Origin of the sequence: Chthoniobacter flavus Ellin428 (assembly GCF_000173075.1) — a bacterium.
GTDB lineage: Bacteria > Verrucomicrobiota > Verrucomicrobiia > Chthoniobacterales > Chthoniobacteraceae > Chthoniobacter > Chthoniobacter flavus.
In genome coordinates, this window is record NZ_ABVL01000003.1 from 397,976 (window position 1) to 511,461 (window position 113,486).

104 protein-coding genes, 1 tRNA gene and 3 pseudogenes (2 of these 108 running past the window's edge) are annotated in these 113,486 nt (G+C 60.3%); 55 read left to right on the plus strand and 53 right to left on the minus strand.

All coding sequences use genetic code 11. The annotated features are described in order from the left end of the window. On the minus strand, positions 1-408 hold the 5' end (the start) of the coding sequence (locus tag CFE428DRAFT_RS07150; RefSeq protein WP_006978821.1) for a class I adenylate-forming enzyme family protein. It extends 1,008 nt beyond the left edge of the window; only the first 408 of its 1,416 coding nucleotides appear in the window; the start codon lies at positions 406-408; the stop codon falls past the left edge of the window. 67 nt (positions 409-475) lie between these two features. Between CFE428DRAFT_RS07150 and rpmE the strand changes: the two genes are divergently transcribed. From rpmE to CFE428DRAFT_RS07170, 4 genes are all read left to right on the plus strand, one after another. Continuing rightward, positions 476-697: a 50S ribosomal protein L31 gene (gene rpmE / locus CFE428DRAFT_RS07155; RefSeq protein WP_006978822.1), complete on the plus strand. Its 222-nt coding sequence runs from the start codon at positions 476-478 to the stop codon at positions 695-697. 188 nt (positions 698-885) lie between these two features. Beyond that, positions 886-1,968, plus strand: coding sequence for a peptide chain release factor 1 (gene prfA / locus CFE428DRAFT_RS07160; protein ID WP_006978823.1), 1,083 nt, complete (start codon positions 886-888; stop codon positions 1,966-1,968). 212 nt (positions 1,969-2,180) lie between these two features. Beyond that, positions 2,181-2,825, plus strand: coding sequence for a hypothetical protein (locus tag CFE428DRAFT_RS07165; protein ID WP_006978824.1), 645 nt, complete (start codon positions 2,181-2,183; stop codon positions 2,823-2,825). A 171-nt stretch (positions 2,826-2,996) separates the two neighbouring features. Further along, positions 2,997-3,695: a type II secretion system protein gene (locus CFE428DRAFT_RS07170; RefSeq protein ID WP_006978825.1), complete on the plus strand. Its 699-nt coding sequence runs from the start codon at positions 2,997-2,999 to the stop codon at positions 3,693-3,695. Positions 3,696-3,826: 131 nt separating this feature from the next. On the opposite strand, the gene CFE428DRAFT_RS07175 is transcribed toward CFE428DRAFT_RS07170, so the two are convergent. The 3 genes from CFE428DRAFT_RS07175 to CFE428DRAFT_RS07185 all read right to left on the minus strand — a co-directional run bounded on the left by CFE428DRAFT_RS07175 (position 3,827) and on the right by CFE428DRAFT_RS07185 (position 6,025). Beyond that, positions 3,827-4,237 carry a type II secretion system protein gene (locus CFE428DRAFT_RS07175; protein WP_420196874.1) on the minus strand — a complete coding sequence of 137 codons (411 nt, stop codon included), beginning with the start codon at positions 4,235-4,237 and terminating at the stop codon, positions 3,827-3,829. 92 nt (positions 4,238-4,329) lie between these two features. Continuing rightward, the gene (locus tag CFE428DRAFT_RS07180; RefSeq protein WP_006978827.1) at positions 4,330-5,007 is read right to left on the minus strand and encodes a response regulator transcription factor; all 678 of its coding nucleotides are present in this window, start codon (positions 5,005-5,007) and stop codon (positions 4,330-4,332) included. Next, a complete protein-coding gene (locus CFE428DRAFT_RS07185; protein WP_006978828.1) occupies positions 4,991-6,025 on the minus strand; it encodes a sensor histidine kinase in 1,035 nt (344 codons plus the stop codon). The genes CFE428DRAFT_RS07180 and CFE428DRAFT_RS07185 overlap by 17 nt, the downstream gene beginning before the upstream one ends. 135 nt (positions 6,026-6,160) lie before the next feature. Here CFE428DRAFT_RS07185 and CFE428DRAFT_RS07190 point away from each other — a divergent pair, with 135 nt between their 5' ends. Further along, the gene (locus CFE428DRAFT_RS07190; protein WP_157447448.1) at positions 6,161-6,805 is read left to right on the plus strand and encodes an START domain-containing protein; all 645 of its coding nucleotides are present in this window, start codon (positions 6,161-6,163) and stop codon (positions 6,803-6,805) included. A 7-nt stretch (positions 6,806-6,812) separates the two neighbouring features. Here the strand turns inward: CFE428DRAFT_RS07190 and CFE428DRAFT_RS33195 are convergent, their stop codons facing one another. Continuing rightward, the gene (locus CFE428DRAFT_RS33195) at positions 6,813-9,281 is read right to left on the minus strand and encodes an NHL repeat-containing protein (RefSeq protein ID WP_006978830.1); all 2,469 of its coding nucleotides are present in this window, start codon (positions 9,279-9,281) and stop codon (positions 6,813-6,815) included. Between the two features lie 260 nt (positions 9,282-9,541). Here CFE428DRAFT_RS33195 and prmC point away from each other — a divergent pair, with 260 nt between their 5' ends. The 3 genes from prmC to CFE428DRAFT_RS07210 all read left to right on the plus strand — a co-directional run bounded on the left by prmC (position 9,542) and on the right by CFE428DRAFT_RS07210 (position 12,778). Further along, positions 9,542-10,369 carry a peptide chain release factor N(5)-glutamine methyltransferase gene (gene prmC / locus CFE428DRAFT_RS07200; protein ID WP_006978831.1) on the plus strand — a complete coding sequence of 276 codons (828 nt, stop codon included), beginning with the start codon at positions 9,542-9,544 and terminating at the stop codon, positions 10,367-10,369. Further along, positions 10,362-11,621, plus strand: a complete 1,260-nt coding sequence (murA, locus tag CFE428DRAFT_RS07205; RefSeq protein ID WP_006978832.1) for a UDP-N-acetylglucosamine 1-carboxyvinyltransferase — start codon at positions 10,362-10,364, stop codon at positions 11,619-11,621. The genes prmC and murA overlap by 8 nt, the downstream gene beginning before the upstream one ends. Positions 11,622-11,785: 164 nt before the next feature. Continuing rightward, on the plus strand, positions 11,786-12,778 hold the full coding sequence (locus CFE428DRAFT_RS07210; protein ID WP_131989895.1) for a hypothetical protein: 993 nt from the start codon (positions 11,786-11,788) through the stop codon (positions 12,776-12,778). On the opposite strand, the gene CFE428DRAFT_RS07215 is transcribed toward CFE428DRAFT_RS07210, so the two are convergent. Next, positions 12,756-14,408, minus strand: coding sequence for an L-lactate permease (locus CFE428DRAFT_RS07215; protein ID WP_006978834.1), 1,653 nt, complete (start codon positions 14,406-14,408; stop codon positions 12,756-12,758). The genes CFE428DRAFT_RS07210 and CFE428DRAFT_RS07215 overlap by 23 nt on opposite strands. Positions 14,409-14,423: 15 nt before the next feature. Next, positions 14,424-15,584 carry a serine hydrolase domain-containing protein gene (locus tag CFE428DRAFT_RS07220; protein ID WP_157447449.1) on the minus strand — a complete coding sequence of 387 codons (1,161 nt, stop codon included), beginning with the start codon at positions 15,582-15,584 and terminating at the stop codon, positions 14,424-14,426. A 206-nt stretch (positions 15,585-15,790) separates the two neighbouring features. Between CFE428DRAFT_RS07220 and CFE428DRAFT_RS35475 the strand changes: the two genes are divergently transcribed. After that, positions 15,791-16,012 carry a hypothetical protein gene (locus tag CFE428DRAFT_RS35475; protein WP_006978836.1) on the plus strand — a complete coding sequence of 74 codons (222 nt, stop codon included), beginning with the start codon at positions 15,791-15,793 and terminating at the stop codon, positions 16,010-16,012. On the opposite strand, the gene CFE428DRAFT_RS07225 is transcribed toward CFE428DRAFT_RS35475, so the two are convergent. The 9 genes and pseudogenes from CFE428DRAFT_RS07225 to CFE428DRAFT_RS07260 form a co-directional block, all read right to left on the minus strand. Then, complete coding sequence (locus CFE428DRAFT_RS07225; protein WP_042724545.1) at positions 15,952-17,754, minus strand: chitobiase/beta-hexosaminidase C-terminal domain-containing protein; 1,803 nt, start codon at positions 17,752-17,754, stop codon at positions 15,952-15,954. The genes CFE428DRAFT_RS35475 and CFE428DRAFT_RS07225 overlap by 61 nt on opposite strands. A gap of 82 nt (positions 17,755-17,836) precedes the next feature. Continuing rightward, positions 17,837-18,964, minus strand: coding sequence for a universal stress protein (locus tag CFE428DRAFT_RS07230; RefSeq protein ID WP_006978838.1), 1,128 nt, complete (start codon positions 18,962-18,964; stop codon positions 17,837-17,839). An 84-nt stretch (positions 18,965-19,048) separates the two neighbouring features. Next, positions 19,049-19,840: a potassium-transporting ATPase subunit C gene (locus CFE428DRAFT_RS38790; protein ID WP_006978839.1), complete on the minus strand. Its 792-nt coding sequence runs from the start codon at positions 19,838-19,840 to the stop codon at positions 19,049-19,051. Positions 19,841-19,844: 4 nt separating this feature from the next. Then, a pseudogene (gene kdpB / locus CFE428DRAFT_RS07240) lies at positions 19,845-21,871 on the minus strand (potassium-transporting ATPase subunit KdpB). 31 nt (positions 21,872-21,902) lie between these two features. Then, the gene (kdpA, locus tag CFE428DRAFT_RS07245; protein ID WP_006978841.1) at positions 21,903-23,729 is read right to left on the minus strand and encodes a potassium-transporting ATPase subunit KdpA; all 1,827 of its coding nucleotides are present in this window, start codon (positions 23,727-23,729) and stop codon (positions 21,903-21,905) included. A gap of 12 nt (positions 23,730-23,741) precedes the next feature. Further along, positions 23,742-23,825, minus strand: coding sequence for a K(+)-transporting ATPase subunit F (kdpF, locus tag CFE428DRAFT_RS40985; protein WP_064736158.1), 84 nt, complete (start codon positions 23,823-23,825; stop codon positions 23,742-23,744). A gap of 13 nt (positions 23,826-23,838) precedes the next feature. Beyond that, positions 23,839-24,339, minus strand: a complete 501-nt coding sequence (locus CFE428DRAFT_RS07250; protein ID WP_006978842.1) for a sigma-54-dependent transcriptional regulator — start codon at positions 24,337-24,339, stop codon at positions 23,839-23,841. Further along, positions 24,336-26,144: a HAMP domain-containing sensor histidine kinase gene (locus CFE428DRAFT_RS07255; RefSeq protein WP_006978843.1), complete on the minus strand. Its 1,809-nt coding sequence runs from the start codon at positions 26,142-26,144 to the stop codon at positions 24,336-24,338. Before CFE428DRAFT_RS07255 ends, CFE428DRAFT_RS07250 begins: the two co-directional genes overlap by 4 nt. A 347-nt stretch (positions 26,145-26,491) precedes the next feature. Next, positions 26,492-27,811 carry a sigma-54-dependent transcriptional regulator gene (locus CFE428DRAFT_RS07260; protein ID WP_006978845.1) on the minus strand — a complete coding sequence of 440 codons (1,320 nt, stop codon included), beginning with the start codon at positions 27,809-27,811 and terminating at the stop codon, positions 26,492-26,494. A 240-nt stretch (positions 27,812-28,051) separates the two neighbouring features. On the opposite strand from CFE428DRAFT_RS07260, the gene CFE428DRAFT_RS07265 reads away from it, so the two are divergent. From CFE428DRAFT_RS07265 to CFE428DRAFT_RS07275, 3 genes are all read left to right on the plus strand, one after another. After that, positions 28,052-28,432: a RidA family protein gene (locus tag CFE428DRAFT_RS07265; RefSeq protein ID WP_006978846.1), complete on the plus strand. Its 381-nt coding sequence runs from the start codon at positions 28,052-28,054 to the stop codon at positions 28,430-28,432. A gap of 3 nt (positions 28,433-28,435) precedes the next feature. Next, complete coding sequence (gene pyrE, locus CFE428DRAFT_RS07270; RefSeq protein WP_006978847.1) at positions 28,436-29,005, plus strand: orotate phosphoribosyltransferase; 570 nt, start codon at positions 28,436-28,438, stop codon at positions 29,003-29,005. Between the two features lie 63 nt (positions 29,006-29,068). Then, positions 29,069-29,329: a hypothetical protein gene (locus tag CFE428DRAFT_RS07275; RefSeq protein ID WP_006978848.1), complete on the plus strand. Its 261-nt coding sequence runs from the start codon at positions 29,069-29,071 to the stop codon at positions 29,327-29,329. 73 nt (positions 29,330-29,402) lie between these two features. Here the strand turns inward: CFE428DRAFT_RS07275 and CFE428DRAFT_RS07280 are convergent, their stop codons facing one another. Together CFE428DRAFT_RS07280 and CFE428DRAFT_RS07285 are read right to left on the minus strand one after the other, a co-directional pair. Beyond that, entirely contained in the window at positions 29,403-29,744 is a 342-nt protein-coding gene (locus CFE428DRAFT_RS07280) for a DUF6717 family protein (protein ID WP_006978849.1), read from the minus strand. Between the two features lie 35 nt (positions 29,745-29,779). Continuing rightward, on the minus strand, positions 29,780-30,193 hold the full coding sequence (locus CFE428DRAFT_RS07285) for a hypothetical protein (protein WP_006978850.1): 414 nt from the start codon (positions 30,191-30,193) through the stop codon (positions 29,780-29,782). A 308-nt stretch (positions 30,194-30,501) separates the two neighbouring features. Here CFE428DRAFT_RS07285 and CFE428DRAFT_RS07290 point away from each other — a divergent pair, with 308 nt between their 5' ends. The 3 genes from CFE428DRAFT_RS07290 to eboE are packed head-to-tail and all read left to right on the plus strand — an operon-like array spanning position 30,502 to position 34,150. Beyond that, positions 30,502-31,785: an alkaline phosphatase family protein gene (locus CFE428DRAFT_RS07290; RefSeq protein ID WP_006978851.1), complete on the plus strand. Its 1,284-nt coding sequence runs from the start codon at positions 30,502-30,504 to the stop codon at positions 31,783-31,785. Then, positions 31,782-32,957, plus strand: a complete 1,176-nt coding sequence (locus CFE428DRAFT_RS07295) for a 3-dehydroquinate synthase (RefSeq protein ID WP_006978852.1) — start codon at positions 31,782-31,784, stop codon at positions 32,955-32,957. Before CFE428DRAFT_RS07290 ends, CFE428DRAFT_RS07295 begins: the two co-directional genes overlap by 4 nt. Beyond that, positions 32,954-34,150, plus strand: a complete 1,197-nt coding sequence (gene eboE, locus CFE428DRAFT_RS07300) for a metabolite traffic protein EboE (protein ID WP_006978853.1) — start codon at positions 32,954-32,956, stop codon at positions 34,148-34,150. Before CFE428DRAFT_RS07295 ends, eboE begins: the two co-directional genes overlap by 4 nt. A gap of 50 nt (positions 34,151-34,200) precedes the next feature. Here eboE and CFE428DRAFT_RS07305 read toward each other — a convergent pair whose 3' ends face one another. From CFE428DRAFT_RS07305 to CFE428DRAFT_RS07340, 8 genes are all read right to left on the minus strand, one after another. Then, positions 34,201-35,268 carry an inorganic phosphate transporter gene (locus CFE428DRAFT_RS07305; protein WP_006978854.1) on the minus strand — a complete coding sequence of 356 codons (1,068 nt, stop codon included), beginning with the start codon at positions 35,266-35,268 and terminating at the stop codon, positions 34,201-34,203. A 35-nt stretch (positions 35,269-35,303) separates the two neighbouring features. Continuing rightward, entirely contained in the window at positions 35,304-35,942 is a 639-nt protein-coding gene (locus CFE428DRAFT_RS07310) for a DUF47 domain-containing protein (protein WP_006978855.1), read from the minus strand. Positions 35,943-36,074: 132 nt separating this feature from the next. Beyond that, positions 36,075-36,770 (minus strand): phosphate signaling complex protein PhoU, encoded by a 696-nt coding sequence (phoU, locus tag CFE428DRAFT_RS07315; protein ID WP_006978856.1) that lies wholly within the window; start codon positions 36,768-36,770, stop codon positions 36,075-36,077. A 38-nt stretch (positions 36,771-36,808) separates the two neighbouring features. Beyond that, a complete protein-coding gene (gene pstB, locus CFE428DRAFT_RS07320; protein ID WP_131989897.1) occupies positions 36,809-37,624 on the minus strand; it encodes a phosphate ABC transporter ATP-binding protein PstB in 816 nt (271 codons plus the stop codon). A 35-nt stretch (positions 37,625-37,659) separates the two neighbouring features. Beyond that, a complete protein-coding gene (pstA, locus tag CFE428DRAFT_RS07325; RefSeq protein ID WP_006978858.1) occupies positions 37,660-38,772 on the minus strand; it encodes a phosphate ABC transporter permease PstA in 1,113 nt (370 codons plus the stop codon). Between the two features lie 4 nt (positions 38,773-38,776). Then, positions 38,777-40,393: a phosphate ABC transporter permease subunit PstC gene (pstC, locus tag CFE428DRAFT_RS07330; protein ID WP_006978859.1), complete on the minus strand. Its 1,617-nt coding sequence runs from the start codon at positions 40,391-40,393 to the stop codon at positions 38,777-38,779. A 195-nt stretch (positions 40,394-40,588) separates the two neighbouring features. Beyond that, positions 40,589-41,398 (minus strand): alpha/beta hydrolase, encoded by an 810-nt coding sequence (locus CFE428DRAFT_RS07335; RefSeq protein WP_157447450.1) that lies wholly within the window; start codon positions 41,396-41,398, stop codon positions 40,589-40,591. Positions 41,399-41,487: 89 nt separating this feature from the next. Continuing rightward, complete coding sequence (locus CFE428DRAFT_RS07340) at positions 41,488-42,411, minus strand: helix-turn-helix domain-containing protein (protein ID WP_006978861.1); 924 nt, start codon at positions 42,409-42,411, stop codon at positions 41,488-41,490. A 174-nt stretch (positions 42,412-42,585) separates the two neighbouring features. On the opposite strand from CFE428DRAFT_RS07340, the gene CFE428DRAFT_RS07345 reads away from it, so the two are divergent. Continuing rightward, positions 42,586-43,959: an aspartate aminotransferase family protein gene (locus tag CFE428DRAFT_RS07345; protein ID WP_006978862.1), complete on the plus strand. Its 1,374-nt coding sequence runs from the start codon at positions 42,586-42,588 to the stop codon at positions 43,957-43,959. A 217-nt stretch (positions 43,960-44,176) separates the two neighbouring features. Here CFE428DRAFT_RS07345 and CFE428DRAFT_RS07350 read toward each other — a convergent pair whose 3' ends face one another. Together CFE428DRAFT_RS07350 and CFE428DRAFT_RS07355 are read right to left on the minus strand one after the other, a co-directional pair. Beyond that, positions 44,177-44,401, minus strand: a complete 225-nt coding sequence (locus CFE428DRAFT_RS07350; protein WP_006978863.1) for a hypothetical protein — start codon at positions 44,399-44,401, stop codon at positions 44,177-44,179. A 6-nt stretch (positions 44,402-44,407) separates the two neighbouring features. Then, positions 44,408-44,668 (minus strand): hypothetical protein, encoded by a 261-nt coding sequence (locus CFE428DRAFT_RS07355; protein WP_042724547.1) that lies wholly within the window; start codon positions 44,666-44,668, stop codon positions 44,408-44,410. Between the two features lie 543 nt (positions 44,669-45,211). On the opposite strand from CFE428DRAFT_RS07355, the gene CFE428DRAFT_RS07360 reads away from it, so the two are divergent. Continuing rightward, positions 45,212-45,985, plus strand: coding sequence for a carotenoid biosynthesis protein (locus tag CFE428DRAFT_RS07360; RefSeq protein WP_006978865.1), 774 nt, complete (start codon positions 45,212-45,214; stop codon positions 45,983-45,985). A 73-nt stretch (positions 45,986-46,058) separates the two neighbouring features. Continuing rightward, positions 46,059-46,304: a hypothetical protein gene (locus CFE428DRAFT_RS07365; protein ID WP_006978866.1), complete on the plus strand. Its 246-nt coding sequence runs from the start codon at positions 46,059-46,061 to the stop codon at positions 46,302-46,304. A gap of 465 nt (positions 46,305-46,769) precedes the next feature. Here the strand turns inward: CFE428DRAFT_RS07365 and CFE428DRAFT_RS07375 are convergent, their stop codons facing one another. From CFE428DRAFT_RS07375 to CFE428DRAFT_RS40990, 5 genes and pseudogenes are all read right to left on the minus strand, one after another. Then, on the minus strand, positions 46,770-47,315 hold the full coding sequence (locus CFE428DRAFT_RS07375) for a single-stranded DNA-binding protein (RefSeq protein ID WP_006978867.1): 546 nt from the start codon (positions 47,313-47,315) through the stop codon (positions 46,770-46,772). 35 nt (positions 47,316-47,350) lie between these two features. After that, the gene (rpsF, locus tag CFE428DRAFT_RS07380) at positions 47,351-47,668 is read right to left on the minus strand and encodes a 30S ribosomal protein S6 (protein WP_006978868.1); all 318 of its coding nucleotides are present in this window, start codon (positions 47,666-47,668) and stop codon (positions 47,351-47,353) included. A 119-nt stretch (positions 47,669-47,787) separates the two neighbouring features. Further along, positions 47,788-48,354 carry an aminoacyl-tRNA hydrolase gene (pth, locus tag CFE428DRAFT_RS07385; protein WP_042724549.1) on the minus strand — a complete coding sequence of 189 codons (567 nt, stop codon included), beginning with the start codon at positions 48,352-48,354 and terminating at the stop codon, positions 47,788-47,790. Next, positions 48,251-49,096, minus strand: a complete 846-nt coding sequence (locus CFE428DRAFT_RS33200) for a 50S ribosomal protein L25 (protein ID WP_006978870.1) — start codon at positions 49,094-49,096, stop codon at positions 48,251-48,253. The genes pth and CFE428DRAFT_RS33200 overlap by 104 nt, the downstream gene beginning before the upstream one ends. Positions 49,097-49,101: 5 nt before the next feature. Continuing rightward, positions 49,102-50,052, minus strand: a pseudogene (locus tag CFE428DRAFT_RS40990) (ribose-phosphate diphosphokinase). 463 nt (positions 50,053-50,515) lie between these two features. On the opposite strand from CFE428DRAFT_RS40990, the gene CFE428DRAFT_RS07400 reads away from it, so the two are divergent. Both CFE428DRAFT_RS07400 and CFE428DRAFT_RS07405 read left to right on the plus strand, forming a co-directional pair. After that, positions 50,516-51,052 (plus strand): porin family protein, encoded by a 537-nt coding sequence (locus CFE428DRAFT_RS07400; RefSeq protein ID WP_006978872.1) that lies wholly within the window; start codon positions 50,516-50,518, stop codon positions 51,050-51,052. A gap of 288 nt (positions 51,053-51,340) precedes the next feature. Further along, positions 51,341-51,703 carry a hypothetical protein gene (locus CFE428DRAFT_RS07405; protein WP_131989900.1) on the plus strand — a complete coding sequence of 121 codons (363 nt, stop codon included), beginning with the start codon at positions 51,341-51,343 and terminating at the stop codon, positions 51,701-51,703. Between the two features lie 85 nt (positions 51,704-51,788). Here the strand turns inward: CFE428DRAFT_RS07405 and dnaE are convergent, their stop codons facing one another. Continuing rightward, on the minus strand, positions 51,789-55,448 hold the full coding sequence (gene dnaE, locus CFE428DRAFT_RS07410; protein WP_006978874.1) for a DNA polymerase III subunit alpha: 3,660 nt from the start codon (positions 55,446-55,448) through the stop codon (positions 51,789-51,791). 186 nt (positions 55,449-55,634) lie between these two features. On the opposite strand from dnaE, the gene CFE428DRAFT_RS33205 reads away from it, so the two are divergent. From CFE428DRAFT_RS33205 to CFE428DRAFT_RS07425, 3 genes are all read left to right on the plus strand, one after another. Continuing rightward, complete coding sequence (locus CFE428DRAFT_RS33205; RefSeq protein WP_006978875.1) at positions 55,635-57,491, plus strand: FHA domain-containing serine/threonine-protein kinase; 1,857 nt, start codon at positions 55,635-55,637, stop codon at positions 57,489-57,491. A gap of 181 nt (positions 57,492-57,672) precedes the next feature. After that, a complete protein-coding gene (locus CFE428DRAFT_RS07420) occupies positions 57,673-57,984 on the plus strand; it encodes a hypothetical protein (protein WP_006978876.1) in 312 nt (103 codons plus the stop codon). Continuing rightward, on the plus strand, positions 57,929-58,462 hold the full coding sequence (locus CFE428DRAFT_RS07425) for a DUF4339 domain-containing protein (RefSeq protein WP_006978877.1): 534 nt from the start codon (positions 57,929-57,931) through the stop codon (positions 58,460-58,462). Before CFE428DRAFT_RS07420 ends, CFE428DRAFT_RS07425 begins: the two co-directional genes overlap by 56 nt. A gap of 144 nt (positions 58,463-58,606) precedes the next feature. On the opposite strand, the gene CFE428DRAFT_RS37085 is transcribed toward CFE428DRAFT_RS07425, so the two are convergent. The 5 genes from CFE428DRAFT_RS37085 to hemL all read right to left on the minus strand — a co-directional run bounded on the left by CFE428DRAFT_RS37085 (position 58,607) and on the right by hemL (position 64,215). After that, positions 58,607-58,774: a hypothetical protein gene (locus CFE428DRAFT_RS37085; protein WP_006978878.1), complete on the minus strand. Its 168-nt coding sequence runs from the start codon at positions 58,772-58,774 to the stop codon at positions 58,607-58,609. A gap of 106 nt (positions 58,775-58,880) precedes the next feature. Continuing rightward, a complete protein-coding gene (locus CFE428DRAFT_RS07430) occupies positions 58,881-60,863 on the minus strand; it encodes a leucine-rich repeat domain-containing protein (protein ID WP_131989902.1) in 1,983 nt (660 codons plus the stop codon). 247 nt (positions 60,864-61,110) lie between these two features. Then, positions 61,111-62,457 carry a leucine-rich repeat domain-containing protein gene (locus tag CFE428DRAFT_RS07440; protein WP_131989903.1) on the minus strand — a complete coding sequence of 449 codons (1,347 nt, stop codon included), beginning with the start codon at positions 62,455-62,457 and terminating at the stop codon, positions 61,111-61,113. 190 nt (positions 62,458-62,647) lie between these two features. Then, on the minus strand, positions 62,648-62,920 hold the full coding sequence (locus CFE428DRAFT_RS07445; protein ID WP_157447451.1) for a hypothetical protein: 273 nt from the start codon (positions 62,918-62,920) through the stop codon (positions 62,648-62,650). An 11-nt stretch (positions 62,921-62,931) separates the two neighbouring features. Beyond that, positions 62,932-64,215 carry a glutamate-1-semialdehyde 2,1-aminomutase gene (gene hemL, locus CFE428DRAFT_RS07450; protein WP_006978882.1) on the minus strand — a complete coding sequence of 428 codons (1,284 nt, stop codon included), beginning with the start codon at positions 64,213-64,215 and terminating at the stop codon, positions 62,932-62,934. Between the two features lie 272 nt (positions 64,216-64,487). Here hemL and CFE428DRAFT_RS07455 point away from each other — a divergent pair, with 272 nt between their 5' ends. The 10 genes from CFE428DRAFT_RS07455 (at position 64,488) to CFE428DRAFT_RS07505 (ending at position 72,073) form a co-directional block, all read left to right on the plus strand. After that, positions 64,488-65,195, plus strand: coding sequence for a hypothetical protein (locus CFE428DRAFT_RS07455; protein WP_006978883.1), 708 nt, complete (start codon positions 64,488-64,490; stop codon positions 65,193-65,195). Positions 65,196-65,522: 327 nt separating this feature from the next. Then, positions 65,523-66,194, plus strand: a complete 672-nt coding sequence (locus CFE428DRAFT_RS07460; RefSeq protein ID WP_042724553.1) for a hypothetical protein — start codon at positions 65,523-65,525, stop codon at positions 66,192-66,194. 30 nt (positions 66,195-66,224) lie between these two features. Next, positions 66,225-66,296, plus strand: a tRNA-Cys gene (locus CFE428DRAFT_RS07465). A 350-nt stretch (positions 66,297-66,646) separates the two neighbouring features. Beyond that, a complete protein-coding gene (locus CFE428DRAFT_RS37090) occupies positions 66,647-67,036 on the plus strand; it encodes a hypothetical protein (protein WP_131989904.1) in 390 nt (129 codons plus the stop codon). A 698-nt stretch (positions 67,037-67,734) separates the two neighbouring features. Beyond that, entirely contained in the window at positions 67,735-68,493 is a 759-nt protein-coding gene (locus CFE428DRAFT_RS07475; RefSeq protein WP_006978885.1) for a phage portal protein, read from the plus strand. A gap of 547 nt (positions 68,494-69,040) precedes the next feature. Continuing rightward, on the plus strand, positions 69,041-69,748 hold the full coding sequence (locus CFE428DRAFT_RS37095; protein WP_131989905.1) for a hypothetical protein: 708 nt from the start codon (positions 69,041-69,043) through the stop codon (positions 69,746-69,748). A 4-nt stretch (positions 69,749-69,752) separates the two neighbouring features. Further along, positions 69,753-70,016: a sigma factor-like helix-turn-helix DNA-binding protein gene (locus tag CFE428DRAFT_RS07490; protein WP_042724556.1), complete on the plus strand. Its 264-nt coding sequence runs from the start codon at positions 69,753-69,755 to the stop codon at positions 70,014-70,016. Positions 70,017-70,403: 387 nt separating this feature from the next. Next, the gene (locus CFE428DRAFT_RS07495) at positions 70,404-70,625 is read left to right on the plus strand and encodes a type II toxin-antitoxin system HicB family antitoxin (RefSeq protein ID WP_006978888.1); all 222 of its coding nucleotides are present in this window, start codon (positions 70,404-70,406) and stop codon (positions 70,623-70,625) included. After that, on the plus strand, positions 70,622-70,840 hold the full coding sequence (locus CFE428DRAFT_RS07500; protein ID WP_006978889.1) for a type II toxin-antitoxin system HicA family toxin: 219 nt from the start codon (positions 70,622-70,624) through the stop codon (positions 70,838-70,840). The genes CFE428DRAFT_RS07495 and CFE428DRAFT_RS07500 overlap by 4 nt, the downstream gene beginning before the upstream one ends. A 1,020-nt stretch (positions 70,841-71,860) precedes the next feature. Further along, entirely contained in the window at positions 71,861-72,073 is a 213-nt protein-coding gene (locus CFE428DRAFT_RS07505) for a hypothetical protein (RefSeq protein WP_131989907.1), read from the plus strand. A gap of 69 nt (positions 72,074-72,142) precedes the next feature. Here CFE428DRAFT_RS07505 and CFE428DRAFT_RS37100 read toward each other — a convergent pair whose 3' ends face one another. Then, positions 72,143-72,346, minus strand: a complete 204-nt coding sequence (locus CFE428DRAFT_RS37100) for a hypothetical protein (RefSeq protein ID WP_131989908.1) — start codon at positions 72,344-72,346, stop codon at positions 72,143-72,145. 321 nt (positions 72,347-72,667) lie between these two features. Beyond that, complete coding sequence (locus tag CFE428DRAFT_RS40340) at positions 72,668-72,796, minus strand: hypothetical protein (protein ID WP_272941098.1); 129 nt, start codon at positions 72,794-72,796, stop codon at positions 72,668-72,670. Positions 72,797-73,133: 337 nt separating this feature from the next. Between CFE428DRAFT_RS40340 and CFE428DRAFT_RS07515 the strand changes: the two genes are divergently transcribed. From CFE428DRAFT_RS07515 to CFE428DRAFT_RS07535, 5 genes are all read left to right on the plus strand, one after another. Continuing rightward, positions 73,134-75,503: a hypothetical protein gene (locus CFE428DRAFT_RS07515; RefSeq protein WP_006978892.1), complete on the plus strand. Its 2,370-nt coding sequence runs from the start codon at positions 73,134-73,136 to the stop codon at positions 75,501-75,503. A 31-nt stretch (positions 75,504-75,534) separates the two neighbouring features. Continuing rightward, the gene (locus CFE428DRAFT_RS07520) at positions 75,535-76,206 is read left to right on the plus strand and encodes a hypothetical protein (protein ID WP_006978893.1); all 672 of its coding nucleotides are present in this window, start codon (positions 75,535-75,537) and stop codon (positions 76,204-76,206) included. Positions 76,207-76,276: 70 nt separating this feature from the next. Then, positions 76,277-78,085, plus strand: coding sequence for a DNA primase (gene dnaG, locus CFE428DRAFT_RS07525; RefSeq protein ID WP_006978894.1), 1,809 nt, complete (start codon positions 76,277-76,279; stop codon positions 78,083-78,085). 56 nt (positions 78,086-78,141) lie between these two features. Beyond that, a complete protein-coding gene (gene rpoD / locus CFE428DRAFT_RS40745; RefSeq protein WP_006978895.1) occupies positions 78,142-80,157 on the plus strand; it encodes an RNA polymerase sigma factor RpoD in 2,016 nt (671 codons plus the stop codon). A gap of 173 nt (positions 80,158-80,330) precedes the next feature. After that, positions 80,331-81,029, plus strand: a complete 699-nt coding sequence (locus tag CFE428DRAFT_RS07535) for a Type 1 glutamine amidotransferase-like domain-containing protein (RefSeq protein WP_006978896.1) — start codon at positions 80,331-80,333, stop codon at positions 81,027-81,029. Positions 81,030-81,223: 194 nt separating this feature from the next. On the opposite strand, the gene CFE428DRAFT_RS37105 is transcribed toward CFE428DRAFT_RS07535, so the two are convergent. Continuing rightward, the gene (locus tag CFE428DRAFT_RS37105) at positions 81,224-82,606 is read right to left on the minus strand and encodes an IS110 family RNA-guided transposase (RefSeq protein WP_006978897.1); all 1,383 of its coding nucleotides are present in this window, start codon (positions 82,604-82,606) and stop codon (positions 81,224-81,226) included. 515 nt (positions 82,607-83,121) lie between these two features. On the opposite strand from CFE428DRAFT_RS37105, the gene CFE428DRAFT_RS07545 reads away from it, so the two are divergent. Beyond that, positions 83,122-83,319, plus strand: a complete 198-nt coding sequence (locus tag CFE428DRAFT_RS07545) for a hypothetical protein (protein ID WP_006978898.1) — start codon at positions 83,122-83,124, stop codon at positions 83,317-83,319. Between the two features lie 26 nt (positions 83,320-83,345). Here the strand turns inward: CFE428DRAFT_RS07545 and CFE428DRAFT_RS07550 are convergent, their stop codons facing one another. From CFE428DRAFT_RS07550 to thiH, 5 genes are all read right to left on the minus strand, one after another. Next, on the minus strand, positions 83,346-84,470 hold the full coding sequence (locus CFE428DRAFT_RS07550; RefSeq protein WP_006978899.1) for a M50 family metallopeptidase: 1,125 nt from the start codon (positions 84,468-84,470) through the stop codon (positions 83,346-83,348). A 246-nt stretch (positions 84,471-84,716) separates the two neighbouring features. After that, on the minus strand, positions 84,717-85,550 hold the full coding sequence (locus CFE428DRAFT_RS07555; RefSeq protein WP_006978900.1) for a ParA family protein: 834 nt from the start codon (positions 85,548-85,550) through the stop codon (positions 84,717-84,719). Positions 85,551-85,687: 137 nt separating this feature from the next. Next, on the minus strand, positions 85,688-86,176 hold the full coding sequence (locus CFE428DRAFT_RS07560; RefSeq protein WP_006978901.1) for a hypothetical protein: 489 nt from the start codon (positions 86,174-86,176) through the stop codon (positions 85,688-85,690). 87 nt (positions 86,177-86,263) lie between these two features. Next, a complete protein-coding gene (thiS, locus tag CFE428DRAFT_RS07565; RefSeq protein WP_006978902.1) occupies positions 86,264-86,464 on the minus strand; it encodes a sulfur carrier protein ThiS in 201 nt (66 codons plus the stop codon). Next, positions 86,461-87,603 (minus strand): 2-iminoacetate synthase ThiH, encoded by a 1,143-nt coding sequence (gene thiH, locus CFE428DRAFT_RS07570; RefSeq protein ID WP_006978903.1) that lies wholly within the window; start codon positions 87,601-87,603, stop codon positions 86,461-86,463. The genes thiS and thiH overlap by 4 nt, the downstream gene beginning before the upstream one ends. Before the next feature lie 72 nt (positions 87,604-87,675). Between thiH and CFE428DRAFT_RS07575 the strand changes: the two genes are divergently transcribed. From CFE428DRAFT_RS07575 to CFE428DRAFT_RS07595, 5 genes are all read left to right on the plus strand, one after another. Further along, positions 87,676-88,881, plus strand: coding sequence for a glycosyltransferase family 2 protein (locus CFE428DRAFT_RS07575; protein WP_006978904.1), 1,206 nt, complete (start codon positions 87,676-87,678; stop codon positions 88,879-88,881). 115 nt (positions 88,882-88,996) lie between these two features. Continuing rightward, entirely contained in the window at positions 88,997-89,389 is a 393-nt protein-coding gene (panD, locus tag CFE428DRAFT_RS07580; RefSeq protein WP_006978905.1) for an aspartate 1-decarboxylase, read from the plus strand. A gap of 11 nt (positions 89,390-89,400) precedes the next feature. Further along, entirely contained in the window at positions 89,401-89,913 is a 513-nt protein-coding gene (locus tag CFE428DRAFT_RS07585) for a hypothetical protein (protein ID WP_006978906.1), read from the plus strand. 105 nt (positions 89,914-90,018) lie between these two features. Continuing rightward, positions 90,019-91,185, plus strand: a complete 1,167-nt coding sequence (locus tag CFE428DRAFT_RS07590) for a glycosyltransferase family 4 protein (RefSeq protein ID WP_165920180.1) — start codon at positions 90,019-90,021, stop codon at positions 91,183-91,185. Positions 91,186-91,392: 207 nt separating this feature from the next. Beyond that, positions 91,393-93,171: an ArnT family glycosyltransferase gene (locus CFE428DRAFT_RS07595; protein ID WP_131990100.1), complete on the plus strand. Its 1,779-nt coding sequence runs from the start codon at positions 91,393-91,395 to the stop codon at positions 93,169-93,171. A gap of 24 nt (positions 93,172-93,195) precedes the next feature. Here the strand turns inward: CFE428DRAFT_RS07595 and CFE428DRAFT_RS07600 are convergent, their stop codons facing one another. Next, positions 93,196-93,999 carry a CHASE3 domain-containing protein gene (locus CFE428DRAFT_RS07600; protein WP_006978909.1) on the minus strand — a complete coding sequence of 268 codons (804 nt, stop codon included), beginning with the start codon at positions 93,997-93,999 and terminating at the stop codon, positions 93,196-93,198. Between the two features lie 177 nt (positions 94,000-94,176). Between CFE428DRAFT_RS07600 and CFE428DRAFT_RS07605 the strand changes: the two genes are divergently transcribed. Both CFE428DRAFT_RS07605 and CFE428DRAFT_RS07610 read left to right on the plus strand, forming a co-directional pair. Then, the gene (locus tag CFE428DRAFT_RS07605; protein ID WP_006978910.1) at positions 94,177-94,728 is read left to right on the plus strand and encodes a GNAT family N-acetyltransferase; all 552 of its coding nucleotides are present in this window, start codon (positions 94,177-94,179) and stop codon (positions 94,726-94,728) included. A 125-nt stretch (positions 94,729-94,853) separates the two neighbouring features. Beyond that, positions 94,854-95,213: a SpoIIAA family protein gene (locus CFE428DRAFT_RS07610; RefSeq protein WP_006978911.1), complete on the plus strand. Its 360-nt coding sequence runs from the start codon at positions 94,854-94,856 to the stop codon at positions 95,211-95,213. 76 nt (positions 95,214-95,289) lie between these two features. Here CFE428DRAFT_RS07610 and CFE428DRAFT_RS07615 read toward each other — a convergent pair whose 3' ends face one another. From CFE428DRAFT_RS07615 to CFE428DRAFT_RS37110, 5 genes are all read right to left on the minus strand, one after another. Next, positions 95,290-96,573 carry a DUF1501 domain-containing protein gene (locus tag CFE428DRAFT_RS07615; protein WP_006978912.1) on the minus strand — a complete coding sequence of 428 codons (1,284 nt, stop codon included), beginning with the start codon at positions 96,571-96,573 and terminating at the stop codon, positions 95,290-95,292. 124 nt (positions 96,574-96,697) lie between these two features. Beyond that, positions 96,698-100,105, minus strand: coding sequence for a DUF1553 domain-containing protein (locus tag CFE428DRAFT_RS07620; RefSeq protein ID WP_006978913.1), 3,408 nt, complete (start codon positions 100,103-100,105; stop codon positions 96,698-96,700). Positions 100,106-100,312: 207 nt separating this feature from the next. After that, complete coding sequence (locus tag CFE428DRAFT_RS07625) at positions 100,313-100,945, minus strand: response regulator (protein ID WP_006978914.1); 633 nt, start codon at positions 100,943-100,945, stop codon at positions 100,313-100,315. Between the two features lie 128 nt (positions 100,946-101,073). Beyond that, positions 101,074-103,101, minus strand: coding sequence for a sensor histidine kinase (locus CFE428DRAFT_RS07630; RefSeq protein WP_006978915.1), 2,028 nt, complete (start codon positions 103,099-103,101; stop codon positions 101,074-101,076). A gap of 114 nt (positions 103,102-103,215) precedes the next feature. After that, the gene (locus CFE428DRAFT_RS37110; RefSeq protein ID WP_006978916.1) at positions 103,216-103,434 is read right to left on the minus strand and encodes a hypothetical protein; all 219 of its coding nucleotides are present in this window, start codon (positions 103,432-103,434) and stop codon (positions 103,216-103,218) included. A 171-nt stretch (positions 103,435-103,605) separates the two neighbouring features. Between CFE428DRAFT_RS37110 and CFE428DRAFT_RS39615 the strand changes: the two are divergent. The 9 genes and pseudogenes from CFE428DRAFT_RS39615 to aroC all read left to right on the plus strand — a co-directional run. Beyond that, a pseudogene (locus CFE428DRAFT_RS39615) lies at positions 103,606-104,142 on the plus strand (alpha/beta hydrolase); the annotation flags it as partial. A 442-nt stretch (positions 104,143-104,584) separates the two neighbouring features. After that, a complete protein-coding gene (locus CFE428DRAFT_RS38805) occupies positions 104,585-105,373 on the plus strand; it encodes an SMP-30/gluconolactonase/LRE family protein (RefSeq protein ID WP_237705450.1) in 789 nt (262 codons plus the stop codon). 62 nt (positions 105,374-105,435) lie between these two features. Next, on the plus strand, positions 105,436-106,308 hold the full coding sequence (locus CFE428DRAFT_RS07645; protein ID WP_006978919.1) for a 3-keto-disaccharide hydrolase: 873 nt from the start codon (positions 105,436-105,438) through the stop codon (positions 106,306-106,308). A 36-nt stretch (positions 106,309-106,344) separates the two neighbouring features. After that, complete coding sequence (locus CFE428DRAFT_RS07650; RefSeq protein ID WP_006978920.1) at positions 106,345-107,031, plus strand: polysaccharide lyase family 7 protein; 687 nt, start codon at positions 106,345-106,347, stop codon at positions 107,029-107,031. A 192-nt stretch (positions 107,032-107,223) separates the two neighbouring features. After that, positions 107,224-108,330 (plus strand): hypothetical protein, encoded by a 1,107-nt coding sequence (locus tag CFE428DRAFT_RS07660; RefSeq protein ID WP_006978922.1) that lies wholly within the window; start codon positions 107,224-107,226, stop codon positions 108,328-108,330. Between the two features lie 20 nt (positions 108,331-108,350). Further along, a complete protein-coding gene (locus tag CFE428DRAFT_RS07665) occupies positions 108,351-109,568 on the plus strand; it encodes an outer membrane protein assembly factor BamB family protein (protein ID WP_006978923.1) in 1,218 nt (405 codons plus the stop codon). A gap of 99 nt (positions 109,569-109,667) precedes the next feature. Beyond that, the gene (locus CFE428DRAFT_RS07670; RefSeq protein ID WP_131990096.1) at positions 109,668-110,957 is read left to right on the plus strand and encodes a PP2C family protein-serine/threonine phosphatase; all 1,290 of its coding nucleotides are present in this window, start codon (positions 109,668-109,670) and stop codon (positions 110,955-110,957) included. Positions 110,958-111,160: 203 nt separating this feature from the next. Beyond that, positions 111,161-112,315, plus strand: coding sequence for a sulfite reductase subunit alpha (locus CFE428DRAFT_RS07675; protein WP_006978925.1), 1,155 nt, complete (start codon positions 111,161-111,163; stop codon positions 112,313-112,315). Positions 112,316-112,426: 111 nt separating this feature from the next. Further along, positions 112,427-113,486, plus strand: partial view of a chorismate synthase gene (aroC, locus tag CFE428DRAFT_RS07680; protein WP_006978926.1) — the 5' portion only. The gene runs 23 nt beyond the window's last position; only the first 1,060 of its 1,083 coding nucleotides appear in the window; its start codon is at positions 112,427-112,429; its stop codon lies beyond the right edge, outside the window.

Consider the following 113,486-nt stretch of genomic DNA (forward strand, 5'->3'; position numbering starts at 1 on the left):
GGGCGTGGGCCCCACCCAGCGCCGGGCGTCATCGGGCACCGGCCGGCGATGGACGATCAGCGGCCCGCCTTGGTTCGTCACCAAAGCCGCCGCGCGGCAGGTGCCGAGCGCGTAGGCCAGCTCGGTCTGGGTCATTTCGCCCAAAGGTAGCGGGATCAGCTTCTTTCGCCAGAGAGCGAGCACCACTTCGGGCCACATTTCACTGTTGCCGATCTGCACCGCGACGACGGAGTGCGAGGGAATAGTGTCGAAAAGACGAGCGATTTTCAGGGCTTCCAGGCCAATCTCCACGAAGGTGCGCACCACCGCTCCGGTCGGGGAAAAGACCGCCGGCCGTTGTCCGCAACGCGCCAGGGTTTGCTGCCAGGCGGTCAGGATCGGATTATCAGGAGAAGTGGGGACGAGCAAAATTAATCAGAGTTTTTCGTTGCGGAGCAGAGTTTCCAAGGTAGTCTCCTACTCCCTTTTCCGAGCCATGAAAGCAGATATTCATCCTGATTACCAAGAGACCGCTATCGCTTGCGCGTGCGGCACTGTTTACCACACCCGTTCGACCAAGCGCGATCTCAAGATCGGTATCTGCGCGGCCTGCCATCCGTTCTTCACCGGTGAGCAGAAGTTCGTCGACACCGCGGGTCGTATCGAGAAGTTCTCGCGCCGGTACGCAGGCGCCCAGAGCCGCAAGAAGAGCGCTTAGCTCTCCAACTGAAAACTTTAGAAACGGTGAAGATGCCGCGTGCATCTTCACCGTTTTGTTTTGCCCGTCCAGCACGGAGCCGGAGTTTTAAGGTTTAAGTTTTAAGTTTTAAGCGATTTGCCGCTCTCGAACCCGCTCCCGTTCTGGAGCCTTAAAACTTAAGACTTAACACTTAAAACTTTCCGACCATGGACTTTGCACCCCTCATTTCAAAAAAGGCCGAACGCTTTCGCGAACTCGAAGCCGAGATTTCGTCCTCGAATCTCTACGACGACCCGCGCAAGGCGCGTGAGACCCTGCGCGAACATACCCGGCTCAAGGAGTTGCTCGCCAATTGGGAGACGCTGAACAAGACCCGCGCCCAGCTCACCGAAAACCAGGACCTGGCCAAGGGGGAAGACAAGGAAATGGCCGAGATGGCGGCCATGGAAATTCCCGACCTGGAAAAGCGGATCGCCGATACCGAGACGGCGGTGCAATTCGCGCTGCTCCCGCCCGACCCGAACGAAGATCGCGATGCCATTGTCGAAATCCGCGGCGGCACCGGTGGTGATGAAGCGGCGCTTTTTGCCGCCGACCTCTATCGCATGTACACCCGCTTTGCCGAGACGCACGGCTTCAAGCTCGAACCGCTGGAGGCCAGCGTCGGCGAACTCGGTGGGATGAAGGAAGTGATCTTCAAGGTCACCGGCGACCAGGTCTTCCGCACGCTCCGTTACGAGAGCGGTGTGCATCGCGTGCAACGCGTCCCGGCCACGGAAGCCCAGGGCCGCATTCACACCAGCACCGCGACCGTGGCCGTGCTGCCCGAAGCCGAGGAGGTGGATCTCGAGTTGAAGGCCGATGAAATCCGCATCGAAGTCTGCCGGGCCGGCGGACCCGGTGGCCAGGGCGTGAATACGACCGACTCCGCGGTCCAGGTCATGCACATTCCCACCGGCACGATCGTACGCTGCCAGGACGGCCGTTCCCAGCAGAAGAACAAGGAAAAGGCGCTGACCATTCTCCGCTCCCGCCTGCTCGAAGTGAAGCAGCGCGAAGAAGCCGAGAAATACGCCGCGCAACGCAAGGGCCAGATCGGCACCGGCGACCGCAGCGAAAAGATCCGCACCTACAATTTTCCGCAGAACCGCGTGACCGATCACCGGATCAATCTCACGCTCTACAATCTGGATAGTTTCATCGAGGGGAACATCGATGAAATGATCGGCAGCCTGCAAGCCGCCGACATGCAAGAGCGCCTCGCGGAAGCGCAAAAGGCCGGAATTTAAGCATCTTTCGCACGGAGTTTTCGAGACTGCAGCAGGCGCCGCTTGAATTTCAGCGAGAGCGCCATCCTCTCACTGTGCGCTTGGGAGATGTTTCAACCCCCATAGTTCGCCCATCCAGCTTCCGCCCTCGCCACGAATAAGCTGCGAACCGGTTCATTCGCGGAAGGTCTGCGCGTGGATCGGTGGCCGGAAAGTCCCTCCCAAAACCCAACATGAAAGCCCCACAGATCCTCATCCTCGTTACCGTGGCCATGTCTCCCCTGGCGTTCGCCGGCCACGAAATGGTCGATTACAAAACCACCGCGACCAATAAGGAAACCGTCGAAGAGCCACTCTTCAAGGACCACGAATTTCAGATGGGCGACTTCGCCGTCTACAATGTCGGCAAGGGGCCGACCCACGCCGGTGTTTTCCGTGAACATACTTGGGGTGAAGGCAGCGAAATCAACTACTTCTTCACTCGTAACATCGGCATCGGCGCGGAATATTACGGCTCGTACGGCCATGAAAGCCCGGACACGAATCGTGGCCGTATCACCAACCACACCGTCGATCGCGACCACGTGGGCGGCAACCTCTTCTTCCGCTGGCCCATCGAATCCTGCCATCTCGCGCCCTATGTCTATGTGGGCGGTGGTTGCGATTTTGGGGATCGCAAATGGGCCGAAGCTCACGCCGGTGCCGGGCTCGAGTATCGCTTTTTCCAACACATCCTGCCAATCGTGGCTCACCGCGTCGGTATCTTCGTGGATGGTCGCTGGACCTATCTCGGCAGCCGCTATTTCCCCGATGACAATAGTTCGCGTGGTGACCTGAACTATTTCAGCGCCCGCGCCGGCTTCCGGTTCACTTACTGATTTCTTTGCTAGGCATACCGGCTCTGCTGCGCGCGACATCCCTCGCCGCAGTCAGAGCCGGACTTTTAGGCCGTCTCTCAAATGCCATGGCAGCCGTTACCTCCTGTCACATTACTCGACAACAGGAGGCAACGGCATTACACTCCCGCCAACTCGGTTCTCCCCCCTCCTATGAAGAAGCTCGCTGCCTTCACGTTGATCGAACTGCTCGTCGTCATCGCCATCATCGCCATTCTGGCCGGGCTCTTGTTGCCCGTCTTGCAAAAGGCCTTGGAGCGAGGGCGCGCCGTTGCCGACGGAAACAACCTGCACCAGATCGGCGTCGGCACATTGATCTACATCAACGATAACAACGGTACGATCTACTCTTCGACCACGTCGCAACAGGATCCCTCCGGCACCACGCTTTACGCCCCTGGCCTGCTGCAGCTCCAATACGTGCCCAATCGCCAGGTGTTCCATTCGCCATTCGACACGCGCGCGGATAAGACCACGCCACCGGCGATCATGAGTTACGGCGTGAATGCCAATATCATCAATCGCTCCGCCACACCTTCCAGCCCAACGGATTTCGATGGCAATTGGGCCAAACTCTCATCGCCCTCGCAGTTGATTCTGATGGCGCCCAATATCGACACGAGCAACGCCAACGCCGTGACCTTTTTCCCCAAGGACGCGAGTACCCCAACGGTGCTCACCGTCCCCACCCCAGCCACCAACCGCGCCGATTATCGCGGCACCCACAACAACCGCTCGTTCATCGACGTGCTCTACGCCGACGGCCACGTGATGCCGATTTCTTACAAGGATTTCTCCGACTCCACCTCGATCGACGAAGGCAAGCGCCGCTGGCAGCCGATCTATCCATAGCAGGGTTCAACGCGGAGCCATTCACCATCCCCTGTGTACGTGAATTCGGCCCGCCGACCCAGCTTGTGCGTTCCTTCCCGAGCGCACAGGCCAAAATCAGACGGGCCGAATCACTGACTACACCTTCCCAATCAAGGGTAGTAAGGGGACCAGAAGTCGCTGGGAGCGACGTCAGATAGCTTTTGGAAAGTGGCCGACTTCAGTTTCGGGAGGTTATCGACGGAGAAACTGCCGCTGCTATAAAAATTGCCGAACAGGTCCGCGCCGCCGGAGTTGTAGAGCACAGAGCCTTTCTTGAGGTAGCTCTGGATATCGGCCCACAATACGGTGGCGCCACTGGACTTGTTATTTTCGATGGCGTACTGGTCGATCGCCGAATCAATGACGCGTAAGTCCTCGAGCATCCGGGTGGCTTGGGAGCGTTTGCGGGCGCGGAGGAAATTAGGGACCGCTATGGAAGCCAGCAGCGCAATGATAGCCACGACGACCATGATTTCGACCAACGTAAAGGCGGAGGTATACCTTGAAGATGCTTCATATATACCCCACCACTATAGCAACCTCGCGGCCCTTGCCTGCCGTGAAGTTCTTACTTCCGGCGTAGCGTCAGGCACTACGCGTTATTACGCACGTTTTACAGCGGCTTTTCCAGAGTAAATAACCCCTGCTGGGCGCAATTGGATGCGTAATGCTGGAGCTGCGTTCCATTACGAAGCCCTAGTTTTTCCTTAATCCGCGTCCGATACGTATCCACCGTCGTCATTCCTAAATTGAGAATCTCCGCAATTTCGCGAGTGGTCTTGCCCGCGCCGATCAATTGGAACACCTCCAACTCCCGGTCGGTGAGCCGCTTCATCGCCGAGACGCTCACATCCTGCCCGCTCATCTTCTTGAGCAGGCTATCGGTCATCTGCGGGCTCAGGTAGACCTTGCCGGCCAGCACCTGCTGCATGGCGCCGAGCAAAGTCTGCGAGTTTTCATGTTTCGTGATGTAGCCCTTGGCGCCGGCGGCCAGCACGCGCTCGGCATAGAGCATCTCCTCGTGCATGGAGAGGATAAGCACGGGGACACGCAGCCCCTGGGCCTTCAGATCCTTCAAGAACTCCAGGCCGCTCGAACCCTTGAGCGTGATATCCACGAGGGCGAGATCCGGCTGCGCAGTGCGGACGAGGTCCATGGCATCGCGAATATTGTCGGTCTCCCCGCAGATCGACATGTCGAAGTCGTGGGAAATGAGATGGGCCAGCCGCTCCCGGAACATGGCGTGGTCTTCGACCAGAAGAACTTTGGTCTTTTTATCGGAGGATTCCATGATCATGGGCTGGCTTATGAGGATTTAGCTGGTGAAAGGAACAAGTTACGATGGTGCCACCTTCCGGACGCGGTGCAACCTCCAGTTGTCCGTCAATCATCCGCGCGCGGTACTGCATGATATTCAAGCCCATTCCTCTCGAAGAGGGCAAGGGCTGGGGAATGCCGCAGCCATTGTCCTCGATGGTGAGCTGAACGATCCCGTGCTCACAGCTCAGGCGCACGCCGACGACGCTCGCTTTACCGTGGCGGGTGGCATTGTTGATCGCCTCCTGCGCGATGCGGAAGAGGTGGTTGGCGCGATTGTTGTCGAAGACGGAAACCGGGGACGTGCAAATGAAGTGGCAATCGATGCTCTGCAACTTGGTGATGGTGTGCACCAGATCTTCCAAGGCGAACTGCAACCCGCGCTCTTCGTTTTCCACCGGCGAGAGCCCTCGCGCCAGGCTGCGCGCCTCGCCGACGCCTTTCAAAATCAGTTCCTCGATTTCCGCCGCAGACTGCGCCGCCGGCGAACCCTGTTTCTCGAGATTCAACTTCAACGAACCCGCCGCGCAACCCACCGCCGCATAATACTGGCAGAGGCCATCGTGCAGGTCCTGCCCGATGCGCCGCTGCTCGCGCTCGCTGATGCGGATGATCTCCTGTTCCAACTGCCGGGAATGCTCGAGCAGTTTGATCCGCGATTTCACCGCCGTGCCCGTGACCACGAAAAACAGGAAGTAGCCGAGACGTACCGCCGTCTCCCAGACTTGGTGCCAGCCTTGCTCATACGGGTGCCCGGAAGCTTCATCCGCCCACCACCAGATGATGGCGCACAATAGCGCGACGAAAACCGACGAGGCCCGGTCCCCAAACCACACCATCAGCAGAATCGGCAGGGAATAGAAGAGCACCACGCTGACCTCGTAGCCCGTCGCGTAGTCCAGGAATCCGACTGCCAGGGCGAGGATGATCGTTTCCATCCACAGCCAGGATTTCGGTTGCTTCGCGAGGAAGTCCAGCAGTCGCTTTTTCATGATAGGCGGGATGAGCTACGCTCCATTGGGCCACAGCTTTGTGTGCCCCGATTCGGAACCGGAATCAAGCCAGTCTCCAACCGGGCCTCGCATGATCGGCATTGCCTCCTACAGTGGTTCATGTCCTATTCCGCCATGCGCTTCCGCGTTCTGCTCTGTCTGGCCCTCTTCCTTACGACCACTTTGCTCTCCGCCCGTGCGGGTGAGGGAACGGATGGTTGGACGATCGCTCACCAGACCGCGGATGTCACGGTCTTCACCCGCCCGCACGAGGGCTCGTCGATCCGGGAGTGCAAGGCGGTCGGCATTATCGACGCGGAGCCGATCGTGGTAAAGCGCGTCCTGGACGATACGGCGGATTATCCGCAGTTCATGCCTTACGTCATCGAGACCCGAACCCTGGCGCACACGACGGATGGCCACGTGGGATATCAGCGTATCTCGCCTCCCATCGTGGGCGATCGCGATTATACCGTGCGGGTGCGCTGCGAGAGCAAGGCCTGCGCAGGCGGGATGAGCTACTGCAATCGCTGGGAAGCGGCGAATGAGCTGGGACCGGCGGAAATCAAGGGCGTCACGCGGGTGAAAATCACCCGGGGATCCTGGCTGCTCGAACCCTGCGCTGGCGGCAGGACCAGGGCGACTTACACCATTTACTCCGACTCCGGCGGCGGCATCCCGAACTTCCTGCTGAATAGCGCCAACAAGACGGCCATTCCCAAGCTCTTCGAAGCCGTCCGCAAGCAGTGCAAGCTGCCGAAATACGAAGGCAAGCCGTAGCGGCTCTTTAATGCACCACCTGCAAGCGCAGGTAGCGCATCGCGTGACCGGGGTCGGTGATCAGGAATTCATCGCCTACCGTCACCGACACAATCGCCCCCGAACCACTTTCGGAGACCGGGACACCGGCGACCAACGCGGTGAAAGGTGCGCCGTTGACGCTGCGCGCGAGATCCGTCCACGGCCCTCCGGCGGCGTCCGCGCCCTGCACGGTGGCCGTGGTATCGGTCGCCGCGGTATTCCGCGGAAAGGTCAGCGTCACGCGGTTTGCAACCAGGGTCATCTGCAGCGGGTTCGGTGAATCCGGCACTGTCGGATCGGTGCCGTAGAAGTATTCGAGCACGTTGGTCACACCGTCTCCGTCCGGATCGGCAAAATCATCCGCACTCGCCGGGAACGGTGCCGGCCCGAAATACTGCGTCCGCCACGCGGCCCAAGGCGAGATGATGTCACCCATGATCACGCTGCCTGCGCTGGCGGTCTGGCGATGCGCTTCCAAGGTAAAGCCCGTGACGGCAATGTTCGAGAGATTGAGCTCGATCCATTTGCCTTCCTGATCGCCCGGCTCCGCCGCCGCGTTGTTTTCGTAGCTATTGTCGGTGGCGTGATAGATCGGCGTATTGCTGAACGTGAGCAGGCCGGTGCCATAGCCCACGCTGACGAAGTTGTTGTTCGCATCCCAGTAGCCAAAATCGCGGAAGCGCTCGTTGACCTCCGCATCGAGCAGGCGCAGGTCGATTCCAGACACCGCGTAGGGTTGATTGTTGAGCGAATTGAAGAACTGGAACGTCACCGAGCCGTAGCCGGAGCTGGGCCCACCGCCCTCAAACCACCAACCGGGATCGCCGAAATAAGAAGCCGTCCCGTCGGCGTTCAAATTCGATGTGGTGACGACGACATAAAAGCTCTGGCCATTCACGTCGGTAAACGTCTGCGTGCCGGTCGTGGGAATGAGTGAGGCATCCAGCGTTCCACCCGACGCGCTTGCACCGTTGCCGCTATCCCAGCCAAGCACCCCGGTATAAAAGCTCAGAATGCTGCCCGTCGTCGTCCCGGCGACATTCGTCGCGATCACGCGGAAGTAGTAAGTCGTCTTCGGAGCCAGACCGGTAAGCGCGGCATTCACCGACACTGCGGAGGGGCCGTTGCCGATATTTTGCGTGGAGGTCGAAGTCGCGCCGGCCAGGCCCGGGTCGGTCGAGTAGTCGAAATGCACGTCGGTGCTGAAGCCATTGGGATTGACCGAGCTATTGAGCAACCCGCCGGTAGGCACCACCGCGGTCGCGGCCAGAGTCGTGACACTGGGCACCACGGCCGGCGTGCCAAAGATCATCACTCGCGACATATCACGCCCCGGCACGAGCAGGCGGCCATCCGCGGTGAAGGCAGACGGGAATGCGGATTGCATGGAACTCGCCGTCGTACCGCCGTTGAAGGCGGTATTGCTCACGAAATCCGGCTGACCGAGCACCACATCTGCCGCCGCGCCATCGGCCGTGGGCACGGAATTGAAAATCAACACGCGGTTGTTGCCGAAATCGGAGACGGACAATTGCCCTGTGGGAGAAAGAGCCACTCCGATCGGGTTGATGAAAGTGCTCGAAGTCGTGCCGGAACCCCCGGAACCAAACGCCGTCTGGCCAATGACCAAGTCAGCCGAGGCATCGTTGGCGGTGGGCACCGAGTTGAAGATCAAAACGCGGTTATTGGAGGAATCCGCGATGAGCAATTTTCCATCCGAAGCGAGCGCGCACCCTACCGGCGAGAACATCTGATCAGCCCCACTGCCGAAGGTCGCCGTACCCAGAGTGCCCTGCCCGATGACCAGGTCCGCGGAAGCGCCGCTCGTCGTCGGGATGGAATTGAAGATCAACACGCGATTGTTGTTGTAATCTGTGACGATCAATTGCCCGGATGGCGTCACCAATACCCCCCGCGGCCCCGCCATTTTGTCCGCCGCCACACCCGCCCCATTCGACACAAAATCGCTCTGCCCGATGACCACGTTCGCCGCCTGGCCACTGCTCGTCGGCACGGTATTCCAGATCAGCACGCGGTTGTTGCCATAGTCGCAGACGATGAGCTTGCCATCGCTGGTAAAGACGACGCCTTCGCAGCTGGACATCAGTGAACTCGTAACCCCGGAACTGGTCGTGACAAAGTCGGGCTTGCCGATGACCAAGTCCGCCGGCACGCCATTGGTCGTCGGCACTGTGTTCCAAATCAGTACGCGCCCCACGCTCTGGTCGCTCACCGCCATCTGGCCTGCCGGCCCGAGGGCCACTTCGCTCGGGCCCGGCGTGACCGACGGTGAAGCCGTGGTGTCCTGGCTGGTAAAATCCGTCTGTCCCACCACGACACTCGCCGCCTGGAAATTCGAGAAGGTCTGCTGCGCGCGCACCGACAGCGTCAAAAACGGAATCAGAGCCAGCAAAAAAGCCCCACGGCAGCGAAGGAAGGACGGCAGGAAGATCATGAGAGGGTTGACTGGAACGCGGAAACCGTGACGGGACATGGCGTTGGGTAAAAAATGAGTAGGCTGGCTGGGCGTTTCCGTTGGCGAAGCTCCGTCTCATCCCATACTAGTAGAAAGACGGTCCTTCCCTACGTAAATTCAGGCAGGCAATACCCGCGGCACCACTCGGCGACAAGCAAATATGGCAGCTCCGTGACGCCATCGTGGCAAAGGAACAGGGTTTGCACGCTCGCGCACCTGAGGCTACCAAGAGCGCGCTCATGAAAACCGTGCTCGAAGTGATCCAGGCCACGACCGCTTATTTCCAAAAAAGCGGCATCGAAAGCCCGCGGCTGAATATCGAGCACCTCCTCGCCCACGTCCTCGGGAAGAAACGCATGGAGCTCTACCTGGAGTTCGACCGGCCGCTCAGCGAGCCCGAGCTCGAACCGCTCCGTGCGCTGGTGAAACGTCGCGCGGCGGGCGAACCGCTCCAGCACCTCCTCGGCACGGCGGAATTTCACGGCCGCAGTTTTCTCTGCGACAAACGCGGCCTTGTTCCCCGACCGGAGACCGAGCAGCTCTGCGAACTCGTCCTCGCCGGCGGCGCCGCGAAGCGCGTGCTCGATATCGGCACGGGCAGCGGCGTCATCGCGCTCACCCTCGCCACCGCCTGGCCGGAGGCCCAGGTCGAAGCGGTCGATCTTTCGCCCGACGCCCTTGCGCTGGCGCGCGAAAATGCCGCCCGTCTGGAGTTGGCCGGGCGCGTGCAATTCCTCGCCAGCGACCTGCTCGCCAGCGTGACCGGCGAATACGACCTCATCGTGGCCAATCTGCCCTACATCGCCCGCGACGAGATCGCCACCCTGACCCGCGAAGTCCGGCACGATCCCCTCTCCGCCCTCGATGGCGGTCCGGATGGGCTCGAGGTTTTCCGCCGTTTCATCCCGCAGGCGGCGCAACATCTCCGCGGCCGGCTCGCCCTCGAAATCGGCCACGATCAAGCCGACCCGCTCACCGAACTGCTCGCGGCGCACAATTTCCAAGACATCCGTCCACAAACAGACTACCAAGGCAAAGACCGATTCATCTTCGCAACCTATGGATAAAATCCTCGTTCACGGTGGCGCGAGCCTCAGCGGCAGCGTCAAAATCAGCGGCTCGAAAAACTCCGCGCTTCCGATTCTCGCCGCGACGTTGCTCACGAAGGAACCCTGCGTGATTCATCACGTGCCGGACCTGAGCGATATCCATTACATGTTGCAGATCCTTTCGCACCTCGGTGCGCAGGTGGAACGCGCCAGCGGCGTGGTCACCGTGCAGGCGGAGAATATCCGGACCGAGGCGCCCTACGAAATCGTCCGCAAAATGCGCGCTTCGGTCTGCGTGCTCGGTCCGCTGCTCGGCCGCGAAAAGGAAGCGACCGTCTCGTTGCCCGGCGGTTGCGTCATTGGCGATCGCCCGATTGACCTGCACCTCAAGGGCTTCGAAGCGCTGGGCGCGATGCACCGTATCGAGAACGGCAATGTCAAAGTTTTCGCCGGTGAGCTCAAGGGCAGCTCCATGCACCTTCGCGGCAAGCTCGGGCCCACGGTCCTCGGCACGGATAACGTGATGATGGCCGCCGTCCTCGCCGAGGGCGTGACGGTGATCGACAGCGCCGCCGCCGAACCCGAGGTGGAAGACCTCGCGAACTTCCTGATCAAAATGGGCGCGAAGATCGAAGGCGCCGGCACGCGCCGCATTGTCATCGAAGGGGTGAAGGAATTGCACGGCGCGGAGCACTCGGTCATTCCCGATCGCATCGAAGCCGGTACGTTTCTCGTCGCCGGGGCCATCGCCGGCAAAGGCATCACGCTCAAGCGCGTCGACCCGGCGCACCTGTCTTCCGTGACGGAAGCTCTCAGCCGGGCCGGTTTCGTCCTCAAGACGGATGGCGACACCGTCACCATCTCGCCCAATGGCGCGCCGAAGCCACTCGAACTCACCACCGAGCCATATCCCGGCTTCCCCACCGACATGCAGGCGCAGATGTGCGCGCTGCTGGCGAAAACACCGGGGATTTCCGTCATCACGGAAACCATTTTCCCGCAGCGCTACATGCACGTCTCGGAGATGAAGCGCATGGGCGCGGACATTTCGCTCAACGGTCCGATGGCGATCATCAAGGGCGTCGAGCGTTTGAGCGGTGCGCCCGTGATGGCCAGCGACCTGCGCGCCAGCGCCGCGCTCGTCCTCGCCGGCCTGCACAGCGAAGGCGTCACCGAAGTCAACCGCGTCTACCACATCGACCGCGGCTACGAGCTCATCGACGAAAAGCTCAACGGCCTCGGCGCGCACATCGAGCGGGTGAAGGCTTAGGGGCCTGCGGGTTTCTTAATCTTAATCCCCTCCCGGAGAGATTAAGATTAAGATTAAGAGCGATTCGTTCTCCGGACTGAGCCCAACGCGACGCCTCGGTTCCCCTTCCCCCTTCGGTCAAAAAAAGACCTGTCGCCGCGCGTATTTGCAGCCATGGTATCGCCATGTCGTCCCTCCCCTGCTGGACTCGTTGCGGCGTTCTGTTCTCGGCGGCGGTTTCCATGACGCATGCGGCCCCGGAGCAACAACCACCGCCCAAGGCCTCTGGCCACGCCGCCATTCTGCAGCACATGCCGGTGGAGTTACTTCACTACTCCAGCGTCTACCCCGAAGTGGCGGACCCCAGCGCCCCCTTCCAACTCGGCACGATGATGAAGCTCGCCGTCGCCGCGGCCCATGGCGACCGGGAGATCGCGGACGAGTGCTGGTTTATTGTGGACAGCACTTTCGCGAAGCAGACCAAGGCCGGCGATTTCGGCGGCGATCCGATGAGCGCGGCGGTCTGGCTTGGCGAATTCACCCGCAGCGTCCTCGTTATTCAGCAATCGCCACTCGCCGCCCATTTCAAGGATCGCATCGAAGCACTCAAGCCGGCGCTGGCCAAAGCCATGCACTGGATGAACAAACAGCGCAGCCGCCTGCTGTTTGAAGATCGCGCCATTCCCGACCGGCTGCTCTCGGAAGCGCAGGCTTACTTGTTTTGCGGTCGATTGCTCGATGACCCGGCGCTCATCAAATACGGCCACGGCTTTCTGGATACCGCGATGAAGACGTTCCGCGCCAGCGATGGGGCTTTTCTGGAAAAGAACGGTACCGGCAGCGGCTACGAAGCGGCGAGCCTCGTGCGGCTGCAGGAGATCATGTTGAACGTGCCGGACATTCACCTCGAGGAACCGTTCGCCAAGGGCATCCAATGGGAACTCACGCACATCCGCGCAGACGGCACGGTGCTGGCCGATGGCAAGCCGGGCTTTTTCTCGCACAGCAAGATGATCATGGGCCCGGAAAAGCAGGTGAACGTCGGCGAGATCAGCCTCGCGCTTCTCTACTACCACGAACGCGCCAACGACGCCGCGTCCCTGGCCGCGATCGAGCGTTTGCAAAAACACTACGCCACGATCGCCGCGGCGACGCCTACTTCACCACCATCGAAGTAAACGGCGCGACGTAGGCCTGAAGATAGACGAAGATGCCCATGAGCGTGGCCAGAGCGAGGCTGTGCCAGAAGACGTAGCGCAGGATGGAATCTTCGTGGCCGTACCAGTTCGTCGCGGTGCTGGCCACCACGATGCTTTGCGCGTCGACCATCTTGCCCATCACCCCACCCGCACTGTTCGCCGCCCCCATGAGCACGGGGCTGAGGTGAAGCTGTTGCGCGGTGATTTTTTGCAGGCCGCCAAAGAGCACATTCGAAGCGGTATCGGAGCCGGTGAGCGCCACGCCCAACCAGCCGAGCAACGTGCCGAAGAACGGATAGGCCACACCCGTATGCGCCAGGGCAATGCCGAGCGTGGCATCCGTGCCCGCATATTTCGTCACATACCCGAGCGACAGCATGGCCGCGATGGTCAGCAGCGAAAAGCGCACCCGCCAGAAGGTGTGTCCGTAGGCGCGCAGCATCGCGACCGGCGTGAAGCCCATGGCGAATCCAGCGACGATGGCCGCGAGCAAAATGCCGCTGCCCGTGGCGGAGAGGTAATTGAATTTGAAGATCGCCTTTTCCGGCTCCGCATTGGGCGGAGCGACCGGCGGCATGTGCTGCACGCGGAGGTGCAGGTGCGGCACCTCGAACTTCGGCGCAGCAACGGTATCCAGCTTCTTCTGCACCACTGGCAGACCCCAACAGAGAATGAAGATCGTCAGCACCACCCACGGCATCCAGGCGAAGGCAACGCGCTTCGGAGTGAGCGGCCCGCTATCCACGATAGTAACACCCTCGACCGCCGCCGGTCGTTCCAGACGCATGATTTCCTTCGGCTGCCAGACGCGCAGCAGGAGGATCGTCGCCACGATGGCTGAGACGCCGGCAATGATATCCACCAGCCAGGGACCGTGGAAATTCGAGACGAGGAACTGTGGTATCGCGAAGGCCAATCCCGCCGTGAGCGCCGCCGGCCACACCGCGCGAATTCCACGCCATCCATCAAAGGCCACGATGATCCAAAACGGAATCACCAGGGAAAAGAACGGCAACTGCCGCCCGATCATCGCCGAGAGGTGATACACATCGAGCCCCGAGACCTGGGCCAGCGTGGTGATCGGAATACCGAGCGAGCCAAAGGCCACCGGCGCCGTATTCGCAATGAGCGCCAGGCCCGAGGCGTGCAATGGCCGGAATCCAAGCTGAATGAGAATAGCCGCGGTGATCGCCACCGGCGTGCCGAAGCCCGCCATGCCCTCGACGAAGGCGCCAAAAGCGAACGCGATGAGGATGAGTTGAATCCGCGCATCCGGCGCCACGCGGGCCAGGCTGTCGCGCACCACATCGAACAGCCCGCGTTGCACGGTGAGCTGGTAGAGGAAGATGACGTTGAGAATGATCCAGCCGATCGGGAAGAGCCCGTAGGCCGCGCCGTAGATCGTCGCGGCTGCGGCAATATCCCCTGGCATATGGCAGACGCCGACCGAGATCGCGAGCGCGGCGATCAGGCCGACGGCGGCCGCGATATGAATGCGAATGTGCAGCAGCGCAATCATCCCGAGCAGGATGACGATCGGAATCGACGCCACCATCGTCGAGAGGACGATGTTACCGAACGGGTCGTAATTTTGAGACCAGAGTGCCATGCGCGACTGCCGTCTCTATTTTCCGAAGACCTTGACCGCCGTGGCGTTGAAAGCCGGCAGAATTTTCTTTCCGTCATCGTTCCGCCAGCCGGCGTTTTGCACCATGAAGACGAGCACCAGGCCCATCTGCGGATCAACGGAGATATTCGTGCTGTAGGCCCCCCCGTGGCCGAAGGTCGCGCCATTGACTGCGTAGCCGAAACCGTAGCTTTCCTTCAGCGCTGCGGGTGTCTGGCGGCTGGTCATTTGCTTCACCGCCGCCTCCGAGAGATAGCGTTTGCCGCCATATTCGCCGCCCCGCAGGAGCATCTGGCCAAAGCGTCCGATGTCCTCCGCGGTGGAGAAGAGGCCGCCCGCCGGCATCGGGAAACGGTTCTGATGATCGTCGAGCGGATACTTGAGCTGGTCGACCTGCACTTCCTCGATGTTCGATTTGTCCTTGGTCCCCTTGTATGATTTGGCAATGCGCGCGATCTGCTCCGCATTCGGCCAGAAGGTCGTGTCCTTCATGCCCAGGGGTTTGAACAAACGATTCTCCAGAAAGTCTTCGTACTTCTGCCCGGAAACTACTTCGATGATTCGTCCCGCGGTGTTAATGCCCGCATTGCTGTATTGATATTTGCTATCCGGCTCGAACATCAGCGGATACGAGGCATAGCTACGCACCCGCGTGGCCAGCGGAAAGAGATCGAGCGTCGGTTGTTCAATCGGCGATTTGAACGACAGCCCGCTCGTGTGGCTGAGGATGTTCCGAACGAGGATCGGATGTTTCGGCTTGCGCAGCAGCGTGTGGTTGTCGTCGTGCTCGGCGACGACCATCTGCCCTTTGAACTCCGGAAGATACTTCTCCACCGGATCGTCGACCTTCACCTTCCCCTCGTCCACCAACATCATCAGCGCCGCGACGGTAATCGGTTTCGACATCGACGCGATCCAAAATAACGAATCCGGCTCCATCGATTTCTTCGCCGCCACGTCCGCATAGCCGACGGTCTCCAAATCGAGCACCTTGTCACGCGTCGCGACAAGGGTCACTGCGCCCGCGAGGACGTGATTGTCCACGAAGGGTTGCAATTTAGCCGCGATGGGTTTCGGGCCGGACTCCTGCGCCAATAAAGAAAGCGGCAGCGTGGCCACCAACGCGCAGGTAAAAATGGAGCGGGATAAAATCGACATGAGAGCGATCGGGAAAATGGTAAGGGCACGGAGCAAAAGCCGCCAGCGCGGCATTTCTTTGTCTGTTAACGGCGCCGCAGGCGAAAAGCGGTGAATCTTTACGTAATTCCGTAGCAAGCGCCTCACGGCGTGATCTTCGTAGTTCACATCGGAAAACTCGAAAATCCTCATCGCCGGTAATTGCCCATTTTTTCATCCGCTCTCCTATGTGCCGCTTGTTCCTCCTCCTCGCTCTGTCACTCGCCATTTCGTTTTCCACTGCCGCTGCCGAGATGCACCTCGGGGACGACGGCCTGGACATCGACGCCGGCAGCCTCGGCAAATTCACGCTGACTTATCCGCAGCTTCGCAACGCCTCGCAGCGCAGCTATTGCGGTAACTTCGGTGCCGGTCGTCTCGGTGGCGTGACGGGCGCATCGACGATATAAGAGGCATCCGTCACCTCGCTATCCGCCATGCCGCTCTTGTAAGCGACCGCTTTGACGGTCATTCCGGGACGCACGCTGATCACCCCGCAATAGACATAACCATTCGTGCGGGTCGGCGTGGTCCCATCCAGCGTGTAACGAAACCAGGCGCCCGGCGTGGCAGACGACAGCGTGATCGGGGTGACTTCCTTGATCGCCCGTGCGGTCGGCGAAAACTCCGGTTTTTCCACCGGTGTCTTTCCTTCCTCGTAGAGGCCGCAATCCGGATAATTTTGGATGACGTCCCACGCGAGTTTCTGCATCGCGGTGATTTGTTCCGGAGTCAGATTCGTTCCGACCGGCAGCATCTTGCCCTCAGGGGATTCACGATAGAAGGCCGCATACCAGGTGAGATCCACGAGATAGGCGCCATTGGGATTCGGGTGCACGCCGTCACGAAAAAGCAGCGGATAGAAATCCGTGGTCTTCGCTCCGGGAAATTGACCGTGCTCGATCTGGCTGTGAATCCACCCCATCGCCAGGCTGGTCGGCAACACGCGTACCGGTTTCTCACCCTTGTCCTTCGCCGCGACCACCTTCTGCACGTCCTCGACGTAGAGCAACATCGCCGCCATCGATTCTTCCCAGGTCAGCGCGGGAAAGACTTTCTTCATCTCGGTGCTCGGCACCACGCCCTTGTCGCTGGGGCGCCCGCGCTCCCGTTCCACCCATTCCACCATCAGCCACGGTTGCACGTCGGGCGTGTGGGCGCGGATGAGTTCAATGAACTGCCGATCATTCTCCGCCTCTTCCTCGATGTGGAAGTTTCGCGGCTGCAGGGTCACGTCGTCGATCCGTGAAAGGACTTTCAAATTCACCTCCCACTCTCTCTTGCGCCCTTGAGCGTGCTCGCTCCACAGGAGATTCGTCGCCGCGTTGGGAATGGTGAAGGTGCGATAGCGATGCTCGCGGCCGGCCGTGCGCGCATACATCGGAAACTGCGCGGTGATGTCGGTCAGCGTATTGCCGAGGTGCAGGGTGCTCAGGCCCGGCTTGATATCATCGCCGATCAAATATGTGCCGATGAGTGGCGGACTGGCTGCCCAGCCTTCGACAAAAGCGGCGGCAACGACCGTCGTCGTCTTGTCGAGTTTGAACGGCTTCTTGAACACCTCGCCCGTGGTCGCGGTCGGTATGGAACCGTCGAACGTATAGCGCACCGTCGCATACGGAGTCAGTTCGTTGAGTTCCACCGTCAGAGGCGGGTCCACTCCTCCCGGCGGCGGGAGAAACTTCGGCGTCCTCGCCGTGGCCTGTTCGTAAAGATCGAGGCCCGCGTATTGTCCATCGGGATCTTCCATCTCGACCCATGTCCGCGGGTCGCCGTCGAACGCATAGCGCCAGCCGCGTCCATTCAAGTCGCCAATCGTCCCGTAACGAAACCCATCCAACTTGCGCGCACCGGAATAAAACTCGAGCTCGCCCAGGCTGCCATGCGATCCCGGCGGGGCATCGTAGCGCAACCAGCGATACAGCTTGTTATTCGGGAAAACGAGGTCGGTCCACTCCCCGGTCCGCGGGGTTTCCTTGATCTCCGCGATGACATGAAACCCCTCCGTCGCCGAGACATTGGACCCGTTGAATTTTCCACCCACCATGTTTTGCTCGCGGGAAGGCGCGGGGTAAAAGCGCACGTGATTACACACCGGAGCACCGATCGGCGGAATCACCTCCGCCGCGCGCAGCGGGAACGCGGAAATCAACAGGGCAATGGCAAGAGGGAAACGAAACGGAGACACATTTCATTTCTTGCGCGGCTCCGTGCACAACGCCAGTCCCGACTTCTCAGACCACCACCAGGTCCACGTCCGGCAATTCCTGCAGGAGCACCTCGTGCAGCGAGGACTGGAAGTATTGTCGGAGCCGCTTCGGACCGGGACGTCCGACGACGATGTGTGTGATGCCGTACTCCCGCGCGAACGACACCAGCGCCTTGGCCACGCTCTCGCCTTTCATGGAAAAAACCAGGCCGCCCATCTTTTGCGCGGTCTCCAGCGTATCATTCACCCGGCGCTGCGTTTCGGCATCGATGCGCACCGCGGATTCCGACGGCGTGCGGACATACACCGCGTACCACTGCGCATTGAGCTGCGCCGCCAGGCGCGCCGTCTTCCGCAGCAGCCGGCCCGGGTCGGGGCCCTGGCTGCTGATCGCCACCATGACCTGACCGAGAGCGCTCACATTTTGGTCGTTCTCGGCATCGCGCTGTTTGCGATCGAGGAAGTTGGCCGTTTCCGTCAGCGTCATCTCCCGCAACCGCGTGAGATTCTTCTGCGTGAAGAAATTGGCCAGCGCCGCCTCGATGCGCTCCTTCGGATAGATCTTCCCCGCCTGCAGCCGCTCCTGCAAATCCTCCGCCGGCAGATCGATATTCACGATCTGGTCGGCCTTCGTCAGGATTTCATCCGGCACCCGCTCCTTCACGCGCACGCCGGTGGTTTCCTCGACGAAGTTATAGAGCGATTCCAGGTGCTGGATGTTGACCGTGCTAATAACGTTGATCCCCGCACGCAGCAGGTCTTCCACATCCTCGTAGCGCTTGCGGTTTTTGCTATCAGGCGCATTGGTGTGCGCCAGTTCATCAACCAGCGCGACAGTAGGGCGCCGCGCGATCACCGCATCGACATCCATCTCCTTGAGCGCGATGCCGTGATAAGTCGTGAGCCGCGGCGGAATGATCTCGAGGTCGCCGATCTGCGCGCTGGTCTCGGGTCGTTCGTGGGGCTCGACGTAGCCGACCACCACATCGACCCCACCCTTCTTCAGACGGTTCCCCTCCACGAGCATGGAATACGTCTTCCCCACCCCGGGACACGGGCCGAGGTAGATCTTCAGCTTGCCGGCCTGCTGCTTGCGGATGATTGCCAGGAAATCATCCGCACGGGTTTTAGCAGCAGGATCGGCTTCGAGCATGGGCTTAGCAGGAACGGTGAATGATTAGCCTTCCCTCCATCGTTCTCGCAACGACGAACCAACCGCAGTAGGAAGCGATGCCCTTCATTTCGCGGCCAGCTTGTCGAGGGCGAGGTTGAGTTTCAGGACGTTCACCCCGGCGTCGCCGAGGAAGCCAAGACTGGGGCCGTCGGTGTTTTCCCGCACCAAATCGCGCACCTTGCCTTCGGTCAGCGAACGCGTCTTGGCCACCCGCGGCAACTGCAGCATGGCATTCTTGACGCTGATGTGCGGGTCCAGGCCGCTGGCCGAAGAAGTCACCGCATCCCCCGGAATCGGCACGCTGGATTTCACCGTCAGCGGCTGGTTGTCATCGTTGAAGGCCGTGATCAGCTTGACCTGGTCCCAGTCGCCTTTCGCCGTCTTGTAAGTCTTCGGGTCAACTTCCTTGCCCTCCTGCAGCAATTGATACGCGAGCCCGTTCTGGTCGCAGTAGCCGATGATGCGCAGCTTGATGCCATCGTAGTCGACGACGTCGGGGCCTGGCGTAATGGCGCCGCCGTCCCTGGCCATCACCGCGGTTGTTTTCGTCGTCCCGTTGATCAGCTTCTTGCTGGTCGGTCCGAGATTGCTGCCGCTGGAATTGGCCGCGTCATAACCGGTGCCAGCCGCGGAAGGCCGCGGGATGAAGTATTTGTCTGAGGCAAACGGCTGCCCGAGCCACGAAGAGCCGATGATCTTGCGATCGGCGCTTTCGATCAGGCTGCCGTTCGCCTGGTGCGGGAAGAGCAACTGTCCGGCGCCCCAAACGACCAACGGATAGAGTCCGCAAAGGACCAATGCGAAGACGATAGTAGCGAGGATGGAGGTAAGCGTGTCTTTAACGATCGTATTCATAAAATTAGGCGAGATGGAGAGCCGAGATAACGATGTCGATGGCCTTGATGCCAACGAACGGGGACCGATGACGCCCGCCGACACCGTAAAGAAGCAGGTTGCGGCTGCAGGATCTTCGCCGCGGCCGAGCGGGGCGGAATTTCACGCCTTTGAGCGCCAGCGGGATCAACGCGATGATGATCACCCGCGTTGAAGATCACTGCGCTGAGGATCGCACTCGTCGACGAGGCGAGGTGCATGATGTTCAGCGGCGCAATCTGCGGGAAGGTGCCGAGCAACATCGCCGGGATGATGGCGAAATACTTGGCCACGTCGTTGGAGATGCTGAAGGTCGTCAGCGCGCCCCCGCGTAATCAGCAGTTGCTTTCCGATCTCGACGATCTCGAGCAACTTGGTCGGGTTGGAATCGAGGTCGACCATGTTACCCGCTTCCTTGGCGGCCTGCGTGCCGGTATTCATCGCCACGCCGACGTCTGCCTGGGCCAGTGCCGGAGCGTCGTTCGTGCCGTCACCGGTCATCGCCACCATGCGGCCGCCGGCTTGTTCGTTGCGAATGAGCGCCAATTTGTCCTCGGGCTTGGCCTCGGCGAGGAAGTCGTCGACGCCCGCTTCCCTGGCAATGGCCGCAGCCGTGAGCTTGTTATCGCCGGTGATCATCACCGTGCGAATGCCAATGGCGCGGAAGCGCTCGAAACGCTCGGAGAGACCACCTTTGACGATATCCTTGAGATAGATGACCCCGAGCGCTTTCTGCTTGGTCGCCACCACCAGCGGCGTGCCGCCGTTGCTGGAAATCGCATCGACCTCGGCCTCCACTTCCTTGGGCAACTGGCCGAGCCAGGTGCGAATCGATCCAGCCGCACCCTTGCGATAATTTGTGCCGTTCACATCGAGGCCGCTCATCCGCGTCTGCGCGGTGAAAGGCACAAACTTCGCCTCTGGCATCTCGTGCAATTCCACACCGCGTAGCCCGTGCTTCTGCTTCGCCAGCACCACGATGCTGCGGCCTTCCGGAGTTTCGTCGGCCAGGGAGGCGAGTTGCGCCGCCTCGGCGAGTTGACGCTCGGTGACACCGGGCGCCGGGATGAATTGCACCGCCTGCCGGTTACCGAGCGTGATCGTGCCCGTCTTGTCGAGGAGCAGCACGTCGACGTCGCCCGCCGCTTCCACGGCACGACCGCTCATCGCGAGCACATTCTTCTGCACCAAACGGTCGATGCCCGCGATACCGATGGCACTGAGCAAGCCACCGATCGTCGTCGGAATCAGGCAGACAAGCAACGCGACCAGCACCGTGATCGGAAAGTCGACACTCTGATAAAGGCCGTAGCCCTTGAGCGCAATCAGCACCACGAGGAAGATGATCGTCAGCGCCGAAAGCAGGATGGTCAGCGCGATTTCATTCGGCGTCTTCTGCCGCTTGGCGCCTTCGACGAGTCCGATCATACGGTCGAGGAAGGTCTCGCCCGGGTTCGATGTGATGCGAATCTTGATCTTATCCGACAGGACCCGGGTTCCACCGGTCACCGCGCTGCGATCGCCACCGGCTTCGCGCACTACGGGCGCGGATTCGCCAGTGATCGCGGATTCGTCCACGGTCGCGGCACCCTCGATGATCTCGCCGTCACCGGGAATGAATTCCCCGGCAGTCACCACGACGACATCATCCTTGCGCAATTGCTCCGAGGTCACCTTTTCCGTGGAACCGTTCTTGATGCGGTTGGCAAAGGTCTGGGTCCGCGCGTTGCGCAGCGAATCCGCCTGGGCTTTGCCCCGCCCCTCCGCCATGGCTTCGGCGAAATTAGCGAAGAGCACGGTGAACCACAGCCACAGCGTGATCTGCAGCAGGAACCCGAACGGCGCTCCTTTGTCACCCACGAAGAGGAGCACTGTCGTCACAACCGCGCCGACTTCGGTAACAAACATCACCGGGTTTCTCGCCAGGGTCACTGGGTTCAGCTTTTTGAACGATTCGACGATGGCCGGCATGACAATCGCCGGATCGAAGATGGAATGAGATTTAGCAGCCATTTTAGTGAATAATGAAAGTGAGCGAGTGCGCTCAGTAGAGTTTGCCGACGTGCATCAGGAAGTGCTCGACGATCGGACCGAGGGTCAGCGCCGGGAAAAAGTTCAGCGCACCGACAATCAGGATCGTCCCCATGAGGAGCACTGTGAACAGCGGCCCGGATACCGGGAACGTCCCGGCACTTTCCGGCACCAGTTTCTTGCGGGCCAGCGAACCAGCTAGAGCCATGATGGGAACAATCATCGCAAACCGGCCGACGAGCATGGCGAAAGCGAGCGTGACATTGTACCAGGCCGTATTCGCGCCGATACCGGCAAATGCGCTACCATTATTCGCCGTCGCGGAGCTGTAGGCATAGAGGATTTCGGTGAAGCCGTGCGGACCGTTGTTATTGGTGCCATCAGTCATTTGATGGGTCACGGGATCCGGCGCGCCCCACTTGTTCAGGCAAGCCCAACCGGAGAAGCCGAGGATGGACCAGGCCAGCACGAGGATGACGATCGAGGCCATCTTGACGTCGTAGGGTTCGATCTTTTTGCCGAGGAACTCCGGCGTGCGCCCCACCATCAGCCCCGCGATGAATACCGCCAGGATGACGAAGACAATCATTCCATAGAGGCCGGCGCCGACACCGCCGATCACGATCTCTCCCAGGTGCATATTGAAGAGCGGAATCAGTCCGCCGAGCGGAGTGAACGAGTCATGCATCGCATTGACCGCACCGCACGACGCGTCGGTCGTAATCGTGGCGAACAACGCGGAATTGAAGACTCCGAAGCGGACTTCCTTGCCTTCCATATTCCCATCGGCCGGATCAACACCGAGCGCCGTCAAGGTCGAATTACCCGCCGCCTCGTAATGCCAGCAAACCAACACTCCCGCCAGGAACAAGGTGATCATGGCAGCCCACACCGCCCAGCCATGTCCCTGATGCTTCACCTGGCGCCCATAGTAGTAAGTCAGGCCACTACCGATCGCGAAGATCGAGAGCATCTGCAGGAAGTTCGAAAGCGGAGTCGGATTTTCGAAAGGCTGCGCAGCGTTCGCGTTCGTAAAGCCACCGCCATTGGTGCCGAGCATCTTGATCGCGATCTGCGACGCCATCGGACCCTGAGCGATATTCTGCGTGTCCACTTTCTGGTTGACGAGGACCGGATGTCCCTGCGCGTCCACCACGGGGTTGTTCTTAGCGTCCACCTTCGGCACTTGCGTGGTGAAAGGCTCGACGATGCTGGCCGCGTCGTACGGCTTGAAGTTCTGGATCATGCCCTGCGAAACCAACACCACCGCGTAAACGATGCAGATCGGCAGTAGCAGGTAGTAGCTGATACGAGTGAAGTCTACCCAGAAATTGCCGAGCATCTTCGTCGAGTGCCGGGCGATGCCGCGCACGACCACCGCGGCGATGGCGATACCGACGGCCGCCGAGGCAAAGTTATGAAACGCCAGAGCCACCATCTGTGAGAGGTAACTCATCGTCGTTTCGCCGCCGTAACTCTGCCAGTTCGTGTTCGTGGTAAAGCTGGCCGCCGTATTGAAGGCGAGATGTTCGCTGACCGCCACCTGGTGCTGAGGATTCAACGGCAGGATGGCCTGCAAGCGCAGAATCACATAAGTGAAGAGCATGCCGATCATGCTGAACATCAGCATCGCGATCGTGTACTGTTTCCAGTCGTGCTCTTTCCTCGGATCTACGCGAAGGACCGCATAAGTAAGCTTTTCCAGCGGTTTGAATACTGGATCGAGAAAGGTCTTGCCGTTCGTGTCCAGGACCTTGCACAGATAGAGTCCGAACGGTTTGGTGATCGCTACAAGAGCGACGACATAGATAAGGAGTTGAAACCAATCAGAACTATTCATTGCGATGATACGTTAAAACTTTTCCGGGCGCACGATCGTGAAGAGCAGATAGACGATCAGGCCGAGGGAGATGATTCCGACGATGATGTTTTCCATGAAGTGACCGGTGTTAGATCTTCTCGCAGGCCCACATGAAGACGATCATGAGGGCGAAGAAACCGACGGTGGCGACGGTGCAGAGGATATCAGGCATAACGTTTACTTTTCTCGAGGTATTGGGTGAGTGATTCGGATCCCCTTCCACCACGTGACGTGACAGGATCTCGGCCACGAGATTCCGCAGGGCTTCCGGAGTGAGTGGCTTTTGCAGAAAATCGATCGCCCCCAGTTGCATGGCGCGCACCGCGTGCGGGATATCCCCATAGGCCGTGATAATGACGGCCGGTGTCTTGAAGCCCCGCTTGCGCATCTCGGCCAGGAGATCGAGGCCATCCATCTCCGGCATGCGCATATCCAAAATCGCGAGATCGAAATGTTCGCCCGCCAACCGATCCAATGCCCTGGCCGCGCAATCCGCCTCCCGCACTGCCAACCCTTCCGTTTCCAAAGTGACCCGGTAACTGAGCCGCACATTCGGCTCATCATCGACGACTAGAATTCGTTTGCTCATGTAATTCCTCCGGTGGGGATGGCCGGCAGATCGAAATAGAATTCGCTGCCTTTGCCTGGCTCGCTCTGCACGCCGATGACGCCGCCTTGCGCGAGGACGATCTCCCTGGCAATGGCGAGACCCAGTCCGGCGCCGGTGCTTTCCGAACCGGGCAGACGAAAGAAGCGATCGAAAATCTGTCCCTGAAATTGAATCGGGATACCCGGCCCGTGATCGACCACCGAGAAGCGCACCCGTCCGTCCTGATTTTTCGCCCGCAGCACGATCTCCTCCCCCGGCTTGGTGTGCTTGATCGCATTCGAGACGAAATTCGAAAAGACATGCGCGACCTGCCGCGCATCCACGGAAACCCTGGGCAAGCCGGGGGTGACTTTCGTGACTAACTTCGAGCCACGCGATTCGACCAGCGCCCGGAGATCGTCCTGTGCATTATCGATCAGCTCTCGCGGGTCCATAGGGAGGCTCGGCAGCGCGGTCCGTCCGGATTCCAGTTTCGCGAGATCGAGGAGATCGTTAATCATGCGCAGAAGCCGCTCCGAATCCTCCCGCGCCGCGAGCAGGAGTTCGGTTTGCTTGGGATTGAGCGAGCCGATGCGTTCCTCGAGGAGGAGATGCAGCCCCATGCGCACGCTGGTCAGTGGCGTCTTCAACTCGTGGCTCACCGTCGAGACGAGATTCGTCTTCACCTCATCGAGCAGGCGCAGGCGCGTGACATCCTGCAGCACTACCGCTGCTCCGAAGATACTGCCGGTTTCATCGCGCATCCCGATCACCCGTGGCAGGACAAAGACTTCCTGCTCATCGATGCGGAAGACGATCACGCGATCGAAGCTCGTAGGTAGATAATCCGGCGCACCTTTGACGATGCGATTCACCTCCTCCTGCACCCCAGGCGGCAAACCGTCTTTCATTCCCAGCTTGAAGAGAAAGGTATTCGCCGCGGGATTGGCAAAATTCACGCGTCCATCCGCGGCCACGACAATGATCGGGTCGGGAAAAGCGGAGAACGTGATCTCCGTCATCTGCCGTGCCTGGAGGATCTGGTCACCCATCACCTGCCGGTAAGCCCGCAGCTTCGTGGCCATCTTGTTGAACGCATCGGCCAATTGCCCCAGTTCATCCTGCGACATCACCGGGACGACCTGATCCAGCTTCCCCTCGCCCAGCTCCTTGGAGACCGTTCTCAACGCCTGGATCGGCTCGAGAATCGAGCGTTGCAGCCTCGCCGCAAAATAAACCGCGCCCGCGATGCCCACCAAGAGCGCGAAGATCATGTAACGCGTCGACTTTTCGCTCAACGCCCGAGCCTTGCGATCCGCGTCCACCATGTTGTCCTGGTTGATCTTGATAATCTCCTGCGCGGTATCCTTCACCGCCGTGAACGTCGGCAGCATCTCGTCGAAATACATTTTGCGCCGGGCCGGGATATCCCGCGTCTGCCAGAATACCTCCGCGCGTTCCGTGTAATGCCCGTGCAATTGCTGGACCTTGTTCGCGAGCTCACCCTCACCTGGCAGCGTCACGTTATGCATCTCTACAGTGAGGCTTTCGCGGAACTCCGGCAGATTCTGGTCGTACATTTTCCGCGCACGCTCCTCCTCGCCAACGAGCGAGAAAAAGAGAGCGGAATCCATACGTTCAGCGGTTTCTTTCATTTGCTGACCGGCAATCACGCTGCGGAAATTTTCGCGGAGGATGACATCGACACTGTTGCCGAGCTTGGCGAAGAGCGAGACGGCGTAGACGCCCATCGCGATGAGCAAAAGGAAGAGCGGAGTAAGACCGAGGAAGATGCGTTGCTTCATGCCGCTGAGCCTGCTCTCACGGGGCTCGCCTGGCTAGTTTGCGAACTCCAGGTTGATATCAGTGACGACGACGACGGATGCGCCGCACAGCGCATTCTTTGCGCGGCGAACGACTCGCTTTTCACCACGGAAGCGGTCCGTAGCGGGCTGCGAATGAGTGGAAATGTTCATGCCGCATCCTCTTAGCTCCCGCCGTGCCAGCCGCCTTTCACCACATCGTTAACATCTTAACACCAGCCACTTATAACACACCACTCTTTCACCACTGTCTTTGGAATCATGCAACCTGCATGATTACCCGTTCCGTCAGGTTGCATTTTGCACGACCCATGGGCCATGCCAGCCTCTTACAATTTCTTGCGCTTGCGGTACAGCGTCGCGGGGTCGATCCCGAGCACTTCCGCGGCTTCATCGAGCGTGCGGGTGTTTGCCACCACCCGGCGAATGTGTTCCGCTTCGATTTGTTCGAGAGTGAATTTACCGCCGAGACGAATTTCCGAACCCGGCTGAATGCTATCCGCGAGATCACTCGCTTCGATCGATTCGCCGCTACATAGGATCGCCGCCCGCTCGATGATATTGCGCATTTCGCGGAGATTCCCCGGCCACGCGTATTGCCGCATCGCCTCCAGGGCCTCGGAAGAAAAGCCTTGGACATCCTTGCCCGAATGCCCGGCGAGAAACCGCAAATGAATCATTGCCAGCCGCTCGATGTCATTCACCCGCTCACGCAGCGGCGGGAGGCGCAGCGAAATCACATTCAGCCGGTAAAACAGATCTTCGCGAAATTTCCCCGCAGCGACCGCTTGAGTGAGGTCGCGATTCGTCGCCGAGATCACGCGAACATTGGCCCGACGGGGCTTCGTCTCGCCCACGCGCTCGTATTCGCGTTCCTGCAAAAGGCGCAAAAGCTTCGCCTGAATTTCCAGCGGGAGTTCGCCGATCTCATCGAGAAATAGAGTTCCGCCATCCGCCGCAGCGACTTTACCCTGGGTATCGGCTACCGCGCCGGTAAATGCTCCCTTCACGTGGCCGAATAAGTCGCTCTCCAGCAACTCCCGCGAGAGACTTGGGCAACTCACCGTGACAAACGCACCCGTCCGTCGCGGACTGCGCTGGTGCATCGCCCGCGCGAGCACGCTCTTGCCCGTGCCACTTTCGCCGAGGAGCAGCACCGTGGCTTCGCTTCCCGCCGCTTTGAAAGCGACGTCGAGGGCCTTCTGCATCGTCGGCGATTGCGAAGTGAGATCGATCTCCGGCCCTTCCGTGCCGAGCCGCGATTCCAGTTCGGCCACCCGGCGCTCCAGCTTTCGCGTCTTCTCGATCCGCCCGAGCACCTGCCGCACCTGATCGGGCGTGCATGGCTTGGGCAGATAATCGAATGCCCCGCGCCGCATCGCCTCCACCGCCGTCTCCACCGAGGCGTAGGCCGTCACCATCACCACGGAAACCCGCGGCGCCACTTGCAGGATTTCCTCGAGCACATTGAGCCCGCTTTCCTGGCTGAGCCGCAGATCGAGCAACACCACGTCGTAGGGATGGGCCTTCAATTCCGCGAGCGCCAGCGCGCTATTCGTGGCGCTCGACACTTCGTGCTCCATCGATTCCAGCGCCACGGTCAGCGTGCGGCGGATGTTCTTCTCGTCGTCGACGATGAGGATGCGCATTTGCCGGCAGTTACACGGCAACGGCGGGCGGAATTCCATTAAAAAAGACAGAACATCCAACGTCCAACACCCAACGCCCAACATCCAATGGGTCCGAGCAGAGAACGCATTCTTCCACCTAACGGGCGAAAGATTCCCCCATTGGATGTTCGATGTTGGGCGTTGGATGTTGGATGTTTTCTCCCCTCCTTCTCCCTTTGACACCCCGCGGTGTAGCGCCTAGCCTCACGCCCCATTTTTATGAAGAAAGTCATCGCCTCTACCGAAGCTCCCGCCGCCGTCGGCCCTTATTCGCAAGCCATTGCCCTGGGCAACTTCCTTTTCGCCGCCGGCCAGATCCCGCTGGATCCTTCCACCGGCGAACTCGTCGGCACCGACGTCACCGCGCAGACCGAGCGCGTCTGCCAGAATATCGCCGCCGTCCTCAAGGCCAACGGCATGACCTTCGCCAACGTCGTAAAAACCACGGTCTTCCTCACGGACCTTGCGAATTTCGCCCTGATGAACGCCGTCTACTCGCGCTATTTCACCGAGCCCTTCCCGGCGCGCTCCACCATCCAGGTCGCCGGCCTTCCCCGCGGTTCGCAAGTCGAGATCGAGATCATCGCCGCTGCTGAATAGGCCATGAAAAGCGCCGAACTCCTCGAACTCTTCCGCTCCACCAACGCCCTCCTCGACGGCCATTTCGTGCTGCGCAGCGGGCTGCACTCGCGCCAGTATTTCCAGTGCGCCCTGCTCCTCCAGCACACGCAGATCGCCGCACGCGTCTGCGCCGCCCTGGCGGACAAACTGCGCGAGATCGAAGCCGAGCGGGTCATCTCGCCGGCGCTCGGTGGCATCATCGTCGGTCATGAAGTAGCTCGCGCCCTCGGCAAGCCACACATCTTTGTCGAGAAGGAAGACGGCAAGCTCGTCCTGCGCCGTGGTTTTGAGATCAATCCCGGCACGCGTTTCATCGTCGCGGAGGACGTCGTCACCCGCGGCGGTCGCGTGCAGGAGACCATCGATATCGTCAAGGCTCATGGCGGCATCGTCACCGCGGTCGCCGCGGTCGTCGATCGCAGCGGTGGTCTGCTCCCGGACTTCGGCTGCCCGTTTGTCTCGCTGACCCAGCTCAACGTCGAGACCTACGAACCGAACAAGCTCCCGCCCGACCTCGCCGCCATCCCCGTGACCAAGCCGGGGAGTAAGTAAAGCGGTCACTCGCGCAAGATTTCCGCTCCCCTCCCGGCCGCATTCGCGATAGCTTGGCGAGACATGGGCCCGCCCAACGAATTCCAGCCGCTCATCGACGAAATCTTTCGCGAGAAAGTATTGCGCGCGCGCGCCAGCAAGCAACCCGGCGTGCTGTCACTCGATGGCTTCGACCTTTTCGAAGCGGCCTTGGAATTGACCCGGGAAGGAATTCGCGGCGAACACCCTCACGCGACGAACGCTGAAATCGAAGCCGAGGTGAACCGACGCCTCGCCATCCGCCGACGTATCGATGAACACGGCATTTATCGGTCCGTGACATGAGCGGGGGTGTACCACCCACGGAACGCTCTCGCGGTTAGAGGAATTACGCCGCGCCGTTCCACCGCTTTGACGATCACTTCGGCGAGACCTTCACGTAGAGTTCTTTCGGCGCTTTCTCGAAATACTTGAAGAGTGCCGGACAGAGCCAGCCCTCCATATCGCGTTCCGGCCAGCGATACCAGTTGCCGCCATACTCCTCGCGGTCCCAAACAAAGCGGGCGGTGAAGCCTGGAAAACCCTGCGGGGAGAAGATCATTTTGAAGCCTTCCGCCGCCGCGGGCATATCTGCGGTCAGGGCATCGATGATGGTATCCGCCCCACTGACAAACGGTTCCTGATGGAGATCGACCCGCGGATCGTCGAAGACCCACATGCCCTCGAATTGATAGGGCGCGATGGCGAACAGTGAATTCATAAGCGGTTTAAAGAAAAGGCACGCCGGGTCCGGGATTACGGTGCGCTGCGCTCGAAAAGACGCTTCGTTTCCGGATGGGAGAGAAAGGCCAGCGCGAGGCTGGTAGCAAGGACGCTGAGCACAGCAAAGACGGGCTGACGCCAGTCCGTGCCGAGCCCTGCAATGGCGGCCCAAAAGAGATTGATCAGGGACAAAAAGAAAAGAAAGACGCGGGCAATCAACCGGGCCAGACGCACACGCAAGAGCAGCAAGAGGCCGGTAATGGCGATTACCGAAGCTTCCAAAGGCGAACTGGTTTTCATGGAGGACCAGGCCACGACAGGAAATTGGGCACTTTCCTGCGGCCCGATCCGCAACACTTGCACTGCGGCGATGACTCCGCCCACGGTGAAGCACAGCGCGATGCAGGTCAGGATCCACCGTCGGGCTTGCAGCGATAGGGCACTCATATGGGGCAGGCGCCAGAATCTAGCGGCGCAGTGCGGAACAGGCGAGACAATCGAAGGAACGCGCTCCCGCACCTTTTCCGCTCTGCTCCCGCTCTCTTCTTAGAGACTGTGAAAAAAGTGCCCGCGAATTACGCGAATGACACAAATGGGCGTATTTTTCATTGGCGTCATCTGTGTGATTCGCGGGCCAAATAATCTCGCTGCCGCTTTATTTCACAGTCTCTTAGGCAAAATTTCAAAACGCGCGTCGATTGCTGGCCATTTGTCATATTCGTGCTTCTCTATTCGTCCCTTCCGTAAAACCCCTCTTGACCGCTTCGAAAAAACTTCTCGTCGTTGATATCGCCGCCTTCGGCTGGAACCTCGTGTCGCATCTGCCCGAGTTCCGGCCGGCACAGGCCGCCTGGCCCGCGCTCACCTGCACCGCCCAAGCCAGCTTCCGCACTGCCGCCCCCGCCGGGCAACACGGCATCGTGGCCAATGGTCTCTTTTTCAAGGACCTGACCAAGGTGCTTTTTTGGGAGCAAAGTGCCGCGCTCTGCGAAGGGCCGCGCATCTGGGAAAAATTCCGCGCCAGCGGGAAGAAGGTCGGCATGATGTTCTGGCAGCAGAGCATGGGCGAGGAGGTGGACCTGGTCGTGACGCCCGCGCCGATCCACAAGCACAGCGGCGGCATGATCCAGTCCTGCTACACCCAGCCCGCTTCGCTGGAGACGCGGCTGAATGAAATCATCGGCCGGCCCTTCAATTTGATGAACTACTGGGGCCCACTCGCGAATTACAAATCGAGCGATTGGATCGTGGACGCTGTCATAACTGTTATGGGCCAGCCCGATCTTGCCCCTGACCTTCTGCTCACCTACATCCCGCACCTCGACTACGATCTGCAGCGGCACGGGCCGAAGAGCGAACAGGCAGAAAAGGCGCTCGATATCCTCCTCGGTTATCTCACGCGCTTGAAAGCAGCCTGCAACGACTTCGGCTACGACTGGATTTTCGTCGGCGACTACGCCATCGAACCGGTGCAACGCGGCGCGGTGTTTCCAAATCGCGCGTTGCGTGAAGCGGGACTCTTCCAGGTGCGCGATATTCGCCAGATGGCTTACACGGATTTCTTCACCAGCCCGGCGTTTGCCGTGGTTGATCATCAGGTCGCCCACGTCTATTGCCGCAATGCGGAGACGGTCGCCAAAGCGAAGACCTGCCTCGAAGCACTCCCCGGCGTGGCCGAAGTGCTCGACCGCCCGGCGCAGGAAGCGCGCGGCATCGGACATCGGCGCAGCGGCGATCTCGTCGCGGTCGCGGAAGCGGGCGCGTGGTTTGCCTACCCATGGTTTGAGAAAAAGGAGGCGCCGGACTACGCCAGCCATGTGGATATCCACAACAAGCCGGGCTACGATCCGTGCGAACTTTTCTTCGGGTGGCCACCCGGCAGCGTGAGCTTCGATACGCGGAAGATCCACGGCGCCCACGGCCATGTCGGACCCGGCTTCGAGGTCGCCTGGTCGTCGTCGCTCGCCCTCGATCCCGCACCGACCACGTTCCTCGAGATCGCCAAGGCGACGCAGCAATGGATGGAGGCCCGCCCATGACTTCCACCCACACCGTCCTGCAGCGCATCGACGTCAGCTGGGACTTTCCCGTCGTCTTCACCCACGCGCTGTTTGACCCGGCGAATCCCGTGCTCGTCGCCGCGATGGATCGTCGCTCCGAACACCGCCGGCATCGCGCCATGGTTTTCGTGGACAGCCAGGTGGCCGAGAATCTCCCCGCGCTCACCCGGCAGATCACCACTTACTTTACCGCGCATCCGGCCAAGCTCGAGCTGGTCGCCGCGCCGTGCCTCGTGCCTGGCGGCGAGGCGATCAAGAACGACTTTCACCTGGTCGACCAGTTCATGCGCCAGATGCTCGATGCCCATCTCGATCGGCAGGCTTTCGTGATCATCGTGGGCGGCGGCGCCGTCATGGACGCCGTGGGCCTGGCCGCCGCTCTGGTGCATCGGGGTCTGCGCCAGATCCGCGTGCCGACCACCGTGCTGGGGCAAAACGACGCCGGCGTGGGCGTGAAGAATGGCGTCAATTTCCTCGGCGGCAAAAACGCCATTGGCACTTTCGCCCCGCCCTTTGCGGTGCTGAACGACTTCGATTTCCTCCTCACCCTGCCCGATCGCGACTGGCTCTGCGGCGTGGCCGAGGCATTCAAGGTCTCGATCATTCGTGACCGACAGTTCTTCTCCGAGCTCGTCGCGGAGGCCGAGAAATACCCGGCGCGCAATTTTGAGGCGATGCAGCGGTTGGTGATTCGCTGCGCCGAGATCCATCTCGAGCACATCCGCACCAATGGCGACCCCTTCGAATATGGCCGGGCGCGTCCGTTGGATTTCGGCCACTGGTCCGCCCATAAACTGGAACTGATGTCCGGGTTTGCCATTTCGCACGGCCAGGCCGTGGCCACCGGTGTCTTGCTCGATTCCATCTACGCGGAGAAAAAAGGGTGGCTGACCGCCGAGGAATTGGGTCAAATCCGTGATGGATTCCGCCGAAGCGGCTTCCGACTGTGGTTTGAAGAGCTGGATCGGCGTGAAGCCGATGGTCTACGGACGATTTTCGGCGGTTTACGCGATTTTCAGGAGCATTTAGGGGGAGAATTGACCGTAACCTTCCCTCGCGGGCTGGGCGCCAGACACGAAGTTCATGAAATCGATCTTGCCTTGATGGAGCTGGCACTGCAGGAACTCTCGGTGCTCGCGCGAGACCGATGATCATCCAGCAACGTCCTCCCCTCCATCTTACCTACTGTCTCAACATCCATCCTGGCGAGAGCTGGGCGGAAAATCTCGCTGCGTTGCAGGAGAAAACGCTGGCCATTCGGCAGGCGGTTGCCCCTGGACAATGGTTCGGCGTAGGTTTGCGTATTGCACACCAAGCAGCCGAGGAGCTGACCAATAACGCCGAGCTGCGCGCCCAGGCGCTGGAGTTTTTTTCCGAGAACCAGATTTATCCGTTCACGATCAACGGCTTCCCCTATGGGCGTTTTCACGATGGCCCGGTGAAGGAGAATGTCTACGCACCCGATTGGCGGACGCCCGAGCGCCTGCACTACACGATGCAGCTCGCCGATCTGCTCTCCGGCTGGCTGCCCGAAGGAATCGACGGCAGCATCAGCACGGTGCCGTGCTCGTTCAAGCCATGGATCAATGGCAACGGCGATGTGCAAACACTCGTGGATAATCTCGCAGCAGTGGTGGCTTACCTCGCGGCGTTGCGTGAGGACACCGGACGCGATATCCACCTCGGTCTCGAACCCGAGCCGGACTGCTATCTCGAGACCACGGCGGAGACGATCTCGTTCTTCAAGGACGTCCTTTTCACCTCTGGCACGCAGGAAGTCGCGCGCATCTTGAAGTGCTATCGGTCGGATGCCGAAGCGATGATGCGCCAGCATCTCGGCGTGTGCTTCGATACGTGCCACGTCGCGTTGCAAGGGGAAGACCTCACGGAATCGCTGCGCGCTTACAAGGCGGAGGGTATTCGCATTTCCAAGGTCCAGCTCAGCGCGGCGCTGCGCGCGCAATCCAATGCCGAAAGTTGGGAAGCGCTGCGTTCGTTTTCCGAGCCGGTCTACCTGCATCAGGTAAAAGGCCAGGCGGCTTCGGGGTCGCTTTTCTCGTGGTACGATCTGCCCACGGCGCTGGAGGAATTGCCGGGCTTCCCGGATGTGCAGGAACTGCGGGTGCATTTCCATGTGCCGCTGTTCTTCAATGGCGCGGGGCCGCTGCAGTCGACGGTCAATACGCTCACCCCGGATTTTTTCAACGAGCTGCATCAGGGCATCACCTCGCATCTCGAGATCGAGACCTACACGTTCGACGTGCTCCCGCCGGAAGTGCATCCCGGGGATGTGGTGAGGAGCGTGGCCCGCGAATATGCGTGGGCCATGGAGCATTTGGAATAAGCGGAGGGACGCGCTCCGGCGTGCTCCCCTTTTGAGCGAGCGGAAACGGATTACTTCCCGACGCCGAAGAGCAGGAACGCTTGGGCCAGCACATAACCGAGCAGCCCGGTAATTGGAATCGTCAGCACCCACGCCCAAACGATGCGGTGCACAAGGCCCCACTTCACGGCGCTGAAGCGTTTCATCGCACCGACGCCCATGATCGAGGTCGAGATCACGTGGGTGGTCGAAAGCGGAATACCGAAGTGCGAGGCGGTGAAAATGATCGCGCCTGCCGTCGTCTCCGCGGCGAACCCATGCACCGGCTGCAACCGCACCATCTTGTGCCCCATGGTGCGGATAATGCGCCATCCGCCGGCCGCAGTTCCCGAGGCCATGGTGAGCGCACAGACGATTTTCACCCACGCGCTGATCTTGAACTCCGGCGTGTGCAGAAAGCCCAGCCAAGCGGGAAGATGATCGAATGAGCCGGCAGTCGTGCCGGTGAACAGTGCCAGCGCGATGATGCCCATGGTCTTCTGCGCGTCGTTCGTGCCGTGGCTGAGGCCCATCCACGCCGCGCTCACGACCTGCAGTTTGCCGAAAACGCCATTCACCGTGCGCGGGCGCCAGTTCAAGACGCACGCCGTGATGATCGCCATGAGCAGGAAACCGATGACAAAACCAAAGAACGGCGAAAGGATCATCGGCTTGATCACCTTCGGCCAAAGGCCATCCGCGCCCTTGACCGTCACGCGATCCCAAATGAGCACGCTCCAGTTGCCGCCGCTGGTCGCGAGTGCCGCCCCGCACAGGCCGCCAATGAGGGCGTGACTGGAGCTGGAAGGCAGGCCGATCCACCATGTAAGCAGGTTCCAAAGGATGGCGCCAACCAGTGCGGCGAGGATCGTCATCATCGTCACCACATGCGTGTCCACCTGCCCCTGGCCGATCGTCTTGGCGACGGCCTCACCGAGAAAAGCGCCGATGAGATTGGCCACGGTGGCCAGCAGGATGGCCTGGCGCGGGGTCAGGACTTTGGTCGAGACCACAGTCGCGATGGCATTCGCGGTATCGTGAAAACCGTTGATGTATTCGAAAGCCAGCGCGGCCAGCAGGACGAAGAAAAAGAGGAGCATCGGGGAAAAGTTCCGGACCTTGAACGCGCCTGCGCTCAGGAATATTTCAGCGCCACATGGAAGACGACGTAGCCGGCATCGCGGCACCGATCGATCCCCTTCTCCAACAGTTCGTAGAGGTCCTTCCAAAAGACCACCACCCGGGCGTCGCTGCTGCCGTGGTAAAGTTCCCGAAGCAGTTCGTTCATGAGCTTGTCGGCATCGCCCTCGATGGTCTGCAGTCGCTCATAGGCGTCGCGGATTTCCTCGCCGTGGCTCTTGGCGCGGATTTGCGTGACCATGGTGACCACGACCTCGGCGGCCTTTTCGAGCATCGTGATCTGCCGCGAGACGAGGCTCAGATCCGTACCGGGGGGGCTGATGAGGAGCCGTTCCCCGATCTTCTCCACGGTCTTGGTGATTTTGTAGAGCGCCGTCGAGAGCGCCTCGATGTCCTCCCGTTCCAGCGGCGTGACGAAGTTCTGGCACAGCTCCTCGGTTGTCCGCTGACTGATGCGCTTGTGCTTGCGGCGCTCCTGGGAGAGGTCGGAAAGGATTTCGTTCGAGCCCCCCGCACTCAGCTTGGGAAAGAGGGCGACGAGAATCGAAGCGCTCTGCTTGGCCGCGGCGGCCCCGCTCTCGAGCAGGTCGTAAAACTTGGTATCGCGGCCGAAAATGCGTTGAAGGGCGGACATAATGCCGCAGGCATATCAGTCCAGCCGCCTCAGGCAAGCCAATGTCACGATTGCGTTACGGAACTCGGAGGGATGCGCTCCAGCGCGTTCCCATTTAAAAAGCGTGGGAACGCGCAGGAGCGCGTCCTTCCGCTATTCCTTATCTTTCCCTGGAGGCGGGACGGGCTGTTTCAGGGAAGGCTCGTGGCGGATGTCCTGCCCCTTGTAGAGATAGAAAACCTCCTCGGCGATGTTCGTGGCGTGATCGGCCACTCGCTCGATCGCCCGGGCCACGGTCATGAGATTCAACGCCCGGGTAATGCTCTTCGGGTTCTCCACCATGTAGCCGGTGAGTTCACGCTCGAGCTGCTTGTTGATGCTGTCCACGGAACGGTCCCGCGCAATGATCTCGATCGCGAGCTCATTATTCGCATCGACAAAGGCCGTGATGCTGTCCCGCAACATCTCCTGCGCGATCTCCGCCATCAGCGGAATATCGATGAGCGGCTTGAGCAGCGGCTCGGTATTCAACTCCCGGGAGCGGCGGGCGATCTTCGTCGCCTGGTCGGCGATGCGCTCCAGGTTGTTGGAAATCTTCGAGGTGGTCAGCATCATCCGGCAATCCCGGGCGATGGGGCCGTGCGTGGCCATGTAGGTGATGACCATTTCGTCGATCTGGATCTCGAGGTGATCAATCTGCGAATCCTCCGCTTCCACGGTATCGCACAGCTTGTCGTCGCGCTCCACGAGCGCCCGCATGGCCAGCGCCAGATTGCGTTCCGTGAGGCCAGACATCATCAGCAATTGCTCGCGGATGTCGGCGAGTTGTTGTTCCCAAAATTGGCTCATATCTACTCTCGGTTGAGGTCAAAGGGGGCCAGCGGTCATCAACCGAAACGTCCCGTAATGTAATCTTCCGTCTGTCTTTGCGAAGGATTTGTGAAGATTTTTTCCGTTTTGGCAAACTCGATTAGTTTACCCAGGTAAAAGAAAGCCGTGTTATCCGAGCAGCGACCGGCCTGCTGCATGTTATGGGTCACGATGACGATCGTGTATTTGCCCTTCAACTGCTGGATCAGTTCCTCGACCTTGGAAGTCGCAATCGGGTCCAGCGCCGAACACGGCTCGTCCATGAGGATGATGCTCGGCTCGACCGCAATCGCTCGCGCAATGCACAGGCGCTGCTGCTGGCCGCCGGAAAGCCCGAGGCCGCTGGTGTGCAGGCGGTCTTTCACCTCGTCCCATAGGGCCGCGCCCCGCAGACTCTTCTCGACCACTTCGTCGAGCCGCTTGCGATCGCTGATGCCCTGAATCTCCAGGCCGTAGGTGATGTTCTCGTAGATCGATTTCGGAAACGGATTCGACTTCTGGAAGACCATGCCCACTTGCCGGCGCAGTGAGATGACATCCACATCGGGATCGTAGATGTCGATCCCGTGAATGCGGACGCGCCCTTTGCCGATCCGGGCAATATCCACCAGGTCGTTCATGCGATTGAAGCACCGCAGCAGCGTAGACTTGCCGCAACCGGAGGGCCCGATGAACGCCGTCACCTTGTTCGCGGGGATGCTGATGTTGATCTCGTGCAACGCACGCGCCTGGCCGTAGTAAAAATCCAGGTTTTCGACCTCGATCATCGTCGAGCTTTCCTCGGGCGGTGCTAGGGCAGCGTGGGGCATCGGAGCGGTGTCGGGCAGCTTCATGGGAAAGTTGGAAGGCATCCTGGGCAGGCGGATCGCTACCAGCGGTAACGATTCCTCATTTTGATACGCAGCAGAATGGAGGTCAGGGCGATACCCATGACGATAACCAAAAAAACGAAGGCCGCACCATATTGCACCCGCTCGGTGTATTCGTTCTGCGGGATCTTCGAGCTGACCACATAGATGTGATACGGCAGGGCCATCACGCCCTGGAAAAAGAAGTCCATCGGGTGGTCGACCTGCCAGGGCATCTTATCGCGAATGACATAGGCCGCGGTGAACATGATCGGCGCCGTCTCCCCCGCCACGCGCGCGATACCGAGGATGGACGACGTCAGCATTCCCGGCAGTGCGTAGGGCAGGACATTCGTGCGAATGGTCTGCCATTTCGTCGCTCCCAGTGCCAGCGAACCCTCGCGAAAACCCTTCGGCACCGACTTGAGCGATTCCTCGCTGGCCGTGATCACTACCGGCAAGGCCATGAAGGCCAGCGTGAACCAACCGGAAAGCAGGCACACGTTCCAGCCGGAGAAATTCAGATAGTGCCCAAAGCCCACTGGAAAGCTCAGCACCGTCGGATTCCGAAAGTCCTGCAACATCGGCATGAACATCACGAACAGGGCGAAACCGAACAGGCCGAAGACAATCGAAGGCACCCCTGCGAGGTTCAAAATGGCCAACCGGACGAAGTGCACAAATCTCCCCTGCTTGCTGTACTCGTTGAGATAGATCGCGCTGCTGATACCGATGAAAAGCGCGATAGCCATCGACCCGATGACCAGCAGCACCGTGCCGACGATGCACGGGAAGATTCCACCCGAACTGTAAACGTAACTCTCCGCCGGGATGTCCTTGATGTGGCGCTCCTCCTTGAACTTTCGGAAGTCCCGGTCCCCGAGTTCCATCTTCTTCCCCTCGAATTGGAAAACATACAACGTCTCCGGCGCCTGCGTGAGGAAGGGCACATTGACGAACGGGAAGCTCGAACGGAATACCGTCTGCCCACCTTTGACGAAGATGAACCCGAAGATGACCGCCGCGCAGATCAGGATGAAATAGGTCGCCGTGCGGAAAAAGCCGAACGCGATGTGCTCGATGGTGCGAGCCGACGACTTGCGGGCAACGAAGGGATTGACTGGAGCGTTCATGGCCTTACCCGATGGAAATGCGATAGCGATGGACGATCCGCTGCGCCACGTAATTGATGACCAGCGAAAGTGTGAAGAGCACCACGCCCACCATAAAGAGCGCGCGATAGTGGATGCCGCCCTTCACCACCTCGCCCATCTCCTGGGCGATGATGCCCGTCATGGTATGCACCGGCTGGAAGAAGGCACCGAGCCCCTGTGTGAAGTCGGGAATGGCGATGCGGTTGCCCGCACAGAGCAACACGATCATCGTCTCGCCGATCACGCGGCCGAAGCCGAGCAGCACCGCCGAGATGATGCCCGACAGCGAAGCCGGCACGAGCACCCGCACGATGGTCTGGAAGCGATTCGCCCCCAGCGCATAGGAGGCTTCCTTGAAGTGCTTTGGGACGTTGTTGAGCGCGTCTTCCGCGAGGGAAAAAATGGTCGGGATCGAGATCAGAGCCAGCAGGCAACCCGCCGTCAACGCGTTCAGCCGCTCGCTCATCGGGAACCCCGGAAACCAGCTCAAGGCCGGCGTCTGCGACAGCCAGCGCAGCGCGGTCCCCAGCACCGCGATGCCAAAAAAGCCGAGGACCACCGAGGGAATTGCGGAGATGAATTCGATATACGGTTTGACGATGCCCTTCTCCCGCGGCCCGGCGATTTCGCTCACATAGATCGCCGCCGAGATTCCCAGCGGCACTGCGATGGCCAGCGCGATGATCGAGACCAGCAGCGAGCCCACGAAGAGCGGCACGATTCCATACCAATCCTGCCAGAAGCTGGCGGTCAGCCATTCGCGCCCGAAGAGAAAGGAAGTCACCGCCTTGGAAGCCGGCACCGGTGCGTCGTAATTCCAGTTCTCCATGTTCTTTTCGATCTGCGGGAGGGAGGCGATCAGCGCCCGGGCCTTGGCGTGCACCGCGTCGATCTTCGCCTGGAATTTCGGATCGGCCACGTGGGGAGAGCTTTGCAGCGCCGCTCCCAGTTTGTCCGCAAATTGATCGTTGACCTTGCGAAAGGCGGGTAACGTCCCCTTCATTACGCCCGTCTCGGCCGCGAAGTTCACCGGGGCAATCTCAATCTTGTCCGCCTCCTCCTTCTTGCCGGCACTGAGCAGCATGTCTCTCTGCTCTTCCCGGTCCTCATTCACCCGGGCCTTGGTCTTGGTGGCAATCGCCACGTCCGAAAGATCCGAAAGCGTGCCACGCACGTCTTCGATGGAATCGCCAAAGGCATTGGCAAAAGCATCGAACGAAGCCAGCGCCGCGGTCACCTGTTCCGGCGTCTTGCCTTCGGCCGTGAGCTTCTGAAACTCCGCCAACCGCGCGGCGTTCAGATCCCGCGTCATGGCGGTGTGTTCGTCCACCTCATGCCGAATGAAATCCACATACTCGAGCCCGGCCAACCGGTAGAGCCGCAAGTCGCGCTGGCTCTTGCCAAAAAAGCCGACCCCTTCCCGGAAAAGGAAGATGGTAATCAACGCCAGCACCACCACCGCAACGATGGCATTGCCGTTGAAGAAATACTTGATGATGTCGTCCGGAGTCAGCCCAAGGATCCGGAACCGATTTCGATTGAGCAACGCATCTCCAACCGAGCGAGTCGGGGCGAAAGCTGTGGATGACGCAGTGGGCATGAAAGGGTTTCTACTGGAAGAGCGCTACTCGTGTCTGGAATTTAATTGGTCCAAACAATCCGGCCAATCTGTGACATTCGCGTCTCAGTCATGTTACAAACAGGTTACATTCCAAAATTGATTGTGACGGTTGCGTGACGTCCTTCAGGGAAAACCTTAGATTTCCAGAAAGTGGCAGAATCTACGAGCCGTGGATCAATGCAAATTCTCGCGGCGCGTCTTCTGTAAAAAGGCCCGTACTGCCTCATAAAACTCGACCGAATCCGGCTGGGAATGCCCATGGCCGGGCATCGGATAGAATCGCTTCAAACCCACCACAGCGGCTGCATACAACTGCGCGCCCTGTGAGAAGGGTACGGTTTGATCTTCCATCCCCTGCGCAATGAACACCGGAGTCTCCATCCGGCGCATCTTGGCCAGATTATCGAACTTCAGCCGCACCAGATACCGCGCCGGCAGCCAGCCATAGTGATACTGGGCAATGTCGGGAAATGAGGTAAACGCTCCGGACGTGATCAACGCTCGACAGCGCTGCCGACTGGCAACCTCCGTGGCCATCGCCCCACCCATGGATTGTCCGATCACTACCACATCGCGCGCCGCCACCCCCTTTTCGCGCACAATCCAGTCGAAGGCGGCTTGCGACGCAGCGTAGCAGCTCTGCTCATCCGGCGTTCCGGAGCTGTGACCGAAACCCGGATAATCGAAACCCAGCACGCTCATGTGCAGTTCGTTGCGCCAACTGCGCAGTGCCTTGCCACAGGTGGAAAGATTCTGACCATTGCCGTGCATATAGAGCACCGCCCCTTTTCCCGGGGTCCAATCCGTCGCCGGCAGCCACCAACCCTGGATGGTATTGCCATCCGGCGTCACCATCGACTCCTCCTCGACCATCGTCTTCGCCGGCGGCCCCAGCCACGGCTGGCGAATGGTCCATCCTGGAAAAGCGAGCCGATTCTCGCCCAGAACCAGGAGGATCGCCGCGACGGCATACGCTCCAACCAACCAAGTACCAATTCGCAGCGCTCGTTGCCATAACCGTTGCAAGTGTGGCTTCGTTTCCGATTCCGCATTCCGCACTCCACATTCCGCATTCATAGTGCGTGATCCTCAAACGCCCCGCGATATTCCCGCGGGCTCATGCCGGTGATCGCGCGGAACTGGCGATTGAAATTCGCCAGGTTCTCAAAGCCGCAGGCCAGCGCGATATCCGCCACCTTCGCCTCCGCATCGCGCAGCCGCGCACAGGCATTCCCGACCCGAAGCTCATTGATGTACTGCGGCAGCGTCTTCCCGGTGCGCGTTTTGAAAAACCGGCTGAACGCTCCCTCGCTCAACGCCGCACAACGCGCCACCTCCTCGCGCTCGATGACTTCATCGAGATGCTCGTGGATGTAGCGCATGACCCGCTGCATGCGCGGCGTGTCCGAATCCCGCAACTCCGGTGAAAAGTTCGCGCTCGCGATCGGGTGCAGATGCTTCGACGCCGCCAGCGCATTCACGATCTCCAGCAGCTTCAACAACCGCCCCAATCCTTGCGAGTCCGCGAGCTCCTGCATCGACCGCGCTACGACCTCGCGCGTCACCCCCGTCACCTGCAACCCACGCGCGCTGCGCTTCAACAACCGCCGCACCGCTTCCATCTCCGGACTCTGCAAAAAGTGATCCCCGAGAAAATCCTCGCGAAACCGCACCACGATGGCGTGCACCGCGTCCGTTCTCTCCTTCTTCCGCGCCCCCGATTCCACATTCCGCATTCCACATTCGGCATTCCCTTCCTCTTGGTGCCATACATGCGGCAAATTTGCCCCCACGAACACCAGATCCCCCGGCACGAGCGGCGCGATATTATCCCCCACGATGCGATACCCCGCGCTCTTCATTACCAGCGTAAGCTGCACCTCGGGATGAAAGTGCCAGCGCGCCCCATACCCGCTCCCCTTTACCACCTCGCAATGAAACGACTCGCGCGAGGATTGCGGCGTTGTCTCGAGGATGGGCTGGCGGGCGGAGATCACAAAAGTATCAGAAACCGTAACCTACCGAGTAGAGAGAGCAAGCCCGCGCTGCTAGCGTCCGCCCATCGTCTTTCTGCCATCTGTCTTTTTCCGCCGCCTGCCACCCCCCCTTTTCACTCCTCACTAAGCATCAAGCACTAAGCACTCCCCTCTTCATCCTCACCACCTCGCACCATGGGCAAAGAATACAACATCATCCCGAAGACCGTCCCCCGCGTCGAAACCAAGTACCGCCGCGTCGCCAGCCCGCTGCCGCATCCCGATTCCGTGCCATTGCTCGAGAAGCTGCGCCAATTCGAGCCCATCTCCATGCGCGGCATGCCACCCCTCGTCTGGGATCGCGCCGAGGACATTCAGATTTACGACAAATACGGCAACCGCTGGCTCGATTGGTCGTCGGGCGTGCTCGTCACCAACGCCGGCCACGCCGCCCCGGAAATCAGCCAGGCCATCGTCGACCAGGTCCACAGCGGCCTGCTCCACAGCTACGTCTTCGGCAATGAAAAGCGCGCCGCCCTCGTGGAATGCCTCGCCGGCGTCGCCCCGGAAGGCCTGAAGAAAGTTTTCCTCCTTACCACCGGTTCGGAAGCCACCGAGTGCGCCATCAAGCTCAGCCGCGCCCACGGCATCAAGGTCGGCGGCAACAAAAAGATCGGCATCATCGGCTGGGAACGCGGCTTTCACGGCCGGACCCTCGGCTCGCAACAGGCCGGCGGCATGGCCGGACAGAAATCGTGGATCGTCAATGAAGACCCGGCCATCATGACCGCGCCCTTCCCGGATGGGTTCTGGCAGACCGACACCAGCTTCGATGCCTTCCTCGCCGCCGTCGAAGCGCGCGGCATGAAACCCGAAAACGTCGCCGGCGTCATCATGGAAAGCTACCAGGGCGTCGGCCCCGACTTCGCTCCCGTCGAATTCGTCCGCCAACTCGCTGAGTGGTGCCGCAAGCACCAGATCGTCCTCACCTTCGACGAAGTGCAGGCTGGTTTCGGACGCACCGGGAAGTTCTGGGCATTCGAGCATTACGGCGTCACGCCCGACATCATCTGCTGCGGCAAGGGCATCAGCAGTTCGCTGCCGCTCTCGGCCGTGATCGGTCGCGAATCGATCATGGATCAATTCGGTCCCGGCTCGATGACCAGCACGCACACCGGCAATCCCGTGTGCTGCGCCGCCGCCCTGGCCAGCGTGCAAAAAATCATCCGCGAAGATCTCACCGGCAACGCCGCCCGGCTCGAATCCACCCTGCTGGAAGGCCTGCGCCAGATCCAAAAGAAGCACCCGGATTACATCGGCTACGTCAGCGCCCGCGGCCTGGTCGGCGGCATGCAGACCATGGTGAAAGGCAAGAAAGAGCCGAACCACGACCTCGCGCACAACATCATCGAGCGTTGCTTTCACAAGGGTCTGCTCCTCTTCGCGCCCGTCGGCGCCTGGGGCCAAACCGTCAAGATCGCCCCGCCGCTCACCATCCCGCTCGACGCTCTACAGGATGGCCTCGCCGTCCTCGCCGAAGCGACCGACGAAGCGATCGCCGCGCTGTAATCGAGTTCATCGAAGCCGGTTGTCGCCACGACACTCCGGGGAAACGCTGCAAATGAAGCTTTTCTCCCGCGCCTCGACAGAGCGAGGCGTCTACATCCTCCCTCGACGCGGGTTCAAAAAAAGCGGCCTCCCCTCGCTGAAAGGGAGGCCGCCGATGCAATCGAGGGATTTCAGAAGAAACCCCACGGTCGAAAAGGGTAGGTTTATTGCCCGCGCGTCAGGTGGCTTTCGCAAACTCGGCGACGACTCCGAGATTGCCCAAGGTGCGGCAACTGACGCTCCAGTGATTCCGCTCGGCGAACAGCGTCATCTTTTCCAGTTGCGCGTTGTCGGACAGATTGGGCCAGCAGGCGTTGATCGATTCTTTGTAAATGCGGCAGACCTCCGATCTCTGGAGCTGAGTACGGATCGCCGATTGGAGATGAGGGAGTGTGGTGTACATGGGGGACTATTCGGTTTCGAATTTGCGCGGCTTGACCTCCCGCGCGGCTACAGCAAGCAAAATTCCCAGGGCGAAATCGCCCAAAGCGGTGACGAGGAGAACAGTGCCGACGAGCAGTTCCAGGCCCCGATATTGATGGTGCGATGGCGACGCCAAAATCAGCGCGAGTCCGCACAACAGACACACCAAACACATCGCCCACTGCCGGGCTTGAGCGAGAGAAGTCACCGCCCTGGACTTTTTCGATTGATCACGCGAAATGGGCATTTTCAGAAAAATAAAACCACCAATGAGAGATACGTGATACCACTATCGTGTTTTCCACTACATTGCAATGCGGTATTTACTCTCGCAAGTGCAAATCGAAGGGCTTTGTTCGTGGCTCTTTAGAATCCGCTGCGGCAGTACTGGTGTATTGCTACGGCCATCCCCGCAACTTGGGCGATCAGTGGCAGGATGCCTCAGCATTACCCACATCTTTTTCGGATTTAGGACCAGGGTAATGCGACCGTAGCTTACTGGGAGGGGTGACTTCCCAGAAAAAAACCTGCGTCGCGGACGACGCCCTCGAAGAGAGGCGCTGCGCGCATCGGTTTTCGGTCAGCGACTAGGAAGTCGCCGCTCCCAGTGGCGCCGTCCCCTTCGACATCTAAACACCGCGCAAAGATGTGGGTAATGGTTAGAGGAAGCCGCCGCACCCTCCCCGCAATTGGCGCCATCGGGTTTCACCCAAACACCGTCGCACGGTGGATTCCCTATCGACTCCGTCCGCTGATTTCGGATTACTGCGCATTTGTATCTTCCTCCGCAATGTCCTCCCGCGATTCCCTTGTGATCCGCAGTCTGGAACCTCTCGTCGCCGGGTTGTGGATTTTCTTCGTCCTCGTCTCGCTGGCCGTCGCGGTCGTTTGGAGTTGCGGCATCGGCGAAGGCTCGCTGGAAAGGTCCGTCTCGAATCCAGATCTGCGAGCGGCGCTGGTCTGGATGCTGGCGCACCTTGATCTCGCGTGGATCACCCTCGCCGCAGCCAACGTTTACTTTCGCCTCGTCGAGACCATCGGTCTGGCGACCGCGCGTCGGTGGGCGTTGCTGATTTTCGGCGGCGTCATCGCCATCGCTTGGGTAAGCGTCATGACCGGCTTCCCACTCGGCCCGATTCGTTACGGCGCTCCGCTGAGCCTCAAGCTCGGACCAGTTCCGCTCGGCTTGCCCCTCTTTTGGTTCTCCGCGATCATCGGCGCCCGCGAAGCGTTGCTGCGGTTTCGCCCCCGCTTGGGGCAGGTTTGGCTCGCTATCGGCGCCGGAATAGTAGCGCTTCTCACCGACCTGAACCTCGAACCGCTGGCCGCTAAATGGCGCGGCTTTTGGTTCTGGCGAGCTACCGCCCCTACCCTTCCGCCGGTCTTCGATCCACCTTTCACCGGCAGCCTTGCCTGGGGCATCCTTGCAGCGTTGATTACTCTGGTCTTGCGGGAAAAAAGCGTCGTGGCCTCAGCCCAAAAGCGAGCGTGGCAACCCATCGTGACCTTGGTCATCTTCCACGCTGTCTTCCTCTTTTCCCACCTCATGCATAAATTTCGCTAATAAACACCACTATTAGAATTATCACAAAATTATCACCAAGATAGTTTCCGGAGGTGTGTTATAAGAGGCAATCATGAAATCGGGACTAATTCAGTTCATTAAGCGTGCCTTCAGCCGTGAGCCGGAACTTCATCCGGTCGAACGGGGGATGGCGCGGCGCTGGATCAAACAGCGTCTTGTCACGGTTTTCCCCGAACTGCGCAACAATCCGGTCGCTCTCGAGCGAGCCTACCGAACGCTGGGCCTCGAAGCCCGCGCCGGCATGGGCCCCGACGAGGCAGAGACCGTGTTCGAAATGAGCATCCCCGGCGACAACTGATCGCCGCGCGGAAACGTTGCGAACCCACCAGGTAGGGCGGACTAACCATTACCCACATCTTTTTTGAAGGTCCCGCGGAGAGAAGAAGTGCCTGCGAATCACGCAGATCACGCGAATAAAATCCTCCTCATTCGCGTTATCTGCGTGATTCGCGGGCCCCATCCGCAGTCTTTTTGAGATGTGGGTAATGCTTGAGGGCGGACTGGTCCCAGTGCCCCTCGACGAGCTCGGAGCCCTGAGCCTGCCGAAACGGCGTCGGCTTTGCTCGGCGGCTCGTCTGAGGCTGGCTCGCCCGTCAGCCAACCTCCAGCTATTCCTTTCCGCCTCCTCGGTCGTCCCTACCCAGTTTAAAACCACAAACAGAAGGCCGGTGCTGGAGATCAGCACCGGCCTTCAATGTTTTAAAAGGAAAAGGCAGGCGCTGAATCAACGCCTGCCTTTGAAATATGCCTTTCGGCTGTTCGCTTAGAACGGGATGTCGTCTTCCGCTGCGTCCAGGTCCGGGTCGACCGGCGGCTTGCGCTGCGGGGGCGGCGACTTTTTGAAGCCACCGCCGCCTCCACTACCACCGCCACCACCGCTGCTGCTGCCTCCGCCCGAGGGCGGGCCGTCGTATTCGCCTTCGCTGGCGCGGTTTCCACGGGAACCACCACCGCCGCCGCCACCTTCCCCACCCTCACGTCCACCGAGGAGCTGGATGTTGTCGCCGACGACCTTCAGCTTCGAACGCTTCTGGCCGGTCTGCTTGTCATCCCACGTGTCGAGCTGCAAGCGGCCTTCCACGAAAAGCGGGCGACCCTTCTTGCAATACTCACCCACGATCTCCGCGACACGACCCCAGAGCGTTACGTCGATGAAGGTGACTTCCTCGCGCTTTTCGCCGGTCTCGGTGGTGTAGTTACGATTCACAGCCAGGCCGATGTCCGCGATCGCGGTGCCCTTCGGCGTGTATTTGATCTCGGGATCGCGGGTCAGATTCCCGATGAGCATGACTTTATTGAGGCTGGCCATAAATCGCCTGGATTAAGGTTGCGCGCTGCGCGGAATTAAGCGGCCTTGGCGGCCTTCTTCGCGGTCAGCTTCTGGTAGTGCTGGCGATAGACGTCCTCGTCGAGCGTGAAGCGGGCCTTCAGCTTGTCGATCGACGCAGCCGGGGCGTTGAAAATGAAGTTCACATAGTAGCCGCTCTCCAGCTTGCCAGCGGTGTAGCTGAACTGGCGGCGGTCCATCTTCTGGACCTGCTCGACGGTCGCGCCGTCCTTCTTGAATTCGCCTTCGAGGCGTTCGATGACGTCTTTCGCGCCATCTTCGTTGCCTTGCACATTGAGGACCAGGAGTCCTTCGTAACGGTTCTTATTGCTCATTTATCGGGGTTTGGTTTTTAGGGTCTTTTTCTTAATCCTAATCCTTAATCTTAATCGTTAATCCCTCCACTGCATCGCAAGGATTAAGGATCAAAGATTAAGGATTAAGAGATTTTCAGTTAGTTGTAAGCATTCATCGCTGCCTCGAGGCCGCGGGTGCGGGCGCAATCGATGGCTTCCAGCGCGCGATCGAGACTCTGCTCTACCGCAGGCTGTTCTTCCAAGGCAAAACGCCCCAGCACGTGATCGACCACCCCACGCTCGGCACCGCCGATGCCGATCCGCAAACGCGGAACAGCCGGTGTGCCGAAGTGCTCGATGACCGAGGCGAGGCCGTTGTGGCCACCGGCCGAGCCATTCGTCCGGAAGCGCAGCTTGCCGAGCGGAAGGGCCATGTCGTCAAGGATCACCAGCACCTGCGAGGGCTCGATCTTGTAGAATTGGCTGAGTGGGCGCACTGCCTGGCCGCTGAGGTTCATATAGGTCAGCGGCTTGCAGAGGAGAAGGTCGCCGGAGCGGGCCACTTCGGCCTGCCAGCTTTTCTCCACGCGGAAGTCGACGCGCTCGCGCGTGGCGAGCCGGTCAAGCAGCATGAAACCAACATTGTGGCGCGTGTCCCGATATTCGCGACCGGGGTTGCCGAGTCCCACGAGGAGCCGGAAGCCCGGTGCGATATCGGAAGGCATGTAGGCACGCGCCGCAAAAGCTGGCTGCTATTACTTCTTGTCGGCGGGCTTGGCCGGGGCAGCGCCCTTCGCGGGAGCAGCACCCTTCGCTGGCGGCGCCTTCTTCCTTCTTCTCCTTGATGACTTCGGGGCCGGCAGCGGCTTCCGCACCAGGAGCCGGCTCGACTTCCACCGTCGGAGCCGACACGCGGACCACCGTCAGTTCGCCGTCCACGTGAGTGGTCACGCCTTCCGGGAACTTGATGTCCTTGATGTGGATGCCTTCGCCAACGTTGAGGGCGGAGACGTCGAGAGTGATGATTTCGGGAAGATCCTTCGGCAAGCACTCGACTTCGATCGCGTGCATGGAGATCTCGAGAATGCCGCCGTAGTTCTTCACACCGGCCGGTTCACCCACGGTCTCGACCGGGATTTCCGCGTGCAACTTCTCGTCCGCCTTCACGGCGTGGAAATCGACGTGCAAAACGTCGCCCTTGAGCGGGTCGTGCTGCACTTCCTGCACCAGCGCGAGACGATTGCTCTTATTGCTGCCGTCGGCGATCTCGAGATCAACGAGGAAGTGTTCGCTCGTCGCGTGTGCGAGGATGTTGCGGATTTCGCGGGCATTCACCGACAGATTGATCGGTTGTTCCTTGCCGCCGTAGACGACGGCCGGGACGAGGCCCTGCTGCTTGATTTTGTTGACCGCGGAGCGGCCGGTTTCGGTCCGCGTAAGCGCGGTGAGTTTTTGTTGTTTGGCCATAAGGGTTAGACTTTTTCGGTTTCGGAGATTTTGAAGAGAGAGGAGACGGACTCGTCGTCGTGAATGCGGAGGATCGCTTCGCCGAGGAGTTCCGCGATGCACAGCGTGGTAATCGGGAAGCCGTCGCCCGAACGCACCGGCACGCTGTTCGTGGTGATGAGCTCGGAGACGAAGGATTTCTTCAACCGCTCGATCGCCAGGTCGGAGAGGACCGCGTGAGAGACGCAGGCGATGATTTTGGTCGCACCGCGCTCGTGGAGAATTTTCGCTGCGCTGCAGAGCGTGCCCGCGGTCTCGGTCAAGTCATCGACCATAATGACTTCGCGGCCTTCCACTTCACCAATGACGTTCAGCGCTTCGATCTCTGTGGCGCTCTTGCGGCGCTTGGCCACGATGGCCAACCCGGCGCCCAACGCCTGCGAATAGGCATCCGCCATCTTCAAACCGCCGACATCCGGCGACACCACCACCGGACTGCTGAAACCCTTGTCGCGCAAATGCCGAATGACCACCGGCGCGGCGTAGAGGTGATCGACCGGGATATCGAAGAACCCGGCGACCTGCTTGCGCGTGGAGGTCCATCGTCAACACGCGATCGACGCCCGCGGCATTGAGAAGATTGGCCACCAGCTTGGCCGTGATCGGGACGCGGGGCTGGTCCTTGCGATCCTGCCGCGCGTAACCGAAAGAAAGGAAATCACCGCCGTGATAACGCGCCGCGCTCGCCCGCTTGGGCCGCGTCGACCATGATGAGCAGTTCCATCAGGTTCTGGTTGGTCAGACGGACAGGTCGGCTGGACGAGGAAGACATCGCGACCGCGGATGTTTTCGTTGATCTTGACGAAGGTTTCGCCGTCGGGGAACGAGTCCACCGTGGCGTCGCCCAGCGGCACTCTGACGAAAGCGCAAATGCGCTGCGCTAGCTGGCGGTGAGCCGAGCCGCAAAAGATCTTCATTTCGGTTTTTGAGCGGAACATGCTGGGAAAAACGGGAGAGCGACTCTAGAGCGCGCGTTTAGAAACACAAACGGAAAAGTGCGACGAATGTGGGACGGAGGAAAAACAAGGCCTGCAAACCGGGTTTTTTCCGAGCTCCTCCCCTCCCTTCGGTAATGGAATTGGCGGTTCGTCAACGATCCACTACATCCCACCTCCACAACGAAACATTTGGCGTCCCCTGCGCTTTGTGCGCACTCTTTCGAAGAAGCGAAACGATCGAAGAAACGCCACTTCCCCCCTCTACCAGCGAGGAGAAATCCCCTCTCATTTCTTGGGAAGGAAACACCTGTCTGGAGACTGTTTGCGTATTACCACGGTATCAAAAAATCCTTTACAACTTTCCATCAAGTTCTTACCACATCCCTTCATTGAGCCTCCCCTAGGCGCAAGACAAACCAAACAACCAGGAAAACAACCCTAAATGAAAAAGATCGCAATCCCCTTTGTTGCGTGCCTCGCCCTCGCCTCCAGCGCGTTCGCCGGACACGAAATGAAGGAAATGAAACAACCCGTCCCGACTGAACCCTGCTTCAAGGACCAGGAACTTCAGCTCGACGTCTTCGGCAGCTGGGCTGACACCCATCGCCATGACAACGTCGCCGGCCCGAAAGACGGCTTCGGTGGTGGTCTCGGTGTGAACTACTTCTTCATGCGCTACCTTGGCGTCGGCGCTGATGCAAACATCGTCTCTGCCAGCAATGGTCTCTGGACCTTCAGCGGCAGCCTCATCGCCCGCTACCCGATCGAAGCCGGCAATCTCTGCCTGGCTCCCTACATCCTCACCGGTGGCGGCTTCCAGACCGACGGCATCAATGCCGGCACCTGGCACGTCGGCGGCGGCCTTGAATGGCGCGCCACCCACCACCTCGGTATCTACGGCGAAGGCCGCTATACCTGGGCAGGTGCCCACGAAGAAGACAGCGTCCGCGTTTCGCTGGGCGTTCGTTTCATCTTCTAAGCTTTTTAGCTTAGCCTAAACTCACGAACCGCCGGGGTGGCAACGCCCCGGCGGTTCCTTTTTGTACGGATCAGAGTTCCGTCTCTTAACCCTAATCTTACTCTTAATCCCTCGGGGTGGCTGAAGAGGATTAAGAGTAAGATTAGGATTAAGATTAAGAAAACCAGCGGAACGCCCAAGAGGGCATTCCTCCGGGAGTCAGGCCTCTCCCCGATTCCACCATCAGTTCACGATTCCCGTGAACACCCGGCCCTGTTTCATGCGAAACTCTCGGTGAGAGGTTTCACTATGACTCACACTATTTCCCGCAGGACGCACGGGATCATGGACTACGTCTTCAGCGCGCTCATCATCGCCTCGCCGTGGCTATTCGGTTTCACCCATGAAGCAGTCAATCTCCGGATTGCGGTCTTTCTGGGCGGAGCCATGGCGGCCTATAGTTTCTGCACCGAATACGAACTCGGCGTCTTTCGGAGCCTGCCCTTCTCCGCCAACCTGTTCCTCGACATGCTCGTCGGCGTTTTCCTCGGAAGCGCCTTCATGCACATCTCCATGGGCAGCCGCGGCGGACTGGTATTTTTAATCCTCGGGCTCCTCGTCCTCATCGACGTCTTTCACACCGCCCGGCCGGTCAATCGGCCAACGGGGTAGTTTCGAACGCGCAAAGTGCGCGCGCTGTCGGCGGTCCCGGGTCACTGACCCAGGCGACGACGCCAGCACCACGCTCACAGCCCATTCACTTCTTCAGCCAAGGCGAGAGTTCTTTCGAAACGGCATCGTTCCACGCCACCTTGAACTCATTCCCCGCAGCCATGCGCACCAGCGTGCGTCCATCGCCGTCCGTGAAGCGAAGCTCCAGGCGCCTGGGACCGGGAAATCGCTGCACCACTCCCAGGACCGTGCTCAAGTCCCCCTCGGTGGTCTTGCTCGCATGGAAATAGAGCACCACCGGCTTTTCCGTCGGCGCGGGTTTCTTGACCAGCTTGAGCTCATTCGCCACGAGACGGGGCGCTTCCTCCCGTAGGTCGAGCCGTCCGGTGATCGATACCACACTGCCCTGCACCAGCAGCGCCTGGCTCTTGTTGAACGTCTCGTTCCAAATCATCACTTCCAGTGACGCCGTGACGTCTTCGAGCACCACTACGGCGAAAGGCTTGTTGTCCTTTTTGGTGAACTTCTTTTCCACTGACGCCAGCGCGCCGCCGATGGTCACCGTGCTCTTATCCTCTTCCTCGCTCAGCTTGGCGATGGGCACGAACTTCTCCAGGGCGGAGCGATATTCATCGAGCGGATGCCCGGTGACATAGAAGCCGAGCAGTTCCTTCTCGTAAGCGAGCTTCTCCGTCGAGCTCCATGGCGCCACTTTCGGGGCACTCCCCTTCGTCGTCTTGGTCGCTTTGCCGGAAATCTCGAAATCGTCGAACATCGAAAACTGCCCCACCGCGCGATCGCGATTCGCACTGGAAGCCGCAGCCAGGGCGCCGTCGATCTCCGAGTGCAACTGGGCTCGCTCCACGCCGGTCCAGTCGAACGCCCCGCACTTCACGAGGCATTCGAGCGCTTTCTTGTTCATCTTTTTCACGTCGACGCGTCCGCAGAAATCCTCGAGCGATTGAAACGCGCCCTTGTTGTTGCGTTCGACAATCGCCGCGGCCACGGCCGCTTCGCCGACGTTCTTGATCGCCGCCAGGCCATAGCGAATCGAGCCGACGTGAATCTTCTCATCCGAGGCCGGCGTTTCCGCCCCGGCGCTGCCATTCGTCCCCGGGCCGCTCGGTAGATCCTCAAAGCGCACGTTTTCTTCCTCGATCGATTCGGGCGCGTCTTCCCCTTGTTCGGTCGCCTGCGCGGCTACCTGCAACTTGCGCCGCGCGGCTTGTGCAGCGGCAATTCCTTCCACATTCACCTCTTCCGGCGTGAACTTGAGACCGCTCTTGTTGACGTCCGGCGGCAGGATGGTCATGCCCATGCGCTCGCACTCGCCGACGAAGATGCTGATCTTGTCGGTGTTGGAAACTTCGTTACTCATCACCGCGGCCATGAACTCGACCGGGTAGTTCGCCTTCAAATACGCCGTCTGGTAACTGATCCAGGCATACGCCGCGGAGTGCGACCGGTTGAAGCCGTAGCCCGCGAACTTCTCCAGCGTATCGAAGATCTCGTTCGCCGTCTTCTCCTCGATGTTGTGCAGGTTCTTGCAGCCCTCGCAAAATTTGATGCGCTCCTTGGCCATCTTCTCCTTGTCCTTCTTGCCCATGGCGCGGCGCAGCAAGTCCGCACCGCCGAGCGTGTATCCGGCGAGAATCTGCGCGGCCTGCATGACCTGCTCCTGGTAGACGAGCACTCCGTAGGTCTCCTTCGTCATATCGAGGAGCAGCTTGTGCGGCGCCTTCACCTTCGCCTTGCCCTTCTTGCGCTTGATGTAGTCGGGAATGAGGTCCATCGGACCCGGCCGATACAGCGCCAGGATGGCGTTGATATCTTCGATGTCCTTGATGTCGAACTGCCGGCAGACGCTGACCATACCACCCGATTCCAACTGGAAGATGCCGATCGTTTCACCGCGGTTCAACAGGTCGAAGGTCGGCTGATTTTCCAGCGGAATCTTGTCGACGTCGAAGTCCGGCTCGCGATGCCGGATCAAAACCACCGCATCGGTAATGACCGTGAGCGTCTTCAACCCGAGGAAGTCGCACTTCAGCATGCCCACGTCGGTCAGCGGGCCCATGGCATACTGCGAGACAATCGAGTTGTCGTTCGCCCGGGTGAGCGGGATGTAGTCCGATAAATCGCGGTCGCCGATGACTACGCCCGCCGCGTGCACGCCCACGCCGCGGGTCAGGCCTTCCAGCTTCGTCGCCACGTCCCAGAGCTGCGCGGTCGCCGGCTCGGTATCCACCGCCTTCTTCAGTTCCGGGTTCTTGTCGATGGCGCCGGCAATGTGATCCATCTGGCCGGTCTCCTTATTCTTCTTGTCGAGCCCCTTGAGGGTGATGCCGAGTTCGTTCGGAATCATCTTGGCCACGCGATCCGCATCGCCATAGCTCCAGCCTTGCACTCGCGCCACGTCGCGCAACACCGACTTCGCGCCCAACGTGCCGAAGGTGATGATTTGCGACACCGCGCGCTCGCCATATTTCTGGCGCACATAATCGATCACCTCGCCGCGCCGATTCACGCAGAAGTCGACGTCGATATCCGGCGGGCTGACACGCTCGGGATTGAGGAAGCGCTCGAAGAGCAGCTTGAACTTGATCGGGTCGATATCCGTGATGCCCATCGCATAAGCGATCATCGAACCTGCGGCCGAACCGCGGCCCGGTCCCACGGGTATGCCGTGCTCCTTCGCCCAGTTGATGAAGTCCCAGACGATGAGGAAGTAATTCGTGAAGCCCTGTTTCTCGAGCACGCTGATCTCGAGTTCGAAACGCTTCTGCACGATTTCGGAATCCGCGTCCGAGCCGTAGCGCCGGTGCATGCCCGCCAGCGTGATCTCGCGCAGATATTCGTTCTGCGTCCTGCCCGGCGGCGGCGTGTAGTTCGGATACTTCGGCGAGGTATCGATGGTGATATTGCACCGCTCGGCGATGGCCAGCGTGTTGTCGCACGCCTCCGGCACCTCGGCGAAAAGCGCGCGCATCTCCGCGGGCGATTTGAAATAGACCTCCTGCACGTAATGCATGCGGCGCTCGTCGGCGATGTTCGAGCCGGTGCCGATACAGATCAGCGCGTCATGCGCCGCGTGGTCGGTGCGTTGGAGAAAGTGGACGTCATTCGCCGCGACCAGACCGAGGCCGAATTCCTTAGCCAGCACCGGCAGCGTCTTGTTGCACTTGAGCTGCGCCTCGATCCCGTGGTTGTGCAGTTCGATGAAGAAATTCTCCGGCCCGAGGATGTCGCGATACGCTCCCGTCAGCTCCTTCGCTTTCGGCAGGTTGTCCTCGATGATCGCCTGGTTGATTTCTCCCTTGAGACAGCCGCTCAGACCGATCAATCCTTTGCCGTATTGGGCGAGCAATTCCTTGTCGATGCGCGGCTTGTAATACATGCCGTCGAGGTGCGCGATGGAGACGAGCTTCACGAGGTTGCGATACCCCTGGTCATTCTGCGCCAGCAGGGTGAGATGGAAGGCCGATTCACGCTGGGTCGTGGCCGTCTTTTTCAGGTGCGAATCCGGCGCGACATACACCTCGCAGCCGATGATCGGATTGACGCCCGAGCTCTTGCCCGCCTGATAGAACTCGATGGCGCCGAAGAGGTTACCGTGATCCGTAATGGCCAGCGCCGGCATGCCGTATTCCTTGGCCTTCTTCATCGCCTCTTTGATCCGCACCGCGCCATCGAGCGTCGAATATTCGGTGTGGCAATGGAGGTGAACGAACGAATCAGCGGACATGCCGGAAAAGTAGCCCGAAGTCGCCCGGCGCGAAGCGAGAAAATCCCATTCTTCCCATTTTTCCTATCCCTCCTGGCGGGCCGATAGGAGGAAGAGGAGACAGAGGAGCTATGGGACGGCCCGCGGACACTTGACCGCATTCGCGTTCAAGGCCACGCTTCCGGGCGGATTCACGTAGCGCCTGTCATGAGCTTGCCTCAAGCCCACCTCACCATCCTGCGCAAGGATGCTCACAAGGAGGTGCGCTCGTTTTTCCCCGGCGACTACGTCATCGGTCGCGGCGTGGAGGCGGATATCCGCATCGATACGCCGCTCATCTCGCGCGCCCACGCCCGGCTTACCATCAAGGAGCGCGAGTGTCTCATCGAAGACCTGGACAGCGCCAATGGCACCTTCATCAACGGCGAACGCATTGGCTCGGTCACCGTCCTGCGGCCGGAAGAGCATATCATGCTCGGGCCCAGCGTGACCCTGGAAATCCGGCAGATGCCCGCGCCGGCCGCCGCCGCCCTTTCCATCGGGGCACGGCACGAGGCTCTGCGCAAGCTGCTGCCTCCGGAATTTCTCCACGAGAAAAAATACGAACCCGGCAACGTCATCGCCCAGGGCGGCATGGGCTCCGTGCTTAGCGCCCGCGAAGTGACCATCCAGCGCGAGGTGGCCATGAAGGTGATGCTCGACAGCGAAGAGCCGACGGAGCTGATGCGTTTCATCGCCGAAGCCAAGATCACCGGCCAGCTCGAGCACCCGAATATCGTCCCCGTCCACGAGTTGGGCGTGGATGACAAGGAGCAGGTCTTTTACACGATGAAATACGTGCGCGGCCGGACGCTGCGCCAGATCATCGATGACCTCTTCGAGGCGCAGCCCGAGACGGTGAAAAATCATCCTCTCCCCCAACTCCTCACCATCTTCCAGAAGGTCTGCGATGCGGTGGCCTTCGCGCACAGCCGGGGCGTCATCCACCGCGACCTCAAGCCGGAGAATTTCATGGTCGGCGATTTTGGCGAAGTGCTGGTCATGGATTGGGGCCTGGCCAAGGTCCTCGACCCGACTTCGAATCTCGCGCTCAGCTACGATGGCCATTCGATCATCCGCACCGGTGTGCGCGAGGAGTTGCACGCCGAGGAAAAGCGCAGCGGCAATGTGCTGGGCACCCCGCAATACATGGCGCCCGAGCAGGCCTACGGTCAACACGATGACCTCGACGTCCGCACCGATGTCTACGCGCTCGGCGCCATCCTGCATCACCTGCTCACCCTGCGCCCGCCCATCGAAGGCGAGAGCCCGCGTGACATCATGACCAAGGTCGCTGCGGGTGAATTTCAGCCCGCGCGCAACGCCACCCAGGGCAGCCGGCGCCTGCCGCATCTGCCGCACGGCAAAGTCCCCGATGCCCTTTCCGCGGTGGCGTCCAAGGCGATGGCCAATAGCGCCCCCAATCGCTACCAGACCGTCCGCGACTTGCAGGCCGACATTCAGGCCTACCAGGCCGGCTTTGCCACGACCGCGGAGCAAGCCGGTAAAGTGAAACAAGGCCTGCTCCTGCTCCGGCGTCAGCGTTATCTCGTCGGCAGCTTTGTCATCATCCTCGCCCTGCTCGCGGTGTTCGTCGCGCAGCTCCAGCGCGAGCGGCGGACAGCGGAGCAAACCTTGCTGCGCCTGCGCGCCGCGGCTCCCGCGCTGGCTGAACAGGCGCGCAATTTTCTCAATCACGGCCAGACCCGTGAAGCCGTGGAGAAGATCGCCTTCGCTGTGGATCTCGAACCGGAGAACGCCGATTACGCGCGTCTTCAAGGCGATGCACTAACCGCCGATTTGCAAATTCCCGCCGCCGTCAGCGCCTATCACCATGCCCTCGCCCGGAAGCCGGATGATGCGTTCGCGCGCGACAGCCTGGCCCTCGACGAAAAAATCCTCGCCAACCATGGCGACGGCACCGCTCTGACGAAGGAAACCTTCCGCGAACTCGCCACCCTCGCACAGCAACAGAACCGTCCCGAGGCCGCGATCTTCCGCACCCTCGCCGCGACCACGCGGTAGTCCGGAGGGATGCACTCCCGCACGTCCCCCCCTTCCATGGGCGAAGGCGGTGGGCATCCGTCACCTCTGCCCGCAACCTCTGCCTCCAGTATGGGAACGCGCAGGAGCGCATCCCTCCGGTGATCCCTTCCGCGTAATCCAGCATTTACCACCGCGCCGATTTCTGGAAACTCACCCACCGATGAGCTCCCCCAATCGCCCCGTCCCCGCCGTTCCAGTCCTTGCGCTGATTCTGAATATCTTTGGCGGTCTCACCTTGCTCGCCGCTGTGGCCGTGATCGTCGGCGCCGCGATGCAATTCAAATCCAACGCCGGCAGCCTCATCGTGGCGCTGCCGATCGTGGGCGGCCTGATCTTCGCCGGCATCCTGTATCTCGCCGCCGCCGAGGTCATCCAGCTCGTCGCCCGCATCGCCATCGAAGCCGGTCGCGTGGCCGATGCCGCGGAGAAGAAGCGGGACGAAGCGCAATTCCCTCTACCACATCAGCAATGATATCCGCGGCCCGGTCACGCTGGAAGTGTTGCGTTCCCTGCGGGCGGTGAAAGGCGAAGCCCGCCTGGTCACCGGCGAGACGCTCGTCTGCCAGGTCGGAGAATCGGAATGGAAACGGCTCGCCGATTTCATGGACAAGCCGGTGAAATCGGAGAAGCCGGCAAAATCCCGCGGAACCGGCAAAATTGGAGCAGCCTGCGCCCGTCGACGCGCCGAAGTGATCGGGGCAGCGAAAGTGGCTGGCGGTCCCGGAGGGACCATGGAATTTAGCCGGTGGCGAAAGCCACCGGAACTCGCCCTCTCCACGACTCGCCCCGGCAGGGGCGGCGGAAAGAAGAAGAAGAAGGAGTTGTCGCGTCCCGCGCCCCTCCGGGGCCTTACAGAGAAAACGGACGATTCCGGTGGCTTTCGCCACCGGCTAAATTCCGTCGTCCCTCCAGGACTGCGCTCGTTCACTGTCCAGGGAAGAAGTGGGTAATGCTGAGAGTCCTCTACCGCTTTCGAGAGATGACCCCAAAAGCGCCGGAGGACAGACGCAATCCAAAACGCTGTCGCGCCAAGCCTCGCGCGATTTAATAGGTGGCCACGATCCGACCGCTGACTACCGACGCGACAAAGCCGCTCAGCGACCGTTCGTCGGCGCGTTCGGACGCGGCATCGGCGATGGGCCCTCGTAATTGCCCGTCTCCGCATTGAACGTGCGGCGCGGGTTTTGATTGTTCGAAGGTTCCGAGGAGCAACCGGCAAAAGCCAGGGTGGCGAGCAAAGTGAGGAAAAGAATCGTTTTCATAGTAGTTAGGAGTGACTGACGAATGGTCCTGGCACTAACTACGTAGCCTCGCGCCGAATGATCTTTCGCCGGCATGTTACCGCGCGGATGTGTCTCTGCGCAATGCCTATTGTTCCGGGCGAACGACCGTGATCCCGGGAGCATTCCGCAAAAACTTCACCTCGGTGTCCGGCTCGGCATCGCCGGCGATGCGGATGTTTTTCAAATCCTTGCAGCGGGCGAAGGCTTTCATCGCCACGTCGGTGATCGGTGGATAATTGAGGCTCAAATCCGCGAGGTGCGGATAGCGCGCCAGCGCCACCACACCGGCTTCGGTGAGTTGCGCCTTGACGATGGAGAGCGAGGTCAAGGTCTCGCAATGCGAGAGTTCCGAAACGCAGTCATCGTTGAACCCATCGCCCTCGAAACGCACGCTGCGCAAGGCGCGCAGCCGCGCCAGCGCCGCCACTCCCTCGGAGCTGAAGCCGGAAGCGGCGATCTTCACCGTCAACTGTTCCAGCTTGGGAAAGGTATGCTCGATCTCCTTGCACGTGCTGTCGTTCACGCCGGCGGCATTGGAGAGACTGAGCGAGGTGAGCTGCGAATGCTGCTGCCAGGAATCAATGAAGGCACCGGTGACTGCCGAGTTGCTCAAATCCAGTGACTTCAATTTCATCAGCGTCCCGAGCGGCGCGACGTCGGCGTCCTTGAGCCCGGCGGCCGGCATGGTGATCGCTTCGAGATCCTTGCACTTGCCGAGATTTTCGATCATCCCCGAAAGCACGATAAAGCCGCCGAGATAAACGCGCTTCAGCGCGCGGCACTCCGGGAAGTGCGCGAAGGCCGGCGAGCCGATCTTGTCCAGCGCTGTCAGCCCGATCTCCTCGAGCGCGGTGAGCTTGCCGATGTCCGCAAACGCCGCGTCGGTGATCGTGAGATTCGCCAGGCGCAGGTGTTGAAGTTTGCGGCACTGGAAGACCGTCTTCATCGCCTCGTCCTTTGTGTCGGTGTCATTCAACTGCAGGTCGCGCAATTCCGGCAGCGAAGGAAGCACCGCGTAGCCGGCCGGCGATGGTTTCGCGCCATTCAGCGTGAGGCTTTTCAGCGTGTGGAAGGGGCGCAGCTTTTCCATCACCGAATCCTTCACCGCGGTGCCGCTCAACGTGAGCTCCGGCACTTCGCTCAGCGAATCGAGGATCGCGTAGTCCGCCGTGGTGAGCGGAGTTTCATCCAGCTTCTTCGGACGGAAGTCGACTCGCGTGAAGGTGAGCTTTTCGTTGTCCCCCACTTCGGTGGCCGACTTGATTTCCGCCGATTCGCCTTTGCCGTGCTTCGCATAGACAAGGGCGTTGACCTCCATGAGCTTCGTGACGATTTGCTGCGAGGTCAGCTTCGTCGGCGCCGGCGTGGCTCGGAGGGCCGGGGGCAGCGCGGTCGAGACCACGGCGGGCGGCTGCAGCCATTCCTGACGGAGTGTGTCGCGCTCTCGCTGCACGCTCGCCACGTCTTCCGAAAGCTGGCGCTGCCCGAGTTTGGCTTGCGCCTTGGTCAGCAAATCCTCGCACTTCGCAAAAAGGACGCGGGCGCGATCGAAGCGCTCGTGGTCGAGGCGGGAAAACTGCGAGCGGAAATTGGCCCGCGCCAGCTTGAGCGCGGCAGGGGTGGCATCGTCATCGGTCGCCGGCGGATTGTTGCCTTTCGTGACGATGTCACGCTCGGCGGTATAGATCGCGACCTCAGCGTCATTCCCCGCTTTCTTCGCCGCCGCGAGCGGATTTCCCAAGGCCACGTAATGCTGCCGGCGCAATTCGACCAGGCCTTTCTCAAATGGTCCCTCCACATCGCGTTGGTAACTCGCCCGCCACTGCGCGTCCATGGAGGCGATCCATTTCGCGGTATCCGCGGAAAGCGTGGGCGCCGCTGGGACGGCGGGTGCTGCGGGCGCCGGTGCAGGCGTTGCCGCCGGTATGGCTGCGGCGGGGGCCACTGGCGCCCGGGCGGCCAGCGGTTTGGAAGTGGGCGGGAGCGCCACCGGTGCAGGCGGTTCCTTCGCCATGGGACGCGCCGGAGCTGGCACCGGGAGGGCGGCGATGTGTTTCTCCGAGGACAAAGGTGCGGGTGCCGGAGTGCTCGTGGCCGGCGCAGTCGCCAGACCCCGAGACAACAAAATGGGATGCGTCCGGACAGACCATCCCCCCGCCGCACCGACGACCACGGCGACGGGAATGAATGCGACCCACCACCAGGTACGCAGACGCACCGGCTCGCGGCGCGATTCAGGTGCCTGAACTGGGAGGAGGGAGACGTAATCCAGCACACCTAGCCTTTACGTCCGCATCCCCCTTCCGTGCAAGTCCCTACTCCGTGGCCTGGGTAAACATGAGTTGCGGCAGCACCTTGTGCAATTTGAGTTCCGTATCCGACGCCGCATCTTTGCCGATGTTCAGCGTCTTCAATTCCTTGCAGCGCGCGAAGGCCTTCACCGCGGCGTCGGTGACCGGCGGCACGTTGAGGCTCAGCTCATTGAGATGCGGGATTTTGGCCAGCGCGACCACGCCCTTTTCCGAAAGCTGCGCCATCGGAATGGCCAGCATATTGAGAGCATCGTTGCGCGCCAACTGCGCGACTACCTCATCGTTGATACCCGCACCACCGAGATTCAGCGTGTGCAAGCTGTGCAGCCGGGCAAGAATCCCTGCCCCCGCCGGGGTGAAACCGGAATCGGCCAGCTTCACGTTCAGATATTCGAGCTTCGGAAAGGCGTGCTCGATATTCTTGCAAATCGCATCGTCCACCCCGGGCGTCCGGTCGAGATTGAGCGAGGTCAGTTGCGAACGCACCGGCCACGCGGCGAAGGCCGTGCCGCTGACTCCGGAACCGCTGCAATCGAGCGAGTGCAACTTCGTGAGCGCGCTGAGCGGGGCGATCCCGGCATCCTTCAACTCCGTGCCCAGGAGCGAAAGTGTCTCGAGATTTTTGCAGCGGGCGATGTTCTCCACCATGCCGGAGAGAATGGAGAAACCAGAAACGTAGAGGGACTTCAGTCCGTGACAGTCCACGAGATGCGCGAAGCCCGGCGATCCGAGCTTTTCGAGATTACTGAGCTCCAGTTCTTCGAGCAGTGGGAGCTTGGTCAGGATGGCCAGGCCGTCATCAGTGATCGGCAACGTATCGAGATGCAGACTCTTGAGTTTGCGGCATTGAACGATCGTCTTCAGCGTCTGGTCGTTGGTATCCGTGGCGATGAGGTGCAACTCGTGCAGTTCCGGCAAGGCGAGCAGCAGATTGTGGCTTGCGGGGGATAGCTTGAGGTTGGCGAGGGTGAGATTGCCCAACAGGCGAAACGTCCGCAGCTTCTCCAGCACAGCGTCGCTCACCTGCTCGCCGCTCAGCGAGAGCTCGGGCAGATCGGTCAGGAAATCCAGAATCGCGTAATCGTCAGCAGCCAGCGGTTTTTCGTCCGGGTACTGCGCGGGAAATTCCACGCGGACCAGGGCGACTTTTTGCCCGGCGACTTCGGCGGACGATTTGATCTGGACCACTGCGTCCTGGCCTTTCTTGATCCACACCGACGCCCCGAGGGCGAAGAGCTTGTCGAGGATTTGCTGCTGCGGGAGCTTGCCCGGCGTGGCCTCCAACGAGAGGTGAATCGAAGGCGGGGGCGCATCGGAAACGGCCGATGCAGTGAGTGGGAGTGAGATCAACCCGGCACCTACCGAACCACAGATTGACAACCAAACGAGCGGGCGGACACGGGAAAGGAAGGAGTCCAGCATGGCACCGCTTTATGCCCAACCGCCCGCGCTCACAAGCGCACTCTTGGATTCGCGCCCAAATTTAACATGGCCCCATCTGCAGCCTGGAGTCTGCAGTCTGCCATCTACCACCCCAAGCTCACCACAATCCCCGCAATGTCATCCAAGCCATCGCGACCACGATGATGATCGCGACCACGAACCAGAGACGTTGGATGAGCGTTTGCCGCGAAGGGCCGCCGAGCAGGCGCGGCCGGTGAAAATCGTTGTCGCCGTGACCTTCGCCCGGCAAATCCCAGCCATCGAAATGCCGGTTCTCGCTCCAGCCCGACTTTTCACACGCCCCGCACTCCGGGCAGGCCTTGGCCCGCCGAGGCACATCGGCGCCGCAGATGGGACAGGTGAAGGTCAACCCCTCCATACTCAGGCCGTGAGCGCGCCGGTGACAATCTCCGCTGTCTTCTCGAGATCCGCGTGGGTGTGCGCGAGCGACAGGAAGCCCGCCTCGAATTGCGATGGCGCAAAGTAGACGCCCGCGTCGAGACACGCGTGGAAGTAACGGGCGAAGCCGGCTTTGTCGGAGCGCATCGCGTCGGCGAGGTTCCAGACTTCGCCCTCGGTGAAGTAGAGACAGAACATCGAGCCGATGCGCTGGAAGACGTAATTGCGCCCGGCCTTTTTCAAAGCAGCGCGCGTCCCGGCTTCGAATTCCGCGCCGAGTTCCTCCAGCTTCGCCCAGCCATTCACGCGCTCCATCTCGCGCAATTGCGCCAGGCCTGCGGCCATGGCCAGCGGATTCCCCGAGAGCGTGCCCGCTTGATACACCGGGCCTTCCGGCGAGAGCTGGTTCATGATATCGGCGCGCCCGCCGAAGGCGCCGACAGGCAGGCCGCCGCCGATCACCTTGCCGAGCGCGGTGAGGTCGGGCTTGATGCCGCAGCGTTCCTGATAGCCACCGCGGGCCAGGCGGAAGCCGGTCATCACTTCATCGAAAATCAGGACCGTGCCGTACTCGGAGCACAATTGACGCAGCGTCTCGAGATAACCTTCACGCGGCAGATAGAGGCCTGCATTGGCCGGCACCGGCTCGACGATCACCGCCGCGATCTTGCTCCCCTGCGCCTGGAAGAGCGTCTTCAGCGCCGCGGCGTCATTGAAGGGCAGCGTGATGGTAAGTTCCGCGAAAGCCCCGGGGACGCCCGCGCTGTCCGGCTGTCCGTGGGTGAGCGCGCCGCTGCCGGCCTTCACGAGCAGGGAATCGACGTGGCCGTGATAGCAGCCCTCGAATTTCACAATGAGATCGCGCCCGGTGAAACCGCGCGCCAGCCGAATGCACGACATCGTCGCCTCGGTGCCGCTGTTCACCATGCGCACCTTTTCGACCGACGGGATCCACTCGCAAATCGTCCGCGCCATCTCCACCTCGTAGGGATTCGGAATTCCGAAGCTCACACCTTTGGCCGCCGCTTCCATGATCGCGTCGCGCACCGCCTTGGGCGCGTGTCCGAGGATTGCCGGGCCCCACGTGCCGACGTAGTCGATGAGCTCGTTGCCGTCCACGTCCCAGATGTGGGCGCCTTCCGCGCGCTCGACGAAAAACGGCTCGCCTCCCACCCCGCGAAACGCTCGCACAGGCGAGTTGACGCCGCCGGGAATGTAGCGGCGGGCTTCGGCGAAGGCACTTTGGGAACGGGAATGGTCGGACATAAGGGAGGGCGGAAGAAAGGCAGAACATCCAACATCCAACGCTCAACATCCAACATCCAATTTTGGAGGCTCCCATAGTTCCTATTCTTCCTATTCTTCCTATTCTTCCTATTCCTCCTATCCGCAGCAGCGGTACGCTCTGCCGATAGGAATGATAGGAGGAATAGGAAGTATAGGAGCCCTGCTACGGCCCCAATTGAATATCCGCAGCCGCTTCTCCGTCTGCCATTTACCTCGTCGACTTTTTTCCCGATTCGCGCTACCCTGCTCCCGTGAAAGCGTTCCCCATCCTTTTCGCCGCGCTCCTGCTTTGTGCTTCTGCGTACGGCGGCGCAATCTCCGGTGCGGTCATTCGCGAAGAAGGGGCCATTTACCTCGAAGACTTGCTGGTCAAGCCCGCGCGCCTCGCCACCATCGCGGACGCGCCAATCTATTACCACAATGACCTGGGGCGCTATCTCGGCACCCTGCGGAAGGGCCAGATCGTCGAACTTCAGGCGATCACCGATAAAGCCTACCGTGTGCGCGGCGTCGCCCAACAGGGGCAGGTCGCCGGCTGGGTGGATCCGAAATATCTCAACCCGCTGAAGAAAGACTTCGTCGAAAATCTCAAGCAAAACGCCGCGCGACTCGAGCAAGTGAGGGCCCTCATCGCCAGGAACGAGGTCGCCATCAACATGACGCTCGAGGAAGTCCAGCAGGCGCTCGGCAAACCCACGAAGAAGACCTCGCACGTCGATGCCAGCGGACGCCAGGACGTCTGGGAATTCATCCGCTACGAGAGCGTCCCGCAGGAAACCTTCGGCCGCGACTTCAAAGGAAACCTCGTGAGCACCGTCACCTACATCAAGGTGCCCACCGGCAAACTCGCCATCACCTTTGCCAATAATCTCGTCAGTTCGCTCGAGCAAACCGAAGGCAGCATCGAGAAAGGCGCGCAGCCGAAGATCGTCTCCGCGCCGTTTGCGGTGAATTACTGATCGGCACTTTCCGCCGCTGCGGAAGCGCGCTCGTTACCCGGAAAAGACGGCGTCGTCTGCCGGTTTCGAATGTTTTCTGTGCATTGCCGGTTGACGCCCTTCGGAAGTTCGATTATTGCCCTCTCCCTCACGCACGGCGGGGTAGCCAAGTGGGAAGGCCGAGGTCTGCAAAGCGAGTAGTAATCCGACAATGCAACCAACCGCAGACCTTGTATCTATCAGCCTTCGCGGGCACTTGGCTTTCTCGCGTTGCCAAATCTACATGCCGTCTGTCTGACGAAAAATTGACAATCAGACTATGCAACCCACCGAAATTCTCCGCGAAGAGTGGCCGAAAATTGGACTGAAGAAGAGACAGCACTGCCTGACGATCTACGCGACCGGCTCAAAGAGCACCGTGCCAAGCACACTAGCGGTACGCCTTCTAGCGATTGGCTGGAAGAAATGAAGAAGCTAGAAGCAGAGGTAAAGAAGCACCCACCCAAAGGGCATGCCTTCAAGTTGAACGGTGAGAAGTGGCGTAAACGTGGATGGCTTGAATGGGCTTACCCTGCCATTGGCAAAGGTGCTGTGCTGCCTTCTGACTGGCTACCGATGGGCAACAACCTATTCAGCAAGAAAGCTCTGCAATACCTCGATTTTACCGGCTACGCTGGCAGAGGGACACAAGACCTTTACCTTACGCATGCCCGCCTTGCTTCTAACGGGCTGAAATTCTGCGTTATCCCTCATAGCCCTAGTCATCATGTGGCACGGAAACAAAACAGCGATGGCGGGGCATTTACGATGTTCTACCTATACCACGAAGCGGAAGGTGAGTGTCAGGGTCATTTGAGACAGCGCGAAGTACCTTTCTACAGCTTTGAAGCTGGCGAGCAGATGCCTACGGCTAAGCTCTTCAATCAGGCCCTTCCACAGAGAGCTTGCCCTGGCTGCCCACACTTCCCAGAGGGAGGAAAATACAGAGAAAAATCCCTGTTGACGGGCTGCCCTACCTGAACTACAAAAGCCGTCCTTTCACGACCATACGGCGGGGTAGCCAAGTGGGAAGGCCGAGGTCTGCAAAACCTCTATGAGTGGGTTCGACTCCCACCCCCGCCTCTCTCTGATACTGAGAGACTTACGACAGACTCAGAGAAGCAGCGGAAAAAACGGACTTCTCAAATAGTTCTCAAAAGTTTACGCTTCTCAAATGAAAGCGAAACCCGCACGGGCTACTTGGCCTAGAGTCACAGCAAAGCGAGCAAACGGAGTGAACGGCTGGAAGATCGATGCACGGAAGACCAAGGCCACCTATACAAGGTGCTCACCAAGAAACGAAACGTACACAAGGGGTATAGGCTGCCTGAGTAATTCCACGCGGCAGAAAGTAAAAGAGCAGCAGAGCAGTTGTGAGAAAACTGAGCAAATAGAGCTTGGCCTACCCCGCGCCCTTATGACAATATCAACGCGTGTTTTTCTCACCGCTTTCAGAAACAGCTAACACGAAAGAACGCACCTACACTTATTGCACTCGTATTGCGCAGGGCACTATTTGTATTGCTCTGCTGTATGTGATCATTGTCGAATGGCAATTTTACCGTGGGACTGCTCGTTTCTTACCGGGCGCGGAAATCCGCCCGATGTCCACCGCCGCTAAACTGGGGTTTGCAGGCTTCGGCTCAATTTTAGTCGGCGGTGCTTGCGCGTTGGGTGCTATGATTTCCGGTGTTTCGCAACGCCGATGGTCACGCATTTTATTCGCTCTCGCTCTCCTTGCGGCTACTTGGATTCCGTTAATAGCTGGGTATTGGATGTTCCACTATATAGTAGAGCTACGAAAGTTAGTGCTCGAAGACTGAAAGATTTCTAATAGCACAGAAGGAATCTTTTCTAAGTTGTTCTCTGCCTGGGGTTAACGAGCCAGCTTGGGAAACTTGAACGGGCAAGGTTTTAAAATCTAAACGTCAATGCCATCCATGCAAAGCGCGCCCGTTGGTGCGCAAGCCGTAGCTTTCTATAGCTTCCTGAGAAAGCCACAGCATTGCGTACCTTTGCACTGTAGTTTCGCAACCCGGCACATGATTGAGAAGCCATAGAGGCTTGTAGAGAAAATCAATCGCCGAAGAATATGCTTTATACTCTTTTGGGTTATTACCCAAGTGATACCGGGTAACTGGCCCTATTGATAAAGGATAGATTATAAGCAACACTACCAGAACTATTAAAGCCATTCGGGAAGTGTTCATGGTACATTATCCCTCTCCCTATGCTTTAGCCAATTGTCCTACGATAAGAATTGCTACGCCCAATAGAGCTGCACCAATACCCGCCCCAAATACGGTTAGAAGACCGAGAAGAAGGTAGCCGTTCTGAAAGCTGTTAGTCTTATCGTCTAAAGACCTTTTGGCCCACTGTGAACCTATGGCCATAACAAGCCCGGCTGCCAAGAAAAAGATACCTGCTGTCATTTAACGTGTCCTTTCATTCATGCGCAATTAAGAAACCCTACGATCATGGCAGCACTTTCGCAAGCTTTTGACATTGCCCCGGTGGGTAAATGTCAGACACACCCACTTACCAGCACAGCGCGGGATACTACGCGAAGCTCTACGACGTTGCAGAGCGGACAATTTACCGATGGATTACCGTATCAGAAATCTACGGTGTTGGTGCTGGCTTATTCCCTAACGCTGCCACCACAGACGCAGCATTTAACGAAGTGAACACCCTGCTATTCGATCAATGGGGCAATACCGCCTTCTGCTCAAGTAGCAATCATTACAACCTCTGGGAAATGCAAAAGCTTATCGTCAGAGAGCTTTTGATTGCCGGTGAAGTGTTCATTGTCCTTATCAAGTCTCCGAGTGGCTACCCACAGCTTATGCTGGTGCCCACGGAGAACGTGAAACACTCAGGCGATGAAAATGATGATTCAATAGAAGGGCTTTACGTCGATGCTTTCGGGAAGGTGATAGCCTACAACATCTACACGGGTAGTTCGTATCAGAAGATTGAAGCGGGCAGCGTGATTCACTTGATGCGACACAAGCAGATTGGACAGCTACGCGGCATCGGAAGTTTTGCAGCAAGTCTTAACTCCATGAGAGACGTTAAAGACCTTCTGGCACTGGAAAAGAAAGCCGTGAAGGTACACAGCACCCTTGCTGCCGTTGTTGAACGCAAAGCAGGCGAGGCAGGCGAGCAAGGCATGTTCGGCGACATGATGCCCATAACCACAACAGGCGAGGCAGCAACCGCACCTACAAACATTGGGCTAGAGAAGGCTTTCCCTGGTGCCGTGGCCTGGCGAATATGATTTGCCGCTTATCATGGTGAAGGCGGGCAAGTTTAAGGAGATTGAGCCCGGCACCCATGTATATGAGGGCTCTTTAGCCGTTAGCGTGCTTACACAGGCAGACGACGTAAGCGATGCCCTTACCACGCATGATAACACCGTGGCTGCCATGTACGATCTAATGGCTAATCAGGATGCCCTGCTTTCAGCCGTAAACGCCACAGGTGGACGTTTTCACCTGTGGGCTTTCTACAATATCCGCTAGGGTTGGATAAAGGATAATAGGTGCTGGCAGCCGTAGAGCTTGAAAGGTAGGGCACCAGGGCAGAGCTTGTGAGGAAATCCCCGCCAATGGTAATTACATTGCCAGAGGTATTCACCGAGATAGAGCCGGTGCCCTCAAGTGTGATGTCTGAAGATGCACCGTTGAGAGTGCTTACGTACGCTGCTGAAGTGCCTACGTTCTGCGTTGAGAATACACGAACAATGAAAGGCTCTATAACCGTTGTGACGCCACCAGCCACAAAGGTAATTACGCCTTACGTTAGTGCAAGGCGAATCATATACGGTGAATCTGGCGTTTCTAGATGGCTCTACGCCGTCTATTACAGCCTTTGGCTTCTACCTACGCGCTCCCAATGATTCAACAAGCCTGGTGCGCGTTACAGCGGTTACAGCACAGAGCGGAGATTACCCTTATTCATTCACGTTTAGCCCGTGCTCCCCTACCCTTTCGGCTGTTCTTGGCAATGACCAATCAGCGAACCTGCTAGGCTTCATCACATGGACTGACGGCAGCACGATTAATTCGCTAGAGCCTTTCAACATCCGCGTAATCAATTCAAGCGTTACGGATATTAACTATGTGATGAGCTTGAACGGTCTAGAAGGTACTGTAGGCATTACAGGTAGTGGTTTAACGGTATCCACCGATGGCAACAACGTACTACTTGATACGGCCATTCAATACCAAGACTACAGCACCCCAAGCGTAGGAGAGACCAAGACTTTAACGGTAGATTCTAAGCGTCTATGGGTGATTGATTGCACACAAAGCAACGCTACGCTTGCTTTACCAGACGCCAGCACGGTAGACGGCAGGGACTACACGTTTAAGAAGGTGGACACGTCAGGCAATACGCTTACGGCTCTTGCTTCAAGTGGGCAGAAGATTGAAGGCAAAGACGGGGTGTATGTGGCAGACCAATGGGAGGCAATACACCTGCTGGCCGTCAATGGCTCTTGGCTGGTGTTGGATGCGCTCAACCTGCTTTAAGCTTATGCGAGTAAGCAAAGAGGGAGCAGCCTACATTGATCTTGGCTTAGCGATTCTAGGCGCGGTAACGGAGCCGGGGCAGTGCCGCACGCATGAGGAAATTGCGGCGTACTGTGGATGCACCAAGCAGGCAATTTCTCAAATTGAATGGCGGGCTATTCGGAAGCTTCGCAAGATCGCTCAAGGCAACCCACAGCATCCGCTTTGGGATGTGCTGGCAGAGGTTGACCGGCTCAACGGTCTACAGGGCGCTTGGGATGGCGTGTGATGCCCTGCCAGAGCATTTATTGAGGGCTGCCCGCCACTTCTCAAAACTTCTCAAAATTTCACGCAGAACAGGGCTTTTCAGGGCATTTTAGGGCTTTCGCTGATTGCGATAATTTCGGCTGCTTGATGTGGGAGGTTTTTGATACCTCTACGTTTTGACTTTCCGCCGTTTCTCCGAGGTAAAACGGCATTTTTATGGGTTGCGATTACATGCAAAGCTCACATACGAAATGTCAAATACCGGCAGCGAAAAACGGCTAAAAAGTACGCGTCTGCAAAACCTCTATGAGTGGGTTCGACTCCCACCCCCGCCTCTCCCCGGGCATGTGCGGATTCGCCGACGATTTGCGTTGTTGAGGATGCCAGCGGATAGCCTAGAGTGTCAGTTATGAGCGAAATCACCTTCAATGTCTCGCCGTGCGAGGATTCTGGCGTGCTCGTCGCTTCGTGGGATGCACCGGAGGGAGGCGGCATCACTACACAAGGCGGGAGCATGGACGAATTGCGAGCCAATGTCCGTGAAGCGGTGGCCTGCCATTTCGAGGAAGGTGAAGCGCCCGCGCGCATTCGCCTGCATTTTGCGGGCGAGGTGCTTTTGCGGTCCGCGTGAAGCTCCCACGCGACATTTCTGGCGTGCAAGCCGTCCGCGCGCTGCAGCGGCTTGGCTTCGGCGTCGTGCGCCAGCGCGGTTCTCACGTTCGCCTGGCAAAAGGTACTCTCACCGTTACCGTGCCAGCGCACGGCGAAATCGCGCCCGGCACGTTGCAAAACATCCTACGCCAAGCGGGAATCACCGTGGAAACGTTTTGCGAGTCGTTGCGGTGAAATTACACTGGGCAAAAAGAAGGTGTGAGTGCAGTGATTCACTTGATGCAGTCATTGCGACATAAGCGCGAAGGCATCCATCAGCAATTCCACCTGTTCCGCTCGGCTACATCCGCGACAAGCGCGGCGGAGCGCTTGTCATCGGAGGCAAGACTGGATCGCACTTCACTGGCCACGGTGAGTCATGGTGGGCTAAGCTCTCCGAGATAGCAGCGCTCGGCTATATTCCGGTAGAAGTCGCGATATGGCAGCGGCTCATTCCCACCGATTGGTCGCCTCCCGCTCTCGATGAAAAGGACTCATATCTTGTTCACCGCATTCAAAACGGCGAGATATGAGACTCCGAACGTCTGATAGACTTCCCAACACTTCCCAAATGGCTCAGAGAAAAGGCCTTTCCAATTGGCGAATATTTCCGAAAGCGCATTGGCGTCAAACTCAATAGACTGGCGGTTGAATGCCAACCGTCAGTCCGAAAACACCTATCGAAATCCAACCCAACCTTGCCAATGCGGGATTCGAGCGTCTGACAGCAAAGGAGCTAATGCCGAGGGCCAACAATGCCGTCCCATACGCGCAGTAAAAACCCGTTGTAAAATCAAGTTGCTCCCATCCCCTTCTCGAAGCCTCAAGCGCAATCATTCTGCAAGTCATCCCTATCACTGCCGTCTCGCTCGCGCAAAATGCCAATCGAGCCCATTCGTAGCGATTGGTCGGCAGAAAAGGCATCGTCGGAGTGTGGAAAAAACGCACCTGTTCATACCCTTTCGACGCGTGTATTCAAACCATCGTTGCCCGATTTTTCAGAGGGCTCTCGACCGGTCACAGGTGCGAGCAGGGTAACCATTCGAAAGCATCGATGGAGGAGTTCAAGCAGGTCACGTCGGCGTTCCCAGTCCGTTAGATTTCCAAAACCCCAAATCGGATCGGTCCACCACCTATCCGATAGTCCTAATAATTACGCATAAATACGCAAATTGTCCCTTGCGGGGTGCGCGGACCGGGCTTATCGATTCTATTATGTCAGCTCCATTTGGCCTCATGCTCTACTGCGATCCGGCTCGGGCCGACTTCGCTCTCCAGAAGGCGGGCGTCCCCGAGCGGAAAAACTTCCCCTCCATGGAGGATGCCCTCGACTTCGTCTCGATGATGGTTCTCGAGGATACACCGGTCACCATTGTCGATCGGGCGACCGACTCCGTGCGACACATGACCGCGCACCCGCGCTGGTAGCATTTTCACCAGCTACGCGGTTACGGTGCCTGCATGGTTTTCGGATCCAGCCTGATGAAGCTTCCCCGCTCAGGCAGCGCCGCGGTCTTCGTCGTCATCCCGGGATTCGGCGAGCGGCGTGATTTCAACACTGCGCTGGGACACCTCTTTTAATTTGTCTTCCACTTCGCGCATATCCCCGGCCTGCACCAGGCTGCGCCGCACGACTTCGGCAATCCATCGCTGAACGTCAAATGTTGGGACTCGCCTTGGGCCCTCGGAGTCTGGATTCATGCCCGGCCTTCGCTTCCGCCAGCGCCTTTGGATGTGCCTCGCAAAACGCGTAGGCGACGGCTTCTACGAGCTATTACGCGCCTCATTCCGCTACGTTTTATCAAACAAAGTGGACCAGAATAGGGCGACGCACAGAGAGCGGGCCGTGTCCGGGGAGCATTCGGGCGGATCAGGAGGAAACCGCGTGATATTTCTGAAGAAAATTTCCGCCAGCCGGCTGGCGAAGCTGCCAAATCGTCGACGATGCGCGCATTCGCTAGAATGCGCGAGATACCCACGCGCTACGGAGCGCGACAGCAAAGCGCCGCGGTTATATCCGACTCAATGCAGCAGGTAATGATGCCGTGTACAAAGCGAGCGGCTCATGCGGATCAGGCGTCGATGCTCGATCTCGGCCCGGACGATGGCCCGTCGGCTTTGGGGACGGCGGTGACGGAATGGATTTTTCATGGGGACAGTGAGATTCCTCCTTGCTTCCGGGTGAGGAGGTAAGAGCGCAAGGCGGCAAGTTGCCGGATCTCGCTGAGCAGTCGAATTCGCTCCCCAGCCGTACGACAATAGGGCAAGCTGGCCCGCTTGCGGCTGATGACTATGCTGAGGGGAACATAGGACATACCGAGAAGTGACACCTGATTGTCACCGTCCGCAATTAAAAGTTTATTTAGGAAAGGGGGTATACGTATTTTCGCGCATTACGCGAAACAAGACCCGAGTCGCTACCGGGTCGTGACGATCTGAATCGCCGAATTTCCTTGTTGCCCGCAAATACGCCCGATAGCGGAGGGGCGTGGACGTTGCCCCTCCTCCTCTGCCGCCGGCGCGGATCTCTGGATTTCTGCTGGTCTCCCTTGTCTTCGCCATCCTCGCCGTGGCCGTCACCGCCGCGCTTTGCACTACGGAGGATTGGGTGCCAGTGCCGTGGCAGCGGCTGGTGCTGGCCTTCATCGGCATCGGCGGCGCCGGCATGGCCCTGGTTTTCGGAGCGATCGTGTTGTTCGATCGCCGCAAGGGATGGCCGGTCGCCATTTTCGTTGCTGTCATCAGCATCGCCGTCTTTTGTTTTCTCATACCGCAGTTACCCCGGACGCTGAACGGCATGATCGGCCCGGTCGGATTCAAAATGCCGGACGGCATGGTCCAGGCGAACGAGCCAATCATCCACGGCAAAAACGTCCCCACCGCCGCGCAGGCGCGGCCGCTGCTCGTGGCGTGGGGCGAAGAAGCGATGGTCCGCCCCTATGAGGAACATGGGCACCACAACGCGAAGTGGGACGAGCTCGCCCGGCAGTTCATCCGCGGCATGGCGCTCGAATTCTGCGGCACCTATCCGCGCCCCGGATTGGAGGAACTGCGCCCGCTCGCCGCGGAACTGAAACGCCGGGGCTGTGACGACCCGTGGGTCCTTTTTCTCGTTCGCGGACTCAGCGACAACGACCCCGATTTCCCGGACGCCATGCGCGCCGCCGCGAAAACGCTGATCGATGCCAATTACGCCCCCTTCCCCCTGTGGCTTGCCCACGCGGAAACGGCGCGTCCGGAGTTCGAGGAGGGCCCACCTCCCAAGGACAAAGCCGATCCCGCCGGCCTGGAAGCGCTGCGCGCGGCGCTGACCGCTCAACCGCTGAAGCAAGGCGCGCTCGAAGCATGGCTGAGCATCTTTACCCAGGAACCGGGCCGCAGCGTTTTGCAGCGGGAAGGCGATGAAGTCTGCCAGGCGCTCGAGTCGATCCCCGGCATGCCCGAGTGGTTTTCCCTCACCGTGCGTGGCCGCATGGAGATCGATCGCGCTTGGGCAGCGCGCGGAAATGCCTGGGCAAATAGCGTGAGCGGCGAGCAGTGGCGGCTGTTCAGCGAGCATCTGCAACTGGCTCGCGAAGCCCTGGAGCGCGCCCACAAGCTCGCGCCCAATGAACCCGAACCCACGCGGGCCTTGATCACCGTGGAACTCGGCTCGACCAACCTCATCTCGATGCGCCGGCGCTTCAACGCGGCCGTGGCCAACCGCTTCGATGATCTCAATGCTTACGAGTCGTTCCGCGCCGGCCTGTTGCCCCGTTGGTTTGGCAGCGAAGAGGCGATGCTCGGTTTCGGTCGCACCTGTCTCGCCACCGAGCGTTTCGACACCGCCGTGCCGTGGCAGATGCTGCGGGCCGTCCGCGCCGTGGCCGAAGAGCGGGACCATCCAGACCGCTATTACACTTCCGACGACGTGCCCTGGCGCGATCTGAATATCATGTTCAATGGTTACCTGGCCCACGACGGCCCGGAGTCGAAAAGCTATGTGCTTTCGACCAAGCTGGTCCTGGTCGCGAAAGCCGGGCACGACAACGACGTGGCCAGGCTGCTGAAAGAACTCAATTACAAAGTCGACCCTAGAGCGGTCGATGATTGGCATCTTCCTCGCCACTGGGTCGGCGGCATGGCCGCCCTGAGCGGCCCCGCCAAGGATCTCGTCTCGGCTGCCCAAGACCTGCACGAGGGCGCGCCCGAGCAGGCCCTGCAAAAGCTGCTCGCCGCCCAGAAGATCGGTGGCCAGCCCCCGGCAGCGCTGGAGTACATTCGGAATTCCATCGCGGAATTGCAGGCGATCATCGCCCTGCGGAAAGCGCCGTGGCAATCTCTCACGCCGCCGCCGGATCTGGCCGGCTGGAAGAAAGAGAGCGGGCAATGGACGGCCAACCCCGCCACCGGGATCACCCAGTTTCAGCCCGACAAATCCGGCGCGCTGCTCACCCGTCTGGAGCCGATCGGCGATCAATGGGAATTGCGCGGCGAGCTCACCATGTTCAGCCCCGGCCCGGCCGAAATCGCGATCTTCTGCGGGCCGCCCGACGATCAAAAGCAACACAGCTTCTCCCTGCGATTTTGGACACAGGCCAACCGGACCTTGGGCATTTCATTGGCCCGCGGCTTCGGCGAGGACCCGGTCAGCAAACGCGACGAACTCAAGCGGCCGGTTTCTTTTCTCATCCGTCTGGAAAATGGCCGGCTCCTGGTGAAGTCCGACGACTATGAATGGTTCCTCGTCCAGCCGCTGCCGGAAGGCGTCACCCTCGACAAAAATTCCGTGCTCAGCATTGGTTCGGCGCGGGGCGGCTTCGCCGACCTGATGATCCGTAAATTGGAATTTCGTGCCGCCCATTCCGCGGCGCAATAATTGCAGTCTACCCAGCCCCTTCTCGATCCCCATGCTACCCGGTCACAGCGTAAAAACGAATATCGGTGTCTTCCTCGGCCTGGCCGTCGCGGCGGTCATCTATTACCAGCCTTTCGGTACGCTGTCCCCGGTGTACAACTACATCATCGCCGGCTTTGGACTCCTCGCTCACATCTGGGGCTGCTATAGCTATGTCATCGGCAAAGGGAAATCGCCGGTCCTGACCCTGATCGGGGTCGCCCCTCTCGCGCTCTTTCTTTCCGGGGTAATTCCCGGCTTTCATCCGCCCACCTATTGTGTCGTCCTCATCCCCATCGGCTTGCTCGTCCTGGTGCTGTTGGGCGACTCCACGGCGGCGGAACGTCGCCAGGCCTGGCGCTCCTCGCTGGCCATCAACCGGGACGCCAGGCAGGAGAACAGCGGAATGGGAATCATCGCCGTCGTGGCGGCGCTCGCCCTGGCTCTCGGGGGTTGGTACTATTATCACCAGAATCTTCCGGTAACCGAGCAAGAGGCGAGGAAGCAGGCCGTGGAACGTTATCCCGCGCTCGGGGTGCGCGATTCGGCCCTCAACCGGGAATTCATCGCGCGCTACAATCGGCTTCGGGCCACGAACAAGGATTATTTCAAGGACGCCGGCTGGCCCTTGAAGCTCGCCGCAGAAAGCCAGGCCGCCGTGGATCAGACCCAGGCGAAGCGGTAAGTTCCGGAAAAACCACCATTCCCCACCGCAAACTGCTTCCCCCATTTTCCCCATCGAGTAGGGTGCGGGAGTGAGTCTCATCCCGCCCGAAATCATCGAACAAGTCATTGCCGCCAATGACGTCGTCGACGTGATTGGCGGATATTTTCCGCTCAAGCGTTCGGGGCCGGTCTACAAGGCGATCTGCCCTTTTCATAACGAAAAGACTCCCTCTTTCACGGTCAATCCCCAGCGGCAGATCTTCAAGTGCTTCGGCTGTGGCGCCGGCGGCAACGTCCTCCGCTTCGTGATGAACTACGAAAACCTCGATTTCCTCGGCGCGGTCAAAAAGCTGGCCGAGCGCGCGGGGATCAAGATCGAGCAGACCGAACTGAGCGCAGAACAGGCCGCGGAGTATTCGATGCTCCGCCGGTTGCTCGCCCTGCACGCCGAGGCGGCCGACTTTTTCCACTGGCACCTCATGAAGAAGCCCTCGGCGCAGATCGCCCGGGACTATCTCAAGAGCCGCGGCATCGGGGCGGATGTCGCCCGCGCCTGGAAGCTGGGCTACGCGCCGGATGAATGGGACGCCATGCGGGACTTCGCCGACTCACGCGGCTTTTCCGATGAGGAACTGGTGGCCAGCGGCCTGGTGAAATTGCGCGATGAGGAGAACCCACGCAGTGAGTTCTACGATCGCTTCCGGGCGCGGGTCATGTTCCCCATTTGCAAGGACACCGACGAGGTCATCGCCTTCAGCGGACGCGTCCTCCAGGCGGATGCCAAGGCGGCGAAATACGTCAACTCGCCCGAGACCATGCTTTTCAAGAAGGGCGCGGTGCTCTTCGGCCTGAACAAATCGAAGCGCGCACTGATCGAAGCGAAGTCCGCCATCGTCTGCGAGGGGCAGCTCGACCTCATCACCGCCTTCGAGCACGGGGTGCAAAACGTGATCGCCCCGCAGGGAACCGCCTTTACCGAGAAACAGGCGCACATCCTCAAGCGCTTCGTCGAGGAGGTGGTGCTGTGCTTCGATGCGGATGTCGCCGGCGAAAAAGCCGCGGAACGTTCGCTGGCCTCCCTGCTTGCCGAAAATCTTCTCGTCCGCGTGGCCGGCATGCCGCAGGGCGAAGACCCGGACTCGATGATCCGCGGCAAAGGCGCCGACGCCTTTCGCGAGCAGATCGCAGGCGCCAGGGACTTCTTCGATTACCAATTGGATCGCATGGTCGCCGGCCCCGACTTCAACACGCCCCGGGGAAAAATGCAGGCGGTCCGCAAAATGGCCGAATTCATCAGCCTCATTCGCGATTCCGTCCTGCGCGAAACGGTCATGAACCGCGTGACCCAGCGCCTGGAGATCTCCGCCCAGGAGTTTGTCCGGCTACTCAAGGCTCCCCCTTCCAAGACCCCCGACCCTCTTTCCACCGTTACCGCAACCGCCCCACCGGACCCCTTCGCCGAAGACTCGACCATCCGCCTGCTGGCCACCGTCGCCCTGCGGGACGCCGCCGCCCGCGAATGGCTGCTCGCCGAACCGTGGGACAGTGTGCTGCGGGATCAACTGGATGCCGAGTTGCTGGTCAAAATCCTCCGCGCCGACATCCAGCCCGACGACGACGCCTCCGTGCACGTTTTCATGACCACCCTCAGCGCCACCGAGGAAGCGGCCATCTCCGGTCTACTGGAGGAGAAAATGCTGGCGCATCCCATGACCATCGTTCATGACTGCTGGCGCGAATTGGAACGCCGTAAAATCCGTCATCGCGTCGAAGCCACTCAAGCCCGCCTCCGCACCCCGGATTTGCCGGATACAGAAAGAGCGGAAATGCTAAAAGAAATCCTTGACCTGCAAAAACGGCTCCTCGATATTTCGCGGCCTTTGTCCCCGCCTCTTTAAATGTACCAAGGCATTTAAAGTAGCGGGGTTTGTCAGTCTATATTCACAGCGCGGGTATGCCCAAATCTATTAAGAAAGTTTCCAAACCGTCGAAATCCGCCGTCAAGAAACCGCAAAGCCCGAGGAAGGATAAGCAGCCGGTCTCGAAGAAGGGCAAACCGACCACGGTGAACAAGGCCAAGCCGGAACGCAAGATCAGCAAGGCCGCGAAAGCGACCAAAGCTCCGGCCAAGCACGTTTCGAAGAAAGCGGAGCCGAAAAAGAAAGCGGACACCAAGAAGCCGGAACCGAAGAAGGTCGAAGCCAAGGAGAAGGAAGTCCACGGCAAGAACGGCAAGACCGCCAAGCCGGTGAAGGAAGAAGCTTCCAAGTCCGCCGCAACCGGCAAAGGCGCCAAAGCCGTCGCCCCAGCCTCCTCCCTCATCAGCGTGATCGACCAGCCGGACGTGCAGGAAAAGCTGCGCGAACTGATCAAGCTGGCCAAGGAGCAGGGCTATCTCACTTTCGACGACCTCAACGAGGCGTTGCCGGACAACGTCAACGACCCCGACGAGATGGAGACGATCATGAATCGTCTGCGCTCGATGGAAATCGAGATCATCGAGGCGTCGGACGTCGATCGCTTCAAAGACGGCAAGAAAGCCGACGACCAGGAAGAGGAAGAAGAGAAGCCCGAGGCCAAGCTCGACATCCTCGACGACCCGGTCCGCATGTATCTCAAGCAGATGGGCCAGGTCCCGCTGCTCACCCGCGAGCAGGAAGTGGAGATTTCCAAGCGCATCGAAGACGCCGAGCTCAACGTGCAGAAGCACATCAACCGCTTCGGCTTCATCGCCCGCGCCTACCTCGACCTAGCCCACAAGCTGCAGGAAGGCCGCGAGCGTTTCGACCGCGTCATCCTCGACAAGAAGATCGAGAGCCGCGAGCGCTACATGAAGGCGCTGCCCAAGCTCTGCGCCCAGCTCGACGCCGCCGCGCAGAATTGCGCCAACGCCTACAAGAGCTACGTCGCCCACGGCGGCAAGAACCACGACACCAAGTCGTACACCGATTTCAAGAAGGCCCACGACGCCATCCAGCGCATCTATCCGAAGTTCTTCTTCAAGCAGAAGGTCACCGAGGAATTCGTGCATCTGGCCGATGAAGCGCACCGCCTCGTCTCCCAGTGGACCGAGGAGCTGAACAAACCCAAGAAAAAGGCCGCCGGCAGCCACGCGCATCATCACGCTCCCATCGATTACGGCGCGAAGCTGAAGGATCAGCAGATGCGCACCTGGCTGAGCCCCGAGGAATTCCAGGAGGAATACAAGGAGCTCAAGGTGTGGCTGAAGAAGGCGCTCAAGGCCAAGACCGAGATGGTCGAGGCGAACCTGCGTCTCGTGATCTCGATCGCGAAGAAATACACCAACCGCGGCCTCTCCTTCCTCGACCTCATCCAGGAAGGCAACATGGGCCTCATGAAGGCGGTCGAGAAGTTCGAGTATCGCCGCGGCTACAAGTTTTCGACCTACGCCACGTGGTGGATTCGCCAGGCGATCACCCGTTCCATCGCCGATCAGGCGCGCACCATCCGTATCCCGGTGCACATGATCGAGACGATCAACAAGCTCATGCGCGTGCAGAAGCAGCTCGTGCAGGATTACGGCCGCGAGCCCACCCCGGAAGAGGTGGCCGACGAAATCCAGCTCCCCGTCGAGCGCGTCCGTGCGGTGCTCAAGATGGCGCAACAGCCCATCTCGCTCCAGTCGCCCGTCGGCGAGAGCGACGACACCAGCTTTGGCGATTTCATCGAGGACAAGGGCGCCGAAAACCTCTCCGACATGACCGCGATCGTTCTCCTCAAGGAGAAGATCAAGGACGTGCTCGAGACCCTCACCGAGCGTGAGCGCCAGGTGCTCGAACAGCGCTTCGGCCTCGTGGACGGCTACAGCCGCACGCTGGAAGAAGTCGGCCGCCAGTTCAAGGTCACCCGCGAACGCATCCGCCAGATTGAAGCCAAGGCCCTGCGCAAGATGCGGCACCCGACGCGTATCCGCCAGCTCGAAGGCTTCCTCGAAGCGCACGAGAACTAAGAGTTCCCGTTTAGCATTCTCCTCTTCCGTCATCCTGATCTCGCGACAGCGGGATCAGGATGACTGCTTTTTGGGGGGCGGCACAGAAAAAATAGCGCCACAACCTGCGCGCGCTGCATTTAAATCAACATGCGGCATCAACGGAACATTTGTGATATGAGTCCTGTTCCCTGATGCAATCCGGCCAAATCATTGCCATGGGTGGAGGCGGTTTTTCCATGGAACCGGACAATCTCCGCCTCGACCGTTTCGTCCTCGAAAAAGCGCGCAAGCCCAACCCCGTGGTCTGCTTCGTCCCCACGGCCAGCGGCGATGCGCAAGATTACATCGGTCGCTTTTACGACGCTTTTCGCCGGCTGCCCTGCCAGCCGCGACATCTCTCCATGATCCGGCCACCGTGGGATCTCCCGGCCTTCATCGCCGAGTGCGATGTCATCTACGTCGGTGGCGGAAACACGCGCAACTTGCTGGCTATCTGGCGCGAATGGCAACTCGATGCGATGATGCGTCATGCTTGGGAAAATGGCACTGTCCTCGCGGGACTCAGCGCGGGCGCGATTTGCTGGTTCGAACACGGCCTCACCGATTCCGCCGGTCCACTCCTCCCCATCCGCTGTCTCGGACTCCTCGCAGGAAGTTGCGCGCCGCACTTCGATGGCGAAGCCGGCCGCCGGCCCGCTTTTCACACGTTCATCCGGGACGGAAAACTCCCGCCCGGCTACGGGCTCGATGATGGAGCTGCGCTTTATTACGTCAGAACCGAGGTTGCCGAAATCGTTTCCTCGCGACCACAGGCGCGAGCCTTTCGTATTCGGCCCAACAACGGCGACACGGTCGAGGAACCGATCCTGCCCCGGTTGCTGCCGGCTTAAGAAGGTGGACCAAAATCGGGTGAACGGAATTTTGACCACGGATTACGGGCATGTAGTCATTCAAGTTTTTTGTTGGGAAGTTTTTCGTTTCTCCTTTCTGTCGCCGAAGGCGACGCCTGGAAGTTCCCCCCAAACGCCGCCGCGGCGAGCGGCGCGGGGTTTGGGGGCGCGCAGCCCCCATCAGCCCGGGCGCGCTAAGTGGCGGAGGGTTGCAGGAAGCGCTTTTGCAGTTCGAGTAAGCAGGGCTTCAATTGGGCTGGCAGTCCGAGTTGCACGCGCAGGCTCTTGCCCAGAGTGACGGCCAGTTTGTGCAGCTTAAGGGTCACGCTTTTGCTCGTTTCCAGAGCTTGCGGTGGATGGTCCGAGAGGACGTGCCAGACCTGAACCAACAGCTTGCGAGCCACCGCGGCCACGGCAATGTGGCGATGTCCTTTGCGGGCAAAGAGCTTCCAGCCCCATTGGCCCAGCGTGGTCTGAGCTCCGGCGCGCAGCACCGCCTGCGCTCCTTGGATGAGCAGGTGGCGCAGATCGCCGCGCCCTCGCCGGCCCACCCCCAGCTTGATGCGCTTGTCCTTGCCGCTGTCGCGCTGACCAGGGTTGAGCCCCACGTAGGCCACCAGCTTTTCCGGGCCGCTAAAGCGACGCACGTCGCCGATGATCGCCAACAGGGCAAAGGCATTGATCAGACCGATGCCCAGCAGTTTCAAACAACGCAGCATCCGCGGCTCATTGGCCACTTCCTGGGCGATCCGCCGCTGCCACTGCTGGCGGCGCTTTTGCTCGTAGTCGACCTGGGCAAAGTAATCGGCCAGCAACTCGCGCTGCAGATCTGACCAGGCGCGTTGCCCCAAGACCCACTGCCGGGTGCTCGCCAGGTGCAGCCCTCGTTTGCCCAGACGGATGGCAAACTGGTTGAGATAGCTCTTGAGGGCATTGACCGCGGCCGTGTGATTGGTCACCGCCATTTGATGGGCGTGGAGCAATTGCCGGCGTTGGCTGCTGAGTTCGTCAGGCACCCAGACACACGGCGCATTGCCCGCCAGGTAGACCAACACCATGCGGGCCGCCGCCATCCGGTCATTGTCCGCATAGGTCTTGGCCTGTCTACCCACATGGCAGCTTTCCAGCACCACGGCTTGCCGCCCCAAGGCCAGCAGACGATGGTGGATGGCAAAGCTGTTGGAGCCGGCTTCCAAAAGGAAGAGATCCTCCGGCGTAAACTCCGCTTCCACCCAAGCCAGCAATTGCTCCAGGCTGAGGCGATCGCGGGCCCCTACCTTGCGGGCGTCATGCGGTGTCTGCCCCACAAAGACCGCCGCCGTGTAGGTATCCGGGTGGCAGTCCAGGCCGATGATCCGCCCCTGCTTGGGCGGCTTCGGTGCCGTATAAAGTTCGACCTCCGGAGGTGGCGTCGGCTCCGGCGGCTTTGGTTTCTTCGTTGTCGAGGGTGTGTTCTTTTTCAGTGGTCGCTCTCCAGTTTCTTGGTTAAGAGTCAGGGCAACCGGCGCTGGCAGCCAATCTGGATTGGTCCACGGACGGAAGTTGGCATTCAGGCATTCGGGGTCTTGTCGCCCCACGAGGGTGCCTTCCGCCTCGGTTCAATCACGGATAGGAGCAGTTAGCTCAGCGCAATCATCGAACCTTGGGACCTTCGGCCACCAGTGCGTGTTGCAAGCACTCACGGGTTCCGCCAGGGACGTTGCACCAAACCTTTCGGTCTGCACAGCGCCGGTTGCTGAATGACTTCATGCCATCACGGATTGCACGGATTGCACAAGTCTGCGCCGCTCCTCTCATCCGTGAACCCGTAATCCGTGGTCAAAAACTCCTTTTGTCCGACATTCGGTACACTCTCTAAGAGACTGTAAAAAAAGGGCCCGCGAATCACGCGAATGACACGGATGGGGTTTCTTTCATTCGCGTTATCTGTGTAATTCGCGGGCCTAAGACCTCACTGGCGATTTCTTTCACACTCTCTAAGAGAGCGGCATAAGATTGCCGGTCGTCCGAGGAGAACAGCGGGATTCTTTTTTCAAAAAAAGCATCCGCCGTGTCCAAACGTGCGCACTCCATTCGTCTTCATGATGAAGCCATGAACATCGAACTGACAACCACGATAGACGACGGAGCGGAGGTCCGGCAGATGATGTCCGCGTGGACCGACTCGTTGTTGCGTTTGCGTTCACGGCCCGCGCGCCCATCGCGGCGGGACGAGTGGCAGTTCACCGCCGCCTCCGCCCACGAAGCGCAGAAGAGCGCGGTCGGGCGGGCGGCGAATAGCGTGAACTAGGCTGTGTTCGCGAAGCCTACATAGTCTCACCCTGGCGACACCTCAGCTGCACCGCGCGCTTCGCGTTTTCGGGATTTCATGTCTGCCAAAACCGTTTCAGTGCGGGGCAGGAGAGGGCATTGCGGATTGATCTGCCGCGCGGTAGTGAAATAACGCTCTGCCGCGGCCAACTCGTCCTGCCGAGCTTCGGCCATGGCTAGCGTGCACAAGCATTCGGCTCGGCTTCCAGGCGGTTGATTCGGCGCATTCGCGCTCGCCCGCAGCAACGGCAGCGCCTCGTCCAATCGATTGAGGGCGAGAAGGACGACCCCGCGGGTGTTTTTCAAAGCTGGGTGCCATGGGATAGCGGCAAGCGCTTCTGTGGAATATCGATCCGCCTCGTCGAACAAGGCTGGGTCTTCGAGAAGGGCGTCGAGGTAGGCGATGTTGTTCAAGACCATGAGCCGCCGGACATGCTGCGGGGGAATTTCCGCCAGGAGTTCAACGGCGGTAGACCTCGCTGCTTGATATTCACCGATCGCGATCAGTGTCGCGACATAGGATTCACGCAACCGGATATTTTTTGGAAATTCCGCGAGACCGCGGTCCAGCCACCCGCGGCCTTCTGCGAAGCGCCCTTGTTCGATGCATGCGCCTGCCTCCATGCAGAACCAGCCGACGTGGGTTTCCTCGAGGATCTCCGACCGCTTTTTGCTGGAGAGGAGCTGCAGCAAAAAGAGGCCGTCAGACCGCTTGGTACCAATCTCCTTCTGGTAGGTACGCGGCCAGAGGCTAAGGAAAACTGTAATGAAATTCGCCAGGCCCAGGACGAACCAGCCATTGAATGCATCGGAGGTGTATGGGGCGGAGATCGGGTCCTTGATGAACAAAGCGGCGAGGCCCACCAGGGCGACATTCGCTAGCGGCGCGGCGGCGATGAAAAAGAGATGCTTCCAGGGAGTTCGCTCCAACTGACGTGGGGCTCCGAAGGTAAGGCCGCTGAACGGAAAGGCCTTAGCCTCAACGTCGAAACCCAAAAGGGCGCCGCGCCACCACGTGCGGCCGGAGCCGACGATCACACGAAAGATTCGGAAACCAACCAGGCGCCCAGCGAAGGCGTGCGAGAATTCATGTACGGTGACGGCGATGATGAAACAGATGTCCAGCCACACGAGATTCAAAAGAAGCCAGCCAAAGGAATCGTGTGGGTGAGATGCGCACGCTGAGCGCGCCCATGGCGGCCATCCCGGCCATCCACCACCAGCGGTTGCGCTGGTTTTGCCGATGTCTCGTCGCCCAGCAAGTAGGGCAGTAATAGCGAAAGTCCTTGCGAAACGAACGCGGCTCGCGACGGAACAGATCCGCGCGCACGGTAGTGAGGCCGCAATCGCTGCAGCGGGCTCCTTCCTCCGGTTTGCTCACGATTCGAGCCGGGCGAGGAATTCGTGGGCGAGGGACTGGAAGGCGGCGGCGCCGCTGGCGCTCGAGTCGTGGAGGGCAATGGGTTTCGCTTCCATCGGCGCCTCGGCGAGCTTGATGTTTTCCGGGATGAACGTGTCGAAGAAATGGAGCTTCTTCAGGCCTTTGTCGGCGCGCAGTTTCTCCATCGTCTCCGCGTGATAGCGCAGCCAGTGACGCACGCGAGTGAAGACGATGCCGAGGCAACGGATCTTGAACTCGAGCTCTTTTTTCAAATAGCCGAGCCGATCCTGGAGCAAGCCGAGGCCGATGGAGCTGAGAAAATCCGGTTGCATGGGGATGCAATACCAATCGCTGGCGTAGAGCGCGTTTTGCGTCCCGGTCATGAGGTTCGGCGCGCAATCGCAGAGGATGAGATCGTAGTCTTCGAGCACCTTGTCGAGCTTGCGGCTGAAGATGCGCTCGCGTCCCGGCCGGGCGGCGAGGTCGAGGTCGAGAAAGGTGAGCGAGAGATGTGAGGGGATGAGATCGAGATTCGGGATCTCGGGCACGACATCGCGGATGATGCAGTCCTTCAGTTTCGCGTGCTCGGCGTGTCTTTTCTTCCACTGCACCTCGAGGATGTCGGCCATGGTGCCGTGCTCCTTCTGCCAATCCTCCCACGCCTTGTCGCTCATGAGGGAGAGAGAGGCGTTGGTCTGCGGGTCGAAATCGACGAGCAGCACCCGTTTGCCATGATCGCGCGCGAGATAGGTGGCCACGTTCACGGCGCAAGTCGTTTTGCCGACCCCACCTTTCATGTTGATGAAGGAGATGACTTTGGCTTTCGACATGGCGTGATCCTTTCGGGCGATGGCGGGTGGCGGAGTTCGCGTGGAGGCTAACGGACTGCTAACGCCATGTCAGCGCGAAAGTTCGAGACCTTGCCCATTGCCGGACGCGCGCTGGTTGGCTCGCACTTGCTTCCAAGCTAACGATGATGCTCGTTCAATTGGCGCGTTTCCTTCTCGATCCTGGCACGGATTATCTTGAGGTCTTTCAATACGTGACTCTCGTCCGCCTTGGAGGCCGTCTGCGTTGAAGTCTGGGTAGTCGTTTCGGTATTTGTCCTGGCCGTCGGTGCGGGCGTTGGCTTGCGCTCCATGGTCACTCGGTTTACCAGCAGACGATCCCCCTCGCGGAGATAATGGATCGTGACGGGGTCGCCCGGCTGGATGACTTCGCGCCCCACGGGCTTGCCCGTGTTGTCGACACAGTCGACCTTTTTGGCGAAGCTGAACTGGACGGGTTCGGTGACGTCTTCTGCAAGGATGATCCCGCTATCGGGACGCCATACCGCCACGATGCCTTTTACATCGCTCGGAGCGGGCTTTTCCTGCACCGCGGCCTGGCCGTAGCCTGCCGGTGAAAACAGCAAGGCCAACGCGATGATTGCGGGAATCCATCGTAGACTCTTCATGACTGAAGCTTCTCTCGAAAGCAGTATCCGATTCGGATATGGCGCGGCCGATGGCCGTTTGTCGGCGAGCGCTCCTTCGCCGCGGGATTATCCCCCAGCCACGATCCGAACCACTTCGACGCAGTCGCCTTCTGTCAGCAAACGCATCGGCCATTCGTCACGGCGCAGGGCGAGGCCGTTGTGCTCCGCGAGAATGGCGGGGGCGGGCAGGCCAAGCTCGTCGATGAGCTCGGCGACATTCCGCGCGCGCGTGAGCTCGCGCGGTTCTCCATTCACCGTGATCTTCATGCCACCGCCACGACTTCTGCGGAGTGCGCCGCGGCATCGAGAATGGCGCGGTCCCAATCCTTCCACACCGGCTCGAATCCACGCGCGCGGATGAAGTCGGCGACTTCGCGCGGCGAGCGGGTGTCGGAGATTTCGAATTGTCCCGTCGCGCCCTCGGCTTCGGAATCCACGGGAGCCATGATTTTTCCGCGCACGGTGAGATGCAGATCGTTTCGGCCCTGGCCGGTGTAACCGCCGGGCTCGGTGTGGCTGCCGGCGCTCATCATGGTGATGCCCAGCGGCAACAACGCATCGCGCAAGGGCGCGGGCTCCCGGGTGCTGAGCACGATGCCAACCTGCGGGAAGCAAAGGCGTAGCGCGCAGATGAGTTGGATGAATTCGCGGTCCGCCACGGGATGCGTCGGCGTGAACTCGCCCGCGCATGGCCGCAGCCGCGGCAGGCTCACCGTGAATTGCGCCTTCCAGCAGGTGCGCAGCAGATGCTCGAGATGTGCCGCCAGGGCCCGTGCTTCGGTGCGCCATTCCGCCAGGCCGAGCAATGCGCCCACGCCGATGCGCCGGAAGCCACCGGCATAAGCGCGCTCCGGACAGGCGAGGCGCCAATCGTAATCTTTCTTCGGCCCAGCAGTGTGCATGGCCGCATAGACCTCGCGGTCATACGTTTCCTGATACACCACGAGCCCCTCGGCGCCCGCGCCGGCCAGCGCGGCGTATTCCGGTGTTTCCATCGGCGCGACTTCCAGCGAGATGCTCGGGATCTCCGCAACGAGCGCGCGCACGCAGTGTTCGAGGTAGCCATTCGAGACGAATTTCGGGTGCTCGCCGGCGACGAGCAGGATGTTGCGAAAACCTTCCTTCGCCAGATGCCGTGCCTCCTTCACCACGGACTGCACATCGAGGGTCACGCGCAGGATGGCGTTATCGCGCGAGAAGCCGCAGTAGGCGCAATTGTTGATGCACTCGTTGGAGAGATAAAGCGGGGCGAAGAGCCGGATCGTCTTGCCGAAATGCTGCCGGGTCAGTGCCGCCGATTCCCGGGCCAGCGTCTCGAGCTGGGCGTCGGTCTTCGGCTCGAGTAGCGCGGCGAATCGGCGCAGCACGGGCGAAGCAGGGGCGGAATGAGGAGCGGCAGGCGTCATGTCAGGGACATGCAATATGTGGGCTCGCGCCAGTCTTGTAAATAGGCCGGGCTACGGCAGGGTGGTTGGCCGATGGAGACTGTCGTTCTATTTTACCACGTCCTGGTGCTCGCCGGGCTGCTTTTCGCGCTCGGCATGGTGATCGCAAACCTGGCCTGCTTTCGCGGTTTGCACGCAGTGAAAGAGCCTTCCGCGGAGGAAGCTCCGCTGGTTTCGATCCTCGTGCCGACGCGCAATGAGGCGCTGAATATCGAGGCCTGTGTCGGCTCGCTGCTGGAGCAGGATTATCCGCGTTTCGAATTGATCGTGCTCGACGATCACTCCGAGGACGGCACGGGTGAGATCGTGCGCCGCCTGGGCTTGCAGGAAAGCGGGGACCGGCGCGTGATCTCCGGCGAGCCGCTGCCGGCCGGTTGGACGGGCAAGGGTTGGGCGTGTCATCAGCTTTCGCTGGCGGCGCGGGGCGAGTTTCTCTTTTTCACCGATGCCGATACCACGCATGGGCCGGGCACCGTGGCGGCCAGCCTGGCGGCCGCGTCCGAATATCGCGCCGATCTCCTTTCCGCCTGGCCGCGGCTTGTGACGGTGACCCTGGGCGAAAAGCTGATCATCCCCATGATCCTTCTTCTTGGGATGTCCTTGTATCCGCATTGGCTCGTGTTGCTGCTGCAAAAGTTTCCGCGCGTCGCGAAATATCTGCCCGCGGTCGTGCGCAAGGGGCTGGGCGCGGCGAATGGCCAGTTCATGTTCTTCACCCGCGCCGGTTACGATCGCATCGGCGGCCACGCCGGGTTGCACGATCACCTCGTGGAAGACGTGGCGCTCGGCCGCGCGGTGACGGAACGCATGGGCGAGGGGATGCGATTGTTGAACTGCGAGTCGCTCGATTTCTCCACGTGCCGGATGTACCGCTCATTCGGCGAAACGTGGGAGGGCTTCACGAAAAACATGCGCGCGGCGTTTGAGGATTCGCTGGCCGGTTTTCTCTTCATCGGCATCACGCACTGCTGCTGCTTCCTGCTGCCGTTCGTCTTGGTCTTTACCGCGCACTCGGTCTCGGTGTGGCTGCTGGTCATCGCCCAGATTCTCACCATCGGCCTGATCCGCCTCATTCTCACCGCGCGTTTCCGCACTTCCTGGCTGGGCTTCCTGCTGCATCCCGTGGGCGAAGTGCTCGCCCTCAGCATCGGTCTGAATAGCTGGCGGCGCATGGCTTCGACAGGCGTGCAATGGAAGGGGCGCGTGTATCAATCGAGTCGTGGAATTCAGGCGAAGTGAGTTTTGGGCGTCCTCGTATTAATTCGGCTTATGGTCGCCCTCGGAAGAGCCCGTCACATCTTCGTTTCCCTCTGTGGCTTGCAATTTCGCGGAATTCCAGCAACGTGAGCGTCTGATGCAATTGACGCTTCTTAAGTCGAAAATACACCGAGCTACTGTTACCGGAGCCAGCCTGCACTACGAAGGCAGCATGACCATTTCGCGCGATCTCGCCGAGCGCGTGGGGCTCCTTCCCTACGAAAGGATCCTCATCGGCAACATGGCCAACGGAGAGCGTTTCGAGACTTATGTCATCTACGGCGATGCCGGCACCGGCCAGATCCAGCTCAATGGCGCCACCGCGCACCTCGGGAAGATCGGCGATCGCGTCACCATCATGAATTTTGGATCTTATACCCCCGATGAGGCCGCAAACCACAAGCCGCGCGTAGTCGTTCTCAACGAGAAGAACGAGATCGTTCGCTACGAAGCCGGTCACTCCCCCGAAGAACTGCAGGTCGTTGCTTAACCCTAATTTTTATGGATACAAAAATCTTTCACAGTGAGTTTGCCTACGGGTTTTACTTCGGGTGCATTTTTCTGGTCATCACCTGCTACAATTACCTGAAATTGAAGAGTGAGCTTTCGCGCTTTCGCCGTCACCTCAGCGACAAGCTGGAGATCGAGGCCGACACGATGAAGAAGATCAAGGCCGAGCAGGAAGCTCTGCGCAAGGAGAACGAAACGCTGCGCGTGAAAGTCAATGCGCTCAACGAAATCCCCGACCGCAAGCTCCAGCGCGATCTCGAAGTCTACGCCCGCGCCGAGAAGCGCATGCTCATTAATGCGCCCGGTTTTGCCCCCGCGTGGGAGACCGCCAAGAGCGACGCCCATACCGAATTGGCCGAGGAAGAAGCCGGCCGTCAGGCGCCGAAGCGCATCTTTGCCCGCCTCTTCGGCGGCGGCAATTCCACGACCGCGGCGCTTCCAGGTCGCGAGAATGGCACCCATATCGCCGAAAGCGAACCGGCCAAATCGACCGCGGACCACTAGGTCCCGTCGGCGTGACAGCCGATCATGTCGTCTACGATTTCATCCGCTTTAACCGGCGGCCCAGATACTTCCGACCAGCGCTCCCCGCGTTTGTTACCGAAGAAATTGCTGTTCACGATCTCCGCGCGCCTCGGCGGCAGCGGTCTCGATCTGGACTCCTTCGAAGCGGTAAAGGGGGCGTGGCAGGCGGGCATTCTTGGCCGCGTGGTGGCCTACGACAACCGCCAGCGCGAAATCCCCGCGAACCTCGTTCGCAGCCTGCGCTGGCACCCCGTGCGACTGGCCTCCTTTCTGCAGACCAGTCACTATTACGGGGCGAAGAAAAAATACCTCGATTGGGTTTGCGCCCGGGATGTGGCGCGGCGCGACTTCGACATGGTGCACAGTTGGTCGGGCGACTGCCTGCGCACCTTTCGGGAGGCGCAGAAGCGCGGTATCCCGACGGTGCTGGAAATCCCCACGTGGCATCGAAACAAAGGCAAGAAAAAGCCGGCGTTGACCAAAAGCGAACGGGAACGCGACGCGCTGCCCCTTCCACGGCGTTGGTTCGAGCAGTTGCCGCCTACGCGACAACAGATTTTGGAGGAATATGACCTCGCCGACGTCATCCTCGTTCTCTCCGATTGCGCGGCCGATACCTTTCTCGCCGCCGGCTTTGACAAAGAGCGCCTCTTCTCGCTTCCGCGCGGCACGGACATCGAACGCTTTACGCCGGGCACGCTTCCGCCGAAATTCCGGGCGATCTTCGTCGGTGCGCTGAAGAAACGGAAGGGCGTGGATCTCTTGCTCGAGACCTGGCACGACCTCGCGTTGAAGGATGCCGAGCTGGTGCTCGTCGGCGCCGTGCACAAGGAAATCGAGGAATATCTCGCGCGTTACGGAGGGCCGAGCGTGCGCGTGGTCGGCCACGTTTCCAAGCCGGAGGATTACTATCGCGAGTCCAGCGTGCACATTTTCCCATCGACCTGCGAAGGCAGTGCGAAGGTCACTTACGATGCCGCCGCCTGCGGCCTGGCGCAGATCACCACGCGCGAAGCGGGTGACGTCGTGCTCGATGGCGTGAATGGCCTTGTCGTGCCCTGCGGCAACAAGGAGGCGCTCGCCGAGGCGATCAAAAAGCTCTATCACAATCCGCAGTTGCTGGCTTCCATGGGGAAGGCCGCGCGTGAGCGGATCGTCGACAATTTCACGTGGGACCATTATCGCCAGCGCCTGCTTCGTGCCTACGAGTACGCGCTGCAGAGGAAGCGTGGAACCAGCCAGTCGGCTTAATCTCTTGGTCGCAAATCGGTAGCGACGATTCCGCCGCGTCGTCCCCACAACCTGTCAGAATCTTCATTTTAGATTCAGGCTCTCGACAGCCTCTCTTCCCAGCCTTTCTCACGTGAACCCTTCCTTCCCGCGTCACGTCGTCCCGCAACTGCCTCGTTCAAGGCTCGATCTCATTTGCGCAGGCGCGTCACGCCTTCACTTCCTCCTGTGGCCCTAGAACGAGATATTCCCTCGAAAGAAAATTCCCCGACTTCGCGTAGCGGAGAATTAGGCCGGCACGATAGCGATCGCCTGGCAACGCTTTGGCAAAAGCTGTCGCGCTCGCGCTGGAGCGTGGCGCTGCTGATGGTCGCACTGCTGGCCCTGCGCGTGGTTTACACCTGGCACTTCCGCATCGATTCGGACGAACCGCAGCATCTCCATGTCGTGTGGGGATGGGCCAACGGCCTGCTCCCGTATCGGGATGTCTTCGATAACCACTCCCCGGTATTCCAGGCGCTCTGCGCGCCGCTCTTCCACTTACTGGGCGAACGCGCCGACATCGTGCTTTGCATGCGGCTGGCGATCCTTCCTTGCTTCATCGTCACCGTCTGGCTGGTGAAGAAAATCGTCGGCAGCTTTGCTGATCGACGCACCGCCATCTTCTCGGCCTGGATGGCTGCGCTCTTCCCGCCGTTCTTCTTCAGCTCCATCGAATTTCGTCCCGATCAAATGTGGGCGACGCTGTGGATGGCGACGCTGGCCATCCTGATCTACGGCCGTGCCACGCCGAAGCGTGCGCTGGGCGCCGGACTCATGCTCGGCCTGGCATTTGCCGTGTCGATGAAGACGACGCTCATGCTCGCCGCCCTCGGCGCCGCGTTGGTCGGCACGATGCTCATCGTGCAGGACGGAGCGTGGACCTGGGCGAGGCTGAGATCGCTGCTCATTTGCGTGCTGGCGGCGTGCGCTGGCATCCTGGTCATTCCATCGCTGGTCGTGCTCTTCTTCATCAGTCGCGGAGCCGGGCGGGAGATGTATTACTGCGTCATCCAGCACAACATCATTCCGGGCAACGCGGGTTCGCACAATCTCCTCTCGGCCCTGTTGCGTCTGGCCTGCTTGCTGCCGCTGGTGGCGATCGTCGGGCTGGTCTTGCGCCGGCAGAGAATGTCTGCCGAGATCAAGCGCCGGATCAGTTTCAGCTTTCTCGCTGCGGCGTTCTTCTACGTTTTCCTCGTCAGCTTCTGGCCGGTGCTCACGGCGGAAGATTATCTCCCATTCTTCCCCGCGATGGCGGTGACGGTCGCGCCGCTTTTGCTCTGGATTTGCCGTTTCAATGTCTCGCGCCTCGGCGTGACTGCCGCGCAAACGGCTGCCTTTTTAGTGCTGGCCGAACTGGCCTGGCTCGTCGGTTCGAATTCTCCGCTCAATAACCAGGCGGCGGATAAAGTCGGCATGATAGCGGACACCCTCAAGCTTACCTCGAAGACGGACTACGTGATGGATGCCAAGGGCGAGACGATCTACCGGCGGCGAGCCTTCTATTACGTGATGGAGCGCATGGCGCTGTGGCGGCTGCACCATGGCCTGGTTCAAGACAACGTCCTGCAGCGTCTCATCGAAACGCGGGCGCCGCTGGCGACAACGCGCCGCATGCCGCCGGAGGTAAAGCAATTCATCCACGCGAACTATGTGCCGATCGCCTATCGTCTTTGGACGCTGGGGCAGGAATTGCCCATGTCCAGCGCACGCACGCCGCAAACGGTGCACTTCCAGGTGGTCATTCCGGCGCGCTATGTTTTGATGACGCCGGATGGATTGGTGAGGGGCAGGCTGGATGGCACGCCTTTGAACGGCGCCCGCGAGCTGGCGAGCGGGCAGCACGAATTCGTGCGCGCTCTCGGCGTCCACGGTCAGGTCATTCTCGTTTGGGCCAACGCCTGGGAGCGCGGCTATTCTCCATTCAGTGAGATCAAGCCGGACATTACCACTCAGCAGGACTGATCGAACTTCTCTTCTCCTCTGCGATTAGCTGATCCGTCGCTCGGCGAGGAACGCGCTGGCCCGGGCGAACTCGCGCTCGAGTTCGCCGATGTCGTCCGCGTGACCGGATGGCTCGTGCACGGGCGAGGCGCTGTCGCGCAAACGGCGGACATTTTCGGTCAACTGGCGCACGCGGCGGACGACGCGGCGATGGAAGAAGTAGAGCGCGATCGCCCGGCTCACCAGTCCGACGAACACGGAGAGAAAGATGAGCATGAAATCGCGCTGCCGGACGGAGCGGATTTCGTCAATGCGCTTGGAAAGGAGCCGCTGTTCGTTGTCGCGCAAGGCGGCGAGCTGTTGGAGCAGCGCGTCGAATTGCGGTTGATTTTGAAGGACCAGCGCAGCTGGATCGGGTACGGAGCTGCCGGCGGAGAAGCGGGCGAGCACATTCAGTTCCGTCGCTACCTGACCTTGGATGGCGTCGAGGCGGCCGAGTTTTTCGACGCGGCGGTTCTCCTTGGGTATAGTCTGTATGAGAGTCCGCACGTGGGTCAGCTTGTCCGGCACGATCGTCTGCGCCTGAATGGCCGGCTGAAGCTCCGCAGTATCGTGAGTTAGCAAGTAACCACGCAGGCTGGACTCGGCGCTGAGCAAAGCGGTGTGGACATCCACCAGACTCTCCACCATTTCGAAATGGCGATTGAGCGAGAGCTCCATGCGCTCGCGCTGGTGATTGCTGTAATAGGCGAAGAGCGCCGTGATCAGGACGGCGAGGAGCGGCAGGCTATTGAAAACCACACCCTGCACTCCCAAGGGAATGCGTTGCCAAATGGAGATGCGTGACATGCGGGAAGGAGACTACCGGATGCTCCATAAAACCGTGGAAGGCAAGGGGTGGTTGCGGAAGAAGAGAAGGCAGAACATCCAACATCCAACGTCCAACATCGAACATCCAATGAGGAGAGATCGTTCCCGCACACGCTTGCGCCGATTGGATGTTGGATGTTGGGTGTTGGACGTTGGATGTTTAAAACGCAATTCACACTCCGTCCCGCCCGCGATTCGGATATTCCCGTCCTCGAGCGGCTCATCCCGCTGTCGGTGCGCGGCTTGCAGGCCGCGACCTATTCGCCGGCGCAAATGGAGGCGGCGCTTGGGCCGGTGTTTGGGGTGGATCGGCAGCTCATTCGGGACGGGACCTACTTCGTCGTCGAGAATGGGGAAGCGATTGTGGGATGCGGAGGCTGGAGCCGGCGAAAGGCGGTTTTCGGTGGAGATCGGCAGCGCCAGGGCGAGGACGCTGCTCTCGATCCGATACGCGATCCCGCCCGCATCCGGGCGTTTTTCGTCCATCCCGATTTCGCCCGGCGTGGGATTGGCCGGATGCTCCTTACACACTGCGAGGAGGCGATTGGTGCGGCCGGTTTCCGCGAAGCGGTAATGGTGGCAACGCTGGCCGGCGAACCGCTCTATGCGGCGTTCGGTTACGCCGTGGTCGAGCGCTACGAAGTGCCGCTGGCAGAGGGGCTGATGCTGCCGGTCATCCGCATGGCGAAGGCCATTTCGCCATCTTGAAATGCTCTCAGAGCATCGCCTGAAAACGCAGTGTCATACGTCGTTGTGCGGGGCCGGATACGAAGCTAAGAGGTGAGCAGAAGGGAAGAGGCCTGCTCAAATTCAAAAATGAAAGAACCCCTAAAATGACAACGCACGTTGATGAAAAAATCTATGGCAAGGTGATGGAGGTCCATTTGAACGGCACCTTGACCAAGGAAGATTATGCGCGGTTTGTTCCGGATACCGAGGAGCTAATCCGGCAGCACGAAAAGATTCGCATGCTGATCATCATGGATGACTTCCAAGGGTGGGATGCCGGCGCACTGTGGGAAGACATCAAATGGGACATGAAACACTTCAATCACATCGAGCGCGTGGCCGCGGTGGGCGATCGAAAGTGGGAGAAATGGATGTGCAGCTTCTGCAAGCCCTTTACGACTGCGACAGTCCGCTATTTCGACATGGCGCAATTGCCCGAGGCGCGCGCCTGGCTCAACGAGTAACTATCCGTCCGTAGATAAATGTGGAGTGAGAGTAACCGGTCTGATCCCGTGAGGTCAGGCCGGTTTGTCTTTTCCGTTACACGAACACCTTCGCGATCGGTGTGCCTTTGTCGGTGACCGGAATGGGGCGTTCGCCGTGCATGATGTTCTTGCCCGGATTGACTCCCATGGCGGCGATGATCGTCGCGAAGAGGTCGGGCACGCTCACCGGATCGGCGGTGACGTTCATGGCCAGCTCGTCGGTGGTGCCAATGCATTGTCCCGTACGCAGGCCGCCGCCGGCGAGGATCACGCTGAAGGACTTACCGTGGTGTCCGCGACCGCCGCCGCTGTCGAAGTGCGCCGGGCGGCCGAATTCGCTGGCAATGACGATGAGCGTCTTGTCGAGCAGCTTGTTCGCCTCGAGATCGTTGATGAAGGTGGAGACGACGCGGTCGAGGCCGTCGATGAGCATGTACAATTCGCGCTGCGCCGCATTGTGCGAATCCCAGCCGGCGCCATTGACGAAGTTGAGATTGAAGCCGACTTCCATGAAGCGGACACCGCGCTGCACTAGGCGCCGTGCCAGCAGGCAGCGCTGGCCGAACTCATCGCCATAGGCGGCGCGCAGGGAATCGGGCTCTTCGTTGAGGTGGAAGGCCTTCATGAAGTCACCCTTCTGCAGACTGAAACCCTGGGCGATCGCCTCGTCGTACTCGCGCGGCGTCGGGTCGCTGATGTGGCCGAGGTAATCCTCGCTGACCGTTTCCAACAAGCCCTGGCGGCGCGCGGCGCGGGCATCATCAATATCGGGAGCGCGGGTGAGGCCGGCGGGACCGCTGGCCGTGTCCGTGAGATAGACATACCCATCCTTCGGGCCGAGGAAGCCCGGGCCGCGCGTGGCGCTCGGGTAGCCCATGAGGACGTAAGCGGGCACGCCTTCCGCCGCGGATTTGCGCTCGTGCGCAATGATCGAACCGATCGATGGATAAACAACGCTGCCGCTCGGAGCCCGGCCGGTGTGCATGCGATTGGTCGCTGCCGCGTGCTCGTCGATGACGTTGTGATTCACCGTGCGGATGGGGATGAGCCGGTCGGCCATTTTCGCGAGCTTCGGCAGGTGCTCGCAGAAGGTGGCGCCGGGGATCGCCGTGTCGATGACGTCGTAATAGCAACCGGCCTTTTTCTTGCCGTCGCCGCGAATGGGCTTGGCGTCGAAGGTATCGATCTGCGACATGCCGCCACCGAGCCAGATGAAGACGCAGTGTTCGGCTTTGCCGAGGGGAATTTCCGGGGCGGCGCTGCCGATGCGTGGCAGGGCGAGAGCGCCGGCGGCGAGGGAAGCGCGGGTCAGGAAGTCGCGGCGATTGATGGAGTTCATAGGTAAGTTCTACGGGTGGGCTCCTTAATCTTATTCTTTAATCCTTAATCTCAGTGAGAGACAGGATGGGATTGGATGGGGATTAAGGATTAAGATTAAAGATTAAGGATTAAGATTAAGTGAGTTACGGTTCGTAGATGAATTCCGGTGTGAGCATGAGGGCCCAAACGGCATCTTCCATGCGTTCCCGCCAGGGAGGAGCAAGACGCTCGGTCGGCGGATCGCCGGCGCGGACCATCTTCTCGATCTGGTAGGTGACTGTCGTCGCCTCGGGATTGAGATGGTTGCTCCACATCGGGAATTTGGTGATGCGCGGGCGCTTCGGGGTCTCGCCACTGGGGACGGCGATGAGGCGATCCGCGTAGCCGGGGGTGAGGTCGGTCACGAAGGCGGCGCGTTCCCTGGCGGTCGGCTGTCGGCTGAGCACGCGGAGGAAAAGCTGCGTCACGAGTTCGTCGACCGATTGATCGCGCACGGCGAGCGCGGTGAAGGCGCTGTCGTCACTGAGGCGTGTGATGCGGGCGCCGAGGGTGCCGTTGGCCAGGCTGGCCGGCTGGAGCACGTTGGGCGATTCCTCGCGAGTGCTCGCCGGCGCGACCCGTGATTCGCGCCAGCCGAATTGCGTGAGAATATCGGTGAAGGGCGAGGCCGTGGGCTTGGCCAGCGCGGGCCGGTCGCGTTCGTTGCTCAGACCCACAAATTCCCAGGCGCGGGTCGGCTTGCCGAGATTGAGGAAGTCCTTCACCGAGCGATGGGCATCGAGATCGAAGTTGAGCTCTTCGCAATTGAACGGCTTGCCGGCGACCTGGAAGAGCGAATCGACAATCTGCTCCGCGGTAAGGCGGCGGCGGGCGGGTGAGGCGAAGTAACGATCGTTCGGCTTTTCGAATTTCGAGCCGGTTTCGGTAACGACGCGCTGATAGGTTTCCGAATTGAGGATCAGCCGGGTAACATACTTCAGGTCGTAGTCGTGGGTGATGAGCTCGCGACCGAGCCAGGTAAGCAGTTCGCGGTGTGACGGGTGCACGTCTTCCCAATCATCGACCGGGTCGACGATGCCAAAGCCCATGAGCCGCTTCCACACGCGATTCGTGACCACTTGCGGGAACCGTTCGTTGCGCGGGTCGGTGATGATGTTGGCCAGCTTCTCACGGGTGTCCTCGGTATTGCGCACCACGCCATCGAGCGGGTCCTGCTTCAACGAGGCAAAAGGGAAATGTGGATCGATCATCTGTCCCGCTTTGAGCGAGACGACGACGCGGCTGTTCGTGTTCAGGCCTTGCGTGAGGCTCGAGCCGGGCACTTTCACCGGCGATCGCTGGAGCATCGCGGACATCGAGAAGAGATCGCTCTGGTCGTAGGGATGGTTGGGCGCATCGTGGCAACGGGCGCACTTCATCTCCATGGCGAGGAAGGCGGAGGAAACGATCTGTGCCTTGTTGGCCATGGGCAGGTCATTCTGCGTGGCCACGCCGAAGCCGGCGGCGCCGCCATTGCGCTCGCTGCCCTCCATGAGCGTGAGGGCGGTGACGAAGCGGTCCATGCCCCAGTTGTCGCGCAACGCATCGCGCAGGAAGAAGCGGAAGGGGCCGGTGTTATTGAGCGTGGCCTTGAGGATGGCGGGATTTTCCGCGAGCACGTCCTGCCAGTAGGGGATCCACTCGTCAGCCCAGCGTGGATCGGCGAGCAGGCGGTCGATGGCCTTGGCTCGCTTGTCCTTGTTGGTATCGGCGAGGAAGGAGGTGAGTTCCTCCGGTGTCGGCAGCAGGCCGATCGTGTCGAGGGTCACGCGGCGCAGGAAGGAGGCGTCGTCAGTCAGCGCGGCGGGTTGGATGTTGGCCTGCTTCAGCTTGTCGTTGATGAAGCGGTCGATGACGCCGCCGGTGCCGGCGGGTATGACCACCGGGTTTTTCTTCGCCGCTTCCGTGCGGGCGAGTTCGTGGCGGAATTTCCAGTAGGTGAGTTCGTCGGTATTCGCGCGGCGCTGGGCGGAGAGGTCATCGATGTGCGCGCTTTGTTCGGCGACGTAATGTCTCCAGCCGTCGTCGGTGAAACTATACTCGTGCTGGTTGTTCGTTAGCAGACGGAAGGGAGAGCCATTCGTCGAGATGCTCAGGCTCGGCTGTCCAAGTTCCGGGCGCAGGTTTTTACCGCCGACGAAGGTTTCGAAAACGATGACGTGCGGTTTGCCGTCGCCCTTGATGGTCGCCATCGCTTCGCTATGCCCCGGCGGGAGCAGGGCGACGTCCTTGACGAGTTGCACCTCGAGTTGATCGGCCCATGGCTTCGGCATCGGAAGCGCGGGTTGGGCCGGCCGGCTTCGGGTAAAAGTCGGAGGGTCGCGACGATCTTGCCATCGATGGAGAGACGCCCACCCCCCCAGGGCGCGCATGAGGAGTCGATTCTCGCCGCGCGGCAAGGTGACGGCGCCGGCGATTTGCACGAGAAAGGGAATGGAACGATCGCGCCGCACGCCGCGGGGCGAATACTTCGGAATGATTTCGCCGAGGGCGAAAGCTTGCTCGTTCCACGATTCGGTTTTCGTCTTCGGCACATTGGCCCATCCGACGTCGAGAGCGGGGGCTGCCTTGGCGGTGTCGGCATCGCTGCTCGTCCATTTCGTTGCGGAGACTTCCGGTTCGTTCACCGCGTGCTCGAAGACTTCGACGCGGACGAGACCTTTCGGTAATTCGTCGAGTTTCACCACCGGCGCCTTGATCTCTACGGGCTTTGGTGCGAGGCCCGCGGTGCGTGCCTTGATCGCCTCGTCCTTCAGTTCCGAACGGTAAACGGCGATCTCGTCCAACTTTCCGGTGAAGCTGGAACCCGAGCTGCCGCCCATGGCGGTGCCGATCCACACTTCATCATCGTCCGACCACGGGCCGAGATCGGTTGCGCCGCCCATATCCCATTCGCCCTTGATCGGCGCGCCATCGATCCAGCCTTTCGCGCTGTCGGGTTCGCCGAATTTGTAACTCACCGCCACGTGATGCCACGCCTGGCCGGGCAGGAAACCGGTGGTGGAAGTCCAGCGATGCCAGAACTCCTCGCCGCCAGCGGTCGCGTTACGTTCATCGCGGAAGACGAAGCTGACGCGCGCCGTGCCATCGGCTTCGCGCAGGCGCAGGCCCCAGTTTTGATTGTGCGGCGGTTCGCCGGCCCGGCCGGTGCGGCCCTTGCCGACGATGTAGGAATTCTGTCCGTGGCCGAGTCCATCGCACTGCACCCAGGCTTCGATGCTGATGGTCTCGCCTTTCTTGAAAACGAAACGGTGATCGGTGTCCGGCACCCGCAGGCTGGCGCCCGGTTGGTGCAGGCTCAGCGCGTGATTGGTGGCGATGAATTGCGGATATTCCGGCGGGCGGGGGCCATCGACGATCTGGGCGCCGCCCTGGAGGAACGGCTGGGAGGCCTCGGGATTCGAGTTCCAATGGGCCAGCGGCTGGTCTTTGGCGATGAGGTCATCGTAACTGCCGGCGAAGGCCGGCGCGGTGAGCGCGGCCAGGGTGAGGAAGCGGAGGAGCAGGTTCACGGGAGGAAGTGTGTCGGCAAAGTCTATCCGACACACGCGCTCTGGTGAGGGATTTTCTGCTAACACTTTTGGGGGATGGCCCCCAAGGGCGAAGGCGGTCAGTTCTTAATCCTTAATCTTTGATCCTTAATCGTTAATCCCGGGCTTCCGGCTTCCAGAGAGATTAAGGATAAACGATTAAAGATTAAGGATTAAGAGCCAGAGTTTTCACTCCAGCTGAATCAACCCGCGCCGGATCCCCTCCGAAGTCGCCTGCGCGCGATCGGCCACGCCCATTTTCACGAAGAGATTGCTGGCGTGGCGCTTGACGGTTTCCTCGGAAATACCGAGGGCGGCGGCGATTTCCTTGTTGGCTTTGCCGCGGGCGATGAGTTGCAAGACCTCGCGCTCGCGGTCGCTGACATCCGGGGCGGCAACGCGGCCGGCCAGGCGTTGCGCGAGGGCGGCGGACAGGTGCCGTTCGCCGGCGGCGACGGCGCGGATGGCGGACAGGAGTTCCTCGCGCGCGGCAGACTTGAGCAGATATCCACGCGCGCCGGCTTGCATGGCGCGGTAGATATCCTCTTCGCCATCGAAGGTGGTGAACATGAGCACCCGCGCGTCGGGCCACTCGCGGCGGAGATCGGCGGTGGCAGCGGTGCCATTGGCGCCGGGCAAGCGCAGGTCCATGAGGACGACGTCGGGATGATGTTTGCGGAATTGGGTCACGGCTTCCCCGGCGTTGCCGGCCTCGCCGACAACGTTGAGATCGTCTTCCAAACCCAGTGAAGCGGCCAGTCCACTGCGAACCACGTGATGATCGTCCACGACGAGAATGCGAATGGGTTTGAGCTTGGGCATGGGGAGGGACGGGTTTCTGGTTTGAAGTTTCTGGTTTCTGGTTTTCCCGTTCGGAACGTCTAGCGGTGACAACGCGGAGAACCAGAAACGAGAAACCAGAAACTTGAAACCTCCGTTTGTTGCGGCGGTCAACCTTTTGGCAACGGCACCTGCACTTCCACGGTGGTGCCTTTGCCCGGTTGGCTGCGCAGTTCGAAGTGGCCACCGAGTTTCTCGACGCGCTCGCGAATGCCGATGAGGCCGAAGTGTCCGGCGGGCACCGGCGCGCTCGTGTTGAAGCCAGCGCCATCGTCTTCGATGACGAGGCGCATTTGCGCCGCGGCGCTGAAGTCCAGGCGGATGACGATGCGTTGCGCATTGCCGTGTTTCACGGCGTTGGCGGTGGCTTCCTGGGCGACGCGCAGGAGTTCGTGGCCAATGACTTCGGGCAAACGGCGTGTCTGGCCAATGGTGAGAATTTCGAGCTGACGGCCTGAGGTCGCATTGGCGATCGCGGGGCGAATGGCGTCGGCGAGGGGCTGGGTGGCGAGCGAGCTGTCGCGGAGATTCCAGACAATGCTGCGCACGCCGGCCTGGAGTTGTTGCACGAGGCGTTGCGTGCTGGTGAGGAGTTCGTGCAGCTTGGAATCACCGGCGCGCGTTGAGGCGGCGTCAAGCCGCAGGCTCACGCCGACGAGCTCCTGCTCGAGGGTATCGTGAAATTCGCGGGCGATGCGCTGGCGTTCATCGGCGATCGTCACGGCTTCCACCTGCGTCCGAATGAGCGTGGTCTGACGGCGCACCTGTCGCCGCAGCAGACCGGCCCAGGCGAGCGCGAGCACCGCCAGTCCGAGGAGGATGCCCGCGGCGATTTCGAGGCGCTGGGTCGTCCACCATGGCGGGCGGCGCAGGATGGTGACGGCGCCGGGCGAATTCGAGAGGAGTAACTCGAAGGAGCGGGCGCGTGTGTTGAAGCTGCGCGTCGGCTGGGTGGCTTCGACGACCCGGCAGATTCCACGCAGGCGCACTCGCGCTCCGGCGGACGGAATCTCCGTGGCATTCGCGGTGATCGGGATGATCGCCTGGAATGCAGTATCGGCCGCTTGCACGGTGAGGCGGATGCGATCCGGTTCGCGCAAAACGTCGCGGACATTCGCTTCCACTTCCACGAGATCGGCATCCAGTTTTCCCGCGGCGAGATCCTTGACCACCGCGGGGTTGGCGTCGACCGGAGAGGTCTCGCCGGTGCGGCGCAACACGGCGTCGTCGAGTTCCGCGCTGAGCGTGCCCATCGTGGGGAAGCCGAGCGCTTCCACGACATCCGCGGGCGCGAAGGTCTCGGTCGTCGTCGTGCGCACGCGCAGGCCTTGGGTGCCATCGCGCAGATAAACCGCACTGCCCGGTTCCTGTTGCGTGACCACGCCGTGCACTTTCACGCGATGACCGGCTCGGCCGTTCGGCGCGAAGCGCAGCAGTTGCGAGGCGGGCGTGGCCTCGATGGCGAATGCCTCCGCGGGTGCGGGCTCGAGGACCTTGACGTCGGCCAGCGAGCGCACGCGCAAATGCGGGGCGACCAATTGCCGGCGATCGTTGATGTATCCGGCGGCGATGCCGGCGACGCGCACCACGGCATCGATGAGATGTTCGTCGGGCGGCGGATCGTCGCTCACCGGGTAGACGTCGATCGAGCCGTTGCCCAGCGCGAGCTTGAGCACCGAGTATTGTTCGCCCGGCGTGATCGAACGCACGATGCCCTGGACCTCGACCCAGTCGTAATGAAACTGACCGGAGGCGAGTTGCTCGTAGTCCATGTGCCGCGGCTCGGGCGGTTCGCCGTGGGCGAGGACGGTCACCTTGTTGGCGGCGATGCCGGTCAGATACAGGCCGGGGTAGGTGAGGCCTTCCAGTTCGATCTGATCGCCGGCTTGCAGGTCCGGGACATTTTTTCCCCAGCGGATGAAACTCGCGCCGGAGTCATCGCGAAAAAAGATGGTGCGTCGCGGTTCGACGAGGGTGACGACCGCACGCAGGTGGACGGGATAGTGACGCGCCGCCTCGGCTTCCGGCAGGTTGCGCAATTCGCGCGCGGTAGTCAGCGTGGGCAGCGGCGCGTCATCCGCGCGCAGCGCAAGAAAGGCGCTGGCGAACAGGAGGAGAAGCGAGGAAAAGAAACGCACGACGTCGGCAGGATAACCGACGAGGCAAGCTAAAGCGCGCGCGTGCTGCTAAAAAAACAGCGGGACGCGCCGCAGCACGTCCCGCCGGAAATCGTTTTCGCGAAGTTGACGGGCTTAGTAAACCCTCACGTAGACGCGATGATGATGGCGCCAATAATAACGGCCATGGTGATCGGTGTAATAGACGACGCCGACGGGTGCCGGTTCAACCACGACGACGTCGCGGTGGTAGGGGTGATAGTAGGGGCCGCGATGGACCACGACTTCGTGCTCGACGCAGCCGGTCACGAGCATAGGCACGGCGAGGACGGTGAGAAGGAACAGAGACTTCATATGTTAATGGAGGTTTCGGAACTGGAGCCCCTGGTGGTTGTCCATTCCGACAACAACCAGTGGGTGCTCCGCAGCATAGGACGCATCATTCCGTAAATGAATTCAATCTAAGCTGGCGGGAATTTGGTGATTTCGTCATTGGTCCCATTCCCGCCCATTCCGCCCGATTTCATGAAACACCTGTTCCCACTCGCCCTGTCCATTGCCATTTTGCTCGCCGTCACGGCGCTGCCGGCCGCTGAGCCGGATTACCCGCAGAGCGAAGATTCCAAGCCGCACGCCGACGTGCCCAAAGGCGAGCTGATCAAGTTCGACTTTGCCGAGTCGAAGATTTTCCCGGGCACTACCCGCGAGGTGACGATCTATGTGCCGAAGCAATACGACGGCACCAAGCCGGCGTGCCTGTATGTGAACCAGGACGGCATGCAATGGAATGCGCCGGTGGTTTTCGACAACCTCATCGCGAAGGGCGATATACCGGTAACGATCGGCGTTTTCATTCGCCCCGGGGTGGTCAAAGCGCTCGATGGCAGCAAGGCGCTGGATCGTTACAATCGCAGCTACGAATACGACGGCATGGGCGATGGCTATGCGCGCTTCCTGCTCGATGAGTTGCTGCCGGTGGTGGAGCAGAAAACGACGGGTGACGGACGCAAGATCATCCTCAGCAAGAACGGCAACGATCACGCCATCGGCGGTAGCAGCAGCGGCGCAATCTGCGCTTTCATCGCGGCTTGGGAACGGCCGGATCAATTCACGCGCGTCTTCACCAGCGTCTGCACCATGGTCGGCCTGCGCGGGGCGAACGTGTATCCCACGCTCGTCCGCGAATATGAGCCGAAGCCGATCCGCGTCTTCCAAGTGGACGGCAGCCATGACAACAACATCTATGGCGGTGACTGGTGGATGGCGAACCAGGAACTCGAGCGCTCGCTAACGTTTGCCGGTTACGAGCACGATCACGCGTGGGGTGAAGGCGGGCACAGCGGAAAGCAAGGCACGGCGCTGTTCCCGGACATCATGCGCTATCTATGGAAGGGCTGGCCGACGCCGGTGAAGTGCGGGCGAAGGCTCGCCGCAACTGCAGGAGATTCTCATCCCTGGCGAGGGCTGGCAGATGGTGTGGGAAGGCGGCAAAGCCACCGAAGGCATGGCCAGCAACGCGAAGGGCGAAGTGTTCTTCAACGACGTGCCAAACTCGAAGACCTACAAGATCGCACTCGATGGCAAGATCACCGAATTCCTTCCCGACTCACATCGCGGCGATGGGCAGGCCTTCAGCCCGAATGGCGGTCTCTACGCCTGTGCGGGTGGGGTGGAGAAGATCATCGCTTACCCGGACGGCAAGGGGGAGGCGGCGGAGATCGCCAGCGGCTTCCGCGGGAATGACCTCGTCGTCCTGCACAATGGCAACGTCTACGTCACTGAGCCCGATTGGGACGGCACGCACAAGGAGCACAGCAAGGTGTGGCTCATCAAGCCCGACGCCTCGAAGAGCGTGGTGGATACCGGGCTGAAATTTGCCAACGGCATCACCGCATCGCCGGATCAATCGCTGCTCTACGTCGACGACACCAAGTCGCACTGGGTTTACAGCTACCAGATCCAGCCTGACGGCACGTTGAAGGACAAGCAGCGCTATTACCACTTGTTCGAGCCCGACACGGCGGACGACTCCGGTGCCGATGGTATGGAGGTGGACAGCGCCGGGCGGCTCTATGTGGCCACGCGCCTCGGTTTGCAGGTCTGCGACCAGGCGGGGCGGGTGAATTGCATCATCCCCACGCCGAACGGCAAGGTGAGCAATATCGTCTTCGGCGGCCCGGACTTCGATACCATCTACATCTCCTCCGCGGGCGGCATCTACAAACGCAAGGTGAAGGCGAAGGCTGCCTCGAGCTTCGCCGCGCCGATCAAGCCCGCCGCGCCGCATCTCTAAGCGAAAATCTCTTGCGACTATTTCCTAATTCCGAGCATCTATTTGAACTCATCACCCCAATCATGAAATCCCCACTCCTCACCAGTATCGCCGCTCTCCTCATCGCCGTGCCTGCGTTTGGCGCCGATGAAAAGCCGGCCGCCGAGTCCGCCGCCAAAAAGCCCCTTGGCCACCAGGACTCGCCGATCATTCCCGGAACCAAGTGGCACGTGCATGACGGCGAGCGCCCGCAGCCGCCGATCGTGACGCCCGGCGAACCGAGCACGCCCGAAAAAGTCGGCACCGCCCCGAGCGACGCCACGGTGCTCTTCGACGGCAAGGATCTCTCGAAGTGGAAGATGGAAAAGGACGGCAGCGATGCAAAGTGGAAGGTGGAGGATGGCTACATGGAAGTCGTGCCGAAGAGCGGTTACATGGAGACGAAGGAAGAATTCGGCCCCGATTTCCAACTGCACGTCGAATTCCGCGAGCCGACGCCTCCGACCGGTGACGGCCAGGGCCGCGGCAACAGCGGCGTGTTCCTCTTCGGCCGCTACGAAATCCAGGTGCTCGACAGCTACAACAACCCGACTTATCCCGACGGCCAGGCCACGGGGATCTATGGTTACATGCCGCCGCAGGTGAATGCCTCACGCCCGCCTGGCGTGTGGCAGACCTATGACATCCTGTGCGAAGGCCCGCGCTTCAAGGATGGCAAGCTCGAGAAGGCGATGATCGTAACCGTGCTGCACAATGGCGTCGTCACGCAGAATCACACCGCCCTCATCGGCGAAACGCCGCACCTGCACGTCGGAACCTATCATCCGCACCCGGAAAAGGGTCCGATCAAGCTGCAGGACCACGGCAATCCGATTCGCTATCGCAACATCTGGATCCGCGCGATGCATATGCCCACGCCGGGAGACATCGGCGACGGCCCGAAGATCGGACAGTAACCGGCGTTACGCGTCGGCCAACCTCGGTCGCATCGCATGAAAAAATCGCTCTTCGCGTTGACCGCGCTGTATTTTTGCAGCGCGGTCAGCGCTTTTTGTGGGGACACGGCTCCGCCCGCGCAGGCGTTTGATTTGCACGCCTGGAAGCTGCAGGTGCCGGGGCCGCTCGAGGTCAAGGACCTGCGCAATTACTCCTCCGGCTACTTCTTCCTCAACGACAGCAAGGAGATGGTCTTCTCGCTCGACGCGGCGGAGAAGGGGACCACGCCGAATACGCATTATGTCCGTTCGGAGTTACGGCATTTGCCGAACTGGACGGTGGAGGAAAATCACACCCTCACCGGAGAAGTGCGGGTGGTCTCGCATTTACAGCCGGACAAGCTGACCGTGCTGCAGATTCACGGCATCACGCTCGAGGGAGATAATGCGCCGCCCCTATTGCGGATCGCGGTGAATCACGGCAGCCTCTACGCTGCGGTGAAGCCGGATAATTCCGGGGACAAGACGGACATGGTGCTGTTGAAGAAAGACCTCAAGGGTGATTACGCCAAGGTCTCGATCATCGTGAAAGGCGGGCAATTGCACATCGCCGTGGATGGGCAGGAGAAGCTGGTGCGCGACCTGTCGTATTGGAAGTTCGCCAACTATTTCAAAGCCGGCCTGTATCCGCAGGCGACCAAAGGCACGGCGCAGGTTTTCTTCCGCTCTCTCAAGGCGGAATAGGGAATACATGAATGCGCTGAGCCTCGTTTCATTCATCCTGATTCCAGCGGTTCTCGTGGTGGGGTGCGCCAATGAGCCGTCGATGCCCAAGAAAGACGACCGCCTCGGGGTTAGCAGCGGGGTAACCCTCTCTTCGCACGATATGTCCCGCGTCTCGCCGGCCCGTCCGAATACGATGCCGCCAAACTAAATATGAAACTCTCACTGTTCCCCCTCGTTTGTCTATGTGCGGTGTCCGCACAGGGCGCGCTTGATCAATCACTGCAAGCTCTGGCAAATGTCGGCCGGGAAGGACAGGGGAATGAAGCGGCAAGTGTAGCCTGGAAGGAGGTGGTGCAGACCGGACCCGCTTCGCTGCCTGCGTTGTTGGCGGTCGTGGGCAAGGGAAGTCCGGTGGCCGACAACTGGCTGCGCATTGCCGGGGATGCCATCGTGCAAAACGCGCGAGCGCAAGGCCAGGCCTTGCCCGTGGCCGAGGTGGAAGCCTTTCTCAAGGACACCGCGCACCCGCCGCCGGCGCGCCGCCTGGCTTTTGATCTTCTCAAGGAAGCTGATCCCGCAAGGGCCGATGCCGTAGAGCCCTCGCTGGCCACCGACCCCGTACAGGAGTTGCGGCGCGGCGCGGTGCAACGGCTCATCGATGCGGCCAGGACCAAGGAAGCCGATGCGGCCAAAACGGCTTATCTCGCCGCGCTCGATGTGGTGCGCGATGAGGACCAGACGCGCGCCATCGTCACGGAATTGCGCAAGCAATCCGTGCCGGTGGATTTGCCGAAGCACTTTGGTTTCCTCATGCAGTGGCAGGTCATCGGGCCATTCGACAACTCGGAGCGGAAGGGTTTCGAGACGGTCTTCCCGCCGGAAAAGGAAATCCGGCTCGATGCCACCTATGACGGAAAGAGCGGGCCGGTGAAGTGGCAGCCCTTCGTGAGCGGCGACGAATATGGAAAGCTCGATTTCAACAAGCCGTTTGGGATGTTGAAGGAAGTGACCGCCTATGCCGTGGCCGATTTCCAGTCCACGGAAGAGCGCGATGCCGAGATCCGGCTGGGCTGCAAGGATGGGTGGAAGGTGTGGCTCAATGGACAGTTTCTCTTCGGTCGCGATGAATACCACCGAGGCCAGCAGATGGATCAGTACAAGCTGAAGTGCCATCTGCGGAAGGGCGCGAATACCATTCTCGTGAAATGCTGCCAGAACGAGCAGAAGGAACAATGGACCGTGGAATGGGAATTCCAGCTTCGAGTTTGCGATGGCGCCGGCACGGCCATTCTCGCCGCGGCAACACCGGCCAAATGAACCCCTGCTTTTCTTCCCCCATGCGCCTCCTTTATTCTCTTTCTCTCCTCGCCCTGGCTTGGGCCGCGCCGGCGCTGGGCCTCCGACTGGGCCGCAATTCCGTGGCCCCCGATAGCACGGCGGTGGCGCCGGACGGACAGATTCCGGCCGCATTGAAAATCGATTGGAGCGTGCCACTGCCCGGACGTGGCCTGGCGAGCCCGATCATCGTCGGTGACAAGCTATTCCTCACCTGCGCCAGCGGGCCGAAGCAGGAGCGACTGCACCTCTTCTGCCTCGACGCCGCGAATGGCCGCAAAATCTGGGAACGCCAGTTGCAGGCGACGGGCCGCACGATGTCTCATCCCAAGACTTCGATCGCTTCCTCGACGCCGTGCAGCGATGGCCGGCACGTCTTTGCCCTGTGGAGTTGCAACGATCTCGCGGCTTTCGATCTCGAGGGAAATCTGCTCTGGGTGCGCGGGCTCACGACGGATTACCCGAACGCCAGCAACAGTCTCGGCATGGCCTCCTCGCCCATTGTGATCGGTGAAACCGTGGTCGTGACGATTGAAAACGATAGCGAGAGCTACTCGCTCGGGGTCGATGCCAAAACGGGATGCAACCTGTGGAAGCTCGATCGGCCGAAGGCGGCGAACTGGAGCAGTCCGGTGCCCTGGCGGGCCGGCGCCCACGCGACGCCGGTGGCCGTGCTGCAGTCCTCCAAGGGACTCCTGGCCGTCGATCCGGCGAGCGGCAGCCGGCTGTGGGAGTATACGGAAGGCGCCTCGACCACGAGTTCGAGTGTCGTGGCTTCGGGAATCATCTATGCGGCGTCGAATGGTGTCACCGCGCTCTCCCCGGATGCCAGCAATGCCGCGCCGAAACAGCTCTGGCGCTCGAAGCAGATCAACCCGGCGACGATCAGTCCGCTCGTGTTGGGGGGCTCGATTTTCAGCTGCAACAACGCGGGCGTGATATTGGCGGGAGACATCAAGACAGGCAGCATCCAATGGAAGCTGCGGCTCACCGGGCCGTTCAGCGGTTCGCCGGTGGGCGCAGGCTCCCGGTTGCTGGCGGTGAATGAGAAAGGCCTCGTGCAGGTCGTCGAGACGAGCGCGTCCGAGGGCAAGTTGATCGGCCAGGTGCAATTGCCACTGAACACCGAGACGAAAGAAAACATTCTCTGCACCCCGGCGATCAGCGGGAATCACGTCTACGTGCGGACGGATAGCACGCTGTGGCGACTCGGGGAGTAGTGCCATTCTTCAAACGGATCCGCCCGATGGAGCGTCCGCCACGCAATTGTAACAATCCTGCTCAAGCGTTCCGCTGAAACTCCCGGCATCTTATGTGCCGTGACCGCTCCGTCCTCCTCGACTGCCCCGTCCGCTTCTGAGCCGAAAATGGCGGATGGGATGATCGATTGGCGGACCTTGATTGGCCACAGCGAGGCGGTGCAAGGGGACGAACCGACGGATACCGCCTTTGAGCGTTTTCGGGGCCACAAGCAGGAATACATGGCCGTGCTCGATGGCCAGCGACCGGAGGGTGTCTGTGCGCGGCGTGAGATTGGGATGCTGCTCGGCGGCCGCTACGGTTACGCCCTTTTCGCTCGCAAACCCGCCCGCGCCCATATGGCGCCGACTTCGCTCTCGGTATCTGTAGATATGACGGTCGACGCTGTCCTGCGGGCCGTATTTTCGCGGGAGGCGGCGGAATTTTACGACGACGTCATTCTCGTGGATAGCGAGGGTCTCTTCCTGGGCCTCATTCACGTCCACACGCTGGTTCGCTTGCAGACATCCCTACTCGAGGCGCACGTGGAGCAATTGCAGGCTCAACGCCGGGAAATCGCGAACAAGAACGAACAGATGGAGATGGACCTCGCTCTCGCGCGTGAGATGCAACTCACGCTCCTGCCGCGGCAATTTCCCGCCTTTCCGCCCGGAGCGAAGGCCGAGGATAGCACCCTGCGCTTTGCCCATCACTATCTGCCCTCTACGGCGGTGAGCGGCGATCTTTTTCACGTCTTCCCGCTCGGCGAGCACCGGGCCGGCGTCTTCATCTGCGATGTGATGGGCCATGGCGTCCGCTCCGCCCTGATCACCGCCATGATGCGGGTGCTCGTGCAGGAAGCCTGCACCCACGTTTCCTCGCCGGGCGAAGTGCTCGCCCGCGTGAACCGCGGTCTCATCGAGATCATCCCCACGGAAACAGGAGTGATGTTCGTCACCGCCGCCTACGCCATCTTCGATGCCGAACGCCGCTCGGTCAGCTACGCCAGTGCCGGGCATCCCGCGCCGCTGCACCTCATGCGAGGAAAGGGGACTGTGGGCTTGCTCGATCAACCGCGCTGTGATTTCAACCCCGCACTCGGCATTTTCCCGCAGGTGACTTTCGGCAACTACGAACGATCTCTCGAGGCCGGGGACATCATCCTCTTCTACACCGATGGGCTGTTCGAAGTGGACGGGGCCGATGGCACTCTACTCAGTGTCGAAGGCCTCGCCGAGTTCACCCGGGCTTTGGCCGCTGAACCGCTCCCGGTGTTGGTCGATGGCATCGTCGCCGCCGTGCGATCCTACGCGGCGCGTGGCTTCGACGACGACGTCTGCCTGCTCGCCGCCGAAATACCGGCGAGGTAGCGACGAGAACGCGATCTTGCGCAGCCTGGCGTGCCCTTGATCATAATCTTTAATCCTTAATCCTTAATCGTTAATCCTTAATCCTTCAGACGTCGGGTCTGGGCGAAGGATTAAGGATTAAGGATTACGATTAAGAAGAAGATGCCCCGTGACACACGACGGACTTGCGGGGGCGTTTCATGCGCCCTATTCTCCGCCGTTTTATGTCGTCAGATCCTACTTCGCTTTATTCGCGCAAAAATCCGTTTCCCGCTCTTCATCCCGTTAATCGCAAGCTGTCGGGAGAAGGATCGGGCAAGGACACGCGCCATCATGAAATTTCGCTCGCCGGTTCGGGGCTGAATTACGAAGTCGGCGATTCCCTGGGTCTTTTTGCCACGAACGACCCGGAGCTCGTGCAGGAGATCATCACGGCCATCGGCGCCACCGGCGAGGAAAGCGTGACGGGGTCGGATGGACAGCCGAAGTCCCTGCGGAATGCGCTGCTTGGCGACTATATCATCACCCAACCGAGCAAGGAATTCCTCAAGGCGCTCATCGAGAAGGCCGACTCCGCAGTCGCCGATTTGCGCGATCTTTTCAACGACCCGGCGCAGAAAAAGGCGCTGGAGGATTACCTCTGGGGTCTCGAGTTCATCGATTTCCTCCTCGCGCATCATTCAGTGAAGTGGGGTGTGGAAGAATTCGTGAAGACGCTGCGCAAGTTGCAGCCGCGCCTTTACTCGATCGCCTCGTCGCTCAAGGCGAATCCCGAATCCGTGCATCTCACCGTGGCCACGGTGCGTTACGAGAGCCATGGGCGGAAGCGCAAGGGCGTGGCCTCGACCTTCCTCGCCGAACGCTGGGGTGGCGACCAGAAGGCCGGCGTGTTCGTCCATACGGCCAAACATTTCCGTCTGCCGGAAGACACGAATACCCCGGTCATCATGGTCGGCCCGGGCACGGGTGTGGCGCCGTTCCGCGCTTACATCCAGGAGCGCAAGGTGACCGGCGCGAAGGGCAAGAACTGGCTCTTCTTCGGTGAGCAGACCCGCGCGAAGGATTTCCTTTACGAACAAGAACTCGCCGCGCTGCAGGCCGATGGCGTGCTGAACAAGCTCGAGGTCGCCTTTTCCCGCGACCAGGCCAACAAGATTTACGTGCAGGACAAAATGCGCGAGAACGCCGCGGAGCTGTGGAAATGGTTGCAGGAAGGCGCGCACTTCTATGTGTGCGGCGATGGTGCCCGCATGGCCAAGGACGTGGATACCGAACTGCATCGCATCGCCGAGTCGCAGGGTGGCAAATCGCCCGAAGAAGCGGCGGCTTACGTCGAGAGCCTGAAGAAGGAGAAGCGTTACAAGAAGGACGTGTACTGAGAGATCAGTGCCAAGAGCCAAGTAACGAGAGCCAAGTGGCCCGGCCGAGCGCTAGAATGTGGCGCACTTGGCTCTTGGCTCCAGGCTCTTGGAACTCCTTAATCCCACATCATGTCCAGTCAGTTTGGCCAAGCTTTCCGCATCTCCACCTGGGGTGAATCCCATGGGGGCGGTGTCGGCGTTGTGATTGATGGTTGTCCGCCGCGCCTTGAATTGAGCGAGGCGGATATCCAGCGCGATCTCGACCGCCGCCGTCCCGGCCAGAGTGAGATTGTCACCCCGCGCGATGAAGCGGATCAGTGCCGCATTCTCTCTGGAGTGTTCCAGGGGCAGACGCTCGGCACGCCGATCTGTGTCGCCGTCATGAACAAGGACGCGCGGCCGGAATCGTACCGCGAGATGGAGACGGCCTATCGCCCGTCCCACGCCGACTACACCTACCAGGCGAAGTATGGCATTCGCAATTGGCAGGGCGGTGGGCGCGCTTCGGCGCGGGAGACGATCGGGCGTGTGGCTGCCGCGGCTGTGGCCAAGAAGGCGCTGACGCAATTGGCGCCGGGGCTGGAGATCGTGGCCTATGTGAAGACGATTCACGAAATCAAGGCCTACGTTAATCCGGAGACGGTTACGATGGAGGAGGTCGAGTCGAACATTGTGCGCTGCCCCGATCCGGCGAAGGCGCAGGAGATGATCGATTTCATCAAGCAGGTGCGCAGCGAGGGCGACAGCGTGGGGGGGACGATCGAGTGCGTCATCCGCGGCACGCCGGCGGGCTGGGGTGAACCGGTCTTCGACAAGATCGAAGCGGACCTGGCCAAGGCGATGATGAGTCTGCCGGCGACCAAGGGTTTCGAAGTCGGCAGCGGCTTCGCTGGGACGCGTCTGCGCGGCTCGGAGCACAACGACGCTTTCGTGATGGAGAGTGGCAAAGTGCGCACGCGGACCAATCTCTCCGGCGGCATTCAAGGCGGCATCACCAATGGCGAGCCGATCTTCCTGCGCATCGCCTTCAAGCCCACGGCGACCATTTTCAAACCCCAGGAGACGGTGACCGTCACTGGCGAAGCGACGGAGCTCCAAGCGCGCGGACGCCACGACCCGTGCGTGCTCCCGCGAGCGGTGCCCATGGTGGAAGCCATGGCGGCGCTGGTCCTCGTCGACCACGCCCTGC

Coding starts and splice junctions, on each gene's coding strand:
- CFE428DRAFT_RS35475 (WP_006978836.1), top strand. CDS start 15,791: ATGTGCCGCTTGTTCCTCCTCCTCGCTCTGTCACTCGCCATTTCGTTT.
- CFE428DRAFT_RS37085 (WP_006978878.1), bottom strand. CDS start 58,774: ATGAAAACGATTCTTTTCCTCACTTTGCTCGCCACCCTGGCTTTTGCC.
- CFE428DRAFT_RS07360 (WP_006978865.1), top strand. CDS start 45,212: ATGTCCTCCCGCGATTCCCTTGTGATCCGCAGTCTGGAACCTCTCGTC.
- CFE428DRAFT_RS07425 (WP_006978877.1), top strand. CDS start 57,929: ATGCCGCGGAGAAGAAGCGGGACGAAGCGCAATTCCCTCTACCACATC.
- CFE428DRAFT_RS07505 (WP_131989907.1), top strand. CDS start 71,861: ATGTCAGCTCCATTTGGCCTCATGCTCTACTGCGATCCGGCTCGGGCC.
- pstA (WP_006978858.1), bottom strand. CDS start 38,772: ATGAACGCTCCAGTCAATCCCTTCGTTGCCCGCAAGTCGTCGGCTCGC.
- CFE428DRAFT_RS07660 (WP_006978922.1), top strand. CDS start 107,224: ATGAAACTCTCACTGTTCCCCCTCGTTTGTCTATGTGCGGTGTCCGCA.
- rpsF (WP_006978868.1), bottom strand. CDS start 47,668: ATGAGCAATAAGAACCGTTACGAAGGACTCCTGGTCCTCAATGTGCAA.
- CFE428DRAFT_RS07420 (WP_006978876.1), top strand. CDS start 57,673: ATGAGCTCCCCCAATCGCCCCGTCCCCGCCGTTCCAGTCCTTGCGCTG.
- CFE428DRAFT_RS40340 (WP_272941098.1), bottom strand. CDS start 72,796: ATGAAAAATCCATTCCGTCACCGCCGTCCCCAAAGCCGACGGGCCATC.
- CFE428DRAFT_RS07310 (WP_006978855.1), bottom strand. CDS start 35,942: ATGTCCGCCCTTCAACGCATTTTCGGCCGCGATACCAAGTTTTACGAC.
- CFE428DRAFT_RS07260 (WP_006978845.1), bottom strand. CDS start 27,811: ATGCGCATCCTCATCGTCGACGACGAGAAGAACATCCGCCGCACGCTG.
- CFE428DRAFT_RS07355 (WP_042724547.1), bottom strand. CDS start 44,668: ATGCCCATTTCGCGTGATCAATCGAAAAAGTCCAGGGCGGTGACTTCT.
- kdpA (WP_006978841.1), bottom strand. CDS start 23,729: ATGAATAGTTCTGATTGGTTTCAACTCCTTATCTATGTCGTCGCTCTT.
- CFE428DRAFT_RS07180 (WP_006978827.1), bottom strand. CDS start 5,007: ATGGAATCCTCCGATAAAAAGACCAAAGTTCTTCTGGTCGAAGACCAC.
- CFE428DRAFT_RS33195 (WP_006978830.1), bottom strand. CDS start 9,281: ATGATCTTCCTGCCGTCCTTCCTTCGCTGCCGTGGGGCTTTTTTGCTG.
- CFE428DRAFT_RS07165 (WP_006978824.1), top strand. CDS start 2,181: ATGAAAGCCCCACAGATCCTCATCCTCGTTACCGTGGCCATGTCTCCC.
- phoU (WP_006978856.1), bottom strand. CDS start 36,770: ATGAGCCAATTTTGGGAACAACAACTCGCCGACATCCGCGAGCAATTG.
- CFE428DRAFT_RS07405 (WP_131989900.1), top strand. CDS start 51,341: ATGACTCACACTATTTCCCGCAGGACGCACGGGATCATGGACTACGTC.
- CFE428DRAFT_RS07535 (WP_006978896.1), top strand. CDS start 80,331: ATGCAATCCGGCCAAATCATTGCCATGGGTGGAGGCGGTTTTTCCATG.
- CFE428DRAFT_RS07625 (WP_006978914.1), bottom strand. CDS start 100,945: ATGCCCAAGCTCAAACCCATTCGCATTCTCGTCGTGGACGATCATCAC.
- CFE428DRAFT_RS07400 (WP_006978872.1), top strand. CDS start 50,516: ATGAAAAAGATCGCAATCCCCTTTGTTGCGTGCCTCGCCCTCGCCTCC.
- rpoD (WP_006978895.1), top strand. CDS start 78,142: ATGCCCAAATCTATTAAGAAAGTTTCCAAACCGTCGAAATCCGCCGTC.
- hemL (WP_006978882.1), bottom strand. CDS start 64,215: ATGTCCGACCATTCCCGTTCCCAAAGTGCCTTCGCCGAAGCCCGCCGC.
- CFE428DRAFT_RS07365 (WP_006978866.1), top strand. CDS start 46,059: ATGAAATCGGGACTAATTCAGTTCATTAAGCGTGCCTTCAGCCGTGAG.
- CFE428DRAFT_RS07675 (WP_006978925.1), top strand. CDS start 111,161: ATGTCGTCAGATCCTACTTCGCTTTATTCGCGCAAAAATCCGTTTCCC.
- CFE428DRAFT_RS07585 (WP_006978906.1), top strand. CDS start 89,401: ATGGATACAAAAATCTTTCACAGTGAGTTTGCCTACGGGTTTTACTTC.
- CFE428DRAFT_RS07645 (WP_006978919.1), top strand. CDS start 105,436: ATGAAATCCCCACTCCTCACCAGTATCGCCGCTCTCCTCATCGCCGTG.
- CFE428DRAFT_RS07615 (WP_006978912.1), bottom strand. CDS start 96,573: ATGAACTCCATCAATCGCCGCGACTTCCTGACCCGCGCTTCCCTCGCC.
- CFE428DRAFT_RS07220 (WP_157447449.1), bottom strand. CDS start 15,584: ATGTCGATTTTATCCCGCTCCATTTTTACCTGCGCGTTGGTGGCCACG.
- CFE428DRAFT_RS07295 (WP_006978852.1), top strand. CDS start 31,782: ATGACTTCCACCCACACCGTCCTGCAGCGCATCGACGTCAGCTGGGAC.
- murA (WP_006978832.1), top strand. CDS start 10,362: ATGGATAAAATCCTCGTTCACGGTGGCGCGAGCCTCAGCGGCAGCGTC.
- CFE428DRAFT_RS07520 (WP_006978893.1), top strand. CDS start 75,535: ATGCTACCCGGTCACAGCGTAAAAACGAATATCGGTGTCTTCCTCGGC.
- pstB (WP_131989897.1), bottom strand. CDS start 37,624: ATGAAGCTGCCCGACACCGCTCCGATGCCCCACGCTGCCCTAGCACCG.
- CFE428DRAFT_RS07265 (WP_006978846.1), top strand. CDS start 28,052: ATGAAGAAAGTCATCGCCTCTACCGAAGCTCCCGCCGCCGTCGGCCCT.
- panD (WP_006978905.1), top strand. CDS start 88,997: ATGCAATTGACGCTTCTTAAGTCGAAAATACACCGAGCTACTGTTACC.
- pstC (WP_006978859.1), bottom strand. CDS start 40,393: ATGCCCACTGCGTCATCCACAGCTTTCGCCCCGACTCGCTCGGTTGGA.
- CFE428DRAFT_RS07560 (WP_006978901.1), bottom strand. CDS start 86,176: ATGAAGAGTCTACGATGGATTCCCGCAATCATCGCGTTGGCCTTGCTG.
- CFE428DRAFT_RS33200 (WP_006978870.1), bottom strand. CDS start 49,096: ATGGCCAAACAACAAAAACTCACCGCGCTTACGCGGACCGAAACCGGC.
- CFE428DRAFT_RS07575 (WP_006978904.1), top strand. CDS start 87,676: ATGGAGACTGTCGTTCTATTTTACCACGTCCTGGTGCTCGCCGGGCTG.
- CFE428DRAFT_RS07230 (WP_006978838.1), bottom strand. CDS start 18,964: ATGCTCGAAGCCGATCCTGCTGCTAAAACCCGTGCGGATGATTTCCTG.
- rpmE (WP_006978822.1), top strand. CDS start 476: ATGAAAGCAGATATTCATCCTGATTACCAAGAGACCGCTATCGCTTGC.
- pth (WP_042724549.1), bottom strand. CDS start 48,354: ATGCCTTCCGATATCGCACCGGGCTTCCGGCTCCTCGTGGGACTCGGC.
- CFE428DRAFT_RS07650 (WP_006978920.1), top strand. CDS start 106,345: ATGAAAAAATCGCTCTTCGCGTTGACCGCGCTGTATTTTTGCAGCGCG.
- thiH (WP_006978903.1), bottom strand. CDS start 87,603: ATGACGCCTGCCGCTCCTCATTCCGCCCCTGCTTCGCCCGTGCTGCGC.
- CFE428DRAFT_RS07555 (WP_006978900.1), bottom strand. CDS start 85,550: ATGTCGAAAGCCAAAGTCATCTCCTTCATCAACATGAAAGGTGGGGTC.
- CFE428DRAFT_RS07255 (WP_006978843.1), bottom strand. CDS start 26,144: ATGAAGCAACGCATCTTCCTCGGTCTTACTCCGCTCTTCCTTTTGCTC.
- CFE428DRAFT_RS07375 (WP_006978867.1), bottom strand. CDS start 47,315: ATGGCCAGCCTCAATAAAGTCATGCTCATCGGGAATCTGACCCGCGAT.
- CFE428DRAFT_RS07170 (WP_006978825.1), top strand. CDS start 2,997: ATGAAGAAGCTCGCTGCCTTCACGTTGATCGAACTGCTCGTCGTCATC.
- kdpF (WP_064736158.1), bottom strand. CDS start 23,825: ATGGAAAACATCATCGTCGGAATCATCTCCCTCGGCCTGATCGTCTAT.
- CFE428DRAFT_RS07600 (WP_006978909.1), bottom strand. CDS start 93,999: ATGTCACGCATCTCCATTTGGCAACGCATTCCCTTGGGAGTGCAGGGT.
- CFE428DRAFT_RS07665 (WP_006978923.1), top strand. CDS start 108,351: ATGCGCCTCCTTTATTCTCTTTCTCTCCTCGCCCTGGCTTGGGCCGCG.
- CFE428DRAFT_RS07345 (WP_006978862.1), top strand. CDS start 42,586: ATGGGCAAAGAATACAACATCATCCCGAAGACCGTCCCCCGCGTCGAA.
- prfA (WP_006978823.1), top strand. CDS start 886: ATGGACTTTGCACCCCTCATTTCAAAAAAGGCCGAACGCTTTCGCGAA.
- CFE428DRAFT_RS37110 (WP_006978916.1), bottom strand. CDS start 103,434: ATGAAGTCTCTGTTCCTTCTCACCGTCCTCGCCGTGCCTATGCTCGTG.
- CFE428DRAFT_RS38790 (WP_006978839.1), bottom strand. CDS start 19,840: ATGAATACGATCGTTAAAGACACGCTTACCTCCATCCTCGCTACTATC.
- CFE428DRAFT_RS07475 (WP_006978885.1), top strand. CDS start 67,735: ATGTCAGACACACCCACTTACCAGCACAGCGCGGGATACTACGCGAAG.
- CFE428DRAFT_RS07185 (WP_006978828.1), bottom strand. CDS start 6,025: ATGAAAAAGCGACTGCTGGACTTCCTCGCGAAGCAACCGAAATCCTGG.
- CFE428DRAFT_RS07275 (WP_006978848.1), top strand. CDS start 29,069: ATGGGCCCGCCCAACGAATTCCAGCCGCTCATCGACGAAATCTTTCGC.
- thiS (WP_006978902.1), bottom strand. CDS start 86,464: ATGAAGATCACGGTGAATGGAGAACCGCGCGAGCTCACGCGCGCGCGG.
- CFE428DRAFT_RS07305 (WP_006978854.1), bottom strand. CDS start 35,268: ATGCTCCTCTTTTTCTTCGTCCTGCTGGCCGCGCTGGCTTTCGAATAC.
- CFE428DRAFT_RS07215 (WP_006978834.1), bottom strand. CDS start 14,408: ATGGCACTCTGGTCTCAAAATTACGACCCGTTCGGTAACATCGTCCTC.
- prmC (WP_006978831.1), top strand. CDS start 9,542: ATGAAAACCGTGCTCGAAGTGATCCAGGCCACGACCGCTTATTTCCAA.
- CFE428DRAFT_RS38805 (WP_237705450.1), top strand. CDS start 104,585: ATGGCCAGCAACGCGAAGGGCGAAGTGTTCTTCAACGACGTGCCAAAC.
- CFE428DRAFT_RS07280 (WP_006978849.1), bottom strand. CDS start 29,744: ATGAATTCACTGTTCGCCATCGCGCCCTATCAATTCGAGGGCATGTGG.
- eboE (WP_006978853.1), top strand. CDS start 32,954: ATGATCATCCAGCAACGTCCTCCCCTCCATCTTACCTACTGTCTCAAC.
- CFE428DRAFT_RS07610 (WP_006978911.1), top strand. CDS start 94,854: ATGACAACGCACGTTGATGAAAAAATCTATGGCAAGGTGATGGAGGTC.
- CFE428DRAFT_RS07250 (WP_006978842.1), bottom strand. CDS start 24,339: ATGAGCAAACGAATTCTAGTCGTCGATGATGAGCCGAATGTGCGGCTC.
- CFE428DRAFT_RS07210 (WP_131989895.1), top strand. CDS start 11,786: ATGTCGTCCCTCCCCTGCTGGACTCGTTGCGGCGTTCTGTTCTCGGCG.
- CFE428DRAFT_RS07190 (WP_157447448.1), top strand. CDS start 6,161: ATGCGCTTCCGCGTTCTGCTCTGTCTGGCCCTCTTCCTTACGACCACT.
- dnaE (WP_006978874.1), bottom strand. CDS start 55,448: ATGTCCGCTGATTCGTTCGTTCACCTCCATTGCCACACCGAATATTCG.
- CFE428DRAFT_RS07285 (WP_006978850.1), bottom strand. CDS start 30,193: ATGAGTGCCCTATCGCTGCAAGCCCGACGGTGGATCCTGACCTGCATC.
- CFE428DRAFT_RS07490 (WP_042724556.1), top strand. CDS start 69,753: ATGCGAGTAAGCAAAGAGGGAGCAGCCTACATTGATCTTGGCTTAGCG.
- CFE428DRAFT_RS07350 (WP_006978863.1), bottom strand. CDS start 44,401: ATGTACACCACACTCCCTCATCTCCAATCGGCGATCCGTACTCAGCTC.
- CFE428DRAFT_RS07495 (WP_006978888.1), top strand. CDS start 70,404: ATGAGCGAAATCACCTTCAATGTCTCGCCGTGCGAGGATTCTGGCGTG.
- CFE428DRAFT_RS37100 (WP_131989908.1), bottom strand. CDS start 72,346: ATGAATCCAGACTCCGAGGGCCCAAGGCGAGTCCCAACATTTGACGTT.
- pyrE (WP_006978847.1), top strand. CDS start 28,436: ATGAAAAGCGCCGAACTCCTCGAACTCTTCCGCTCCACCAACGCCCTC.
- CFE428DRAFT_RS07545 (WP_006978898.1), top strand. CDS start 83,122: ATGAACATCGAACTGACAACCACGATAGACGACGGAGCGGAGGTCCGG.
- CFE428DRAFT_RS33205 (WP_006978875.1), top strand. CDS start 55,635: ATGAGCTTGCCTCAAGCCCACCTCACCATCCTGCGCAAGGATGCTCAC.
- CFE428DRAFT_RS07605 (WP_006978910.1), top strand. CDS start 94,177: ATGTTTAAAACGCAATTCACACTCCGTCCCGCCCGCGATTCGGATATT.